Annotated in this window: 99 protein-coding genes and 1 rRNA gene (1 of these 100 running past the window's edge); 38 read left to right on the top strand and 62 right to left on the bottom strand. The window is 53.5% G+C overall.

Features of this window, described 5'->3' with window-relative positions:
- The 3 genes from uraA to OGY72_RS06920 form a co-directional block, all read right to left on the bottom strand.
- Window positions 1-1,084, bottom strand: the 5' portion of a protein-coding gene (uraA, locus tag OGY72_RS06930) for a uracil permease (protein ID WP_003835107.1). Its footprint begins 206 nt before the window's first position; only the first 1,084 of its 1,290 coding nucleotides appear in the window; its start codon is at window positions 1,082-1,084; its stop codon lies off the left edge, out of view.
- Between the two features lie 96 nt (window positions 1,085-1,180).
- Window positions 1,181-1,807, bottom strand: a complete 627-nt coding sequence (upp, locus tag OGY72_RS06925) for a uracil phosphoribosyltransferase (RefSeq protein WP_003835110.1) — start codon at window positions 1,805-1,807, stop codon at window positions 1,181-1,183.
- A gap of 183 nt (window positions 1,808-1,990) precedes the next feature.
- A complete protein-coding gene (locus tag OGY72_RS06920; protein ID WP_286547474.1) occupies window positions 1,991-3,421 on the bottom strand; it encodes a 6-phospho-beta-glucosidase in 1,431 nt (476 codons plus the stop codon).
- 295 nt (window positions 3,422-3,716) lie between these two features.
- On the opposite strand from OGY72_RS06920, the gene purM reads away from it, so the two are divergent.
- The 4 genes from purM (at window position 3,717) to ppx (ending at window position 9,219) form a co-directional block, all read left to right on the top strand.
- Window positions 3,717-4,754, top strand: coding sequence for a phosphoribosylformylglycinamidine cyclo-ligase (gene purM, locus OGY72_RS06915; protein ID WP_198579112.1), 1,038 nt, complete (start codon window positions 3,717-3,719; stop codon window positions 4,752-4,754).
- Window positions 4,751-5,392 carry a phosphoribosylglycinamide formyltransferase gene (gene purN, locus OGY72_RS06910; protein WP_003835118.1) on the top strand — a complete coding sequence of 214 codons (642 nt, stop codon included), beginning with the start codon at window positions 4,751-4,753 and terminating at the stop codon, window positions 5,390-5,392. Before purM ends, purN begins: the two co-directional genes overlap by 4 nt.
- A gap of 214 nt (window positions 5,393-5,606) precedes the next feature.
- A complete protein-coding gene (gene ppk1 / locus OGY72_RS06905; protein ID WP_032944192.1) occupies window positions 5,607-7,673 on the top strand; it encodes a polyphosphate kinase 1 in 2,067 nt (688 codons plus the stop codon).
- 4 nt (window positions 7,674-7,677) lie between these two features.
- Window positions 7,678-9,219: an exopolyphosphatase gene (gene ppx / locus OGY72_RS06900; protein ID WP_003835121.1), complete on the top strand. Its 1,542-nt coding sequence runs from the start codon at window positions 7,678-7,680 to the stop codon at window positions 9,217-9,219.
- Here ppx and OGY72_RS06895 read toward each other — a convergent pair.
- Entirely contained in the window at window positions 9,199-11,469 is a 2,271-nt protein-coding gene (locus tag OGY72_RS06895) for a bifunctional diguanylate cyclase/phosphodiesterase (protein ID WP_286547472.1), read from the bottom strand. The two genes, ppx and OGY72_RS06895, sit on opposite strands and share 21 nt — an antisense overlap.
- 350 nt (window positions 11,470-11,819) lie before the next feature.
- On the opposite strand from OGY72_RS06895, the gene OGY72_RS06890 reads away from it, so the two are divergent.
- Both OGY72_RS06890 and mscS read left to right on the top strand, forming a co-directional pair.
- Window positions 11,820-12,023 carry a YfgG family protein gene (locus OGY72_RS06890; protein ID WP_286547470.1) on the top strand — a complete coding sequence of 68 codons (204 nt, stop codon included), beginning with the start codon at window positions 11,820-11,822 and terminating at the stop codon, window positions 12,021-12,023.
- 367 nt (window positions 12,024-12,390) lie between these two features.
- A complete protein-coding gene (gene mscS, locus OGY72_RS06885; protein WP_198579110.1) occupies window positions 12,391-13,269 on the top strand; it encodes a small-conductance mechanosensitive channel MscS in 879 nt (292 codons plus the stop codon).
- Between the two features lie 134 nt (window positions 13,270-13,403).
- Here the strand turns inward: mscS and guaA are convergent, their stop codons facing one another.
- The gene (gene guaA / locus OGY72_RS06880; protein WP_048236381.1) at window positions 13,404-14,981 is read right to left on the bottom strand and encodes a glutamine-hydrolyzing GMP synthase; all 1,578 of its coding nucleotides are present in this window, start codon (window positions 14,979-14,981) and stop codon (window positions 13,404-13,406) included.
- Window positions 14,982-15,044: 63 nt separating this feature from the next.
- Window positions 15,045-16,511 (bottom strand): IMP dehydrogenase, encoded by a 1,467-nt coding sequence (guaB, locus tag OGY72_RS06875; protein WP_003037756.1) that lies wholly within the window; start codon window positions 16,509-16,511, stop codon window positions 15,045-15,047.
- A gap of 160 nt (window positions 16,512-16,671) precedes the next feature.
- On the opposite strand from guaB, the gene xseA reads away from it, so the two are divergent.
- Entirely contained in the window at window positions 16,672-18,045 is a 1,374-nt protein-coding gene (xseA, locus tag OGY72_RS06870; RefSeq protein ID WP_286547468.1) for an exodeoxyribonuclease VII large subunit, read from the top strand.
- Here xseA and OGY72_RS06865 read toward each other — a convergent pair.
- The 13 genes from OGY72_RS06865 to OGY72_RS06805 all read right to left on the bottom strand — a co-directional run bounded on the left by OGY72_RS06865 (window position 18,042) and on the right by OGY72_RS06805 (window position 37,768).
- Window positions 18,042-18,257 (bottom strand): zinc ribbon domain-containing protein, encoded by a 216-nt coding sequence (locus OGY72_RS06865; protein WP_003835160.1) that lies wholly within the window; start codon window positions 18,255-18,257, stop codon window positions 18,042-18,044. The genes xseA and OGY72_RS06865 overlap by 4 nt on opposite strands.
- A 52-nt stretch (window positions 18,258-18,309) precedes the next feature.
- Window positions 18,310-19,392: a Gfo/Idh/MocA family oxidoreductase gene (locus OGY72_RS06860; protein ID WP_286547505.1), complete on the bottom strand. Its 1,083-nt coding sequence runs from the start codon at window positions 19,390-19,392 to the stop codon at window positions 18,310-18,312.
- A gap of 63 nt (window positions 19,393-19,455) precedes the next feature.
- The gene (locus tag OGY72_RS06855; RefSeq protein WP_003835166.1) at window positions 19,456-20,997 is read right to left on the bottom strand and encodes a peptide MFS transporter; all 1,542 of its coding nucleotides are present in this window, start codon (window positions 20,995-20,997) and stop codon (window positions 19,456-19,458) included.
- Between the two features lie 300 nt (window positions 20,998-21,297).
- Window positions 21,298-22,770: a ribosome biogenesis GTPase Der gene (der, locus tag OGY72_RS06850; RefSeq protein ID WP_003835168.1), complete on the bottom strand. Its 1,473-nt coding sequence runs from the start codon at window positions 22,768-22,770 to the stop codon at window positions 21,298-21,300.
- Between the two features lie 117 nt (window positions 22,771-22,887).
- Window positions 22,888-24,066, bottom strand: a complete 1,179-nt coding sequence (gene bamB, locus OGY72_RS06845; RefSeq protein ID WP_008785453.1) for an outer membrane protein assembly factor BamB — start codon at window positions 24,064-24,066, stop codon at window positions 22,888-22,890.
- A gap of 10 nt (window positions 24,067-24,076) precedes the next feature.
- Window positions 24,077-24,697, bottom strand: a complete 621-nt coding sequence (locus tag OGY72_RS06840; RefSeq protein WP_003835172.1) for a YfgM family protein — start codon at window positions 24,695-24,697, stop codon at window positions 24,077-24,079.
- A 13-nt stretch (window positions 24,698-24,710) separates the two neighbouring features.
- Complete coding sequence (gene hisS / locus OGY72_RS06835; protein WP_003835173.1) at window positions 24,711-25,985, bottom strand: histidine--tRNA ligase; 1,275 nt, start codon at window positions 25,983-25,985, stop codon at window positions 24,711-24,713.
- Window positions 25,986-26,095: 110 nt separating this feature from the next.
- Window positions 26,096-27,214 (bottom strand): flavodoxin-dependent (E)-4-hydroxy-3-methylbut-2-enyl-diphosphate synthase, encoded by a 1,119-nt coding sequence (ispG, locus tag OGY72_RS06830; RefSeq protein ID WP_003037720.1) that lies wholly within the window; start codon window positions 27,212-27,214, stop codon window positions 26,096-26,098.
- 26 nt (window positions 27,215-27,240) lie between these two features.
- The gene (gene rodZ / locus OGY72_RS06825; RefSeq protein ID WP_032944208.1) at window positions 27,241-28,239 is read right to left on the bottom strand and encodes a cytoskeleton protein RodZ; all 999 of its coding nucleotides are present in this window, start codon (window positions 28,237-28,239) and stop codon (window positions 27,241-27,243) included.
- Between the two features lie 283 nt (window positions 28,240-28,522).
- Window positions 28,523-29,689, bottom strand: coding sequence for a dual-specificity RNA methyltransferase RlmN (gene rlmN, locus OGY72_RS06820; protein ID WP_003037713.1), 1,167 nt, complete (start codon window positions 29,687-29,689; stop codon window positions 28,523-28,525).
- Between the two features lie 251 nt (window positions 29,690-29,940).
- The gene (gene ndk / locus OGY72_RS06815) at window positions 29,941-30,372 is read right to left on the bottom strand and encodes a nucleoside-diphosphate kinase (RefSeq protein WP_003037710.1); all 432 of its coding nucleotides are present in this window, start codon (window positions 30,370-30,372) and stop codon (window positions 29,941-29,943) included.
- 148 nt (window positions 30,373-30,520) lie between these two features.
- Window positions 30,521-32,833 carry a peptidoglycan glycosyltransferase PbpC gene (pbpC, locus tag OGY72_RS06810; protein ID WP_286547466.1) on the bottom strand — a complete coding sequence of 771 codons (2,313 nt, stop codon included), beginning with the start codon at window positions 32,831-32,833 and terminating at the stop codon, window positions 30,521-30,523.
- Window positions 32,834-37,768 carry an alpha-2-macroglobulin family protein gene (locus OGY72_RS06805; protein ID WP_286547464.1) on the bottom strand — a complete coding sequence of 1,645 codons (4,935 nt, stop codon included), beginning with the start codon at window positions 37,766-37,768 and terminating at the stop codon, window positions 32,834-32,836.
- Between the two features lie 206 nt (window positions 37,769-37,974).
- Between OGY72_RS06805 and sseA the strand changes: the two genes are divergently transcribed.
- Window positions 37,975-38,820, top strand: a complete 846-nt coding sequence (gene sseA, locus OGY72_RS06800; protein WP_063941712.1) for a 3-mercaptopyruvate sulfurtransferase — start codon at window positions 37,975-37,977, stop codon at window positions 38,818-38,820.
- Between the two features lie 43 nt (window positions 38,821-38,863).
- On the opposite strand, the gene sseB is transcribed toward sseA, so the two are convergent.
- The 11 genes from sseB to trmJ all read right to left on the bottom strand — a co-directional run bounded on the left by sseB (window position 38,864) and on the right by trmJ (window position 47,640).
- Complete coding sequence (gene sseB / locus OGY72_RS06795) at window positions 38,864-39,640, bottom strand: enhanced serine sensitivity protein SseB (protein ID WP_016157136.1); 777 nt, start codon at window positions 39,638-39,640, stop codon at window positions 38,864-38,866.
- A 70-nt stretch (window positions 39,641-39,710) separates the two neighbouring features.
- Window positions 39,711-40,994, bottom strand: coding sequence for an aminopeptidase PepB (gene pepB / locus OGY72_RS06790; RefSeq protein WP_008785461.1), 1,284 nt, complete (start codon window positions 40,992-40,994; stop codon window positions 39,711-39,713).
- A gap of 61 nt (window positions 40,995-41,055) precedes the next feature.
- Window positions 41,056-41,256, bottom strand: coding sequence for a Fe-S cluster assembly protein IscX (gene iscX / locus OGY72_RS06785; protein ID WP_003037694.1), 201 nt, complete (start codon window positions 41,254-41,256; stop codon window positions 41,056-41,058).
- A gap of 11 nt (window positions 41,257-41,267) precedes the next feature.
- Window positions 41,268-41,603, bottom strand: coding sequence for an ISC system 2Fe-2S type ferredoxin (gene fdx / locus OGY72_RS06780; RefSeq protein ID WP_003037690.1), 336 nt, complete (start codon window positions 41,601-41,603; stop codon window positions 41,268-41,270).
- Window position 41,604: 1 nt separating this feature from the next.
- Entirely contained in the window at window positions 41,605-43,455 is a 1,851-nt protein-coding gene (hscA, locus tag OGY72_RS06775) for a Fe-S protein assembly chaperone HscA (protein WP_003838439.1), read from the bottom strand.
- Between the two features lie 15 nt (window positions 43,456-43,470).
- The gene (gene hscB, locus OGY72_RS06770; RefSeq protein ID WP_286547463.1) at window positions 43,471-43,986 is read right to left on the bottom strand and encodes a co-chaperone HscB; all 516 of its coding nucleotides are present in this window, start codon (window positions 43,984-43,986) and stop codon (window positions 43,471-43,473) included.
- A 108-nt stretch (window positions 43,987-44,094) separates the two neighbouring features.
- Window positions 44,095-44,418, bottom strand: a complete 324-nt coding sequence (gene iscA, locus OGY72_RS06765; protein WP_003835203.1) for an iron-sulfur cluster assembly protein IscA — start codon at window positions 44,416-44,418, stop codon at window positions 44,095-44,097.
- Between the two features lie 20 nt (window positions 44,419-44,438).
- The gene (iscU, locus tag OGY72_RS06760; protein WP_002913991.1) at window positions 44,439-44,825 is read right to left on the bottom strand and encodes a Fe-S cluster assembly scaffold IscU; all 387 of its coding nucleotides are present in this window, start codon (window positions 44,823-44,825) and stop codon (window positions 44,439-44,441) included.
- 25 nt (window positions 44,826-44,850) lie between these two features.
- The gene (gene iscS, locus OGY72_RS06755) at window positions 44,851-46,065 is read right to left on the bottom strand and encodes a cysteine desulfurase (protein WP_003835233.1); all 1,215 of its coding nucleotides are present in this window, start codon (window positions 46,063-46,065) and stop codon (window positions 44,851-44,853) included.
- A 112-nt stretch (window positions 46,066-46,177) separates the two neighbouring features.
- Window positions 46,178-46,669: a Fe-S cluster assembly transcriptional regulator IscR gene (gene iscR, locus OGY72_RS06750; protein ID WP_003037674.1), complete on the bottom strand. Its 492-nt coding sequence runs from the start codon at window positions 46,667-46,669 to the stop codon at window positions 46,178-46,180.
- Between the two features lie 239 nt (window positions 46,670-46,908).
- A complete protein-coding gene (gene trmJ, locus OGY72_RS06745; RefSeq protein WP_079939502.1) occupies window positions 46,909-47,640 on the bottom strand; it encodes a tRNA (cytosine(32)/uridine(32)-2'-O)-methyltransferase TrmJ in 732 nt (243 codons plus the stop codon).
- Window positions 47,641-47,758: 118 nt separating this feature from the next.
- On the opposite strand from trmJ, the gene suhB reads away from it, so the two are divergent.
- On the top strand, window positions 47,759-48,562 hold the full coding sequence (gene suhB, locus OGY72_RS06740; RefSeq protein ID WP_003835237.1) for an inositol-1-monophosphatase: 804 nt from the start codon (window positions 47,759-47,761) through the stop codon (window positions 48,560-48,562).
- A 106-nt stretch (window positions 48,563-48,668) separates the two neighbouring features.
- On the opposite strand, the gene OGY72_RS06735 is transcribed toward suhB, so the two are convergent.
- Window positions 48,669-49,649, bottom strand: coding sequence for a nickel/cobalt transporter (locus tag OGY72_RS06735; RefSeq protein WP_286547462.1), 981 nt, complete (start codon window positions 49,647-49,649; stop codon window positions 48,669-48,671).
- Window positions 49,640-50,278, bottom strand: a complete 639-nt coding sequence (locus OGY72_RS06730; protein ID WP_286547461.1) for a DUF1007 family protein — start codon at window positions 50,276-50,278, stop codon at window positions 49,640-49,642. Before OGY72_RS06730 ends, OGY72_RS06735 begins: the two co-directional genes overlap by 10 nt.
- Before the next feature lie 420 nt (window positions 50,279-50,698).
- Here OGY72_RS06730 and OGY72_RS06725 point away from each other — a divergent pair, with 420 nt between their 5' ends.
- From OGY72_RS06725 to csiE, 7 genes are all read left to right on the top strand, one after another.
- A complete protein-coding gene (locus OGY72_RS06725) occupies window positions 50,699-51,682 on the top strand; it encodes an autoinducer 2 ABC transporter substrate-binding protein (protein ID WP_003037665.1) in 984 nt (327 codons plus the stop codon).
- Window positions 51,683-51,785: 103 nt separating this feature from the next.
- Complete coding sequence (locus OGY72_RS06720) at window positions 51,786-53,294, top strand: sugar ABC transporter ATP-binding protein (RefSeq protein WP_047358245.1); 1,509 nt, start codon at window positions 51,786-51,788, stop codon at window positions 53,292-53,294.
- Window positions 53,287-54,276, top strand: coding sequence for an ABC transporter permease (locus OGY72_RS06715; protein WP_286547460.1), 990 nt, complete (start codon window positions 53,287-53,289; stop codon window positions 54,274-54,276). The genes OGY72_RS06720 and OGY72_RS06715 overlap by 8 nt, the downstream gene beginning before the upstream one ends.
- A gap of 1 nt (window position 54,277) precedes the next feature.
- Entirely contained in the window at window positions 54,278-55,231 is a 954-nt protein-coding gene (locus tag OGY72_RS06710) for an ABC transporter permease (protein WP_003037658.1), read from the top strand.
- A gap of 17 nt (window positions 55,232-55,248) precedes the next feature.
- Window positions 55,249-56,886 (top strand): FGGY-family carbohydrate kinase, encoded by a 1,638-nt coding sequence (locus OGY72_RS06705; protein WP_003835250.1) that lies wholly within the window; start codon window positions 55,249-55,251, stop codon window positions 56,884-56,886.
- Window positions 56,883-57,482, top strand: a complete 600-nt coding sequence (locus tag OGY72_RS06700) for a KpsF/GutQ family sugar-phosphate isomerase (RefSeq protein WP_286547459.1) — start codon at window positions 56,883-56,885, stop codon at window positions 57,480-57,482. The genes OGY72_RS06705 and OGY72_RS06700 overlap by 4 nt, the downstream gene beginning before the upstream one ends.
- Before the next feature lie 883 nt (window positions 57,483-58,365).
- Entirely contained in the window at window positions 58,366-59,643 is a 1,278-nt protein-coding gene (gene csiE, locus OGY72_RS06695; RefSeq protein ID WP_003835255.1) for a stationary phase inducible protein CsiE, read from the top strand.
- Here the strand turns inward: csiE and OGY72_RS06690 are convergent.
- Window positions 59,638-60,786 carry a 3-phenylpropionate MFS transporter gene (locus OGY72_RS06690; RefSeq protein WP_125112739.1) on the bottom strand — a complete coding sequence of 383 codons (1,149 nt, stop codon included), beginning with the start codon at window positions 60,784-60,786 and terminating at the stop codon, window positions 59,638-59,640. The genes csiE and OGY72_RS06690 overlap by 6 nt on opposite strands.
- A gap of 493 nt (window positions 60,787-61,279) precedes the next feature.
- Here OGY72_RS06690 and OGY72_RS06685 point away from each other — a divergent pair, with 493 nt between their 5' ends.
- The 4 genes from OGY72_RS06685 (at window position 61,280) to OGY72_RS06670 (ending at window position 66,245) form a co-directional block, all read left to right on the top strand.
- Window positions 61,280-61,858 (top strand): fimbrial protein, encoded by a 579-nt coding sequence (locus tag OGY72_RS06685; RefSeq protein WP_003835260.1) that lies wholly within the window; start codon window positions 61,280-61,282, stop codon window positions 61,856-61,858.
- An 83-nt stretch (window positions 61,859-61,941) separates the two neighbouring features.
- A complete protein-coding gene (locus OGY72_RS06680) occupies window positions 61,942-62,634 on the top strand; it encodes a fimbrial biogenesis chaperone (protein WP_003835261.1) in 693 nt (230 codons plus the stop codon).
- Between the two features lie 42 nt (window positions 62,635-62,676).
- Entirely contained in the window at window positions 62,677-65,172 is a 2,496-nt protein-coding gene (locus tag OGY72_RS06675; RefSeq protein WP_232794629.1) for a fimbria/pilus outer membrane usher protein, read from the top strand.
- On the top strand, window positions 65,163-66,245 hold the full coding sequence (locus OGY72_RS06670) for a fimbrial protein (protein ID WP_003835263.1): 1,083 nt from the start codon (window positions 65,163-65,165) through the stop codon (window positions 66,243-66,245). The genes OGY72_RS06675 and OGY72_RS06670 overlap by 10 nt, the downstream gene beginning before the upstream one ends.
- A 4-nt stretch (window positions 66,246-66,249) precedes the next feature.
- On the opposite strand, the gene hcaR is transcribed toward OGY72_RS06670, so the two are convergent.
- Window positions 66,250-67,131: a DNA-binding transcriptional regulator HcaR gene (hcaR, locus tag OGY72_RS06665; protein ID WP_003835264.1), complete on the bottom strand. Its 882-nt coding sequence runs from the start codon at window positions 67,129-67,131 to the stop codon at window positions 66,250-66,252.
- A gap of 135 nt (window positions 67,132-67,266) precedes the next feature.
- Here hcaR and hcaE point away from each other — a divergent pair, with 135 nt between their 5' ends.
- Genes hcaE through hcaD form a run of 5 tightly spaced genes read left to right on the top strand, consistent with a single transcriptional unit; the run spans window position 67,267 to window position 71,484 of the window.
- Window positions 67,267-68,628, top strand: a complete 1,362-nt coding sequence (gene hcaE, locus OGY72_RS06660) for a 3-phenylpropionate/cinnamic acid dioxygenase subunit alpha (RefSeq protein ID WP_063941929.1) — start codon at window positions 67,267-67,269, stop codon at window positions 68,626-68,628.
- Window positions 68,625-69,143 (top strand): 3-phenylpropionate/cinnamic acid dioxygenase subunit beta, encoded by a 519-nt coding sequence (hcaF, locus tag OGY72_RS06655; protein ID WP_032944241.1) that lies wholly within the window; start codon window positions 68,625-68,627, stop codon window positions 69,141-69,143. Before hcaE ends, hcaF begins: the two co-directional genes overlap by 4 nt.
- A complete protein-coding gene (gene hcaC / locus OGY72_RS06650; RefSeq protein WP_003835270.1) occupies window positions 69,143-69,463 on the top strand; it encodes a 3-phenylpropionate/cinnamic acid dioxygenase ferredoxin subunit in 321 nt (106 codons plus the stop codon). The genes hcaF and hcaC overlap by 1 nt, the downstream gene beginning before the upstream one ends.
- Window positions 69,460-70,272, top strand: coding sequence for a 3-phenylpropionate-dihydrodiol/cinnamic acid-dihydrodiol dehydrogenase (hcaB, locus tag OGY72_RS06645; protein WP_286547456.1), 813 nt, complete (start codon window positions 69,460-69,462; stop codon window positions 70,270-70,272). The genes hcaC and hcaB overlap by 4 nt, the downstream gene beginning before the upstream one ends.
- Before the next feature lie 9 nt (window positions 70,273-70,281).
- On the top strand, window positions 70,282-71,484 hold the full coding sequence (gene hcaD / locus OGY72_RS06640; RefSeq protein WP_164562532.1) for a phenylpropionate dioxygenase ferredoxin reductase subunit: 1,203 nt from the start codon (window positions 70,282-70,284) through the stop codon (window positions 71,482-71,484).
- A 92-nt stretch (window positions 71,485-71,576) separates the two neighbouring features.
- Here hcaD and glyA read toward each other — a convergent pair whose 3' ends face one another.
- The gene (gene glyA, locus OGY72_RS06635; RefSeq protein ID WP_003835277.1) at window positions 71,577-72,830 is read right to left on the bottom strand and encodes a serine hydroxymethyltransferase; all 1,254 of its coding nucleotides are present in this window, start codon (window positions 72,828-72,830) and stop codon (window positions 71,577-71,579) included.
- A gap of 325 nt (window positions 72,831-73,155) precedes the next feature.
- Here glyA and hmpA point away from each other — a divergent pair, with 325 nt between their 5' ends.
- On the top strand, window positions 73,156-74,346 hold the full coding sequence (hmpA, locus tag OGY72_RS06630; RefSeq protein WP_286547455.1) for an NO-inducible flavohemoprotein: 1,191 nt from the start codon (window positions 73,156-73,158) through the stop codon (window positions 74,344-74,346).
- Window positions 74,347-74,447: 101 nt separating this feature from the next.
- Here hmpA and glnB read toward each other — a convergent pair whose 3' ends face one another.
- The 5 genes from glnB to purL all read right to left on the bottom strand — a co-directional run bounded on the left by glnB (window position 74,448) and on the right by purL (window position 82,913).
- Window positions 74,448-74,786, bottom strand: coding sequence for a nitrogen regulatory protein P-II (glnB, locus tag OGY72_RS06625; protein ID WP_002914032.1), 339 nt, complete (start codon window positions 74,784-74,786; stop codon window positions 74,448-74,450).
- A 60-nt stretch (window positions 74,787-74,846) separates the two neighbouring features.
- Window positions 74,847-76,181 carry a two-component system response regulator GlrR gene (gene glrR / locus OGY72_RS06620; protein WP_304502732.1) on the bottom strand — a complete coding sequence of 445 codons (1,335 nt, stop codon included), beginning with the start codon at window positions 76,179-76,181 and terminating at the stop codon, window positions 74,847-74,849.
- Window positions 76,181-76,924 carry a two-component system QseEF-associated lipoprotein QseG gene (qseG, locus tag OGY72_RS06615; protein ID WP_003835304.1) on the bottom strand — a complete coding sequence of 248 codons (744 nt, stop codon included), beginning with the start codon at window positions 76,922-76,924 and terminating at the stop codon, window positions 76,181-76,183. The genes glrR and qseG overlap by 1 nt, the downstream gene beginning before the upstream one ends.
- 22 nt (window positions 76,925-76,946) lie before the next feature.
- Complete coding sequence (gene qseE / locus OGY72_RS06610) at window positions 76,947-78,377, bottom strand: two component system sensor histidine kinase QseE/GlrK (protein ID WP_126319769.1); 1,431 nt, start codon at window positions 78,375-78,377, stop codon at window positions 76,947-76,949.
- Window positions 78,378-79,025: 648 nt separating this feature from the next.
- Window positions 79,026-82,913, bottom strand: coding sequence for a phosphoribosylformylglycinamidine synthase (gene purL, locus OGY72_RS06605; RefSeq protein ID WP_126317553.1), 3,888 nt, complete (start codon window positions 82,911-82,913; stop codon window positions 79,026-79,028).
- A gap of 257 nt (window positions 82,914-83,170) precedes the next feature.
- Here purL and mltF point away from each other — a divergent pair, with 257 nt between their 5' ends.
- A complete protein-coding gene (gene mltF, locus OGY72_RS06600) occupies window positions 83,171-84,721 on the top strand; it encodes a membrane-bound lytic murein transglycosylase MltF (RefSeq protein ID WP_063941923.1) in 1,551 nt (516 codons plus the stop codon).
- 40 nt (window positions 84,722-84,761) lie between these two features.
- Here the strand turns inward: mltF and tadA are convergent, their stop codons facing one another.
- The 4 genes from tadA to murQ are packed head-to-tail and all read right to left on the bottom strand — an operon-like array spanning window position 84,762 to window position 88,233.
- A complete protein-coding gene (gene tadA, locus OGY72_RS06595; RefSeq protein ID WP_071845284.1) occupies window positions 84,762-85,298 on the bottom strand; it encodes a tRNA adenosine(34) deaminase TadA in 537 nt (178 codons plus the stop codon).
- A 28-nt stretch (window positions 85,299-85,326) separates the two neighbouring features.
- On the bottom strand, window positions 85,327-85,962 hold the full coding sequence (yfhb, locus tag OGY72_RS06590) for a phosphatidylglycerophosphatase C (protein ID WP_048234700.1): 636 nt from the start codon (window positions 85,960-85,962) through the stop codon (window positions 85,327-85,329).
- A gap of 3 nt (window positions 85,963-85,965) precedes the next feature.
- On the bottom strand, window positions 85,966-87,330 hold the full coding sequence (locus OGY72_RS06585; protein WP_008785492.1) for a PTS transporter subunit EIIC: 1,365 nt from the start codon (window positions 87,328-87,330) through the stop codon (window positions 85,966-85,968).
- Between the two features lie 9 nt (window positions 87,331-87,339).
- Window positions 87,340-88,233, bottom strand: coding sequence for an N-acetylmuramic acid 6-phosphate etherase (gene murQ, locus OGY72_RS06580; protein WP_003835317.1), 894 nt, complete (start codon window positions 88,231-88,233; stop codon window positions 87,340-87,342).
- A 117-nt stretch (window positions 88,234-88,350) separates the two neighbouring features.
- Between murQ and OGY72_RS06575 the strand changes: the two genes are divergently transcribed.
- Window positions 88,351-89,199, top strand: coding sequence for a MurR/RpiR family transcriptional regulator (locus OGY72_RS06575; RefSeq protein WP_003835318.1), 849 nt, complete (start codon window positions 88,351-88,353; stop codon window positions 89,197-89,199).
- A gap of 55 nt (window positions 89,200-89,254) precedes the next feature.
- The gene (locus OGY72_RS06570; protein WP_003037590.1) at window positions 89,255-89,515 is read left to right on the top strand and encodes a YfhL family 4Fe-4S dicluster ferredoxin; all 261 of its coding nucleotides are present in this window, start codon (window positions 89,255-89,257) and stop codon (window positions 89,513-89,515) included.
- A 106-nt stretch (window positions 89,516-89,621) separates the two neighbouring features.
- On the opposite strand, the gene acpS is transcribed toward OGY72_RS06570, so the two are convergent.
- From acpS to rseD, 12 genes are all read right to left on the bottom strand, one after another.
- Window positions 89,622-90,002 (bottom strand): holo-ACP synthase, encoded by a 381-nt coding sequence (gene acpS / locus OGY72_RS06565; RefSeq protein ID WP_003037588.1) that lies wholly within the window; start codon window positions 90,000-90,002, stop codon window positions 89,622-89,624.
- Window positions 90,002-90,733: a pyridoxine 5'-phosphate synthase gene (gene pdxJ / locus OGY72_RS06560; RefSeq protein WP_003835325.1), complete on the bottom strand. Its 732-nt coding sequence runs from the start codon at window positions 90,731-90,733 to the stop codon at window positions 90,002-90,004. Before pdxJ ends, acpS begins: the two co-directional genes overlap by 1 nt.
- A gap of 15 nt (window positions 90,734-90,748) precedes the next feature.
- Window positions 90,749-91,459, bottom strand: coding sequence for a DNA repair protein RecO (gene recO, locus OGY72_RS06555; protein WP_008785495.1), 711 nt, complete (start codon window positions 91,457-91,459; stop codon window positions 90,749-90,751).
- A 27-nt stretch (window positions 91,460-91,486) separates the two neighbouring features.
- A complete protein-coding gene (era, locus tag OGY72_RS06550) occupies window positions 91,487-92,392 on the bottom strand; it encodes a GTPase Era (RefSeq protein WP_003037581.1) in 906 nt (301 codons plus the stop codon).
- On the bottom strand, window positions 92,389-93,069 hold the full coding sequence (gene rnc / locus OGY72_RS06545) for a ribonuclease III (protein WP_003037579.1): 681 nt from the start codon (window positions 93,067-93,069) through the stop codon (window positions 92,389-92,391). Before rnc ends, era begins: the two co-directional genes overlap by 4 nt.
- Before the next feature lie 269 nt (window positions 93,070-93,338).
- Complete coding sequence (lepB, locus tag OGY72_RS06540; protein ID WP_003835329.1) at window positions 93,339-94,313, bottom strand: signal peptidase I; 975 nt, start codon at window positions 94,311-94,313, stop codon at window positions 93,339-93,341.
- A 15-nt stretch (window positions 94,314-94,328) separates the two neighbouring features.
- A complete protein-coding gene (lepA, locus tag OGY72_RS06535) occupies window positions 94,329-96,128 on the bottom strand; it encodes a translation elongation factor 4 (protein WP_003037577.1) in 1,800 nt (599 codons plus the stop codon).
- A 270-nt stretch (window positions 96,129-96,398) separates the two neighbouring features.
- The gene (gene rseC, locus OGY72_RS06530) at window positions 96,399-96,863 is read right to left on the bottom strand and encodes a SoxR-reducing system protein RseC (RefSeq protein WP_003037576.1); all 465 of its coding nucleotides are present in this window, start codon (window positions 96,861-96,863) and stop codon (window positions 96,399-96,401) included.
- Window positions 96,860-97,816, bottom strand: coding sequence for a sigma-E factor regulatory protein RseB (gene rseB / locus OGY72_RS06525; protein WP_003835334.1), 957 nt, complete (start codon window positions 97,814-97,816; stop codon window positions 96,860-96,862). Before rseB ends, rseC begins: the two co-directional genes overlap by 4 nt.
- On the bottom strand, window positions 97,816-98,466 hold the full coding sequence (rseA, locus tag OGY72_RS06520; protein WP_008785497.1) for an anti-sigma-E factor RseA: 651 nt from the start codon (window positions 98,464-98,466) through the stop codon (window positions 97,816-97,818). The genes rseB and rseA overlap by 1 nt, the downstream gene beginning before the upstream one ends.
- A 31-nt stretch (window positions 98,467-98,497) precedes the next feature.
- Entirely contained in the window at window positions 98,498-99,073 is a 576-nt protein-coding gene (gene rpoE, locus OGY72_RS06515) for an RNA polymerase sigma factor RpoE (RefSeq protein WP_003037573.1), read from the bottom strand.
- Window positions 99,070-99,234 (bottom strand): rpoE leader peptide RseD, encoded by a 165-nt coding sequence (gene rseD / locus OGY72_RS06510; protein ID WP_122973798.1) that lies wholly within the window; start codon window positions 99,232-99,234, stop codon window positions 99,070-99,072. Before rseD ends, rpoE begins: the two co-directional genes overlap by 4 nt.
- A gap of 263 nt (window positions 99,235-99,497) precedes the next feature.
- Between rseD and nadB the strand changes: the two genes are divergently transcribed.
- The gene (gene nadB, locus OGY72_RS06505; protein WP_063941920.1) at window positions 99,498-101,120 is read left to right on the top strand and encodes an L-aspartate oxidase; all 1,623 of its coding nucleotides are present in this window, start codon (window positions 99,498-99,500) and stop codon (window positions 101,118-101,120) included.
- On the opposite strand, the gene trmN is transcribed toward nadB, so the two are convergent.
- Window positions 101,105-101,842 (bottom strand): tRNA(1)(Val) (adenine(37)-N(6))-methyltransferase TrmN, encoded by a 738-nt coding sequence (trmN, locus tag OGY72_RS06500; protein ID WP_286547449.1) that lies wholly within the window; start codon window positions 101,840-101,842, stop codon window positions 101,105-101,107. The two genes, nadB and trmN, sit on opposite strands and share 16 nt — an antisense overlap.
- Window positions 101,843-101,972: 130 nt before the next feature.
- Between trmN and srmB the strand changes: the two genes are divergently transcribed.
- A complete protein-coding gene (srmB, locus tag OGY72_RS06495) occupies window positions 101,973-103,301 on the top strand; it encodes an ATP-dependent RNA helicase SrmB (protein WP_003835340.1) in 1,329 nt (442 codons plus the stop codon).
- Between the two features lie 17 nt (window positions 103,302-103,318).
- On the opposite strand, the gene OGY72_RS06490 is transcribed toward srmB, so the two are convergent.
- On the bottom strand, window positions 103,319-104,215 hold the full coding sequence (locus OGY72_RS06490) for a LysR family transcriptional regulator (protein ID WP_286547504.1): 897 nt from the start codon (window positions 104,213-104,215) through the stop codon (window positions 103,319-103,321).
- A gap of 101 nt (window positions 104,216-104,316) precedes the next feature.
- On the opposite strand from OGY72_RS06490, the gene eamB reads away from it, so the two are divergent.
- Window positions 104,317-104,904 (top strand): cysteine/O-acetylserine transporter, encoded by a 588-nt coding sequence (eamB, locus tag OGY72_RS06485; RefSeq protein ID WP_003835342.1) that lies wholly within the window; start codon window positions 104,317-104,319, stop codon window positions 104,902-104,904.
- A gap of 79 nt (window positions 104,905-104,983) precedes the next feature.
- On the opposite strand, the gene grcA is transcribed toward eamB, so the two are convergent.
- The gene (grcA, locus tag OGY72_RS06480) at window positions 104,984-105,367 is read right to left on the bottom strand and encodes an autonomous glycyl radical cofactor GrcA (RefSeq protein WP_003037563.1); all 384 of its coding nucleotides are present in this window, start codon (window positions 105,365-105,367) and stop codon (window positions 104,984-104,986) included.
- Window positions 105,368-105,684: 317 nt separating this feature from the next.
- On the opposite strand from grcA, the gene ung reads away from it, so the two are divergent.
- Entirely contained in the window at window positions 105,685-106,374 is a 690-nt protein-coding gene (ung, locus tag OGY72_RS06475; RefSeq protein WP_218667239.1) for a uracil-DNA glycosylase, read from the top strand.
- 33 nt (window positions 106,375-106,407) lie between these two features.
- Here ung and OGY72_RS06470 read toward each other — a convergent pair whose 3' ends face one another.
- Complete coding sequence (locus tag OGY72_RS06470) at window positions 106,408-107,487, bottom strand: tRNA/rRNA methyltransferase (RefSeq protein WP_003835345.1); 1,080 nt, start codon at window positions 107,485-107,487, stop codon at window positions 106,408-106,410.
- A gap of 207 nt (window positions 107,488-107,694) precedes the next feature.
- Here OGY72_RS06470 and trxC point away from each other — a divergent pair, with 207 nt between their 5' ends.
- The 5 genes from trxC to OGY72_RS06440 all read left to right on the top strand — a co-directional run bounded on the left by trxC (window position 107,695) and on the right by OGY72_RS06440 (window position 113,417).
- Window positions 107,695-108,114 (top strand): thioredoxin TrxC, encoded by a 420-nt coding sequence (gene trxC / locus OGY72_RS06465; protein WP_003835346.1) that lies wholly within the window; start codon window positions 107,695-107,697, stop codon window positions 108,112-108,114.
- Window positions 108,115-108,183: 69 nt separating this feature from the next.
- Entirely contained in the window at window positions 108,184-108,882 is a 699-nt protein-coding gene (tapT, locus tag OGY72_RS06460; protein WP_003835347.1) for a tRNA-uridine aminocarboxypropyltransferase, read from the top strand.
- Window positions 108,883-108,918: 36 nt separating this feature from the next.
- The gene (locus OGY72_RS06455) at window positions 108,919-111,579 is read left to right on the top strand and encodes a bifunctional acetate--CoA ligase family protein/GNAT family N-acetyltransferase (RefSeq protein ID WP_286547448.1); all 2,661 of its coding nucleotides are present in this window, start codon (window positions 108,919-108,921) and stop codon (window positions 111,577-111,579) included.
- A gap of 114 nt (window positions 111,580-111,693) precedes the next feature.
- Window positions 111,694-113,049, top strand: a complete 1,356-nt coding sequence (gene pssA / locus OGY72_RS06445; protein WP_286547503.1) for a CDP-diacylglycerol--serine O-phosphatidyltransferase — start codon at window positions 111,694-111,696, stop codon at window positions 113,047-113,049.
- Between the two features lie 32 nt (window positions 113,050-113,081).
- The gene (locus OGY72_RS06440) at window positions 113,082-113,417 is read left to right on the top strand and encodes a YfiM family lipoprotein (protein ID WP_208021691.1); all 336 of its coding nucleotides are present in this window, start codon (window positions 113,082-113,084) and stop codon (window positions 113,415-113,417) included.
- On the opposite strand, the gene OGY72_RS06435 is transcribed toward OGY72_RS06440, so the two are convergent.
- Window positions 113,414-114,712, bottom strand: a complete 1,299-nt coding sequence (locus tag OGY72_RS06435; protein WP_286547447.1) for an MFS transporter — start codon at window positions 114,710-114,712, stop codon at window positions 113,414-113,416. The two genes, OGY72_RS06440 and OGY72_RS06435, sit on opposite strands and share 4 nt — an antisense overlap.
- Window positions 114,713-115,270: 558 nt before the next feature.
- Window positions 115,271-115,343 (bottom strand): 5S ribosomal RNA (rrf, locus tag OGY72_RS24900); the annotation flags it as partial.

The following is a 115,343-nucleotide window of genomic DNA, read 5'->3' as shown; positions in this document are numbered from 1 at the left end:
TGTTATAGTCAACCTTCGACTCGATCAGTACGCGAATACCAGAAGCACCAATCACACCGTACAGCAGCAGCGATACGCCGCCCATAACCGGCAGTGGAATGATTTGGATCGCTGCAGCCAGTTTACCCACGCAGGAGAGCAGAATGGCGAAAATTGCCGCACCGCCGATAACCCAGGTACTGTAAACGCGGGTGATCGCCATTACGCCGATGTTTTCGCCGTACGTGGTGTTCGGCGTAGAGCCGAAGAAACCAGAGATTACCGTAGACAGACCGTTGGCAAACATAGAACGATGCAGGCCAGGATCGCGAATCAAATCTTTTTTCACGATATTTGCCGTTACCACCAGGTGCCCGACGTGTTCAGCGATGACCACCAGCGCTGCTGGCAGGATGGTCAGAATGGCAACCCATTCAAAACGCGGCGTGTAAAACGTCGGCAGCGCGAACCAGTGGGCCTGCGCAATCGGCGTAGTGTCCACAACGCCCATCACGAAGGAGAGCGCATAACCGGCCAGCACCCCGATCAGAATCGGGATAATCGCCATAAAACCGCGGAACAATACGGAACCAAAGACCGTTACCGCCAGCGTTACCATAGAAATGATGATGGTTTTTGAATCCGGTAATTGCCCCTCAGCAGGCAGTAACCCCGCCATACCCGCAGCAACGCCAGCCAGCTCCAGACCGATGACTGCAACGATTGCGCCCATCGCCGCAGGCGGGAACATGACATCCAGCCAGCCGGTTCCTGCCTTCTTAACAATGAAAGAAACCAGGCAGAACAGGACGCCACACATAATGAAACCGCCCAGCGCCACTTCATACCCTAACGGCAGCAGCAGCAGTACCGGGGAAATAAAGGCAAAGCTGGAACCCAGATATGCGGGAATTTTACCCTTACAAATAAAGAGATACAGCAACGTACCAATGCCGTTAAACAGCAGAACGGTAGCCGGGTTGATGTGGAACAGGACTGGCACCAGTACCGTTGCGCCAAACATGGCGAACAGGTGTTGCAAACTAAGCGGGATTGTCTGTAAAAGCGGCGGTCTTTCACTCACCCCGATAGCACGGCGCGTCATAGTGTTTTCCTCTGAGTGTTGTTTGTTATTAGCCATTGGGTTGTTTTATTCAAAAAAAAGCCGACTCTTAAAGTCGGCTTCTTTTCACTTATTCGTTTACTTAGTACCAAAAATCTTATCGCCGGCATCGCCGAGCCCCGGAATAATGTATCCGTGCTCGTTCAGTCCCTGATCGATGGAAGCGGTGTACAGCTCCACATCCGGGTGCGCTTTTTCCAGTGCCGCGATACCTTCCGGTGCCGCAACCAGGACCAGCACTTTAATGCTGGTGCAGCCTGCATTTTTCAGCAGATCGATAGTGGCGATAACAGAGCCGCCGGTTGCCAGCATTGGGTCAACGATCAGCGCCATACGCTCATCGATGTTAGAAACCAGCTTCTGGAAATACGGAACCGGCTCCAGCGTCTCTTCGTTACGGTACATACCAACAACGCTGATACGCGCGCTCGGAACGTTTTCCAGAACACCTTCCATCATGCCCAGGCCCGCACGCAGGATAGGCACAACGGTGATTTTTTTGCCTTTGATTTGGTCAACTTCAACTGGACCGTTCCAGCCTTCAATGGTCACCTTTTCGGTTTCCAGACCAGCGGTTGCTTCATAAGTCAGCAGGCTGCCAACTTCCGAGGCGAGTTCACGAAAGCGTTTAGTGCTGATGTCGTTTTCACGCATCAGTCCCAGCTTGTGTTTGACGAGTGGGTGTTTGACTTCCACGATCTTCATACTCTTCTCCTTTCCTCAGACGAATGGCAACCACAAAAAAAATCGCCGGATTATACCGCTTTTCCTCTCTGGCGCAACACTGCATACGCTTGATATGGATCAACCAAAGTCATTTGCGTCTGAATGATGAGTATAAAACAAGCCCCGCACTGATGGCGGGGCTTGCTGTCAATACCATGAATTTTAAAGATATTCAGCATTGGTCTGGATGACTTTTTGATACCACGAAAAAGATTTTTTAGGCGAGCGCGTTAATGTCCCGCTACCATCATTATTTTTATCGACATAGATAAACCCGTAGCGTTTTTTCATCTCTCCCGTCCCGGCCGAGACTAAATCAATGCAGCCCCACGGGGTATATCCCATCAGATCCACGCCATCTTCCACCACCGCCTTTTTCATCTCACGTATGTGGGCGGCAAGGTAGTCGATACGGTACTGGTCGTTAACTGTACCATCGTCCTCGCGCACATCAATGGCGCCAAATCCATTCTCCACAATAAATAGTGGCAGCTGATAATGATCCCAGAACCAGTTCAGTGAATAACGCAGGCCAACCGGATCAATCTGCCAGCCCCAGTCCGATTTCTGCACGTACGGGTTGGAAACCAGGCTTTTCGACTCGTCGTAATCCAGCTGTGGGTTGTCCGCCGTTGCCTGGGTTGCGAAAGACATATAATAGCTAAAGCCGATGTAATCAACGCAGCCCTCGGTCAGCGCCTGACGGTCTTCCTCGGTGATATCCAGTTCAAAGCCACGACGGGCAAAGTAGTTGAGAAGATGCTGCGGGTATTTGCCGCGCACATGGACGTCAGTAAACCAGTAACGCCGGTGCATGGCATTCATCGCCATCATCATATCGTCTGGCGCGCAGGTCAGCGGATAGATAGGACACATGGCAATCATGCACCCTATCTGTAATTCCGGGTTAATCTCACGCGCGACCTTTACCGCCAGCGCGCTTGCCACCAGCTCATAGTGCGCCGCCTGGTACATGACCGGCTCGCGGTCTTCGCCGGGCTGGTATTTCAGACCTGAGTTAGTAAAGGGCGCGAAATCTTCGTGATAATTTGCCTGGTTGTTAATCTCATTAAACGTCATCCAGTACTTCACTTTGTGCTGGTAACGAGTGAATACCATCCTGGCAAAACGGACAAAGAAATCGATAAGCTTGCGGTTGCGCCAGCCGCCGTACTCCATCACCAGATGGTAAGGCATCTCAAAATGCGACAGCGTAATCACCGGCTCAATGCCATATTTCAGGCATTCGTCAAACAGGTCATCATAGAACTGTAGGCCAGCCTCATTGGGTTGTTCTTCATCGCCTAAGGGGAAAATACGTGTCCAGGCAATAGAGGTGCGAAAGCATTTAAACCCCATTTCGGCAAACAGCTTTATGTCGTCTTTATAGCGATGATAAAAATCGATGGCCTCGTGGTTAGGGTAATTTTTACCGGCAATCACACCGTCGGTAATTTCACGCGCCACACCATGCGCTCCCGCGGTCATGACATCAGCAACGCTGACGCCTTTTCCGCCCTCCTGCCAGCCACCTTCCAGTTGATGAGCCGCGACAGCACCACCCCACATGAATTCTGCTTTAAATCCTGACATACCCTTCCCCTATCGTGATGACTCTGCGCAAAACGCTGTTGATGAGGTCCGCAACAGAAAACAGAAACCGGTTTCAGTAAGATACTGTGCATTCGGCTAACAGGATTCAAGCACAAGACTGTACCCGGTTTCATTTTCGTGGCGCAGCTCAAACAAATAGATAAATGATTGTAAAATGCTGAAAAAACCAGCAGATAAAACTTGATGCAGAGCAGGCTCGCAAACGTTTGCTTTCCCTGTTAGAATTGCGCCGAATTTAACTTTTACTGCAAGTAAACATGTGGGGAAGCAGGCAGTGACCGATAAAACCTCTCTTAGCTACAAAGATGCCGGTGTTGATATTGATGCAGGTAATGCTCTGGTTGATCGAATCAAAGGCGTAGTAAAGAAAACGCGTCGTCCGGAAGTTATGGGTGGTCTGGGTGGCTTCGGTGCGCTGTGCGCATTGCCGCAAAAATATCGTGAACCGGTACTGGTTTCCGGCACTGATGGCGTTGGTACAAAACTGCGTCTGGCGATGGATCTGAAACGCCACGACACTATCGGCATTGACCTCGTCGCAATGTGCGTCAACGACCTCGTGGTTCAGGGCGCTGAGCCGCTGTTCTTCCTCGACTACTATGCGACCGGCAAACTGGATGTGGACACCGCAGCCAGCGTCATTAACGGGATTGCCGAAGGCTGCCTGCAGTCTGGCTGTGCGCTGGTCGGTGGGGAAACAGCTGAAATGCCGGGGATGTACCACGGCGAAGATTACGACGTGGCAGGTTTCTGCGTTGGCGTCGTCGAAAAATCAGAGATTATCGACGGTTCAAAAGTGGCTGACGGTGACGTACTGGTTGCGCTCGGCTCCAGCGGCCCGCACTCCAACGGTTACTCTCTGGTGCGTAAAATTGTAGAAGTCAGCGGTTGTGACCCAGAAACCACCGAGCTTGAAGGCAAGCCGCTGGCCGATCACTTACTGGCCCCTACCCGCATTTACGTGAAATCCATTCTGGAACTGATCGAGAAGGTTGATGTGCACGCCATTGCCCACCTGACCGGCGGCGGCTTCTGGGAAAATATTCCACGCGTTCTGCCAGACAATACGCAGGCCGTGATCGACGAGTCTTCATGGCAGTGGCCAGCCGTCTTCAACTGGCTGCAAACGGCGGGTAATGTCAGCCAGCATGAGATGTATCGCACCTTTAACTGCGGCGTAGGTATGGTTATCGCCCTGCCAGCTCCGGAAGTGGACAAAGCCCTTGCTTTGCTCAATGAGAAAGGTGAAAACGCATGGAAAATCGGTATCATCAAAGCTTCTGATTCCGAACAGCGTGTGGTCATTGAATGAAAAACATTGTGGTGCTCATTTCCGGCAACGGAAGCAATTTGCAGGCGATAATCGACGCCTGCGAACAGAAAAAAATCAATGGCACCATACGTGCAGTATTCAGTAACAAGGCCGATGCGTTCGGCCTTGAACGCGCACGCGAAGCGAATATTCCGGCGCACTCGCTGGAAGCCGCCCAGTTTGCCAGTCGCGAAGCATTCGACCGCCAACTGATTCAAGAGATTGACGCCTATGCACCCGATGTCGTGGTGCTGGCCGGTTATATGCGCATCCTCAGCCCGGCGTTTGTCGCTCACTATGCTGAACGATTGCTGAATATCCACCCGTCTTTATTGCCGAAATATCCCGGCCTGCACACGCACCGTCAGGTTCTGGAAAACGGCGATGAAGAACATGGCACCTCCGTCCACTTCGTCACCGATGAACTGGACGGCGGACCGGTTATTCTCCAGGCCAAGGTTCCGGTATTTGAAGGCGACAGCGAAGATGATGTCACGGCACGAGTCCAGGCTCAGGAGCATACCATTTACCCACTGGTGGTAAGCTGGTTTACCGATGGTCGCCTGAAGATGCGTGATAACGCTGCATGGCTGGACGGCGTTCGTCTGCCGCCACAAGGCTACGCCGCCGACGAATAATAAAATTCAACCTGTAAGCCGGATCTCACCATCCGGTCTACAGGCATAACTACCTTTTCCGGTTAATACTACCGGTATTCATCTACGCTCCCCCTTTCTCTTTGCTATCAGACGGTTTATTGTCATATTTTTCTGGCACAGTTGGACATCTGAGAGCAATGCTCGCCATAATAAATCGGTAGTGTCCCGTGAATGAAACGGAGTAAAAGTGGTAATGGGTCAGGAAAAGCTATACATCGAGAAAGAACTCAGCTGGTTAGCGTTCAACGAACGTGTACTCCAGGAAGCTGCTGATAAGTCAAACCCGTTGATCGAACGGATGCGTTTCTTAGGCATCTATTCCAATAATCTCGACGAGTTTTATAAGGTTCGTTTTGCCGAACTGAAGCGCCGAATCATTATTAGCGAAGAACAGGGTTCAAACTCTCACTCCCGCCATTTGTTAGGCAAAATCCAGGCCCGCGTATTAAAAGCCGATCAGGAATTTGACGGCCTGTACAACGAGTTGCTGTTGGAAATGGCGCGCAATCAGATTTTCTTAATCAACGAACGCCAGTTGTCGGTCAATCAGCAAAGCTGGTTGCGTCATTACTTCAAGCAATATCTTCGCCAGCACATCACGCCGATCCTGATTAACCGCGAGACGGATTTAGTCCAGTTTTTGAAAGATGACTACACCTATCTGGCGGTAGAAATTATCCGTGGTGATACGATCCGCTACGCGCTGCTGGAAATCCCTTCCGACAAGGTTCCCCGTTTTGTGAATCTGCCGCCGGAAACCCCGCGCCGTCGCAAACCGATGATCCTGCTGGACAACATCTTACGTTACTGCCTTGACGACATTTTCAAAGGGTTCTTTGACTACGACGCACTGAACGCCTATTCGATGAAAATGACCCGTGACGCCGAATACGATTTGGTGCATGAGATGGAATCGAGCCTGATGGAGCTGATGTCATCCAGCCTGAAACAGCGTCTGACCGCAGAACCTGTACGTTTTGTCTATCAGCGAGACATGCCCAATGCGCTGGTCGAAGTACTGCGTGAAAAACTGACAATTTCTCGCTATGACTCGATTGTTCCCGGCGGGCGTTATCATAACTTCAAAGACTTTATTAACTTCCCTAACGTTGGCAAAGCTAACCTGGTGAACAAACCGCTGCCGCGTCTGCGCCATATCTGGTTCGACAATGAGAAGTTTCGTAACGGCTTTGACGCCGTTCGTGAACGCGACGTGCTGCTGTATTACCCCTATCACACCTTTGAGCACGTTCTTGAACTGCTGCGCCAGGCCTCTTTCGACCCGAGCGTGCTGGCTATAAAGATCAACATCTACCGTGTGGCAAAAGATTCACGCATTATTGATTCAATGATCCATGCCGCGCACAACGGTAAGAAAGTTACCGTGGTGGTGGAATTGCAGGCCCGCTTCGATGAAGAAGCCAACATCCATTGGGCCAAGCGTCTAACCGAAGCAGGCGTTCACGTCATCTTCTCCGCGCCAGGCCTGAAAATTCACGCCAAACTGTTCCTTATCTCGCGTAAAGAAGGTGATGAAGTCGTGCGCTATGCGCATATCGGGACGGGGAACTTCAACGAAAAAACGGCACGCCTGTATACCGACTACTCATTGCTGACCGCAGATTCGCGCATTACCAACGAAGTGCGTCGGGTGTTTAACTTCATCGAGAATCCGTATCGCCCGGTGACGTTCGATTATCTGCTGGTTTCCCCGCAGAACTCACGCCGTCTGCTGTACGCAATGATCGACAAAGAAATCGCCAACGCGCAGCAAGGACTGCCTTCCGGCATTACGCTAAAACTGAATAACCTGGTCGATAAAGGTCTGGTTGACCGCCTCTATGCGGCCTCAAGTTCAGGCGTGCCGGTCAATTTGTTGATTCGCGGAATGTGCTCGCTCATCCCGAATCTGGAAGGTATCAGCGACAATATTCGCGTTATCAGCATCGTTGATCGCTATCTTGAACATGACCGGGTCTATATCTTCGAGAACGGGGGTGACAAGCAGGTGTATCTCTCCTCCGCTGACTGGATGACAAGAAACATCGACTATCGTATCGAAGTTGCCACACCGCTTCTTGACCCGCGCCTTAAGCAACGCGTGCTGGATATTATCGATATCCTGTTCAGCGACACGGTGAAAGCCCGCTTTATTGATAAAGAACTGAGTAATCGCTACGTACCGCGCGGAAACCGCCGTAAGGTTCAGTCACAATTGGCGATTTACGATTACATCAAATCACTCGAGCAACCTGACTAAAGATATGCCAATACACGACAAGACTCCACGACCGCAGGAATTTGCTGCGGTCGACCTTGGTTCAAACAGTTTCCATATGGTCATTGCCCGTGTGGTCGATGGCGCAATGCAAATTATTGGGCGACTGAAACAACGCGTACATCTGGCGGATGGCCTCGGCGAAGATAACAAGCTGAGCGAAGAGGCCATGGAGCGCGGGCTAAGCTGTTTATCACTGTTCGCCGAACGTTTGCAGGGGTTTCCTCCATCAAGCGTATGTATCGTGGGAACCCATACTTTGCGTCAGGCACTGAATGCGACTGATTTTCTCAAGCGAGCGGAAAAAGTCATCCCCTACCCAATTGAGATTATTTCCGGCAACGAAGAAGCCCGATTGATCTTTATGGGCGTTGAACATACGCAGCCGGAAAAAGGTCGCAAGCTGGTTATCGATATCGGCGGCGGCTCAACCGAATTAGTGATCGGCGAGGATTTCGAGCCTAAACTGGTCGAAAGCCGCCGCATGGGCTGCGTCAGTTTTGCTCAGATGTATTTCCCAGGCGGTGTAATTAACCGTGAAAATTTCCAGCGTGCCCGCATGGCGGCTGCGCAAAAGCTCGAAACCTTAACCTGGCAGTTTCGCATTCAGGGCTGGAACGTTGCGCTGGGCGCATCGGGCACCATTAAAGCAGCCCATGAAGTGCTGCTGGAGATGGGTGAAAAAGACGGTTTTATCACCCCCGAACGTCTGGACAAGCTGACATCTGAAGTGCTGAAGCACGCGTCATTTGATGCGCTCAGCTTGCCGGGGTTGTCAGAAGAAAGAAAAGCAGTGTTTGTACCCGGACTCGCGATTCTGTGCGGCGTTTTTGACGCGTTAGCTATTCGCGAACTTCGCCTTTCTGATGGTGCGTTACGTGAAGGCGTGCTGTACGAGATGGAAGGCCGTTTTCGCCACCAGGACGTTCGTAGCCGTACCGCCAGCAGCCTGGCAAACCAGTACAACATTGACAGCGAACAGGCCCGGCGCGTACTGGAAACGACGATGCAAATGTACGACCAGTGGCATACGCAGCAGCCAAAGCTGGCCAATCCCCAACTGGAAGCGTTACTGCGTTGGGCAGCAATGCTGCATGAGGTTGGGCTGAACATCAACCACAGCGGTCTGCATCGCCACTCTGCGTATATCTTACAAAACAGCGATCTACCTGGTTTCAATCAGGAACAACAGCTGATGATGGCAACATTAGTTCGTTATCATCGCAAAGCGATTAAGCTCGACGACTTGCCCCGCTTTACGCTGTTTAAGAAGAAACAGTTTCTGCCGTTAATTCAGCTGCTGCGCCTAGGCGTGCTATTGAATAATCAGCGTCAGGCGACCACCACGCCGCCGACTTTGACCCTGATAACCGACGACAGCCACTGGACCTTACGCTTCCCGCATGACTGGTTTAGCCAAAATGCGCTGGTGCTGCTCGATCTGGAGAAAGAGCAGCAATACTGGGAAGCCGTAACAGGCTGGCGACTCAAAATTGAAGAAGAGAGCTCACCCGATATCGCCGCATAAGATCTCAGCAGGTGTCAGTTCATCTGGCACCTGTTTTTCCAAGGTTTCGTTCAACGGCAGTGGCTCACCAATCAGATACCCCTGCATGTAATCAATCCCCAGCGAAATCACCGCACTGCGTATTTCCTCGCTTTCGACGTACTCCGCAACCACCAGCATTCTTTTCATCCGCGCCAGATGGCAAATAGAGGCCACGATTTGGTAGTCGAGGCTGTTCGAAACAATATTGCGAATAAAGCTACCGTCAATTTTCAGGATATCGGCATTCACATTTTTCAGCCGCGCATAGCTGGCATATCCAGTACCAAAATCATCAATCGCAATCTGACAGCCCAGTGATTGCAGTTGCAGCAACGTTGCCTGTGCCTGTTCCGCATTGGTCAAGGCATTGCTTTCCGTCACTTCAAAGATAAGTTGCCATGCTTCAACCTTGTACTTATTCAGTAACTGATTGATGTCATTAGGAAGTCGCGCGCGACATACTGAGGTGGGTGATAAGTTGATAGCAAACCGGTGGGCGGGCATTTTTTCCCGATTCTGCGCCATAAATTTCAGCGTATTTTCAATCACCCACAGATCGATACGGGAGGACAAACCAAACTCATGGGCTACCGGCAAGAAGCTATCAGGGGCGATAGTTTCACCGTCATCCCCCTCAAGCCGCAGCAGGATTTCGTGATAAACGTCGCCACGTACGCCAAAAATCGGCTGCGCCTTCAGGAAAAAGCGATTGTTCTCCAGCGCCTGCTGAATACGGTTCATCATCGCAACTTTATCTTTCAGGTCACGTTGCAGGTGCATCACACCACGCCGCTGCAAATTCTCTGGTGAATTGGTTGCCAGCGATAATTCGGCAATGGTACTTAACTCTCCCAGCAACAAATAGATATGGTTAACAGGAGAACGGACATAGCAAAAGCTGATCCCAACCTGCGGTTGCAAAGGCATACCGTCCCAGACAAAACGAAACTGCTTGATATGCCTGTCCAGTGCTTCAATGCGTTCCTGGTGTTGCTCAGTGTTAAAACGCAGGATTAAATCATTACCCGATAATTGATAGACATGCTCATCCTGTTCAAGCAGCGGCGTTATCCACTGAGCCAGTTTTTGCTTGTACTGGATACGCAGCATAATGCCGTAATTTTTTACCAGCAGTTCCATGCCCGGGACACCCAAAAAGCAAAGCACTGACCATGGCGAGTTTTTCAAATCCCGGTTCAAAGCGCGCAAATTCGGAATATGCACCATAGGGTCAAAGAAGGCCAGGCGATGGTTGCGCCGGGTAACAAACCGTTGACGTGTTGCCAGTACGGCAATGAAATTCACAATGAAAGAAAAAACCAGATAACTTGATGAGGTAATGGCAAGCTGCGTATCGTAACCCGAATACCATGGCATATAGCGCTGATAATAATGAATTGCGGTAATAAGTACGACCGCCCATATCAACGAAATAAATTTATACCCGTAACGCATTGCCCCCCACAGCATGACAGGCAGTAACAGTGACAATGTATAATTCGTGCTGAATATTGAGCTTTGTTCATTGAGCGGCATACACAACATTGCCATTAGCACAGTCAATATAATCAACCAGACCGCAAACTCTGTTTTAGTCACTTTGGTATCAAACTGCTGCTTTAACTGAGAAAAATAGCCTCTCAGATGCAAGGGGTTGCGAATTGTTCGAATGATGAAATAACACAGCGGCACACCTACAAGATTCCCTGCGAGTATGGACTGATAGTTGATCAATGTGCCTGTATTGAAGGGCATAACGCCCACCATGCCAGATTTGCTTTCATAAACACCCACAAATGCGGCAAACTGAAAGAGTATCAGAAACAGCGTAGCCGGGCAGAAGACCTGCCAGAACATACGCTGAAACAGCAGGTGAGAGTCGCCGTGGGAAACATTGTTTCGTCGGGGAGCAAATACTTTATATCCTCCCCAGCTAAGCACGATCGTAACTATAAAGTGCGAAATTATTGAAAGTGTTTCAAATAACCCGACCTGCGGATATTTGTACCAGATAATGGAAATGATAATTCCTGGCAATGCCGCCCAGCCAAAAAAAAGCATCAGGCTAATCATCAGCGCTAAAGGCAGATAGAAAAGAATTACGGTCCCCGTACTAATATGGGCGTAGGTAGTAGCAGTGCTCAATACAGGCAACAACAAAGAAGGTAAGATGAGAGGTAATGCCCACCATCTGTCTCTAATACCAATATAATTTTTATTGAGTTTCATAGATGCTCAGTAGAATCCCGCACATCCTGTAGTGGGTATTCAGACAGGCATCCCACCTGACCTTAAAACGATAGAATAAAATACATCACAATGATTCATCGATTTTAGTTGTCAACAAAGTGTGATGTTTGATACATATCAAAAAAAATAGCCCTCATTCATCAATTATTACTCTTTTCATTATTTTTTATCGTTAATACATTATTCATGCAAATAATAATATTAATTTCCATAACATAAGAAGATAAAACAACTGAAGCAATTTTACATAAGGAAGAATTGACCATTCCCTCCCAATGTGCCTTAATGTGAGTATCGCCCTCAGTTGGGTACACTACAAGGAACCTTTTGTGAGCCAGGTTACCAGCCTACGCAAACGACACCGATTTAACAGTCGCATGATCCGGATCGTACTGCTTATCAGCTTTCTCTTCTTCTTCGGACGCTTCGTCTACTCCGCCATTGGTGCGTGGCATCACCACCAGGACAAAAAAGAATCTCAGCAGACTACTCAGCCGCAACAGACATCTCCTGCACAAACCGACGTACATTGATCGCTCGCGCCTGTGATATCCCCAGCATTAAGATTCCTTACCGGATGGCTAATCGCCTGGCATTTAACCATCCGGTAAGGGATTTGAGTGATGAAACTTAACACACGTCCCCTACCACTCTCGCTGAATTATCGGATAATCGGCCGTATTTTTCGCACAAATACACAATCTTTTCATCCCACTTCACCGCACCATTCGCGCTGATTTTTTTACGTTCCGGTTTAACGAACATAAAAAAGACAAACAGTGCTCAAATAAATGCTAATTAATATCATCAGCAAATATCACTGACGAAAATATTTATATTTCGCATGAAATTAAATAGTTATTTGAATTGTTATCATTTTAAATGAAATAGGGTAATACCATGAGTGGTTTTTTATTATTCCCGAAAATAAGAAGCGGTCTTGAGTGGATCTCCGGGCACAGCGATGCAGTCATTCAATTCGGCTGGAATATCGTTGCCGCCGTGATCTTATTGTTTGTCGGTAAATTTATCGCTCGCCTGCTCTCTCGTGGGCTGGAAAAGTTACTGCTTAAACGTAAAGTCGACAGAACCATCATTCAGTTCTTCACCGCGCTGGTACGTTACATCACCCTCGCTTTTTTCGTCGTCGCTGCGTTGGGCCGCATCGGTATTGAAACATCCTCCATTATTGCCGTCATCGGTGCCGCCGGACTCGCTATTGGCCTCGCGCTACAAGGCTCGCTTTCCAACTTTGCCGCTGGTGTATTACTGGTTTCTCTGCGGCCCTTTCGCGCCGGGGAAGTGGTACAGATTGGTGCAGTCACCGGAACAGTGGAAAAGGTGCACATTTTCTCCACTACCCTGCTCACCGCCGACAGCAAAGAAGTTGTGATTCCAAATGGTAAGATCATCGCTGACAACATCATTAACTATTCCCGTCACCCTTTTCGCCGTATCGATCTGGTAATTGGTGTAGGCTACCAGAGCCGAATAGCAGACGTTAAGCGCGTGATTAACCATATCATCGAGCAGGACAGTCGCATCGATAAGCAACGTGGAGTAACCGTTCGTCTGGGCGAACTGGGCGCTTCAGCGTTGAATTTTTACGTGCGCGTATGGGTGCCCAACATCGAGTACTGGAACACCTATTACGATCTGCTGGAAAACATTAAAGAGGCGCTGGACGCCAACCATATTGACCTGCCCTATCCACAGATGGATGTGCGTATTCAGAATGTCGCACCTCAGCATCAGCCTCAACTGCAACTGGTCGATTAGCGTACTATCCGACAGAACATACGCCAGAAGTATTTACTGAAGTATTTGCTGAAATGCGTGCAATAAAAAAACCCTCTGTAAACAGAGGGTTTTTTACATATTACCGGTTCAAAAACCGCTAACGGAAAGGGATATTATTCCCACTCAATGGTAGCCGGCGGCTTACCGCTGATGTCATATACGACACGGGAAATACCGTTCACTTCGTTGATAATGCGGTTGGATACGCGGCCTAAGAAGTCATACGGCAGGTGTGCCCAGTGCGCGGTCATAAAGTCGATGGTTTCAACCGCACGCAGGGAAACAACCCAGTCGTACTTGCGGCCATCGCCCATCACGCCAACGGAACGTACCGGCAGGAACACGGTAAATGCCTGGCTTACCTTGTTGTACAGGTCAGCTTTGTGCAGTTCTTCAATGAAGATAGCATCCGCACGACGCAGCAGGTCGCAGTACTCTTTCTTCACCTCGCCAAGCACACGTACGCCCAGACCCGGTCCCGGGAACGGGTGACGGTACAGCATATCGTACGGCAGGCCCAGCTCCAGACCAATCTTACGCACTTCGTCTTTGAACAGCTCACGCAGCGGCTCAACCAGCCCCATCTTCATCTCTTTCGGCAAACCGCCCACGTTGTGGTGAGATTTGATAACGTGCGCTTTACCCGTGGCAGATGCCGCGGATTCGATCACGTCCGGGTAGATGGTGCCCTGCGCCAGCCACTTAACGTCTTCCAGCTTCAGCGCTTCTTCATCGAATACTTCCACGAATACGCGGCCGATGATTTTACGTTTAGCTTCTGGATCGCTCTCGCCTTTCAGCGCGTCCAGGAAACGTTTTTCGCCTTCCACGTGAACGATGTTCAGGCCGAAGTGGTCGCCGAACATATCCATCACCTGCTGAGCTTCGTTGAGACGCAGCAGACCGTTGTCAACGAACACGCAGGTCAGGTTTTTGCCAATAGCACGGTGCAGCAGCATCGCGGTCACGGAGGAGTCAACGCCGCCGGACAGGCCGAGGATAACTTTATCATTGCCAACCTGCTCACGAATGCGGGCAACGGCGTCATCGATAATTTTTGCCGGCGTCCACAGCGCTTCACACTGGCAGATGTCGCGCACAAAACGCTCCAGCATGCGCATACCCTGACGGGTGTGGGTAACTTCCGGGTGGAACTGCACGCCGTAGAAGCGTTTTTCTTCGTGCGCCATGATAGCGAACGGGCAGCTGTCGGTGCTGGCAACGGTCACGAAACCTTCCGGAATGGCGGTCACTTTGTCGCCGTGGCTCATCCACACGTCCAGCAACGGTTTGCCGTCTGCGGTCAGGGAGTCTTCAATACCGCGGACAAGCGCGCTGTCGGTCTGAACTTCAACCTGCGCATAGCCGAATTCACGTTCGTTAGAACCTTCAACATGACCACCGAGCTGCATTGCCATGGTCTGCATGCCGTAGCACACGCCGAACACCGGCACGCCCGCATTGAAAACGTATTCCGGCGCACGCGGGCTGTTTTCTTCGGTGGTACTTTCCGGACCACCAGAAAGAATGATACCGCTTGGGTTGAATTCGCGAATTTGTGCTTCCGTAACATCCCATGCCCACAGTTCACAGTAGACGCCCAGTTCACGTACGCGACGTGCAACCAGTTGAGTGTACTGCGAGCCGAAATCGAGGATGAGAATGCGATGTTTATGAATATTGTCTGTCATTGACGCTAATTCCGAGGCAAGTGAAACAAATTCGCCCGGCATATAGCCGGGCGCGGAAACTTATCAGGAGCCCATGCGGTAGTTAGGGGACTCTTTGGTGATGGTCACATCGTGAACGTGACTTTCCTGAATACCCGCACCGCTGATGCGTACAAACTCTGCTTTCGTTCGCAGCGCGTCGATAGTACCACAGCCGGTCAGACCCATACAGGAGCGCAGGCCGCCCATCTGCTGGTGAATGATCTCTTTCAGGCGACCTTTATAGGCAACGCGACCTTCGATACCTTCCGGGACCAGTTTGTCAGCGGCGTTATCGCTCTGGAAGTAACGGTCAGAAGATCCTTTGGACATCGCGCCCAGAGAACCCATACCGCGGTAAGATTTGTAAGAACGGCCCTGGTACAGTTCGATTTCGCCCGGGGATTCTTCAGTACCCGCCAGCATGGAGCCAACCATCACTGCGGCAGCACCAGCAGCAATCGCTTTAGCGATGTCGCCGGAGAAACGAATACCGCCGTCGGCGATAACCGGAATACCGGTGCCTTCCAGCGCTTCAACGGCATCAGAAACGGCAGTGATCTGCGGAACACCGACGCCGGTCACGATACGGGTGGTACAGATGGAGCCAGGGCCGATACCCACTTTAACAGCGCTGCAGCCGGCTTCAGCCAGTGCGCGAGCACCTGCGCCCGTAGCAACGTTACCGCCGATGATCTGCAGGTCAGGATATTTAGCGCGAGTTTCACGGATACGCTGCAGAACGCCTTCAGAGTGGCCGTGAGAGGAGTCAATCAGCAGAACGTCTACGCCAGCAGCAACCAGCGCGTCTACACGCTCTTCGTTACCTGCGCCAGCACCTACCGCTGCACCAACGCGCAGACGACCATGCTCGTCTTTACAGGCGTTAGGTTTACGTTCTGCTTTCTGGAAATCTTTTACGGTGATCATGCCGAGCAGGTGGAAGCTGTCATCAACAACCAGCGCTTTCTCAACGCGTTTTTCGTGCATTTTGGCAAAAACGACATCGCGCGCTTCGCCTTCACGAACGGTCACCAGACGCTCTTTTGGCGTCATATATACGCTAACCGGCTGGTTCAGGTCAGTCACAAAACGCACGTCACGGCCGGTGATGATGCCGACCAGTTCGTTATCTTCAGTCACTACCGGGTAGCCAGCAAAGCCGTTACGCTCGGTCAGTTCTTTCACTTCGCGCAGAGTAGTGGTTGGCAGTACGGTCTGAGGGTCAGTTACCACGCCAGATTCGTGTTTCTTCACGCGGCGAACTTCTTCAGCCTGGCGCTCGATGGACATGTTTTTGTGGATAAAACCGATGCCGCCTTCCTGGGCCAGGGCAATTGCCAGGCGCGCTTCCGTCACGGTGTCCATTGCTGCGGAGAGCATAGGAATGTTCAGGCGAATGGTTTTCGTCAACTGGGTGCTGAGGTCAGCAGTATTCGGCAGAACGGTAGAATGAGCGGGAACGAGGAGGACGTCGTCAAACGTCAGGGCTTCTTTTGCGATACGTAGCATGGGCAATATCTCACCTGGGAGGTTATTAAATATTGCCGCGGCATTATACAGAGCGTAACCGATTGCATCCACACTTTTTTGCAAAAAAACCTTGCGCTCCTCTGTGAGCATGTTACTTTCGACTGAATAACTTGCTGATTTAGAATTTGATCCCGCTCACATGTTATCCTCTCAGACCACCTCAATTTTTACCGTAAGCCGCCTAAATCAGACGGTTCGTTTGCTGCTTGAGCAGGAAATGGGACAAGTTTGGATCAGCGGTGAAATCTCGAATTTCACTCAGCCGTCCTCCGGTCACTGGTATTTCACGCTCAAAGATGACATCGCCCAGGTACGCTGCGCGATGTTTCGCAACAGCAATCGACGGGTAACGTTCCGCCCACAGCACGGTCAGCAGGTCCTGGTACGCGCCAACATTACGTTGTACGAACCGCGTGGCGACTACCAGATAATTGTTGAGAGCATGCAGCCAGCTGGTGAAGGCTTGTTGCAGCAAAAATATGAGCAACTCAAAGCCAAACTGCAGGCTGAGGGGCTATTCGATCAGCAGTTCAAAAAATCACTACCCTCTCCGGCTCACTGCGTTGGGGTCATTACCTCGAAAACCGGGGCTGCGCTGCACGACATTCTCCACGTGCTGAAGCGTCGTGACCCATCCCTGCCCGTTATTATCTACCCGACCGCTGTCCAGGGCGACGATGCGCCAGGACAGATCGTTCGCGCCATTGAGCTGGCGAACGCGCGGAGCGAGTGCGATGTGCTTATCGTTGGGCGCGGCGGCGGTTCTCTGGAAGATTTGTGGAGTTTTAACGACGAACGCGTAGCGCGGGCAATCTTTGCCAGCCGCATTCCGGTAGTAAGCGCCGTCGGCCACGAAACAGATGTCACGATTGCCGATTTTATTGCAGATTTACGGGCGCCTACGCCATCAGCTGCGGCGGAAATTGTCAGCCGCAATCAACTGGAACTGCTGCGTCAAATTCAGCATGGCCAGCAGCGTCTGGAGATGGCGATGGACTACTACATCGCCAACCGTACTCGTCGCTTTACCCAGCTTCATCACCGTTTGCAACAGCAACATCCGCAACTGCGTCTGGCCCGTCAGCAGACCGTGCTGGAGCGGCTACGTCAGCGGATGAATTTCGCTCTTGAGAATAAAATTAAGCAGGCCAATCAGCGCCAACAGCGCGTAAATCAACGCCTGAGCCAGCAAAACCCACAGTCGCGCATTTATCGGGCGCAAACCCGTATTCAGCAACTGGAGTACCGTCTGGCAGAGAATATCCGCGCGCGTTTAAGCGCACAGCGAGAACGCTTCGGTAATGTGGTGACGCATCTTGAAGCGGTGAGTCCTCTCTCGACGCTCGCTCGTGGTTATAGCGTCACTACCGCGACGGACGGCAAAGTGCTGAAGCAGACCAAACAGGTAAAAACCGGTGATGTGCTCACTACCCGCCTGTCAGACGGTTGGGTAGAGAGCGAAGTGAAAGGCGTAACGGCGGCAAAGAAAACGCGGAAGAAAAAGTCAGATTAAACCGGCACAAATTCCACACGTTTCTTCGAAATCAGACCATGGCCATTCTGACAGAAGTAATCCACCGCTCCGCAGGCTTTTAACACCTGGAGCGGCTGATGGCACTCCGGACAGCGCGCTTCTAACGGAATATCTTTTTTACAGTTTTCACAGTGTGCCACACCGTTTTGTGGTTCCAGTTCTGCGTGACAATCCGGGCAGGTCATCGACATGGTGACTCCTTTAAATGGCGTTCAATTCTGCGCTAATTTTACCATGATACGCTTAGTGTGAACCACGCAACTGTTGCTGTAGGATCAGTAATCGTTCGACCTCCTCCAGCCTGCACTGCGTCGTGCGACTCACCTCCTGCGGGCTGCGCTCAAACAGACTTTGCGCCCCCAGAATATGTTCCGCCAGACAATGGGCATAAATCGTACCTGGCAGACACCAGCGTTGCACAACATCACCGTCAATCAATTCGAGCACATCGTCGGCACCCCGTCGGTCGTAGCTGATGATACGCCCATCACGCAGATAAAGGCGCAGACCTTTTTGTCCGCCAGTGGGCCCCGCGTATTTATTCAGCCAGATATCCAGCGGTACACCGCTAATCAGCCCTTGCAGATGCGCCTCTCCTTCAGGCGTGGTCAGGTCACCCTGGATGATGTTATGTCCAAGACGGTCTTTAGCGCTCTTCACCTGCAGGGTCATGCTGTCATTACCACCCAGGTAACGCACCGTTTCACGCAGCATGGCCAGTACGTGTGCGCCAATGTCCAGAATCACACCGTCCGGGTGGCGAAGCTCACGCGTATCTGGCTCACCAGTGGCAAAGTTGAGCGCGATCGGCTCTCCTGTAGCGTTAAATCCGCTCGGCTCCTGCAAAAAACCGTCGATTTTAACAACGTCTGAAAAGTGAGAGACAAGTGCCTGTTGTGGGTTATCGCCCTGCCACTGCGTACCGAGTTTTCCCAATGCCAGCTCCATTGCGCCATTGCGCGCCATCCAGTGGTCGAGCGCCAGCACACGGTCGGCAGCGTCGGGTTGCTCCAGCAGCGTTTTCAGTTTTTCAATTTGGGAAAGCGTGGCAACAATCGGTTTTTCAACCACGATTCGTGCGATGGGAGCGGCCAGCGCCTGTTCAAGCACATCGAGATGATGCAGGGATGCGGTGGTGATAAACAGGGTATCAAGCGGTGTTGCAAGAAGTTCAGCGAGCGATGCACAGCGTGTCACACCAGCGGGCTGTTTTGCGGGTTGCACGTCAAATCCCACACAGCACAGGGAATCACCGTAAAGTTTACGCAATGCGGGCAAGTATGCCGTTTCAACGACTGCGCCAAGCCCAACAAACCCTAACAGCATGTTCTCACCTCGTAAATGAATTGGCCGGGACATCACGTCTGCCCCGGCACAATCGAGGTGTTATCAGGCGCTAGTAGCCGGTTTAGTTTGCGTATTCTCCAGCATGCGACGGATCGGCACAATGAGGACGATCAGTACCGCGGCGCAGATAAGCAATGCAATCGAGCAGCGAGCGAAGAGATCCGGCAGCATATCCAGTTGGTCGGCCTTCACATGACCACCAATCAGACCTGCGGCCAGGTTACCCAGCGCGCTGGCGCAGAACCACAGGCCCATCATCTGCCCGCGCATTCTTTCCGGGGCCAGCAGCGTCATGGTCGCCAGACCGATCGGGCTCAGGCACAGCTCACCAAGTGTCAGCATCAGGATACTACCCACCAGCCAGAATGGGGAAACACCTGCACCACCGTTACTGAGAACGTTTTGCGCTGCCAGCATCATCAGACCAAAGCCTGCAGCGGCACAGAGAATACCGATAACGAACTTGGTGATGCTGCTCGGACGAATGTTCATGCTCGCCAGTTTCGGCCACGCCCAGCTGAATACTGGTGCCAGCAGAATGATAAACAGCGCGTTTATCGACTGGAACCAGACCGCCGGGATTTCAAAATCGCCGATCATACGGTTAGTGTAGTCGTTAGCGAACAGGTTGAACGAGGTTGGCTTCTGCTCAAACGCAGACCAGAAGAACGCGGCGGAAACCAGCAGGATAAAGCAGACCAGCAGTCTGGCGCGCTCTTTGCGATTCAGACCAGCAAAGACAAACAGGTAGATAAAATAGAGCGCGACAGAGGCGGCAATCACATACACCAGCATACTGGCAACCGCGACCGGATTTATCACAATCACGCCCTGCGCAATCAGCGTAACGATAACGGCTACGCCGACGGCCAGCGCCAGCAGCCACGCGCCCACACCGTTACGTTTCACTACCGGGCTGTTCCAGGTTGAGTCCAGACCCACTTCGCTGTCATAACGTTTCATCGATGGAACGGCAAACACGCGGAAGATGATCAACGCCACCAGCATCCCGATACCACCGATGCCAAAGCCCCAGTGCCAACCGTGGGATTTAATCAGCCAGCCGGAGATCAGCGGCGCGATAAACGACCCCATATTGATGCCCATATAGAACAGCGAGAAACCGCCGTCGCGACGCGCATCGCCTTTTTTATACAGCGTGCCAACCATCACTGAGATACAGGTCTTAAACAGACCGGAACCGAGCACGATAAACATCAGGCCGATAAAGAACAGGTTGTTCCCCATAATGGCCGAGAGCGCGATCGACAAGTGACCGAGCGCAATCAAAATGGAACCGTACCACACCGCTTTCTGTTGGCCGAGCCAGTTATCCGCCAGCCAGCCACCAGGCAGCGCGGCGAGATACATCGTACCGGCAAAGATACCCACAATCGCCGAGGCATTTTCACGCGCCAGCCCCATGCCGCCGTCATAAACGGTAGCAGCCATAAACAGGATCAGTAACGGGCGAATGCCGTAAAACGAAAAACGCTCCCACATCTCTGTGAAGAATAGCGAGCCGAGCGGATAAGGATGACCGAAGAAAGTTCGGCTTTCTTTTTGATTAACAGAGGATTGCATAATTCTCCCGAAAGTTATGTCGTCGTGCGTGTAAACACCGAGATGTACGCCAGCCAGTTACGTATCTGACCGATTTTTTACATGCGGCGAAAAGTTATTTAACCATTTGATAACCTAAGGCTAGTTTTGTCTAGTACCAGCCCCCGGACTTTAAGATGAAAACTCGACAAATGTCTACTTTCTTAGATTTAAACTTGGCAAAAAACGAATAGTGATTGACATCGCACGGGCTGAGGTTGGCGTTGGAATAACGAAAAAAAACCCGCGACAAGCGCGGGTTTTCATCTGCATCAGCAACGATTACTTGCTTTTTTTGATGTGCTTAATCAAGCGCTTACGCTTACGCATCTGAGTCGGAGTCAGCGTATTGCGTTTGTTTGCAAACGGGTTTTCCCCTTCTTTGAACTGAATACGGATCGGCGTCCCCATTACGTCCAGAGATTTGCGGAAATAGTTCATCAGATAGCGCTTGTAAGAATCCGGCAGGTCTTTGACCTGGTTGCCGTGAATCACCACGATTGGCGGGTTATAACCACCAGCATGGGCATATTTCAGCTTCACGCGACGACCACGCACCAGCGGCGGCTGATGATCTTCTACTGCCATGGTCATGATGCGCGTCAGCATCGCGGTGCTCACGCGACGGGTGGAGCTGTCATACGCTTCGCGAACCGATTCAAACAGATTACCCACACCGCTGCCGTGCAGCGCAGAGATAAAGTGTACGCGCGCAAAATCAATAAAGCCCAGACGGAAGTCCAGCGTCTCTTTGACCTGCTCTTTTACTTCCTGCGTCAGGCCATCCCACTTGTTCACAACGATAACAAGTGAGCGCCCACTATTGAGGATAAAGCCCAGCAGCGACAGGTCCTGATCGGAAATCCCTTCGCGCGCGTCAATCACCAGCATCACCACGTTGGCATCTTCAATCGCCTGCAACGTTTTGATCACTGAGAATTTTTCTACCGCTTCGGTAATTTTGCCGCGCTTACGCACGCCCGCGGTATCGATGAGCACATATTCGCGCTCATCGCGCTGCATCGGAATATAAATACTGTCACGCGTGGTTCCCGGCATGTCGTAAACCACTACGCGGTCTTCGCCGAGAATACGGTTAGTAAGTGTGGACTTACCTACGTTAGGACGGCCGACAATTGCCAGTTTAATCGGCAAATCCTGCGGGTTGAAATCGTCTTCTGGCTCTTCTTCACCGTTTTCTTTGGCTTCCAGCTGCGCCCAGTATTCTGCGTCTTCATCCACTTCTTCCTGAGGAGCGACGTCATCCATCCACGGCAGCAGAACATGCTCCAGCAGGCTGAGAACGCCACGACCATGGGATGCCGCGATCGGATAAATTTCACCCAGACCCAGAGAGTAGAAATCAACAACCGCCTGGTCAGGATCGAGTCCGTCAGTTTTGTTGGCGACCAGGAACGTCGGTTTCTGGCGCGAGCGCAGATGTTTCGCAATAGCTTCATCCGCTGGCATCAGGCCAGCACGCGCGTCCACCATGAACAGCACAACGTCTGCTTCTTCGATAGCCAGCAGCGACTGTTCCGCCATACGGGTTTCCACACCGTCTTCGGTGCCATCAATACCGCCGGTATCAATACAGATAAACTCGCGGCCTTCAATTTCCGCACGACCGTACTTACGGTCACGAGTCAGACCCGGGAAATCCGCAACCAGCGCATCTCGGGTGCGAGTTAGACGGTTAAATAACGTGGATTTGCCAACGTTAGGGCGCCCGACAAGCGCGACCACAGGTACCATGTTTAAAGCCTCATTTAAAAAATCATCAGACAACGGGCACATTTTTGCGCCGTTGTTAAAAACAGTAAAACGGCCCCTGCACCAGGAGCCGTTTTTCAAAGCGAGCGGCCGGGACGATTAACGCGTAATGGAGTACAGCGTACCGTCTTTCGCCTGGATCAGCAGTTTACCATCAGCAGAGACCGGCTCGGTCAGGAAACCTGAGCTGTCGACTTTCTGCTGGGCAACAAAACGACCATCGTCAACGTTAATCCAGTGCAGGTAGCCTTCGCTATCACCGACGACCAGATTGCCATTATACAATACCGGGGACGTCAGCAGACGGTGCAGCAGATCGCTTTGCGTCCACAGCGTCACACCGCCGTCGGTGGTCAGCGCCAGTACGCGGTCGTTCTGATCAACCAGATAGATACGGTTACCGTCGACGATGAAATCATTCACCGAGCCCAGTTCGCGTTTCCACATAATCTGACCGCTGCGCAAATCCAGCGCCGTCAGGTTACCATTATAAGCCAGCGCGTAAACAACGCCATTGACGATAACCGGCGTGGTATCAACGTCGCTCAGACGATCGATTTCCGTTGGGCCTGTCGCCTGAGAGATACGCTGCTGCCAAATCATCTGGCCTTGCTGCATCAGCACGGCGCTCACGCGACCGTTATCACCGCCGACAATAGCTGCGCCAAAGGCAGTTGCCGGAGCGGATTCACCACGCAGAGACAGGGAAGGCATGTCGAGGTTAACGGTCCATTTGATGGCGCCATCAGCTTCGTTTAATGCCTGCAACTGGCCGTTGCTGGTGTGGATCAGTACTACGCCATCGCTCACAACAGGACGAGACAGCGCTTCACCGGCGACTTTCGTCTGCCATGCGGTGGTACCGTCGCTGGTATTCAACGCATAAACCTGTGCTTTTTCGCTGCCAATGTAAACATGTCCGCCAGACACGGTTACACCGCCAGAAAGCTGTGCAGATGCACGGGAGAACCAGCCGTCTTTCTCACCCAGATTCACAGACCAGACTTCTTTACCGTCGCCTGCGTTCAATGCTTTCACTACACCAGCGCGATCGGCTGCATAGACAACGTTATCCGCCAGCGCAGGGTGAAGATTGGAATAGAAATCACCAATACCGTTACCTACGGAGGTGCTCCATTCCGTAGACGGAGTAAACTGGTTTTCAACCACCGGTAATGGGGACATCTTAACGACATCTTCTTCGCCACTAAACAGTGAACAGCCGCTCAATAGGGTAACGGAAAGCAGCCCTGGCAGAAGTAATTTACGCAATTGCATCGGGTCCCTCTCAGATGGACAAATTATTGATTTTCATCTGCATCATTTCGCTCAGAGCAGGAGAGGCATCGCTTTTCACACCCGCTTCCCATGCGCTACGCGCACCTTGTTTGTCGCCTTTGCTCAGCAACGCTTCACCGCGCAGATCGGCAACAATGGCCGTCCACCCTTCACCTTTAATAGTGTCGAGCGTTTTCAGCGCGGTATCAGCCTGTTTAAGCTGAACCTGAACACGAGCCAGACGCAGGTTAATCACCGCTTTGAGATTTTCATCGCTGGTTGCAGCCAAGCCCTGTTGCAGCTGACTTGCAGCTTTCTCAAGTTCATTTTGGTCAACAAACTGCTGCGCAAGTTCCAGTGAAGCCAGCGCGCCGTAGGTATTTTTATTCTCTGCAGCAAATTTCTCAGCGGCAGGAATGCTGTCCGGTTTACCCGCGCTAACCGCAGTCACCGTATTTTGATACGCCAGAGAAGCAGAGCGTGCGGACTCCGTCTGATGGCTGGTCCAGTAACGCCAACCAACCAGCGCGCCAACCCCTAAAATGATCCCAACAGCCAGCGCCTTGCCGTTTTCAGCAAAGAAGCGTTTTACCGCATCAACCTGGTCGTGTTCGTTCTCGTATATTTCCACGCTGTCCTTCTCCTTAGCCCAGTAAAGTGCGCAAATGCGCGGCAACGCTATCCTGCGCTACTGCCGTTTGCTCACCAGAGCGCAAATCCTTCACTACAACAGTACCGTCAGCCACTTCGGACTCGCCCAGTACCAGTGCAACGCGGGCGCCCCACTTATCGGCACGGGCAAACTGTTTCTTAAAGTTGCCGCCACCGTGGTTTGTCATCAGTTTCACACCAGGAACTTCATCGCGCAGACGTTCTGCAAGCGTCATTGCCGCCGATTGCGTGTCCGCCCCTGAAGCAACCAGGTATATATCGACAACAGGATCTGCGTTAAATTCCGGATTAACTGCCTGAACTAACAAAACAAGTCGTTCCAGACCCATAGCAAAGCCCACGGCAGGCGTTGCACGACCGCCAAGTTGCTCTACCAGACCGTCGTAACGACCACCGGCACACACGGTGCCCTGAGAGCCCAGGCTGCTGGTGACCCACTCAAATACGGTGCGGTTGTAGTAATCAAGACCACGAACCAGACGCTGATTGACGGTGTAGGCAATGCCTGCGGATTCCAGCAGTTTGCACAAGCCCGCGAAGTGCTCGCGAGAGTCGTCATCAAGATAGTCGCCCAGTGCAGGCGCGTCGTTGAGCAGCGCCTGTACTTCCGGGTTTTTGGAGTCGAGAACGCGCAGCGGATTGGTGTACATACGACGCTTGCAGTCTTCGTCCAGTTTCTCTTTGTGCAGTTCCAGGTAGGCGACCAGCGCATCACGGTAGTTAGCGCGGGCTTCAAGCGAACCGATTGAGTTCAGCTCAAGGCTAACATGCTGAGAAATACCCAGCGCGCGCCACCAGCGAGCGGTCAGCATAATCAGCTCCGCATCAATGTCCGGGCCTTGCAGGCCAAATACTTCGACACCCAGCTGATGGAATTGACGATAGCGTCCTTTCTGCGGACGTTCGTGGCGGAACATCGGCCCGATATACCACAGACGCTGTTCCTGATTGTACAGGAGACCATGTTCGATGCCGGCGCGTACGCAGCCCGCAGTCCCTTCAGGACGCAACGTCAGGCTGTCGCCATTACGGTCCTCAAAGGTATACATCTCTTTTTCAACCACGTCGGTAACTTCACCGATCGCGCGTTTGAATAACGGGGTCTGCTCTACAATCGGCAAGCGGATTTCACTGTAACCGTAGCTACCGAGCACGTTTTTGAGAGTGCCTTCAATGCGCTGCCAGATGGCGGTTTCGCCAGGCAGATAATCGTTCATGCCGCGAATGGCTTGAATGTTTTTTGCCACGTTTATTCTCTTTATGAATATAAAAATGAACCCTCAGCGCTAACCCGAACAATGCGGGCGCCATGCGGGTTCAATCATACACGGGAAGCACGCCGCTTCCCATCACGTTGTTATTTTTCAAGCTGCTGCACGTCGATACGACGCGCTTCGTCCAGAATACTCGCTTTAGCGCGGATGCGGGCTTCAAGCTGCGTAATCATGTCGTCGTTATCGAGTCTGTCCTTACGCACGCCGTCTTCATACAGGCCGCTTTTCTTGTTACCGCCCGTCACGCCCAGCGTAGAAACCAGCGCTTCACCAGGACCGTTTACCACGCAGCCGATGATCGAAACGTCCATTGGCGTAATGATATCTTCCAGGCGTTGCTCCAGCGCGTTAACCGTACCAATAACGTCAAACTCCTGACGCGAACAGGTTGGGCAAGCGATGAAGTTGATCCCGCGCGCGCGAATGCGCAGCGATTTCAGGATATCGAAACCCACTTTGATCTCTTCCACCGGATCGGCTGCCAGAGAAACACGCAGCGTATCGCCGATCCCTTCAGATAACAGCAGGCCAAGGCCGATCGCGGACTTCACCGAACCACTACGCAGGCCACCGGCTTCGGTGATCCCCAGATGCAGCGGTTGATCGATCTGTTTCGCCAGCAGGCGATAGGATTCTACGGCGAGGAAAACGTCAGACGCTTTAACACTGACTTTGAATTGATCGAAGTTCAGACGATCGAGGTGATCCACGTGGCGCATAGCGGATTCCAGCAGCGCCTGCGGCGTCGGTTCACCGTATTTTTCCTGCAGATCTTTTTCCAGCGATCCGGCGTTGACGCCGATACGGATAGGAATATTTTTATCACGAGCGCAATCCACCACCATGCGAATACGCTCTTCACTGCCGATATTACCTGGGTTAATACGCAAGCAATCAACACCGTATTCCGCTACCTTCAGCGCGATACGATAGTCGAAGTGAATATCGGCAACCAGCGGGACGTTAACCTGCTGTTTGATAAGCTTGAACGCTTCTGCGGCATCCATTGTCGGTACAGAGACACGAACAATGTCTGCGCCTACGCGTTCCAGCGCTTTAATCTGATTAACCGTCGCTTCCACATCCGTGGTACGCGTATTGGTCATAGACTGTACGGCGATGGGCGCACCATCGCCGATCGGCACGTTCCCAACGTAAATGCGTGTCGATTTTCTACGTTGAATTGGAGCCTGGTTATGCATTAAAAAATCTCCCGCATTGCCGTCTGTTACTGAGCCGGTGATTGTTCGGCATTAACGGTCAGACGCGCAACCTGGTTAGTTCTGATAAAACGACTCAGATCGACAGGTTTACCCTGGAACTGAATCTGCACTGCCGCCGGGGCGCCAATTTTCAGTTTGTACGGCGCTTGACCGGTCAGGTTTAGATTGCCGTCTTTACGCTGCATCCCGCTGAACAGTTTTTTACCGGTCGCATCGGTTACTTCCAGCCAGCAATCGGCGGTAAAGTTCATCACCAGCGCGTTAGGATCGGCTGCAGGTGTAGTCACACCTGCCTGATCGGTCGGCAGAGGAGCCGCTGTAGCTGGCGCTGTTGGCGCTGCGGTTGCGGTATCGACGTTAGCCTGAGATGGGGCAACAACGGCGTTCTGTTGCGCATCAGCGGCGGGTGCCGGGGTCGCAGCAACGTCTGGCGTTGGCGCTGCGTCCGCCACCGCACCATCGTCAGGAGCCGGAGGGGTATCCTGCCCTGCTGCTGCGCTGGTATCTAACGGTACGTTCTGCGCACCCTCTTTACCGGCATTCAGCTCAGCAGAGGATTGATCGGCCATGGTGGTGATCTCTTCCTGCTGCGCTTTATGGTTCTGCCACCACCAGGCGCCTGTCAGTCCGACAACGACAAACAGCACCAGCCAGGTAAAGGTCATTAACCAGCCGTCACGTTTCTTACGACGCTTACCGAGCGAAAAGCTCTGCATCGGTGCGACCTTAGCTGGTCGAATCGGAGCCTGTTTTTCCAGCCCTGGCAACAGTTCTTCTTCAGGAATATGCACCAGACGCGCATAAGAACGGATATACCCGCGCAGGAATGTTGAAGCAAGATCGGCTGGCGCCTTATCTTCTTCAATATCGCGTACCGTGGAGACCTTCAGGCAAAGTCGCTCCGCGACTGCCTGCTGGCTGAATCCGAGTTGTTCACGGGCATTGCGCAGACGAACGCCGGTGGATAGTGTTTCATTTTTGTCGTGCGTGGCTTCAGTATTCATTCGCTACAGCTGCGTAAATTTGGGTTCTGATGCCGGCGAGCCACAATGCTCACCCACACCGCGAAACATCTGGTCAGTTAACCTTCGTCAGACAGTATAAAACGGTCAGACTATCAATGACAAAACGGCGTAAACCTGAGGGCTAAACACTTGTTACGCCGTTACATACTGCCTTAAAGTCGACAAAAACGCACCGTTATTATTGACCTGACGACGACAACAAAAAACCTCATATGGCTTACGTTGCACTACGGTACAGGAATTATACCGTAGTGCGCCAACATCAAACGGTCTTAATGTCGATAGCGTCGCCCTGCATACGCTTACGCAGAGTACGCTTGGTACGGTCGATAACGTCGCCCGCCAGCTGACCGCAGGCTGCATCGATGTCATCACCACGTGTTTTACGCACGATGGTAGTGAAACCATAGCTCATCAACACTTTGGAGAAACGATCGATACGGCTGTTAGAACTACGGCCATACGGCGCGCCCGGGAACGGGTTCCACGGGATCAGGTTGATCTTACACGGCGTATCTTTCAGCAGTTCTGCCAGCTGATGCGCGTGTTCAGTGCCATCATTGATGTGATCTAACATCACATACTCAATGGTTACACGACCCTGGTTAGCGTTGGACTTCTCCAGATAACGACGAACCGCACCAAGGAATGTTTCGATATTGTACTTTTTGTTGATAGGTACAATTTCGTCACGAATTTCATCGTTCGGCGCATGCAGAGAAATCGCCAGCGCGACGTCAATCATATCACCCAGCTTATCCAGCGCAGGGACAACGCCTGAGGTGGAGAGCGTGACGCGACGCTTGGACAGCCCAAAACCGAAGTCATCGAGCATGATTTCCATCGCCGGAACCACGTTGGTCAGGTTGAGCAACGGCTCGCCCATCCCCATCATCACCACGTTGGTAATAGGACGCACGCCCGTAGCCTTCACCGCACCAACGATCTTCGCCGCGCGCCAGACCTGACCAATGATCTCCGATACCCGTAGGTTACGGTTAAAGCCCTGTTGCGCCGTAGAGCAGAATTTACACTCTAATGCGCACCCGACCTGTGAAGAAACACACAGGGTCGCACGATCGTCTTCCGGGATATACACCGTTTCAACGCGCTGATCGCCAACCGCGATAGCCCATTTGATCGTACCGTCAGAAGAACGCTGCTCTTCCACCACTTCCGGGGCGCGAATTTCAGCCACTTCTTTCAGCTTGTTACGCAGCACCTTGTTGATGTCAGTCATGTCATCAAAGTTGTCGCTGCAATAGTGGTACATCCACTTCATGACCTGATCGGCACGAAACGGTTTTTCGCCCATCTCTTTGAAGAATTCGCGCATTTGCTGACGGTTCAGATCCAGCAGGTTAATTTTTCCATTTTTATTTGGAACCGCAGGAATGACGACTTCAGAGGTGTTAACTAATTCAGACATAATTTTTTCCGGCCTCGTTGTTACACGTTGTGGCCCGTGGAGGGTTAAAAAGAAACGCCCCGGCAAGCGATCTGCTCTTCCGGGGCGTTGCATTGTACAAAGTCTGGCGCAGGGATGCCACGTTTGCACGAAGCATTAGCGAAAATAATATGTAAAGGAAGATCGTAGGCCTGATAAGACGCATCAGCGTCGCCACCAGGCAAAGCAGAGCCGGATGCGCAAACGCTTATCCGGCCTACAGGACGAGCTTATTAGCGCGTACGCGGGCAAACCTCGCCTTCACCAAAGAAATAGGCGATTTCGCGCGCCGCTGACTCAACGGAGTCGGAACCGTGAGTACCGTTCTCGGTGAAGCTGTCAGCATAGTCTGCACGCAGAGTACCAGCCAGCGCATTCGCCGGGTTGGTTGCGCCCAGCAGATCGCGATGACGCTGTACGGCATTTTCGCTTTCCAGAACAGAAACAACGATCGGACCGGAGGTCATAAATTCAACCAGACCGTCAAAGAACGGTTTGCCATCGTGCTCAGCATAGAAGCCACGTGCCTGCTCAACGGTCAGGTGCAGCATTTTAGTGCCGACAATTTTGAACCCTGCTGCTTCAAAGCGCGCAAAGATGCTCCCAATAACGTTTTTTGCCACCGCGTTTGGTTTGATGATGGAAAAAGTACGTTCAATAGCCATGATAACCTCTGTAATGTGTTCTGTTGTTGTCTATATAGATGTACGACCTGGCGCGGATTATAAAGAGCATCCCGGCAATTGACTATTGATGAAGGTAACATTTCTTTAAAATAAGATGAATTTTAGCAACAAACAGTCACCAACTGATCTACTGCATCGAAAATCTCACCGCCGCTACCTGACCAGCGTCATCCATCACCAGCAGTTGATAATCCCCTTTAGTCGCCAGCCGTAGCGTAAGACGACGTCCACGTTCTTCCAGCCTTTCACCGTTAAGAAACCACCAGCGTTCACCACTCCCACCACTGGTTTGCACCGGCAATGAGGCTTGAGCAGAACCGGGTAAACGCTTCACAATCGCGCCATCACGAATACCTGTCAACTGCAACGGCTGTGAAGCGTCTTGTCCCAGCGGCGGACACGTGGCAGAAACTGGCGGTAATCTCGCCCCACGGCGTTCTGATTCCGGTAGCCATGGCTCCAGCGGCAACGGCCAGACGATTAACGTTTGCTCGTGCGCCTGCGGGCAATCCGCCGCCACACGTTTGCCTTCATCATCCAGCCAGACAGGAAAACGAATGCCATTAACGCCTTCCTGCACGGGCAATAATAACGTTGGCGGCTGACTGCCATCCAGTAACCAGGTTGCCAGACGGCGACGGCAGTTGCTGTCTCCAGGGGCAAGGGATTGCCCGCCCGGCCAGCACACCACACCGCGACTCACGGATTCAGGGCGTGGATCTTCCGGCTGATTTGTCCCGCGAGAGAGCAAAAGATTGTTGACCTGAGTGAGCAGCGGCACGGCGCTGGCAAATCCAAACTGGCCCACCACCGGCGTTCCGTCTGGTCTGCCAGTCCAGATACCGATCACATAACGGGCGTTAACGCCAATCGCCCAGGCATCGCGATAGCCATAGCTGGTGCCCGTTTTCCACGCCAGCGGAACCACTCTGCTCAGTGCGTTATCCGGCAGCGGTTGGGCTTCGTCGGCCATAATACGGCGAATAATCCACGCCGCGCCCGCCGACATCAACGGGCGTTCAAGCAGTGGGTCACCCGGCTGCAGACGCAGTTTTCCCGCTTTTCCCTGGCGGGCAAAGGCGCTGTACGCTGCGGCCATATCTTCCAGCCTTGCCCCCGCGCCACCTAAAATCAGCGACAGATTTGGCGCAGCCCCTGCGGGCAGATACAGCGGTAAGCCGACGTTACGTAACGATGCGGCAAAGCGCTTCGGACCATAGGCTTCGAGCACCTGCACGGCGGGTAAATTCAACGACCTTACCAGCGCTTCGCTCATGCTCACCGGGCCATGAAAACCGCTGTCAAAATTCCCCGGCCGATAGTCCCCGGTACGCCGCGGCACATCCTGCAACAACGAAGCGGGATGAATGAGTCCGTCATCCAGCGCCAGACCGTAAACAAACGGCTTCAGCACCGAGCCTGGCGAACGGATCGCATTCACCATATCCACATGACCAAAGCGGGAGTCGTCATTCATATCTACCGACCCCACCCAACCACGCACGCTCATATCGGTGTGATCGACCACAATCATTGCCAGCGAACTGCGTGCAGGTAAGCGCCCCTTCCAGTTCTGCGCCAGCTCTTCGAGTTGGCGCTGCAACCCGGCATCAAGGGTAGTCACGATTTTATCGCTCCGGCTTTTTCCCAGCATCATGCGCGAGAATAACGGCGCTAACTGCGGCATTTGCCGGGGCGCCAGCCAGACTGGCTCTTCACGCGACTCCTGTACCTGTCTGGCAGGCCAAATGCCCTGGGTCGCCATACGCTCGAGCACTTTATTACGCGCTGCTTGGGCACGGTCCGGCCAGCGATCCGGACGCAGGCGACTCGGTGCCTGTGGCAAAACAGCCAGCAGCGCGGCATCGGAGTAACTTAATTGCGCGGGTGATTTACCAAGATAAGCCCAGCTTGCCGCCCCCACGCCCTGCAGCGTGCCGCCAAACGGCGCACGGTTGAGATACAGTGTCAGGATGTCGCGTTTGGAGAGATGCCATTCCAGCTGCAATGCGCGCCAGAGCTGGCGGAACTTGCCGCCGAAGGTTCGCGGATGGGGATCGAGTAATCGTGCGACCTGCATGGTGAGCGTACTGCCGCCCGAAACCACGCGCCCAGAGGAGAGGTCCTGCCATGCCGCACGCAGTACTGAAAACGGATTGACGCCGGGATGCTTCCAGAACCAGCGGTCTTCATAGTTGATTAACGCTTCAAGGTAGCGGGGCGACACCTCATCAATTGTTACCGGATACCGCCAGATACCATCCGCATCGGCAAAGCGCCAGAGTGGCGTACCATCATGGGCCACCACGACCCGCGCAGGATCGACTTCGTGCAGCGGCAGCGGCCAGATTTTATCTGCCGCCCAAACCGCAGCCACTATCAATAGTGCAACGGCTGCCAGCCAGAGCCAGCAGCCGCGTTTACCCAACCCGCGCCTCATTTACGGTCTGACAATCAAAAGTCCCTCTGTCGCACCGGTCGCGCGCCACTGCGGAACATACATTGATTCCACCTGCGGGACGGGAACCTGGTAGGTCCCCGGCGTCACCGCTCGCGCCAGATACACCAGCGTAACCGGTTGTCCTTCATTGACCGCCACCGCAGCGACAAAGCGATCGTCACGGAACTCAACGTGCTGGATATCTGCCTGCTGCATCTGATTAAGCAGATTCGCCACTTCGCTGCCGCTATCCTGCAGGCTGGCGCTGCCGTTGGCCAGATTCTGGTTTTCCAGTTCCAGTCCTGCTGGCAGTAAATCGACCACCAGCGCATCCGGCACGTTCTGGCTGGCTTTCACTTCCAGCCAGACCAGCACCAGTTCGCCGCTGCGCAGCGAATCCAGCGATTTGCTGTTTCCGTCGAGCCCCAGGATTTGACGCTCAATCTGCAGAACGTTGCTGGCAGGCGTCGGTGAGGTTTGCGGATAACCGCTCACATCCAGACGTAGCCACAGCGGTAGATTACCGGTATTGGTGACGCTCAGCGTAGACAGCGCATCGGCATCCAGATTACGCGTCTGTGATTTCTCCCCGGCTAACGGTTGCTCCGAGAGTGACGTTTGCGCCTGCCATGTGCCAGGCAAATCCTGTAGCGTACGCGCAGCAAGGAATAGCGCATTATTTTCCTGAGTCGAGAGCCACCGCTGTCCAAAGGCCTGTTCTGACAACGTGTTCAGCAGCGTATTCTGCACGTCAGGTTTGAGCTTATTCTCTTCGAGCAAGGCCAGCATTAAGGCGTTATCCCGTAACGCACTGCCGTAATCCGCCATCCACTGTTGCGTATCGCGGCGCGGCGTATTCAGCGCTAGCGTCAACGCCTGTTCACTGCGGTTAGCATCGCCCATATTTTTCAGCGCGATTCCCAGTTGTAACAGCGGTAAACCAGAGGCCGCTTGCGCACGACGCTCCCAGATCTCACGCAATGCGCCGAGCGGGGCTTTTTGCTGACGCGCCAGAACCAACGCGGCGTATGCTTGTACGGCAAACCGGCTTGCTGAAGAGTCGTCGGTATAGCGAATCGACAACATTCCTGGATCCTGCAAATAGCGCAGCAGCCGCTCGTTGCCACGGTTAATGACTTCCACCGGGACGCTGTAGCCCTGTTCATTTGCCCGAACGAGGAAATCCATGACATACGCGGTCAGCCAGTACTCTTCCGACCCGTTTTTATCCCACAGCGCGAAACCGCCGTTATCACGCTGCATCTGCACTAAACGAGAAATCCCAATATCGACTGCCGCACGGCGTTTTTCATCGCTGTCGCCCACAATACCTAACGCCTTCAATTGCGCAGCATTGGTGTATAAGGATGGGAACAACCCGCTCGCCGTTTGCTCCAGGCAACCGTAAGGGTAAGCCTTCAGTTCGCGGATATAACGCGCCAGATTTAGCGGCGGCTTACCGCTGAACAGCAGTTGTCCCTGCATCGTTGCAGGGGAGGAATTGGTCAGTTCTTCGCCCGGAAGCTGCCAGGTTGCGCCCGGCTGAAGTGCGACACCGTTATTAACGGTTTGCGCCGGGAACGCCGGACGCACGCCAATCTTCCACTGTTTATGCTGAACTGGCAGCGTTTCACCCGGTAAAGTCAGACCGCTAATTTCTGCCTGAATTTCGCCATCGCCAAACCCCTCCCGCGCACGCACCGGAATAAACAACGTAGTCCGTACGCCTGGTGCCAGATTTACCGGAGCAGGATCTTGCCCCATCAGCTCCAGTAAGCCATTGGACGCGAGCTTAATATTCAGCGTTTGCGGTTTGTCAGTCAGGTTAGTCACGTCCAGCGTCAGGCGCGAGGTATCGCCTCCCGCCAGAAAACGCGGCATATTCAGTTCAGCAATTACCGGCGCGGCAACAATCACCTTGCTTTCACTGCTGCCAAAGTCATCCGCCGTCCAGGCCTGTGCCATTACCCGTAGCTCGCCGTTGAAATCACCAATCGGTAGCGTCACCGTACCTTCGCCCTGCTCGTTGAGCGTGACCGGCAGCGCCTGTTGCGCCACGATATTGACGTGATTAACCGGTGGCTTACCGCCGCGTTTTAATTCATCGCCATCTCCACCAAAGCGCAGCGCCGCCAGCCGCCCTTGCCCTTCGATCACCTGGCCGTAAATATCATAAATATCCGCGCCATAGCGTTTTTGCCCGAAAAACGCCTGCCACGGATCTGGCGTGGCGTAATCGGTAATGTTCAACACTCCGCTATCAACGGCAGAGACCAGCACGTTAACCTGTTTTGGTACGTCGCCATTTTTGACGCTGGCTTTAATCTTGACGGTCAACGGCTGGTTTGGCCGTATTTTCGCCGGGTTTTCCAGCGCCAGCGCCAGACGACGGTTTTCATCACCTAACGGCAAATGCAGTAAACCGACCGCCCGTTTTGGCGTGGCCGAACGGGACTTGTCGCCAGGACGAACCACCAGCGCACTGAGATACAAATCGTGGCGATTCCAGGTTTTATCGATTGGGATGGAGATATCGAGACCATCCGCCGGTACGTCTATTTCTTGCCACCACAGCGGGCCTTCGCTGGATTCCACCATCGCATAACCTTTGCCAGCAGCGGGAGCGGCAACGTGCAGCTTCATGGTATCGCCAGGACGATAGCTGGGTTTGTCCAGTTTCAGAGTCACGCGATCGGGACGCACAGCCCCACTGCCGTCGCTGTTATCCTGCCAGCTATAACCGGCCCAGAAGCGTACACTGCTCACCGCATCATTCGGGGCTTTCACTTCCAGACGATAAGCGCCCCACTCAACCGGGAAGCTGACTTTACCGGTTTCATCGGCCTTAAGGTCCAGAGTCTGCTCACCTTCAACCAGATCCTTTTGATCGAACTGTGATTGCCAGCCCTCGCCTTCAGACCAGTTCCAGTAATAATCTCGCCGCTCGCGGATCAAACGCACCTGCAAACCGGATACCGCTTTTTTCTCGCCTTGCGCATTGGCATAAACAATGTCGAAAGCGGCGTTGCTGTTTTCATCAACGATAGGCTGATTCACTGTGGTATCGGTGCGGTAGTCATAAACGGCTTTCGCCGCAAACTGCGGACGAATACCCGGCAGCGTGTCCGCAGGCCAGATGGCTTGTTCAGCCCGACGCGTCACCGGGCGGCCACCAGATTCCAGCAGGCTGGCTTGCAGGATCACCTGTAACGGAGAATGCGTCTCCTGCCATTGGCTGTTGGTGGTCACTTCGCCGCGACCGTGTTCATCCAGCGTAAGCTGAACTTCATCGAGGCTGCGGGACAGGTTTTCTTCGGCAATATTACCAAATTGGAACCCCGGCAATGCCTGCACCGCTTCGCGCAGCGGGCGCAGGAAAAGCTGTCCTTGCAGAGCATTGCCATTAGCGGGCGCGCCGTACAGGTAGTAGCCCACTACCGAGAACTTCACTTCATCAGCCGGAGCTACCGGAATCTTATTAGCGGAGAGATTGAGTGCCATCCGCTCAGGCATAAAATCTTCGACGTGGAAATCCCACATCCGCGACTGGTTGTCACCCGTATTAGCACGAATATGCCACATACCCGTTGGCGCGTTGGTGTCCAGCGGCCAGCTAAAGCGGTACAGACCGTTCTCCGGCTGACTAACCACCGAGCGTAACACTTGTCCGTCAGGCTTCACGACCTCCAGCTTCACCGGCTGGTCGGGCAACGTTTTGCCGTCGCTGTCACGCAGTAATCCGTTGAGGATCACCGTTTCGCCAGGACGATAGAGGTCACGGGGACCAAACATAAAGAACTGTTTGCTGTATCCCGGTGCACCGGCAATATCAAATTCAGCCAGATCCAACGCCGGGAGTTTCAAATCCAGCAGCGTGGTTTGCCCGTCTTTGCGGGCCAGCAATAAAGCCGCGTCTTTATCAGTCTCCAGTTTGACATGACCCTGCGCGTCGCTGGTAGCCTGCGCCAGCGTCTGTCCTTTTTCGTTGAGTAACGTGACCTCAATACCCTGCTGCGCAGCGCCATTTTCCAGACTCTGCGTAAAGACATCCAGTTGATTGTGGTAACGGTGAGCAGACACACCAATATCGCTGAGTGTGAACAGCGTAGCGGCATTACTGTAGTTGTATTGTCCAGCCTGATTCATCACCGCGATGTAAACACCTGCTTGCTGCAACGGTTTGATATCGCTCAGCGGCAGCAGCAGCTTCTCACGGGTGTTACGCGCAGGATTGAGGTCAAAGCGTCCGGTATACACCAGTTCCGCCATTTTCAGCAGATTGTCAGATTCCCAGTTCGTCAATGAATTGCGGTATTCCCACTGGCTGACAAATGCGCCGAGCGATTCAGGCTTCACGCGAAAGAAGTTCACATCCACGCTGTTAACGTTGAGGGCCATTACCGGCAGGCCTTCAATTACTTTTCCCGGCAGCAGCGAGCCGCGACTGGCAAATCCTACGCTTGGCTGGACGTCGCGAGTGGTAATGTTTTTTTCATAATCAATAGCGAACGTCACTTTATTCAGCGCCAGCAAATCACGCTCAATGGTCACCACCAGTTCCCGGTTAGGTTCCAGATGGCGTAAGCGCAGCTCTTTCAGATTTGGCGCCAGCTCCCAGGCACCATCCACTTTGCCGCTTTTTTTATCAACAACGTGCACGACGCGGGAAAAATCTTGTTCTGGATCGAGGGGAATGGAGAAGGTCAAAACGAGCGTTGCCGCACCGTCGAGCTGGACCTCTGAGGCATCCAGCAGCGTCAGCGACTTGCCCTGGCTTTGATGCACCAGCTTTTGTAATTGAGCTTTATCTTTTGCTGGCGCAGTCTGTGGCGCAGGTGCATCAGGTTTCGCAGCCGTCGGTGATTTTTCGTTATTATTATCGCACCCGACCAGTGCCAGCATCAGCATGCAGGCCGCTACGCGTAAATGTTTCATTTTTCATCCCTGGCCGTAGTGGCCCGTTAGCTACGTAGAACAACTATTATGCGTCAGATTTCCGGCTGTGGAAGTCAGTAACTGAACAACGTTGTCTTAATTTAAGTGATTAATGTGGATTCACCTGACAAATCAGCCTGTTTTACTTGTCGCTTTACGGTAAACATCCGACAATTTGCCAAAACCTGGTAAAAATGGAGATGCCTATGACCACCGCCTTCTTTGTCGCTGCCGACTGGCTTGCCGAACACATTGACGACCCGGAAATACAAATTCTTGATGCCCGGATGGCACCTCCAGGACAGGAAGATCGCGATGTTGGCGAGGAGTATCGTGAGGGCCATATTCCTGGCGCAGTATTTTTTGATATTGAAGCGCTTTCCGATCATACCTCACCGCTACCGCATATGATGCCACGCCCCGAAGCCTTTGCCGTTGCGATGCGCGAGCTGGGCGTTGATCAGGATAAGCATCTGGTTATCTACGATGACGGTAATCTGTTTTCCGCGCCACGCGCATGGTGGATGCTGCGGACATTTGGCGTCGAAAATGTCTCCATTCTGGCAGGAGGTCTGGCAGGCTGGAAGCGCGATGAGCTAATGCTCAAGGAAGGCGATGAGGATTTACCTGAAGGTGAATTTAACGTGGCCTTTACGCCTGACGCAGTTGTGCGCGTTACCGATGTACTGCTGGCCAGTCATGAAAAAACGGCGCAGATCGTCGATGCCCGTCCGGCTGCGCGTTTTAATGGCGAAGTTGACGAGCCGCGTCCTGGTCTGAAACGTGGTCATGTGCCGGGTGCGCTTAACGTACCGTGGACAGAACTGGTTCGTGACGGCGAACTGAAAACCACCGATGAGCTGGATGCTATTTTCTTCAGCCACGGCGTGAGCTTTGACCGCCCTATTATCGCCAGCTGCGGCTCCGGCGTAACGGCTGCCGTCGTGGTGCTGGCACTTGCCACGCTGGGCGTTTCTGACGTCGCATTGTATGACGGCGCATGGAGCGAATGGGGAGCACGCAACGATTTACCGGTAGAACCGCAATTATAAAGCTGGAAAAGCCGGATAGCGCTTCGCTTATCCGGCCTACAATTTAGATAATCCGGTTCTGTTTAAAGTCGCGCAGGAAACCGCCCCAGCGGCGTTCGTAGAACGGTGCGATATGCTCAGTGATAAAGTGGCTCACGCCCTTCTCACCCTTCTTCACCTGGCAGATATCAATAGGTTCATCGCCCGGCAGCGTATCGGTCGCGACGCTGCCAGCAGCGTGGATGATCTCTTCAATATCCCCTTCTGCTTCAATACCAATCAGCAGATTCGGCTGGGCTTCCGCGCTTTCTTTGATTGAGCAGAGAAACGCGCGTTTTACCGGCTTAATGGTTTTAAACAGCGTAGTCAGCGAGTCAATCATTTGCGCCGGAGGTTCAGCGACTTCAGAGAGGATCAGCGATTCACCACCTTCCAGTACTTCCTGGGTGCTGAGCGGATTCCCCTCTTCCCCCATCAGCAGGCTGATTTCACGCGGCATAAACTCTTTACCGGTCGGCAGTTTCGCGTTGAGAAACAGCGTTTCGCCGAGCGTCATTTCAAACAACGTACGCACCGGCATAACGACAAATGCTTGCTCATCTTCCACCGCCTGCTGCAGGGCTTCCAGAGAGGTGAAGAACGGGATCACGGTCGTGCCGTCTTCTTTTTCCCAGTGCTGCAGGTCGAGAGCGCTGTCTTCAACCACCGCCTCGCCTTCTGCGGCAGTACCCGGTACCCAGACTGTGGATTCCAGTAAAGTACGGAAAAATGCCGGACGATGCGCAGGCTCTGTTGCCGCTTGCTCCAGCAACGTTTCTAATTCGTTTTTTGTTTCGGACATAAGTATCACAAATTGGATGAATACATGTAGGCCGGATAAGCGTAGCGCCATCCGGCAATACAGTAATAAATTATGCGGTCAGCAGATTCGCAATCGTGCGCACACCCAGACCGGTTGCGCCCGCAGACCACTGTTCAACCGGCGCTTTGCGATAGGTTGCGGAGCAGTCGATGTGCAGCCAGCCCTGCTGGTAGTTTTCCACGAAATGGGACAGGAAGCCCGCCGCGGTGCTTGCACCAGCCGGGTAAGCCGCGCTGCCGGTGTTATTCAGTTCGGCAAAGTTAGACGGCAACTGACTACGATGGAACTCTGCCAGCGGCAGACGCCAGAACGGTTCGTTTTCTTGCGCCGCACTTGCCAGCAGGCGAGCAGCCAGCTGATCATCAAAGCTAAACAGCGCGTGGTAATCATTGCCCAGCGCGGTTTTCGCCGCGCCGGTCAGCGTGGCAGCATCAATAATCAGCTCCGGTTTCTGCGCGCTGGCATCGATCAGGCCATCGGCCAGCACCAGACGTCCTTCGGCATCGGTATTCATCACTTCAACTTTTTTACCGTTGCGATAGTGAATGATATCGCCGAGCTTAAAGGCGTTGCCGCTAATCAGGTTATCCGCGCAACACAGATACAGCTTCACGCGCTTGTTCAGACCACGGGTGATGGCAAATGCCAACGCGCCGGTGACCGTTGCCGCACCGCCCATGTCGGACTTCATTGAGTCCATAAATGCGCTTTGCTTGATGCTGTAACCACCGGAATCAAAAGTAATTCCCTTACCAACCAGGCAGGCATAAACCGGGGCTTCTTTGTCGCCTGTTGGGTTGTAGTCCAGCGCCAGCAGCACCGGCGGACGTTCAGAGCCGCGACCCACGGTATGCAGACCCATGTAGTTCTGCTCGCGCAGATCTTCACCTTTGGTGATGCGGTATGAGACGTTATCGCACGCGACGGAGCACAGCAGATCAACAGCGCGCTGCGCCAGCTGTTCAGGGCCCAGCTCTTCTGCCGGGGCGTTAATGGTATCGCGCACCCAGTCAATAATCTTCAGACGGCTATCCAGCTCTTTGCGCTGCGCTTCGTCCAGAGCGGCCCACTCAACTTTGCGGGTGCCTTTTGGTCCCTTGTAGCCCTGCCAGAACGCCCAGCTACGTTCGGTATCCCAGCCTTCACCATCCAGTTGAACGTGTTTAATACCCAGGCCGTCGATTTTACGCGCGGCACGCTGGATAAGGCCGAGGTCATCTTTTCCGTTCAGGTGCAGGGTAATGCCGTCATTATTAATGCTGTATGTCGCCTTTTCACCCCAGCGGGCATCGGCGGGTTGCGTGGAAAGCGTAATTTTCATGGCTTCTGTCATTTTATTTATCCTTATTTTCGCGCATACAGGAAAACGGGCCACCCGTGGGCAGCCCGTTGACTTATTCGGCTTCGTCCAGCCAGACCAGCAAAATGGCCTCAAGGATTTTTTCGTTCGATGCCTGAGGATCATCATCGAACTCTTCCAGGTCACAGATCCACTGGTGCAGATCGGTGAAACGAACGGTCTTGGGATCGAGATCGGGGAAAGCGTCATACAGCGCCTCGCCGATTTCGCGGCTATCGGTCCACTTCAGTCCCATACTACCCTCTGTTAATGCTCACGCGCATGATTGATTGTGTAACGTGGGATTTCGACCACTAAATCGTCCTCGGTTACCCGCGCCTGACAGCTTAAACGGCTCTCCGGCTCCAGTCCCCAGGCTTTATCCAGCATGTCGTCTTCTTCTTCTGTGCTTTCCGGCAAAGAATCAAAACCTTCACGCACGATGCAGTGGCAGGTAGTGCAGGCACAGGATTTTTCACAGGCGTGTTCAATCTCGATCCCGTTACGCAGGGCAACGTCGAGAATGGTTTCGCCGGTCTCAGCTTCCAGAACTGCGCCATCGGGACAGAGATCCTGATGAGGCAAAATAACAATCTTTGGCATATTAAACCTCGTCCACGGAATGGCCTTTCAGCGCGCTACGGACGGATTTGTCCATGCGGCGAGCGGCGAATTCCTGGGTTTGTTTGTCTACGTTTTTAATGGCTTGTTCTATCGCGTCAACATCGTCACCCTGTGCAACCTCGCTCAAGTGCGCGGCGGCGGTGTCGATAGCCTGACGTTCTGCGGCGCTTAACAGCGCGGCATCAGCGTTCAGCGCACCGGATAAACTTTCCAGTACGCGTGCCGCTTCGACTTTCTGTTCTGCCAGCATACGGGCTTTTACGTCCTGCTCGGCAAAACTCATCGAATCCTGAATCATGGAGGCGATTTCACTGTCGGTCAGACCGTAGGACGGTTTAACCTGGATTGAGGACTCAACGCCGGTGGATTTCTCCATGGCGGTGACGCTCAGCAGCCCATCGGCATCCACCTGGAAGGTCACGCGGATATGCGCGCCGCCTGCTGGCAATGCCGGGATGCCGCGCAGCGCAAAACGCGCCAGAGAACGGCAGTCCTGCACCAGTTCACGCTCGCCTTGCATCACGTGAATGGACATCGCGGTCTGGCCATCTTTAAAGGTGGTAAAGTCCTGCGCGCGCGCCACTGGGATAGTGGTGTTACGCGGGATCACTTTCTCCACCAGACCGCCCATGGTTTCCAGTCCCAGGGACAGCGGGATAACGTCCAGCAGCAGCATTTCGCTGTCCGGCTTATTCCCGACCAGAATATCCGCCTGAATTGCCGCACCGATAGCGACCACTTTGTCCGGGTCAATAGAGGTCAGCGGCGTGCGGCCAAAAAATTCACCGACGCGTTCACGTACCAGAGGCACGCGCGTTGAACCGCCAACCATCACAACTTCCAGCACATCTTGCGGCTCCACGCCCGCATCTTTCAGCGCGCGACGGCAGGCCAGCAGCGTACGCTTGACCAGTGCGGAAATGAGTTCATTAAAGGTTTCACGGGTGATTTCACCCTGCCATCCAGCCACGTTAACCGTTACAGAATCAGCGTCGCTAAGTGCGATTTTCGCTGCAATCGCGGCATCCAGCAGTTCACGCTGTACGCGGTTATCGCTGCGATCGGCCACGCCCGCCTGCTCGCGAATGTAATCGGCCAGCAGATGGTCAAAATCATCGCCGCCGAGCGCGGAATCACCGCCGGTCGCCAGCACTTCAAACACGCCACGGCTCAGGCGCAGAATAGAAATATCAAACGTACCGCCGCCAAGATCGTAGACTGCGATCACGCCTTCCTGACCGGAGTCCAGACCATACGCGATCGCCGCTGCGGTCGGTTCGTTCAGCAGACGCAATACGTGCAGGCCCGCCAGACGCGCGGCGTCTTTGGTCCCCTGACGCTGTGCATCGTCAAAGTAAGCCGGAACGGTGATTACCACGCCGTCCAGTTCGCCGGACAGCGATTCGGTAGCCCGCGCGGCCAGCGCTTTCAGAATATCAGCGGAGACGCGCACCGGATTAAGCAAACCGGCAGCGGTTTCAATCATCGGTAGACCGTTTTCGCTCGCCTGGAACGTATATGGCAGATGCGGGTAACGCGCCTGGATATCCGCCAGAGAGCGGCCCATCATGCGTTTTACCGAGCTGACGGTGTTTGCCGTATCCAACGCTGCATTGGCGCGGGCATCGTAACCGACAGAGTAGCCCTGCTGCTGATAGTGAACCACTGACGGCAACAGGTGGCGACCTTCATGGTCTGCCAGCGTTTCGGCCTGGCCGCTGCGTACGGTCGCAACCAGGGAGTTGGTAGTGCCTAAATCGATACCTACCGCCAGACGACGCTGGTGCGGCGCGGCGCTCAGACCAGGCTCACTAATTTGTAATAAGGCCATTTTCGCTTCCGGAAATTAAAAATCGAGCAGTTTTTCTTCGAGTTGTTCTGCACTGCTTCGCAGTTTATCGAGAAAACGCAGCTTACGCACGGTATCTGCCGCTGCGTCCCACGTCTCGCTATCCAGCTGTTCCACCATCAGTTGATGGCGAACGTTATACATTTCGCTGACGCGTTTCATAAACGCATCTAAACGTTGACTGTCTTTTGCCTGTTCAATCTCGTCCAGCTCTTCACGCAGCTCAAGTTGCTCCATCAGGAACGCGGTATCGCGCACCGTGTGCTGCTCGCTGCGGATATCAAAACCGCGTAAAGACAATAAGTATTCGGCGCGCATCAAAGGATGACGCAGCGTTTGCCAGGCCTGGTTGATAGTGGCGGACTGCGAAACCGCAGCAAGTTGTTCCGCCTGGGAACCGCTGGCGAATTTATCAGGATGATACTGACGTTGTAGATCCTGAAAACGTAGGCTCAGCGCCTGAGTATCGAGCTGATAACGGGCCGGTAAGCCAAAGAGGGTGAAGTAGTCCATAACATTCTCAGGGCATCGATTCTCTGTTGTTCGATGAGGCAAAACCAGAGAGTCAGGTAAAACAAACCCCACGCGCAGGCGACCACGGTGGGGTTATCAGTAAGCGCGTTACACGTGGAAGCTTTCGCCGCATCCACATTCGTCTTTCACGTTCGGGTTAGTGAACTTAAACCCTTCGTTCAGACCTTCTTTGACGAAGTCTAACTGCGTACCGTCGAGGAATTGCAGGCTCTTACCGTCGATCACGACTTTTACGCCTTTGTCTTCAAACACGGTATCTTCAGCCGCCGGCTCGTCAACAAATTCCAGTACATAGGCCATACCTGAGCAGCCGGAGGTTCTCACGCCCAGACGCAGACCAAACCCTTTACCGCGGTTTGCCAGGAAGGTATTTACACGCGCTGCTGCACTGTCGCTTAAGGTAATCGACATAATAAAACCTCAACTCTTAATTATTTTGCTTCACGTTTGCTTTTGTAATCCGCAATCGCGGCTTTAATCGCGTCTTCAGCCAGAATAGAGCAGTGAATTTTCACCGGTGGCAGTTCAAGCTCGTCGGCGATATCGGTGTTTTTAATCGCCTGTGCTTCGTCCAGAGATTTCCCTTTTACCCATTCGGTAACCAGAGAGCTGGAAGCAATAGCGGAACCGCAGCCGTAAGTCTTGAAACGCGCGTCTTCAATGATACCCTCATTGTTGACTTTGATCTGCAACTTCATCACGTCGCCACAGGCCGGTGCACCCACCATGCCGCTGCCCACGTTCTCGTCGCTGTTGTCAAAAGAGCCCACGTTACGTGGATTCTCGTAATGATCGATTACTTTTTCGCTGTAAGCCATGCTGAATTCTCCTTATCGGTACCGATTAGTGATGTGACCATTCAATGCTGTTCAGATCCACGCCCTGTTTGAACATTTCCCACAGCGGAGAAAGGTCGCGCAGGCGGCCGATGGAGTTGCGAACCAGATTGATGGCATAGTCAATCTCTTCTTCGGTAGTGAAACGACCTAAAGAGAAACGAATTGAGCTGTGTGCCAGCTCGTCGGTCATCCCCAGCGCGCGCAGCACGTAGGATGGCTCCAGGCTTGCAGAAGTACATGCAGAACCGGAGGATACCGCCAGGTCTTTCAGCGCCATAATCAGCGACTCGCCTTCAACAAAGTTGAAGCTGACGTTGAGAATGTTTGGTGCGCCCTGCTCGAGGTCACCGTTGAGGTACACCTCTTCCATATCTTTCACGCCATTCCACAGACGGTTACGCAGACTGCGCAGGCGCGCCATCTCTGTTTCCATCTCTTCTTTAGCGATACGGTAAGCTTCACCCATACCGACGATCTGGTGCACAGGCAGCGTACCGGAACGCATACCGCGCTCGTGACCGCCGCCGTGCATCTGCGCTTCAATACGAATACGCGGTTTACGACGAACGTACAGCGCGCCGATACCTTTCGGACCATAGATTTTGTGGCCGGAGAAGGACATCAGGTCAACTTTCAGTTGGCTCAGATCGATAGGCAGTTTGCCCACGCTCTGGGTCGCATCAACGTGATAGATGATGCCGCGAGCACGGCACATTTCGCCGATAGTCGCGATATCCTGCACCACGCCGATTTCGTTGTTCACATGCATGATGGACACGAGGATGGTGTCGTCACGCATTGCCGCTTCAAGTTCTTTCAGGTCGATAATGCCGTTACGCTGCGGGGCGAGGTAGGTAACTTCGAACCCTTCGCGCTCCAGCTGACGACAGGTATCCAGCACGGCTTTGTGTTCGGTTTTGCTGGTGATGATGTGCTTGCCTTTTTTCTGATAAAAGTTGGCTGCACCTTTAATCGCCAGGTTATCGGATTCAGTCGCACCGGAAGTAAATACGATTTCACGCGGGTCAGCGCCCACGAGGTCGGCAATCTGGTTACGGGCGATATCTACCGCCTCTTCAGCCTGCCAGCCAAAACGGTGTGAACGAGACGCTGGGTTACCAAAGTTTCCGTCCAGGGTCAGACACTGCATCATTTTCTCGGCAACACGCGGGTCCACCGGCGTGGTTGCGGAGTAATCGAGATAGATCGGTAATTTCATTGCTCTATAAACTCCGTACATCGCTTCAATGCAAGGAATCAGGCAACCGGCTGGATGTACGACCGAGTTAACGGGGTGTGTAGCACCCCGGCCTGATTCTAAAATACTTTTATTATGCGCGTAACTTAACGTCGATCGCGTCTTGAGCACGATTAGTGCGTGGAGCGTCATGGGTATGCTGGCGACCAGACACATCCAGGACTTCCTGATTATTTACCAGTTCGCCCAACGTAATGTTGTTGAGGAAACCGGTCAGACGATCGCTCAGATCGCGCCACAGCGCGTGGGTCAGGCATTTATCGCCGCCCTGACAACCGCCTTTGCCCTGGCAACGGGTCGCATCTACAGACTCGTCAACAGCGCTAATCACTTCACCTACTGCGATGCTGCCGGCATCTTTACCCAGCAGATACCCGCCGCCTGGTCCACGTACGCTGGAAACCAGACCGTTTTTACGCAAACGGGAAAACAGCTGCTCCAGATATGACAGGGAAATTCCCTGACGTTCAGAAATATCAGCCAACGGTACCGGGCCCGTTTCGGAGTTGAGCGCAACGTCCAACATTGCGGTCACGGCATAACGCCCTTTTGATGTCAGTCTCATGTCTTACTTAGCCTCAAACTCGCCCCTGCCCGGGGTTTTTTATTGTAAAATGGGGGTATTGCATAGCAGGGGCAAGTCTGACATTCCCGACTAAATCAGTCAACTATTTACTTGACTAATTTAGTCAGGCATTTAACCTTCAGTGCCATTTTCGCTTGCCGGATGCGCTTCGCTTATCCGGCCTACGAATCGTGCGGCCTGTAGACCGGATAAGCGAAGCGCATCCGGCATTAGTACAGTTACTTGCTTTTATTCTGCTGCTCGATTGAAGCTAAAATCCCGCGCAGGATGTTCAACTCCTGGCTTTCTGGACGCGCACGGGTAAACAAACGGCGCAGCTTATTCATCACCTGTCCCGGGTGCCCTTCACGGATAAACCCGGTCGACAGCAGCGTTTGCTCCAGATGACCGTAAAAACGCTCTAAATCATCGACCAGCGGATACTCAGCTTCTTCGTATTCTGCTGCCTTGTCGCTTTCCTGCGTTGCCAGCCAGGCCATGCGCACTTCATAAGAGATGACCTGCACTGCCATCGCCAGGTTGAGCGAACTGTATTCCGGGTTCGCGGCAATGGCGACGTGATAATGGCACTTCTGCAGCTCTTCGTTGGTCAGACCAACACGTTCACGACCAAAGACCAGCGCCACCGGCGAGTTCGTCGCTTCAGAGACACTTTTTAAACCGCATTCACGCGGATCCAGCATCGGCCACGGCAGCGTGCGGGAGCGCGCGCTGGTGCCTACCACCAGGCTACAGCCCGCCAGCGCTTCATCGAGCGTATCGACGATCTGCGCGCTGCCGATCACATCACTGGCACCCGCTGCCAGGGCGATGGCCTGGGAGTCCGGTTTAACCAGTGGATTTACCAGCCACAGATTGGTTAAACCCATGGTTTTCATTGCGCGGGCTACAGAGCCCATGTTGCCAGTGTGAGAGGTTTCCACCAGCACGATTCGAATATTTTGCAGCATTGTATTTCTTCGGCTAAAGATTATTCGGGCATATTATCATAAAACGAAGACATATTCCGAACTCGCTGCTATACTCTGCGCCGTTTTCCCGTTCTTTAACATCCAGTGAGAGAGACCGATGCATCCGATGCTGACCATCGCCGTGCGCGCAGCGCGCAAGGCGGGTAATGTAATTGCCAAACACTACGAAACCCCAGACTCTGTAGAAACCAGCCAGAAAGGCAGCAATGATTTCGTGACTAACGTCGATAAAGCCGCCGAAGCGATTATTATCGAAACGATTCGCAAATCTTACCCACAGCACACCATCATCACCGAAGAAAGCGGTGAACATGTTGGTGAAGATTTGGATGTTCAATGGGTTATCGATCCACTGGATGGCACCACCAACTTCGTAAAACGTCTGCCGCACTTCGCGGTATCCATCGCAGTACGCATCAAAGGCCGTACTGAAGTCGCCGTTGTTTACGATCCAATGCGTAACGAACTGTTCACCGCAACCCGTGGCCAGGGCGCACAGCTGAACGGCTACCGTCTGCGTGGCAGCACCGCCCGCGATCTGGATGGCACCATCATCGCCACCGGTTTCCCGTTCAAAGCCAAACAGCACGCCGCTTCTTACATGAAAATTCTTGGCAACATGTTTACCGAATGCGCGGACTTCCGCCGCACCGGTTCTGCTGCGCTGGATCTGGCTTACGTTGCCGCTGCGCGCGTTGACGGGTATTTCGAAATTGGCCTGCGCCCGTGGGATTTCGCCGCAGGTGAGCTGATTGCCCGTGAAGCTGGCGCACTGGTTTGCGACTTTACCGGCGGTCATAACTACATGGCGACCGGCAACATCGTTGCAGGTAACCCACGCGTAGTGAAAGCCATGCTGGCGAACATGCGTGACGAACTGAGCGACGCGCTGAAGCGTTAATCTGCTGTGGTGCCGGATGGCGGCTAGCGCCTTATCCGGCCTACCAGGGAAGTTCCCCGTAGGCCTGATAAGCGAAGCGCCATCAGGCATTCATCCTACAACAGTGCTAAAACGGTCTTATCCCTCGCCCTACCGGCACCGCACTCATCCACATCACTACCGCAGCAGCGATCAGCACCGCACCACCGGCTAACGCCAGCGTCGTCCAGCCAATCTGTCGCCACAATACCGGCGCTTTATGCCCGCTAAGTTTCACCGCCAGCGAGCGGAAACTGTGTACCAGCAGAGCCAGTGACGTAATCGTCAAAGATGTTCCTGCCGCCATCGCCAGCGCCGACGCCATACCCCAGCTAAAAACGCCAATCACTTTGCTGAACAGTAAGACCATGATTGCCCCCGAGCACGGGCGCATCCCCATAGACAGCACGATCATCAACCGGGCACGCCAGTCATCACCATTTTGCAGCTGTTCAGGATCGGGCAAATGCTGATGCCCGCAGCCGCAACCCTCGTGATGCACATGATGCGGCGTGAAGGCAGTGAATTTTGGACGGCGCAGCAGCTGGCGCAATTTCTTCAGCGCACGGACGCACAATAAAACACCCAACACGCCAACCAGAGCATAACTCCCTTTCTCCAGCCAGAAACTACTCATATGTAGCTGTCGTGCAGGCAACTGCAAGACTGTGAGTACTACAACCACCAGCCCGATAGCGACCAGCCCCTGTAATAAAGATGAGGCTAGCGTCAGGCCAATACTCGACTTCAGCTTCGAGGGGTGCGTTGCCAGCCAGGTGGTAATGACGACTTTTCCATGTCCCGGCCCCAGCGCATGCAGAACGCCGTAGAGAAAACTAAACAGCAGCAGCGATCCCCCGGCCTGGGCCGGCCTGGCAGCAACCGCTTTCAGCAACCCGCTCATCTGTTGGTTAACGTCGCGCTGCCAGACGACACTTTTCATCATCACCTGCGGCCAGGCCTGCCATAGCCACAGTATGCCGCCTGCCGCCAACAGCAAAAAGACAGCCAGCGGCCATAGCGTCAGCCAGCGACGTCTGGCTGCACGTTGTTGATAAACTACTGACATTGCAGCGTTACCGTCTGTGCAAACTGTTTACCCAACTCCATATCCTCCGGCGGTGCGTCTTCTTTATCCAGCGACTGCGCAAAGCTCAGCGTTTGTTCATTGGGCGTCGGCGTATGTACTGAAATCCGGCATTTCTGGCTTATGGCCTGCCCCAGCCTGGCGTCGCTGTCTTTGTCATAGCTCATATCAACGTAGTAGGTCGGGTCGAAGGTTGAAATGGTATATTTTTGACCACTCAGCGGCTGAGCTTCGGCCAGCGGCAAAACGAACGTCAGCACTGCCTGGTGTTCCTCCCGCGCCATGCCATATTCCGTCGGCCTGTTTTTAAACTTTACCTTTTGCCCGTCGTGCCACACTTCGGTGAAATAGTGCTGCCCGAGAACGTTGGCCATCACTTCCGCCGCCAGTTTTTTCCAGATCTCATCACCCGGTTTGGCATTTCCCGCATCGTAAAGCAGATCCGCCGAGGTAATTTCATCCATCGTCCAGCGCATTTTCAGCGCGACGAACTGGTCATTCTCGCTCACTATCTCAGTTTTCAGATGGATAAAGCTGTGGGGATGCGCGCCTGCGCCAAAGGACAGGACAGCGAGAAACAACGTGATAATGATACGTTTAACGCCTTGCATGAGCTCTCCACGGAAAAAATCGACACCGCCACAAGTAAAGATGCCGGGTTTGGCGAAAGTGTGCTGAGGATACCATTGAACGAAAAAATAATGAGCACCCTTTTCCGGTATCGATTCAGTTCTCAATTTCGATAATTTCTTCTTCGGGAAATTCCCCCCAAACACCTTTTAGGCGTCAAAACTTAAGTCAAATGATAACAAAATGTTAATTAATAGTTTCATTTTAATATTTAATTAACACTTAATTTGAAAACCTGAATGTAAAACTATGCAAATTTAACTAATTATTAACCATTTTATTTCTATAAATTCACAATAATGGGCGCATATCACATTTACCAAACTTATGATTCATTCCCTCTTCCATTCATTGTTAACTTCACGCCGTGACATGTCCTGCCCCCTACGAAAGGTACAACTATGAAATTCAAACTCGCATTACTCAGTGCAACCCTGGTTTCTGCATGCATGTTGTCCGGCACGTCCTTTGCGGCGGAAAAATATGAAATTGCTGTGGTTGCCAAAGTCACCGGGATCCCATGGTTTAACCGGATGGAAACCGGCGTAAATGAAGCAGCAAAAAAACTGGATGTGAATGCTTACCAGACCGGGCCTTCAACGCCGGACCCGGCGCAGCAGGTGAAAGTGATTGAGGATCTGATCGCCAAAAACGTTAATGCGATCATCGTGGTGCCGAATGATGCCAAGGTCCTTGAGCCGGTACTGAAAAAAGCGCGCGATAAAGGCATCGTGGTGCTGACGCACGAATCCCCGGATGAGCAAATTGGCCAGTGGGATATCGAAACCATCGACAGTGAAAAATACGCCCAGGCCAACGTCGATGAGTTAGCGAAAAATATGGGCGGCAAAGGCGGGTATGCCATCTATGTTGGTTCGCTGACGGTCCCACTGCATAACGCGTGGGCGGATTATGCAATTAAGTACCAGAAAGAAAAATATCCGGAAATGTTCGAAGTCACTTCACGTCTGCCGGTCGCGGAAAGCATCGATAAATCCTACGCCACAACGCTGGATCTGATGAAAACCTACCCGCAGATGAAGGGCATTATCGGCTTCGGTTCACTGGGTCCAATCGGTGCGGGTCAGGCTGTGCAGAAAAAACGCGCCAAAGACAAGATCGCCGTTGTCGGAATCGCCATGCCAGCGCAGGCAGCACCTTACCTGATGCGCGGTGATATCAAAAAAGCGCTGCTGTGGGATCCAAAAGACGCGGGCTACGCGCTGGTCACCGTTGCCGATCAGCTGTTGCAGGGCAAAGAAGTGAACGCCGATCTGAGTATCGATGGTTTAGGGAAAGCCGATATCGACACGGAGAAGAAAGTGATCCGCTTTAACAAGATCCTCGAAGTCACCAAAGACAACGCACAATCACTTGGTTTCTAAGGCTTTAGCCAACACCAGGGAACCTTAACGCCGACCGTCTGGTCGGCGCTATCAACCAAACTAACACTCAGCGTCCCCCCGGACGCGCGCAGGGGTATTGTCCATGGCAGACACCACCGCATTTATCACTCTTGAGAATATCAGCAAACAATTCCCGGGCGTGCTGGCGCTGGATAACGTGAATCTGACGCTGAGAAAAGGCGAAGTTCACTGTCTGGCGGGTCAAAACGGCTGTGGTAAAAGTACCATTATTAAAGTGATCTCCGGGGTTTATCACCCGGAAAAAGGCGCGCAAATTTTACTCGACGGAAAACTGTTCCATCACCTGACGCCGCAGCTCTCTTCCCATTATGGCATTCAGGTTATTTATCAGGACCTGTCGTTGTTCCCCAATTTTAGCGTCGCAGAAAATATCGCGGTCAACCGCTATCTGCCTGGTGGCGATATCTGGGTGCGTCGTGGCGCCATGAAACAGCAGGCGCTGGCAGCCATGAAACGTATCGGGGTGAATATCGATCCCGATAAAAAAGTTGAAAAACTCTCAATTGCTGATCGACAGCTGGTCGCCATTTGCCGGGCGATAGCCGCCGACGCGCGTCTGGTGATTATGGACGAGCCCACCGCCTCGCTAACCCGCCAGGAGGTTAATGGCCTGCTGCGGGTAGTTAATGAACTGAAAGCGGCCGGAATTTGCGTCGTGTTTGTCAGCCATCGTCTGGATGAGGTGATGGAAGTGGCGGATCGCATCAGCGTAATGCGCGACGGCAAACTGGTGGGTACATACCCTGCCAGCGAACTCGACAGCCACGAGCTGGCCTTCCTGATGACCGGACAACGCTTCCACTACAGCCCGTTGCCGGAAAGGCCCGCGATTGAGCAAGAGCCGCTGCTTGAGCTGCGCAATCTGAGCCGCAGAGGCAAATACCAAAACATTAATCTGTCGCTGCACGGCGGCGAGATCGTCTCCATTGTTGGTCTGCTGGGTGCCGGGCGCACTGAGCTTTGTCTGAGCCTGTTTGGTATGACGCACCCGGAAAGCGGCGAGATTCGCATTAACGGTCAGCCGGTTACTCTGCGCAATAACCATGACGCCATCAAACACGGGATCGGCTATGTCTCAGAAGATCGCCTGACGCAGGGGCTGATCATGGAGCAGTCGATCTACGACAACACCATCGTCACGGTGTTTGATCAACTGCACACCGGTAGCGGTCTGCTCGATCATCGTAAAGCGCAAAAGCTGGTCGCCGATTTAATCCGCGAACTGAATATCAAAGTGTCCGATCCGCACCTGCCGGTCAAAACCCTTTCCGGCGGTAATGCCCAGCGTATCGCCATTGCCAAATGGGTGGCGACCAATCCCCGCATCCTGATCCTCGACTCGCCTACCGTCGGCGTGGATATCGCCAACAAAGAGGGTATTTACCAGATAGCCCGCGACTTGGCGGAACAGGGTATGGCGGTGCTGATGATTTGCGATGAAATCCCGGAAGCGTATTACAACAGCCACCGTGTGCTGGTAATGCGTCGCGGCAAGCTGGTGGCGGAATTTAATCCTCATCAATGCCGTGAAGAGGAGATTGCTGAAGTGGTCGAGGTAATCAATGAATAAGATGCATCTCTCCCGTTTAATCGGGCAACATGAGTTCTGGCTGGGCCTGCTGGTTGTAGCCCTTGCCGTTGGGCTGAGCATCAGCACCGACGGGTTCCTGTCTTTAGGGAACCTGACGGATGTGGCCACCAGCTACGCGATTCTCGGCATCCTGGCCTGTGGGCTGTTTGTGGTGCTGATTTCCGGCGGGATCGACATCTCATTTCCGGCGATGACCGCGATAGCCCAGTATGCAATGGCCAGTTGGGTTATCGGTCACGGCGGCAACTTCGCGCTGGCGTTAATCATCGCCATTGCGGTGGGCCTGCTGCTTGGGCTGATCAACGGTTTTCTGGTCTATTGGCTACGCGTTCCGGCAATCATCATTACCATCGCGACGCTGAACGTCTACTACGGCCTGCTGGTTTACGCCACCAAAGGCACCTGGCTGTATGGCTTCCCGGACTGGTTTATGAACGGCATTAACTGGTTCTCGTTCACCGCGGCGGATGGCTACGACTACGGTTTGACCCTGCCCCTGCTGTGCCTGGCGGCGGTGATCATCTTTACCGCCGTGCTGATGAACTATACCCGTCTTGGCCGTCAGGTTTACGCCATGGGCGGCAACCGCGACGCGGCCTCGCGCCTTGGGCTGAATCTGCTGAAGCTGCATTTTTACGTCTATGGCTACATGGGCATTCTGGCAGGCGTTGCCGCCGTGGTTCAGGCACAAATCACCCAGTCAGTTGCGCCCAATTCGCTGCTCGGCTTTGAGCTGACGGTGCTGGCAGCAGTAGTACTCGGCGGAACCAGCATGAGCGGCGGGCGCGGTACGTTGACCGGAACCCTGCTCGGCGTGGTTCTGCTGGCCTTCTTACAAAATGGCCTGACGCTGCTCAGTGTCTCCTCTTACTGGCACACCGTGTTCAGCGGCGCCATTATCCTGGTCAGCATTAGCGCCACGGCCTGGAACGAAAAACGCAAACTGGCAAGGGAGCTTTGAGATGAAAACAATCGCCAGATTTTTACCCGGTGATGCCATCATTCGTCTGCAATGCGTGATTATTGTGGTCGTCGCCCTGGTCTTCTCGGCCCTGCTCGGCAGCCGTTTCTTTAGCGTCGCTAACTTCCAGTCGATTGGCTCACAGCTACCAATCCTCGGCATGCTGGCCCTCGGGATGGGCATGACCATGCTGACCGGCGGTATTAACCTGTCGATTATTGCCGGGGCGAACGCCTGCTCGCTGGTGATGGCGGCGATTATCGTCACCCATCCGGATAACCCGCTGTTTCTGGTGCTGGCACTGCTGGCTGGCGCTGCCGTGGCGGTGGCTATCGGCACGCTCAACGGTGCGCTGATTGCCTGGGTCGGGGTCTCGCCTATTCTCGCCACGCTCGGCACGATGACGCTTATCTCCGGGCTGAATATTCTGCTTTCCAACGGGACGGTGATTTCCGGTTTCCCGACCGCCATTCAATATCTCGGCAACGCCACGATTGCCGGTATTCCGGTGGCGCTACTGCTCTTTTTCCTGGTAGCAATCCTGCTGTGGGTACTGCTGGAACACACCACGCTTGGGCGCAGCCTGTATCTCGTTGGTTCCAATGAACAGGCTACCCGCTACAGCGGCGTGAATACCGTACGGGTACAAATTTCGGTGTACGTGATTTCTGCCCTGCTCGGCTGGGTCGCCGCCATTTTGATGATGGCGAAATTCAACTCAGCTAAAGCCGGATACGGTGAATCCTACCTGCTGGTCACCATCCTTGCCTCCGTCCTCGGCGGTATCAACCCGGATGGCGGCTTCGGGCGCATTATCGGCCTGGTGCTGGCACTGATTGTGCTGCAAATGCTGGAAAGCGGCCTTAACTTGCTGGGGGTCAGCAGCTATCTGACGATGGCGCTGTGGGGCGCGGTGCTGATCCTCTTTATCGCATTACAGAATCGTAAAGCCTGATTTCAGGAGAAAAAATTATGGCAAGTTACTTTATTGGTGTGGATGTCGGAACCGGAAGCGCCCGTGCTGGCGTGTTTGATCTCAACGGCAGAATGGTCGGTCAGGCCAGTCGGGCCATCGAGATTTACCGCCCGCAGGCCGATTTTGTTGAGCAGTCTTCCGATAACATCTGGCAGGCGGTGTGTAACGCGGTTCGCGATGCGATTAACCAGTCGGATATCAACCCTATCCAGGTGAAAGGTCTCGGCTTTGACGCGACCTGTTCACTGGTGGTGCTGGACAAAGAAGGTAAACCGCTGACCATCAGCCCGTCCGGGCGCAGCGAACAGAACATCATTGTATGGATGGATCACCGCGCCATTACTCAGGCCGAGCGTATCAACGCCCTGCATCATCGGGTGCTGGACTACGTTGGCGGCATTATCTCCCCGGAAATGCAGACGCCAAAACTGCTGTGGCTGAAGCAGCATATGCCCAATACATGGGCTAATGCGGGCTACTATTTTGACCTGCCCGATTTCCTGACCTGGCGCGCAACGGGCGATGACACGCGCTCATTGTGTTCGACGGTGTGTAAATGGACCTATATGGGCCATGAAGACAAATGGGATGCCAGCTATTTCCGCCAGATTGGGCTGGAAGATTTGCTGGAGCATGATGCTGCCAAAATTGGTCGCTATGTGAAAACCATGGGCGAACCGCTCGGTCACGGGCTGTCTGCGCGCGCCGCCAGCGAAATGGGGCTGATTCCGGGGACAGCTGTCAGCGTCTCGATCATCGATGCCCACGCCGGTACCCTCGGCACGCTCGGGGCAAGCGGTGTTTCCGGCGAGGTGGCGGATTTTGACCGTCGTATCGCGCTGATTGGCGGCACCTCTACCGGACACATGGCAATTTCCAAAGAGCCACGTTTTATCGGCGGCGTCTGGGGTCCTTACTACTCAGCCGTACTGCCAGAATACTGGCTTAACGAAGGTGGGCAGTCGGCAACCGGGGCGTTAATCGACCACGTTATTCAGTCGCATCCTTGCTACGAAACCCTGCTGGCGCAGGCTAAATCTCAGGGGCAAACCATTTACGAAGTGCTGAATGCGCTGTTGCGTAAAATGGCCGGTGAGCCGGAAGATATCGCGTTTTTAACCCGCGACATGCACATCCTGCCCTATTTCCACGGCAACCGCTCGCCGCGCGCTAACCCAACGCTCACGGGCGCAATCACCGGACTGAAGCTGTCACGTACGCCGGAAGATATGGCGCTACAGTACCTTGCGACCATCCAGGCCATTGCGCTGGGAACCCGCCATATCATTGAAACGATGAATCAAAGCGGCTACACCATCGATACGATAATGGCCAGCGGCGGCGGGACGAAAAACCCGATCTTCGTTCAGGAACATGCCAACGCCACCGGCTGCGCCATGCTGCTGCCTGAAGAGAGCGAGGCCATGCTGCTGGGTGGCGCCATGATGGGAACTATCGCCGCGGGCGTATTCGAAACCTTCCCGGAAGCGATGTCGGCGATGAGTCGGATTGGTAAAACGGTTACCCCGCAAACAAATCGCATTAAGCAGTACTACGATCGCAAATATCGGGTATTCCACGAGATGTATCAGGATCATATGAAATATCGCCAGTTGATGCAGGAGGAAGCATGAGTAACTCCTGGTCTCAGGCTACCGGCGTATTTCAGCTCTATAGCGATGCCCTGGCGGGTCTGGGGCAGCATCTGACTGAACCGCTCTGGCAGTCGCTAATGGCCGAGCTGCGCGGTTGCCGGGGCAAAATCGTTGTCACTGGCGTCGGTACCTCCGGCATTGCGGCGCGTAAAGTGGCGCATATGCTTGCGTGCGTGGAACGCCCGGCAATTTACCTCAACGCGACGGATGCGGCGCATGGCGATCTCGGTTTTTTACGCGCCGACGACCTGGTCATTATGCTGTCGCGCGGGGGTAATTCGGACGAACTCACCCGGCTACTGCCCGGGCTGGCTGCGAGGAATGTGCCAATCCTGAGCGTGACTGAAAACGCCGATTCAGCCATTGCTAAAGCGTCGAGATTGGTGATTTCCACCGGAGTCCAGCGTGAGGCCGACCCGCTGAACATGTTAGCCACCACCTCTATTTTACTGGTGCTGGCTATCTTTGACGCCGCCTGCGCCTGCCTGATGAGCGAAAGCGGTTACTCAAAGGAGACGCTGTTGTCTGTGCATCCAGGTGGTGATGTGGGATTAACGCTGAGCCGTGGTAAGTAACGCCAGACAGCTGTTTCGGAGGTAATGAATCTGTTGCCTCCGGTATATTGCTACGTTCACCTTATGTTTTTCACTTCTCTGAAACGATACTGCCTGTGAACGTGTTAAGGGTACTATCGCCGTACCCTTAACAATCCCGGCTCCCCGCGGGAAAATTGTTGCTGCGCAATACCCTCCGCTTATTCCTTCAGGCTACCGGGCCGGGCGCGAGGTAGCGTCCATGCAAAGCGCGCCCTGAGCCAGCATCCATGCTGGCTCTCCCGGCCTTACGGAAACACGTCGGCAATTTTCAGCCGGACCAGCCCACACCTGACCATCTGCGTTTTTTGTTTAAACAGCAAAACAGATTTAACTGGAAGTCAGAGCGTTGAAGCGATGACCCCGGTCCGGCTGAAAATCGATGAGACGTTGACGGCTGACCGGGGCTGCCCGCAGGGATGCGGGCAGAGGGGATGGCCTGCAGGGACGCAAGCTCGGCCCCGACCCGACAGGCAGACGGCATAAGACGAATGAATCGCATCGCGACGATTTTCCCGCCGGGAGCCTGGGTTGCAAGGGAGGCGGCGGTGAGCCTCCCTTGCACGTTCACGGGTATCTGCGCTTCAGAGAAATGACACCGTTCAGGTGAACGGAACCCCATAGCGGAATAAAATATTCTCCATCATGTTTAACATGACATGCAGTACATCTCTGGCATATCTAACCAAAAGATAAAACAGTGAAAAAGTGGATTAACGCGCTGCGTTCCACTACCGCTATCTGTTCCGCACGTTAAAAATTCTGTGACGCTCTCCAGCATTCCTGGCGGAAAGCATTCCATTCTCCAAATCTATGAGCAAACCTTAGCTATTCTTATCAAACATACTCACGGGAGATCCTACAGATGATGTCAACGCTTGCCCCACCATCTGTACTTTCCGCTCCCCAGCGCCGTTGCCAGGTGCTGCTGACGCTTTTCCTGCCGGGGCAAATCGCGACTACACAAACCTTCAGCAGCCTCAACGGCGTCGATGATGCCACGGTTCAGGAAGATATTATTGGCGCAGGACTCGAAATCCAGCGCTATCACCGGCTCGCGATAGCCACCGCGCAGAATGGTGGCTATACGATCGAAGGAACCCCGCTAAATCAACGTCTGTGTCTGTTGCAGTGGCTGCGCCGTGGCCTGCGGATTTGCCCTGCCTTTATCGCTCAGCAGTTTACCCCGGCGTTAAAAGCGGAACTTAAACAAAGGGGGATCGCACGTACGCTGTATGACGACACCAATCTGCATGCGCTCATTAATCTGTGTTCCCGGCGCTTGCAGAAACCGTTTGAGTGTCGTGACATCCAGTTCCTGCGTCTGTATTTACAGTATTGCCTGCTACAGCACCACGCGGGGATCACCCCGGAGTTTAACCCACTCCAGCAACGCTGGGCGCAATCCTGCGCGGAATATCCGCTCGCAGAGGAAATTGGCCGTCACTGGCAGCGCCACGTCATGCAGAGTGCACCACTGGGCGAATCGCTGTTTATGGCGTTGCTGTTCTCAATGCTTCGTATCCCCGACCCGATTCGCGATAATCACCATCAGGATCGCCGCCTGCGTCTTGCTATTGCGCGGCTGGTGCTACGTTTTCGCGAGTATGGCAATGTGCGCTTCAGCGATGAGCAAGGGCTGAATGACCAGTTGTATATCCACCTGGCTCAGGCACTGAACCGCAGCGTGTTTGCCATCGGCATTGATAACACGCTGCCGGAGGAGTTCAGTCGCCTTTATCCCCGGCTGGTTCGTACTACCCGCGAGGCGATTCACGGCTTCGAGGCCGAATACGATGTGCAATTTTCCGAAGAAGAGATCGGGCTGGTGGCCGTTATTTTCGGCGCCTGGCTGATGCAGGAGAAGGATTTACACGAAAAGCAGATAATCCTGCTGACCGGTAGTAATGAACAACTTGAAGTGCATATAGAGCAACAGCTACGCGAACTGACGCTGCTGCCGCTCAACGTAAAACATATGCCGATGCAGGACTTTCAAAAAGAGGGTGCTCCGCGCGGTGTAACGCTGATTATTACGCCGTACACCACGCCACTACCGCTATTTTCACCCCCGTTGATTCATGCGGATCTGGCGCTTACGCCGCATCAGCAGCAGCAGATCCGCAAAATTCTCGAATCATAACGTTGCAGGCTGCGCGACCACCTTCGGGCGCAGAACGATTGCCGGGAGCGCCACCAGCGCCATCACCCAGAACACGCCGCTGCCCAGATTCTGGTACAGATAGCCCGCGAATACGGTCATGATGGCGATACTGCCGCCCATCGCTATCGCGGAATACACCGCCTGCAAACGAATAACTTCGCTCCCCTGGCGTGCCGCGATATAACGCATTGCCGCCAGGTGGCAGACGGTAAAGGTTCCGCAATGGAGGATTTGCACCACGATCAGCCACGGCAGCTCGGTGCTCCAGCCCATCAATCCCCAACGCGCCACCCCGCAAACGGCGGAAAGCAGCAGCAGATCGCGGGCGCTAAAGCGACGGAACAGCTTGTGACTAAGCGCGAAAATAATCACCTCCGCCACCACACCTAGTGACCATAAATAGCCCACCGCCGAAGCGGAATATCCAGCAGACTGCCAATAGATGGCGCTGAAACCATAATACGCAGCATGCGCCCCCTGTAGCAGACTCACGCAAGCAAGAAAACGCCAGCTCTGGGTTATCAGCGCGCGCCAGGCGGGCCATCCCGCACTCTCCTGCTGACGGTTTTCACCCGCTGGCTGCACGCTCGGGCGAATCATCATGCCCAGCAGCATCGAGGCGACGCCAAGCGATAGCAGGACCAGGATCACCCGATAGTCAAACAGGCTCACCAGTTTGCCGGTTAACGCGGAGCCGATCACAAAAGCCACGGATCCCCATAGTCGCACCCGACCGTAATCCATGGTGATTTGTTTCTGCCAGGTGTTGGCCAGCGCGTCGGTCAGCGGTACCAGCGGTGAGAAAAACAGGTTAAAGCCGATCATCACCACCATCAGCCACGCCACGTTGGTTCCCGCCCAGAAGGCCAGCGCAAACACCAGCGTCAACAGAGCCAGAATACGTAACGCTGAGATCAGCCGGGAGGGATCGCTCACACGCGGCGCAATCAGCAAACTACCGAGAAAACGGGCAATCAGCCCCGCGCCCAGCAGTAAACCGATGGTTTCCGGCGTCAGCCCTAACCCTTCGAGCCAGACGCTCCAGAAAGGCAGAAAGATACCGTAGCTAAAGAAATAGGTGAAATAACCGAGCGCCAGCCAGCGCGTGGAATGCAAAGCCATGGGTCCTCCTGTTTTGGAAGCCCTAGTCTAATGACTCAAACCACATTCTGAAGAGTACTACCGTTCACATTTACGAAATAATTGTGACAAACATCACCTTTAACCAACACGATTGGTCATCCGCATCCGCAATCGTTTACATCTGTATGATTTTACAGCAGAGAACATGCTGGGATGAATAAACAGTAATGCAAGGAATTGAATGGATTTTGCGAAAAATACTCAGATGAATAACAAAAGCCTTAATATCATCACAAGTATATCACTTAACAGCCAATATTCGTGATTACAATATTTTGACTCCCCACCAATTTAAAATTATTTAAATGTAATAGCAGTTAGCTCGTTCATTTTTAATAAATATAATCTGAAAATCTCGCTTATTAATATGACTGCCAGCGCATATCGAATACCATTGCCCAGCAATTAATTTTGATCTTTGTCTTTTCATTAATTTAATTGCTAACAGGTTTATCAAATAAGAGGGACTTTAATGAACAAAATTGCAAAATCTATAGCGGTTAGCTTGCTGGCGCTTTCTGCGGGAAGCGCATGGGCGACGGACGGTAAAATTGAATTTACGGGTGAAATTCTAACCAGCACCTGTGAATTCGCCGATGGTGACGTCATCAACGTGGAACTGGGTCATTACGCCGCCGCGCAGTTTAAAACTGTCGGTGATACCAGCCCGGCGATTCCGGTTAATATTCCGTTGGAAAACTGCCCAGCCACCCCGTGGGAGCACGTTGATGGCACAACGGACAACTCGTTCCAACTGTGGCTGGAAACGCGCGCTGGCGGCACCGTAGCCGATCACGACGATCTGGTCGCCGTTAGCAGCATGGATACCGCCGCAACCGGCGTGGGCATCCGTATCGCAAGAGCCAGCGACAACGCAACGATGGTGCTGAATAAGCTGCCCGCGGCTGATTCAAAAATCAGCTTTGCCCCGGAAGCCGATGGCACCACTATCGTAGGGCTACAAGCCTATTACGTCTCCACTGTAGATTCTAAAGAGATCTCCCCAGGCGAAGCCAACGCCAGCGTTGACGTCACCATCGACTACCGCTAATCCCGTATACCGTCTCTTTCCATCCCTTCTTCCCGCTGAGATGGAAAGAGACGTTTTTTGACATCAGGTTAAGGATTACAGCGATGAAAAAAAACACCGCGCTCGCTTTGGCATTGGTGCTGGGCAGTTGGGTCAGCCAAAGCCTCGCTGGCGGTATTGTGCTACAGAGAACCCGTGTCATCTACGATGCCGGGAAAAAAGAGGCCGCACTGCCGGTGGCTAACCGCAGTGAAGGTCTGCCTTATTTATTGCAGTCGTGGGTCGACAATGCACAGGGAACCGCACGAGGCCCCTTTATTATTACGCCGCCGCTTTTTCGCCTCGATGCTGATAACGATTCATCATTACGAATTATAAAATCATCTGAAAACATTGCTAACGATAAAGAATCGTTGTTCTTTATTAATGTGCGCGCTATTCCTGCCAAAAACCAAACCACCGATGCGAATAATAATACGCTAACGCTGGTATTTAAAACACGAATAAAACTATTTTATCGCCCGACAAATTTAGTCGGCAAGCCTTACGACGCTTATAAATCTCTTGAATATAAATATAGCAATAATGAGTTAGATATATATAACCCATCGGCTTATCACGTCGTATTCGCCGGTCTTGCGCTAGGGAAAACCGATCTCACGAATAAAATCGATTACATCGCTCCCGGCGAGCATAAACGGCTGGCTGTCCCCGCCGCCGCAGGGAAAACGGTGCAGTGGGCCGCGATCAACGACTATGGCGGTACCACCAAAACAGAAACCCAGACGCTGCAATAAGCCGCGCCTCACGATGATAGCTCTCAGGGAATGACAAGCGATATGACGCAAAGAACGCCGAATTTATCAACCGTGAAGCCACTTGCCTTCTGGTTGCACTGCGCAATCGCCAGCGGATGCCTGGCCTCCGGCCATGCCTGGGCCGGTGACTTCTACTTTGACCCAACCCTTCTGGAAACGGAGAAAAGCGGCCAACAGGCGGTGGATCTGGCGGTATTTTCGCAGAATAACGCCCAGCTTCCCGGCGAATATATTGTTGATATTTATATTAACAACAAGAAAACCGGCCAGCGTAAGCTGCCGTTCGTTGCAGGTAAAGAACACCAGTTGATTCCTCAGTTCACCCTCGGGCAATTGCGTGAACTGGGCTTTAAAATCGACAACTATCCACAGTTGGCGGAGCAGGACAACGCCACGACGGTTGCCGACCTGACGCAGGCGATTCCCGGCAGCATCTCACAGTTTGATATCAACCACAGCCGACTGAATCTCAGCGTGCCGCAGATTGCCCTTTACCGTGACGCCCGCGGCTATGTAGATCCTGCTCGTTGGGACGACGGGATGCCGGTTTTGTTCACCAACTACAACTTTAGCGGTTCGCAAAACCAGTACGACAACGACAGCGATCGGCGCCAGTATCTGAATATGCAAAATGGCGCCAACATCGGCCCCTGGCGACTACGCAATTACTCGACCTGGGCGCACAGCGATAATGACACGCGTTGGGATAGCATTAATAGCTGGCTACAACGGGATATCAAAAGCCTGAAATCGCAGCTGGTGATAGGCGAGAGCGCCACCGAAGGCACGGTGTTCTCCAGCTATCAGTTTACCGGCGTGCGGCTGTACTCTGATGAAACCATGCTACCCAACAGCCAGCGCGGTTTTGCGCCGACCATTCGCGGCATCGCCAACTCCAGCGCTATCGTTACGGTACGGCAAAACGGCTACATCCTGTATCAAAGCAACGTTCCGGCGGGGGCTTTTGAAATCAACGATCTCTACCCTTCGGCGTTCAGCGGCGACTTAGACGTCACTATCGAAGAAGCCGACGGCAGCATACGTCATTTCGTCCAGCCGTTCTCCGCGCTGCCGCAGATGCAAAGACCGGGTTATCTAAAATACAGCGTCACCGCGGGGCGCTTTCGCGCTGCCAGCTCGCAGGATAGCCACGAGCCGGAGTTCCTTGAAAGCACCGCCAGCTATGGTCTGAACAACGCGTTCACGCTTTACGGCGGCCTGAACGCCTCGCAGGACTACCGAGCGCTGGCGCTGGGCCTCGGCTCTACGCTTGGCGTTCTGGGAGCAGTATCGATGGACGTCAGCCGCGCGGACACTCAGCTTGATAACGATGAAAGCTATCATGGCTACAGCTGGCGCACCCAGTACATCAAAGACCTACCGGAAAGCGGCACCAGCGTGTCGCTAAGCTACTACCGCTACACCAGCAGCGGTTATTTCAACTTCTCCGACGCCAACCAGAAGGGTATCAACGGCGGCGATCACCTGCGCAATGAAGCTCAGTTCACTGTCAGCCAGACGTTGTTTTCTGGTATCAGTTTCTACGCCTCTGGCTCGCAGCAGGAGTACTGGGATCGCGAGCAGCAGGATAAAAACCTGTCCATTGGCCTGAACGGCAATCTGTGGGGCGTGAGCTATAACCTCAGCGGCCAGTTTACCGACTCACATGACAGCGACAACGACCGTACGCTGTCGCTCAGCCTGAGCGTGCCGTTGGATCGCTGGCTGTCGCATGCGCAGGCAACCTGGCGCACCACTGACCAGCGCGATCGCGCTACTCAGCACGAAGTGGGCATCAATGGCTCGCTGCTGGAAGACCGTCGGCTGACTTATAACCTGAAACAACGGCAAAGCGAAGGCGGCGATCCGGGCAGCAGCAGTCTGTACGGCAGCTACCGTTCTGCCTACGGCACCGTGAATGCCGGTTACGACTACAGCAGCGATAACCGCCAACTGAGCTACGGTCTCTCTGGTGGTATTGTCGCCCATCGTCACGGCGTGACCCTGTCGCAGTCGCTGGGCAATGCCTTTGCGCTGATTGACGCCAACGGCGCGGCAGGGATCCGGGTGAAAAATTACCCCGGCATCGCCACCGACTATTTTGGCTATGCCGTGATCCCCTATCTGACCGCGTATCAGGAAAACGCCATCTCTCTCGATACCACAATGATGCCGGATAACGTCGACGTCACCGAAACGGTGCGCACCGTAGTGCCTAATCGCGGTGCCGCCGTAACGGCACACTTTATTGCCCGGACCGGCTACCGCGTACTGCTGAAACTCACCGATGCGCGCGGAAAAGCACTGCCCTTCGGCGCCATCGCCAGCAGTCAGACGCAGCAGAGCATCGTCGATGAAGGTGGCGTGCTGTATATCACTGGTGTAAACAGCCAGCCGCAGATCTGGTCCGTGCGCTGGGGTAATCAGCCAGATCAACAGTGCCAGTTTACCTTCAGCCTGCCGGAAGATTCTGCTCGCAACACCGCAATACAAAATGGGAACGCGCTATGTCAATAAAGAGTCTGTGGATGAAAAATGGGATTACCGCCGTGCTACTGGCGCTACCTATCACCCCGGTCTACGCGGTGAACGGGGCCTGCTCCGCGACGGGAAGCTTTAACGTCAATATAGCCAGCGACTGGACGCAAGCACAGAACGTCGCGGGAACCTCGCTGGAACTGCCAACGCCGCTCTCAGGCAATGCTTATCAAATCGATTGCAGCTGTAGCGCGGGTAGCAAAGTGGCGTTGTACTATACGGTCACCAGCGCGCTATCTAAAAACGGTAAACTCAGCGGCTTTTACCAGTTGAATGATAATCTGGATATTAAAACTGAAGTTGATGACATTCCTGGGAAGACGGCGGTCACGCCGCTGAACACTAAACCTATCCAGGAAAGTGGCTCTTACAGCCCCAGCAGCAGCAAAGGTAGCGTGTGCACGGCTGACCCAGCGGAGATCCGCGCCGCGCCGGTAACCATTGGCGCGAGCACCCGTTTTACGCTGTACGTCACCAAACCCTTCCTGGGGGAACTGGTAATTCCAGACACCCTGGTCGCCTCAGTACAGGCCGGATGGACCAGTTCGTCCACCCCACCATCGGTGAGCAGCATGGAAGATATCGCCGAACTGCGCATCCAGGGGAGCATCACCGTGCCCCAGGATTGTAAAATCAACCAGGGCGACGTGATTCAGGTCGATCTCGGTTTTATCAACGCCAACCGTTTCACCACCAAGGACCAGATGCCGGACGGCTATACACCGGTCAATTTTGACATTCACTATGACTGCGGTGATACCTCAACCATCAAAAATAGCATGGAAATGAGGATTGATGCTGATGATGTGATTGAGCAGTACACGTTAGTCGCCCGCCGCCAGGAAGCCAATAACGTCCCGGACATCGGTGTGAGAATGGCCCGTATCGACGGGACCCATGTCAATGTCCCGTTCACAAATGGATTGATCAATATCGATCCTTCCGGCAAGGGAGTAATCAACCTGGAAGCCTGGCCGATTAATATGCTCGGCGGCACGCCCGCGCCGGGGAAATTTAGCGGTACCGCAACCATCACCGTTCTCGTGAAATAATGGCTCACAACATCGGCTGGCGCTGAGCCAGTTCGATAAAATGCTGCAGGGCGGGCTTTAGCTCGCCTTTTTTCCACGCCATCAACAGCGCAATGGTCGGGACATCGCCAACAATAGGACGGAAAACCACCTGTCCGGTATTAAAATTATTCATATAACCGGGTATCAAAGTCACCCCCAGCCCCATGCCGACCAGGTTCATGGTCACCAGAATGTTGGTTGCCACCTGCACAATGTTGGGCTGGCTTTTTTGTCGCTGAAACCAGTTTTTGACAATCATCGCTAACGCGCCGGAGTAGGCCGGATCGGTACTGACAAAATTCACGCCGTGTAGTTGTTCTGCGGAGATTGCTTGCTCATTCGCTAACGGATGATTCACCGGTAAAACCACTACTAACGGCTCATGAATCAGCTCCAGATAATCGAGATCCGGGCTGTACACCGGGTGGCGCATTAAGCCCACATCCAGCTCTCCACTCAGGATCTTCTCTTCCTGTTCAGTGGTGATCAGACTCACCAGCTCAATGTGCGTATCAGGCTGTTTTAAACGAAACAAAGGCAGCACCTTCGGCAGCAGATTTACCTCTGCGGAAGGGACAAAACCGATGGCGAAATGATTATCTTCCTGCACCGTTTTACGGGCACGAACTTTGGCGTTTTCCGCCTGTTCGAGGATCGCCAGCGCATCTTGTAAAAAGCACTCTCCCGCCGCCGTCAGCGCAACTTTTCGTTTATCCCGCACCAACAATGGAACGCCCACGCACGTTTCCAGATCGCGGATCTGGCTGCTTAACGACGGCTGAGAGGTATGCAGCTTTTCTGCCGCTCGGGTGAAATTCAGCGCCTGCGCCACCGCTACGAAATAGCGTAAGTGCCTCAGTTCCATGCCCTTCTCCTTGTTATCGAAAAAATGTCTCAACTGGTAGAAATTTACTATTTCACAGATTGATAACTAAACAGCAACATCCTTAGGGTACAAAAAAAGAAGGTCAATACATCTTAGCTTTCAGGATTAAAAAATATGACCACACCCTCAAATTTAGACATCTACCAACTGATCGATACGCAAAACGGTCGCGTAACCCCACGAATTTATACCGACCCTGAAATTTACCAACTGGAGCTGGAACGCATCTTCGGACGCTGCTGGTTATTTCTCGCCCACGAAAGCCAAATCCCCAAACCCGGTGATTTTTTTAACACCTACATGGGCGAGGATGCAGTTGTGGTGGTTCGCCAGAAAGACGGCAGCATCAAAGCGTTTCTCAACCAGTGTCGCCACCGCGCAATGCGCGTCAGCTACGCCGACTGCGGTAATACCCGCGCCTTCACCTGCCCGTATCACGGCTGGTCGTACGGCATTAACGGCGAGCTGATCGACGTCCCGCTGGAACCGCGCGCCTACCCGCAAGGGCTGTGCAAATCGCACTGGGGGCTGAACGAAGTTCCTGGCGTAGAGAGCTACAAGGGACTGATTTTCGGCAACTGGGATACCTCCGCGCCTGCGCTGCGCGATTATCTCGGCGACATCGCCTGGTATCTCGACGGTGTGCTGGATCGTCGTGAAGGCGGCACCGAAATCGTCGGTGGCGTACAAAAGTGGACCATCGATTGTAACTGGAAATTCCCCGCCGAACAGTTTGCCAGCGACCAGTATCACGCGCTGTTCAGCCATGCCTCGGCCGTGCAGGTGCTGGGGGCAAAAGACGACGGCAGCGATAAACGCCTGGGAGACGGACAAACCGCCCGCCCGGTGTGGGAAACCGCCAAAGACGCACTACAGTTCGGTCAGGATGGGCACGGTAGCGGATTTTTCTTTACCGAAAATCCTGATGCCAATGTCTGGGTCGACGGCGAAGTCTCCAGCTACTACCGTGACACCTACGCGGAAGCCGAGCAGCGTCTGGGTAAAGTTCGCGCCCTGCGTCTGGCCGGTCACAACAACATTTTCCCAACGCTTTCCTGGCTCAACGGTACTGCCACCTTAAGGGTCTGGCATCCGCGCGGGCCGGATCAAGTTGAAGTGTGGGCATTCTGTATTACCGATAAAGCCGCCTCTGATGAAGTGAAAGCCGCGTTTGAAAACAGCGCAACGCGGGCTTTTGGCCCCGCCGGATTCCTGGAGCAGGACGACTCGGAAAACTGGTGTGAAATACAAAAACTGTTGAAGGGTCATCGCGCACGCAACACCAGGTTGTGTCTGGAAATGGGGCTTGGCCAGGAGAAACGTCGTGAAGACGGCATTCCGGGGATCACCAACTACATCTTTTCGGAAACCGCCGCGCGCGGCATGTATCAGCGCTGGGCCGATTTGCTCAGCAGCGAAAGCTGGCAGGAAGTGCAGGAGAAAACCGCAGCTTACCAGCAGGAGGTGATGAAATGAGCACCTTAGTTTCTCAGGAACTACACCACCGCATTACACAGTTTCTCTACCATGAAGCCAGCCTGCTGGATGACTGGAAGTTTCGTGACTGGCTGGCACAACTGGATGAAGACATTCGCTACACCATGCGTACGACGGTCAATGCCCAGACGCGCGATCGTCGCAAAGGCGTGCAGCCGCCGACCACCTGGATTTTCAACGACAACAAAGACCAGCTCGAACGTCGTATCGCGCGGCTGGAAACCGGCATGGCCTGGGCGGAAGAGCCACCGTCGCGTACCCGGCACCTGATCAGCAACTGCCAGGTCAGTGAAACTGGAGTTCCCGACGTCTTTGCCGTGCGCCTTAATTATCTGCTGTATCGCGCGCAAAAAGAGCGCGATGAAACCTTTTACGTCGGCATGCGCATAGACAAAGTGCGCCGTTTGCCGGGCGATGAGTGGCGCTTACTGGAGCGTGAGATCGTGCTGGATCAAGCGGTGATCACCTCCCATAACCTGAGTGTACTGTTCTGATGAGTCGTGTTTATGCCTGCCCCGTAGGGGATTTGCCGGAGGGTGAAGCGCTCCGGCTTGATACTTCGCCCGTCATCGCGCTGTTCAACGTTGGCGGCGAGTTCTATGCCATTAACGATCGCTGTAGCCACGGTAACGCCTCGATGTCGGAAGGCTATCTGGAAGACGACGCTACGGTGGAATGCCCGCTGCATGCCGCCAGTTTTTGCCTGAGAACCGGCAAGGCGTTGTGTCTACCCGCCACCGATCCGCTAACCACCTACGCAGTATATGTGGACGGTAGCGATGTGTTTGTTGATATTCCAGAGGACGCAAGATGAGCGATTTACGCGATAACGTGGTCTTTATCACCGGCGGCGGCTCCGGTCTTGGCCTGGCGCTGGTCGAGCGTTTCATCGAGGAAGGTGCGCGGGTCGCCACGCTGGAGCTGTCGCCAGCTAAAGTTGCCAGCCTGCGTCAGCGCTTTGGCGAACATGTGCTGGCAGTCGAAGGCAACGTCACCTGCTACGCCGACTATCAGCGCGCGGTAGATCAAATCCTGACGCATTACGGTACGCTGGACTGTTTTATCGGAAATGCGGGGATATGGGATCACAACGCCTCGTTGGTCAATACGCCTGCGGATGCGCTGGAGAGCGGCTTTCATGAGCTGTTTAACGTCAACGTGCTGGGCTATCTGCTGGGCGCAAAAGCCTGTGCCCCTGCACTTATCGCCAGCGAAGGCAGCATCATCTTTACCCTGTCCAATGCGTCGTGGTATCCCGGCGGCGGCGGCCCGCTGTATACCGCCAGCAAACATGCGGCTACCGGGCTGATTCGCCAGCTGGCATACGAGCTGGCACCAAAGGTTCGTGTTAACGGTGTCGGTCCATGCGGTATGGCGACAGATCTACGCGGCCCGCAGGCGCTGGGACAAAACGATACATCGATTATGCAGTCGCTGACGCCGGAAAAAATCGCCGCTATTTTGCCACTACAGTTTTTCCCGGAGCCGGCGGATTTTACCGGCCCGTATGTGATGCTGGCGTCAAGGCGTAACAACCGCACATTGAGCGGCGTGATGATCAATGCCGACGCCGGTCTGGGTATTCGCGGTATTCGTCACGTCGCCGCCGGACTGGATCTCTGAGGAGGCGTTATGAACCCAAAAACTATCGCTATCGTCGGCGGCGGTCAGTCGGCAGCTATGGCTGCCGCTGCACTGCGCCAACAAGGATTTGACGGCGAATTACACCTGTTTTCCGATGAGCAACATCTGCCCTACGAACGCCCACCGCTCTCCAAAGCGATGCTACTGGACGATAATCCGCAACTTCAGCCGATACTCCCCGCTGACTGGTGGCGGGAACACAACGTACAGCTGCATCTGGGGGTTACTGTGCGGACGCTCGGCCGCCAAACGCATCAGTTGGTGCTGGCTAATGGGCAGAGTTATCCATGGGATCGGCTACTGATTGCGACGGGCGCTGCGGCACGCCCCCTTCCGCAACTGGATAAGCTGGGCGATCGTTGCTTCACCCTGCGCCACGCGGGCGATGCCGAGCGCCTGCGCGACAATTTATTGCCGGGCAAGTCGATTGTCATTGTCGGTGCGGGCACCATTGGTCTGGAACTGGCGGCCAGCGCGACTCAACGTGGCTGTCAGGTGACGGTGGTGGAGCTGGCGCCAACGGTCATGGGCCGCAACGCGCCTGCTCCGGTGCGCGACTATCTGCTAGCCCGCCACCAACTTGCGGGCGTGCGAGTACTGCTTAACAGCACTATTGAGCATGTCGAAGCAGGAGAGTGTCTCTCGCTCACGCTACAAAACGGCGAAACTCTCACCGCTGATGCGGTGATCTATGGCATCGGTATCGTGGCGAACGATATGCTGGCCCGCGAAGCGGGGCTGGAGACGGCGAACGGCATTATCGTTGATACCGCCTGCACCACCTCCGATCCCGCGATTTTCGCCGCCGGTGACGTAGCGATAACGCGCCAGGCTGACGGTTCGTTAGTACGCGTCGAAAGCTGGGAAAACGCCAATTTTCAGGCACAGGTTGCCGCCGCCGCGATGCTCAATCAACCGCAGCCAGCAGCAACGCCGGGCTGGTTCTGGACCGATCAATATCGCGATAATTTGCAGTTTATTGGCGAAATGCAGGGAGACAGCTGGCTCATACGCGGCAATTCAGATGCGCAGAGAGCAATATGGTTTAACCTACAGGATGACGTGATTGTCGGCGCAGTAACGTTGAATCAGGGCCGAGAAATACGTTTATTGAGAAAATGGATTCAGGCAAAGAAAAAGCCGCCAGTGGCGGCTTTAATCGATGAAACAATCTTGCTTAAGTCAATATAACTGCCGGATGGCACTTCGTTTATCTGGCCTACATGTGAGTTACCTGTAGGCCGGATAAGATGTTTACACCACCATCTGGCAATCCGTATTACTTACGCGTAAACCGGGAAACGTGCACAGATATCGAGCACTTTACCTTTGACGCGCTCGATAACAGCTTCGTCATTGATGTTGTCCAGAACGTCACACATCCAGCCAGCCAGCTCTTTCACTTCAGCTTCTTTAAAGCCACGGCGAGTCACAGCCGGAGAACCGATACGGATACCGGAAGTCACAAACGGGCTCTTCGGATCGTTCGGTACGCTGTTTTTGTTAACGGTGATGTTAGCACGGCCCAGCGCGGCGTCAGCTTCTTTACCGGTCAGGTTTTTATCAACCAGATCCAGCAGGAACAGGTGGTTTTCAGTACCGCCAGAAACCACTTTGTAGCCACGGTTCAGGAACACTTCCACCATCGCTTTGGCGTTTTTGGCAACCTGCTGTTGGTAAACCTTGAACTCAGGCTCCATCGCTTCTTTCAGCGCCACAGCTTTCGCCGCGATCACGTGCATCAGCGGGCCGCCCTGCGCGCTTGGGAACACAGCGGAGTTCAGTTTTTTGTACAGCTCTTCGTCACCGCCTTTCGCCAGGATCAGGCCACCGCGCGGACCCGCCAGGGTTTTGTGGGTAGTGGTGGTCACAACGTGTGCGTGTGGAACCGGGTTCGGATAAACGCCCGCGGCAATCAGACCCGCAACGTGCGCCATATCGACGAACAGGTATGCACCGATGCTGTCGGCGATTTCGCGCATTTTTGCCCAGTCAACAACGCCGGAGTAAGCAGAGAAGCCACCGATGATCATCTTCGGTTTGTGCTCTTTGGCCTGCTTCGCCATGTCTTCGTAGTCAATTTTGCCGGACTCATCAATACCGTAAGGGATGATGTTGTACAGTTTGCCGGAGAAGTTAACCGGGGAGCCGTGAGTCAGGTGGCCGCCTTGTGCCAGGTTCATACCCAGAACGGTATCGCCCGGTTGCAGCAGAGCGGTGTAAACAGCGAAGTTAGCCTGAGAACCAGAGTGCGGCTGTACGTTGGCGTAGTCAGCGCCAAACAGCTCTTTTGCACGATCGATAGCCAGTTGCTCAACGATATCAACGTACTCGCAACCGCCGTAGTAGCGCTTGCCCGGATAACCTTCAGCGTATTTGTTGGTCAGCTGAGAACCCTGCGCCTGCATAACACGCGGGCTGGTGTAGTTTTCGGAGGCGATCAGTTCGATGTGCTCTTCCTGACGTACTTTTTCCTGCTCCATAGCCTGCCACAGTTCGGCATCATAATCGGCAATGTTCATTTCACGCTTTAACATCCGCATCTCCTGACTCAGCTAACAATAGAATTTCGGCCTAAAAAGGCAGTCCCTAGGACTTCGGCCAACAGTATAACCGAATCATTCTTCGATAACAGGTCTTGACAAAGGATTTTACGCAAACGATTACCTTCGCGGTACGCAAGGCTTTGGAGAACAAAGGTCTGCTGAATTTCAACGGATTTCTTTTCAGGTTTGTGATGCAGATTTTTCACGATGTAACCTTTACAACGCAAAGTTACAAAGAACCATTTACAATGCAGGGGTATTTTTTATAAGATGTATTTGACATACATCATTAAAGTCTCAGATAAAGGAAGACCGTATGCTTGACGCACAAACCATCGCTACAGTGAAAGCCACCATTCCCCTGCTGGTTGAAACAGGCCCGAAGCTGACCGCCCATTTCTACGACCGCATGTTTACGCATAACCCAGAGCTGAAAGAAATCTTCAACATGAGTAATCAGCGTAATGGCGATCAGCGTGAAGCGCTGTTTAATGCTATTGCCGCGTATGCCAGCAATATCGAAAATCTGGCGGCACTGTTGCCGGCTGTTGAGAAAATCGCACAGAAGCATACCAGCTTCCAGATTAAACCCGAGCAGTACAACATCGTGGGTGGCCATTTACTGGCAACGCTGGACGAAATGTTCAGCCCAGGCCAGGAAGTTCTGGATGCGTGGGGCAAAGCATACGGCGTGCTGGCGAACGTTTTCATCAACCGTGAAGCGCAAATCTACAGCGAAAATGCCAATAAAAATGGCGGCTGGGAAGGTACCCGTCTTTTCCGCATCGTGGCAAAAACCCCACGCAGTGCACTTATCACCAGCTTTGAATTTGAACCTGTCGATGGTGGCGCAGTGGCTGAATATCATCCGGGGCAATACCTGGGCGTCTGGTTAAAGCCGGAAGGTTTCCCGCATCAGGAAATTCGTCAGTACTCACTGACCCGTAAACCCGATGGCAAAGGCTACCGTATTGCGGTTAAGCGTGAAGACGGTGGTCAGGTTTCAACCTGGCTGCACAACCATGCGAATGTTGGCGACGTTGTTCACCTGGCCGCACCTGCGGGCGATTTCTTTATGGACGTCGCGACCGACACCCCGGTATCTCTGATCTCCGCGGGCGTGGGACAAACCCCAATGTTGGCGATGCTGGATACGCTGGCAAAAGCGAAGCATACGGCGCAGGTTAACTGGTTCCACGCGGCAGAAAATGGTGACGTGCATGCCTTCGCTGATGAAGTCAATGAACTCGGCAAAACGCTGCCACGCTTTAGCGCACACACCTGGTATCGTGAGCCAACCGAAGTCGATCGCGCGAAAGGTGCGTTTGATAGCGTAGGTCTGATGGATTTGAACAAACTGGAAAGCGCAATTAGCGATCCGGCGATGCAGTTTTATCTGTGCGGTCCGGTTGGTTTCATGCAGTTCGCCGCGAAGCAGCTGGTCGGTCTGGGCGTGAAAAACGAGAACATTCATTACGAATGCTTCGGTCCGCACAAAGTCTTGTAATGTGTTACGCGAGTAGGCCGGATAAGGCGTTTACGCCGCCATCCGGCAATCACTCTACCTGATGCGCTACGTTTATCAGGCCTACAAATTAACGGCGCGGCTTAGATTGCCGCGTCGTCTTCTTCACCGGTACGAATACGAATAACGCGTGCCACGTCGAAGACAAAAATCTTACCGTCGCCGATCTTGCCGGTCTGGGCAGTACGAATAATGGTGTCGACGCAGGTATCGACGATGTCGTCGGTAACCACAATTTCAATTTTTACCTTCGGCAGAAAATCCACCATATATTCCGCGCCACGGTACAGCTCGGTATGGCCTTTCTGACGGCCAAAGCCTTTCACTTCTGTCACAGTCATACCGGTAATGCCGACTTCTGCCAGCGCTTCGCGGACATCGTCCAGCTTGAAGGGTTTAATAATCGCATCAATCTTTTTCATGCTATTCCTTGAAAAGGTCGCCTGTCTTTTGATCAAATAAAGCTAACATAATCCGCAGATTTATTCTTTGAAATCGTTTGCATCCAGCTCGTGCCGAGAAAGCAATTTATAGAATTCGGTGCGGTTGCGCCCCGCCATTCTTGCCGCATGGGTCACATTGCCCTTGGTGATTTGCAGCAGCTTACGCAGATAGTTGAGCTCAAACTGGTTACGCGCCTCAACAAAGGTCGGCAGCGCGGTGTTTTCCCCTTCCAGCGCCTGCTCCACCAGCGCGTCGCTGATCACCGGCGAAGAGGTCAACGCCACGCACTGCTCAATCACGTTGACCAGCTGACGCACGTTGCCCGGCCAGCTGGCGGTCATTAACCGCTTCATGGCATCGGTTGAAAAGGCGCGTACGAACGGTTTGTGCCGTTCAGCAGACTGGCGCAGCAGATGGTTCGCCAGCAGCGGAATATCTTCCGTACGCTCGGCCAGCGCAGGGATCTTCAGGCTCACCACGTTGAGGCGATAGTACAAATCCTCACGAAATTCACCCCGAGCCATCGCTTTGGGTAAATCGCGGTGGGTCGCAGAAACGATCCGCACATCAATGTCGATATCGCGGTTACTGCCCAACGGTCTGACTTTTCGTTCCTGCAATACGCGCAGCAGTTTCACCTGTAACGGCGCAGGCATATCGCCAATCTCATCGAGAAACAGCGTGCCGCCTTCCGCGGCCTGAAACAGCCCTTCACGATTGCTCACCGCACCGGTAAAAGCCCCCCGTGCATGACCAAACAGTTCTGATTCCAGCAGTTGTTCCGGCAACGCACCGCAGTTAATGGCAATGAAAGGTTTTTGGCTGCGTGGGCTGGCGTTGTGAATAGCCTGAGCGAAAACTTCTTTCCCGGTTCCGCTTTGGCCGTTAATCAAGACGCTAACGTCCGATTGCGCCACCATCCGCGCCTGTTCCAGCAGGCGTAGCATCAGCGGGCTGCGGGTAACGATAGATTCGCGCCAGCTGTCATCGGTGGCGGGCGCAGACTGTTCCAGCGCCCCGTCAATCGCGTGATATAACGCGTCCTTGTCGACTGGTTTAGTGAGGAAACTGAACACCCCTTGCTGGGTCGCCGCAACAGCGTCCGGGATGGAGCCGTGAGCGGTCAGGATAATCACCGGCATCCCAGGCTGTACTTTCTGGATTTCAGTAAACAGCTGCATGCCGTCCATTTCATCCATGCGCAGATCGCTAATAACCAGATCCACTTTTTCACGGTTCAGCACCCGTAACCCTTCCTGCCCACTTTCCGCGGTCACGACGCTGTAGCCTTCGCTGGTCAGTCGCATTCCAAGTAATTTCAACAGTCCCGGATCGTCATCCACCAGCAGCAGATGCGCGGGCTTACGGCTTATCATGGCGTAACCTCATCGGCAGACGGCGCTGCGCCTTCTTCGTTATCAGGCGTAGTGAGTTTATCGTTCCCGTGCAGCGCATCAGGATTGTAGTTACCGCCAGGTTTGCGCGTGGAAAGCTGGCGCTCAATATCGGTCAGATTCTCCAGCTTGCGGGTCGTGAGATCGAGCTGGGACTGCAAATGCTGCTGCTGTTGGCGCAGCGTATCGAGATCGCTGTCGGACGCCTGCTGGAGTTTACTGTAGCGCATACGCTCTTCGGCAAGCTGCAACTGCAACGTTTGGCTGCTGCGCCAGACCTGATACAGCGGGCGTACCTGCGGCGGAATTTGCGGGCTTAACGCATCGAGGCGCGTAACAGCCTCCCGCCTTTCAGGCGGCGTAATGTTGGCATTATCGAGCAGGATCCCACGCCTGAAAGCGCCCTGCCAGGTATCTGTCATCAGGGTGCTGGCTTCACTACGCGCCTGCACCGGCATCAGGCGATTGGCACAATCCATCGCCCTCAGCCAGTACAACGGATTGGTTTCTGTGGACTGGCCAGACAGCGACCAGATATCCGTACAGTCGGTTGCAAGGTAGTCTGCCAGTTGATTAGGCGGAATTTTCTCCTGCGAAGGATCGCCGATAATATGATTCACCGCGTTCGGGACACAACCAACCAGCGCCAGGCACGGCAGGCTTGCGAGGATGACGCGACGAAGAAAATGTCGTTTAAGCATTCGGACAACAACGTATGGCATACTCACCAGACTTAGGTTTATTTTAGTGATTTTTCGCAGCAGCTAGCGGCAGTTCTATGCGAAAACAAACGTTTTGCGCATGGTCATCAACCAGATACAGCTTGCCCCGCATACGGCGGATGCAATCTCTGGCAATGCTTAGCCCCAACCCGCTTCCTTTTACCGCCCCTTTTCGCTGATGACTCCCCTGGAAAAAAGGCTCGAAGATCATGGTCTGTTCTGCTTCTGGAATCGGTGTGCCGGTATTCATTACATCGATGTATACCGTTGAGCCATGCAAACTGCTGCGGATCCAAATGTTACCGGATTCAGCACCATAGTGCACCGCATTGGAATAAAGATTGTCCAGCACGCTCATCAACAGCATCGGTTCTGCCAGGCAGGTGTTCACCGCAAGCGCAACATCAGTATGTATCATTTTGGCGCGAGCGGGCAGGCTATGCGCAGAAACAACGCTTTCCACCAGCGGCGTGATTTCCACACTTTCAAGTTCCACCTCGTCATCAGCCAGCTTGCGGTTGTAATCAAGGAGTTGTTCAATCAGCTTTTGCAGGTTGCGGCTGCTGTCATCCAGAATACCGACCACCTCTTTTTGCTCCGCTGTTAACGGGCCAACCACCTGATCGGCCAACAATTCGGTACCTTCGCGCATGCTCGCCAGCGGTGTTTTCAGCTCATGGGAAAGATGGCGTAAAAACTGATGCCGTTGCGACTCAAGCCAGGAGAGGCGTTCGCTTAACCAGATGATACGCTGCCCCACGGATCTCAATTCCCGTGGCCCGGTAAATAATACGCTATCCCCCAGCGAGCGCCCTTCTCCCAGACAGTTGATCATCCGTTCAATGCCCTTCACCGGACCGATAATCATGCGGGTAAACAGCAAGACCATCGCCAGGCTGACGAGAAACAGCACCAGTGCCTGCCAGCCAAAAAACTGCCCACGTTCGGCTATTTCCTGCTGTAACTGCTGCCCACGAGAAAAGACCACGGTACGCGTCGCTTGCACCATCTCGGTATTGGCATTGGCGAATGCTTCCAGTCGTGCAGCCGACACACTGTCAGGACCACTGTTTTTACACTGCAACTGCGCGAGATCGTTAAGATCCTGACGCAACGCCTGGTAGAGCTTGGTATCCGGCAACACCCCCGCATGCGCATCCAGCATGTCGCTGTAGCGTTTACGCTGGCTTTGGTAGACCCTGGCCAATGTTGGGTCATCAAGCACGCAGTATTGCCGATAGCTGCGCTCCATCTCCAGCGCGACGTTGGTCATCGCCTCGCTGCGTCTGGCATCAATCAGCGTGGTGCGGTTGGTCAGCGCAGCCTGCGCGCTCAGGGCATTCAGACTTTGCCATGCCTGCCAGGCCAGAACTAACAACGGCAGCAGGATAAGCAAGAAGGCCAACGTCACCAATTGACGTAAAGATCGGGGAAAAACTGACCAGCGCTTCAAGGCGTTACTCTCAATGGACAGGAATAGATTGATGCTAACTGAGGGGAACGCCAGATACAACAAAGCCGGGATTAACCCGGCTTTGTTATGGAATAAGGCGGTGCCTAACTCGACGTTTCGCCCGGAGGTTGATATGAGCAATGCTAATATCAGATGTTGGACGGCAGGCACCTTGTTGTGCGTCATTCGAAGTTTATGTAGCACGTCCCGAAGGGGCTGACATAAGAAGGTGAATGAGCCACTGGTTAATATTATGCAGCATCTGTGCCAATATTCAAAACACTTTATTAACACAATGATAAGTATGAAAAATATTATTATTTTCACAAATAACAATTCTGGCTGTTTTTTGTTCTCTCTGTCGCCAACCAGCGACACTTGCAGCACTTAAAAACAAATCACTATTAAATCAAATAATTAAACGTCTCTTTTTGACGACACCGCAACCCTATCCATGTCGGCATTTCCCGACACTTTACTTTTAGGTGCAAGCGCTGAGTTTATTGCCGGATGGCGGCGTGAACGCCTTATCCGGCCTACAACCGCATTTTCCCTGTAGGCCTGATAAGCGTAGCGTCATCAGGCGGGTTCCATCCGGCAGACAAAAAAAGCCCCTCGTGAAGAGGGGCTTGATGACTATTGCGCGAATTAACCGAGCTGTTTACGCGCGTTGCGGAAAATACGCATCCACGGGCTATCCTCGCCCCAGTTTTCCGGGTGCCAGGAGTTGCTCACGGTACGGAACACACGTTCCGGGTGCGGCATCATAATGGTGACGCGACCATTTTCAGTGGTCACTGCAGTAATACCGTTCGGCGAACCGTTCGGGTTAGCCGGATAGGTCTCGGTCACCTTACCGAAGTTATCAACATAGCGCAGCGCCACCAGACCTTTGCTCTCAAGCTGAGCCAGATGCGCACCGTCACGCACTTCGACACGACCTTCACCGTGAGAAACGGCAATCGGCATCATCGACCCCACCATATCGGCAAGCAGCAAAGACGGGCTTTGCGTCACTTCGACCAAGCTGAAGCGGGCTTCAAAGCGGTCAGAGTGGTTACGCACAAAGCGCGGCCACAGGTCACTTCCCGGGATCAGCTCACGCAGGTTAGACATCATCTGACAACCGTTACACACGCCGAGAGCCAGCGTTTGCGGGCGATGGAAGAAGGTTTCGAACTCATCACGGACGCGGTTGTTGAACAGAATCGACTTCGCCCAACCTTCCCCAGCGCCAAGCACATCGCCGTAAGAGAAACCGCCGCAGGCCACCAGCGCCTGGAAATTACCCAGGCCGATACGTCCGCCCAGCAGGTCGCTCATGTGCACATCGATGGCGTCGAAACCCGCACGGTGGAAGGCGGCTGCCATCTCAACGTGGGAGTTCACACCCTGCTCACGCAGTACGGCCACTTTGGGACGCGCACCGGTGGCGATGTACGGAGCGGCAACATCTTCGTTGATATCAAACGACAGTTTAACGTTGAGACCAGGGTCCGCATCGTTAGTTTTAGCGTCGTGTTCCTGATCGGCACATTCCGGGTTGTCACGCAGACGCTGCATCTGCCAGGTGGTTTCCGCCCACCACATACGCAGGGTAGTACGGCTTTCGCTAAACACCGGCTGGTCGTTAGCGGTCAGGTTGAAGCGGTCGCCTTCAACGGCTTTACCGAGGAAGTGTACGCAGTCTGCCAGGCCGTGGGCAGCCAGAATCGCTTCCACCGCCTCACGTTCAGCAGCACGAACCTGAATCACCGCACCCAGTTCTTCGCTAAACAGCGCCGCCAGACGATCTTCACCCAGAGAGTGGATATCAGCGTCAATACCGCAGTGACCGGCGAAGGCCATTTCCGCCAGCGTAACCAGCAGACCGCCGTCAGAACGGTCATGATAGGCCAGCAGCTTACGCGCAGCGACCAGCGCCTGAATCGCATCGTAGAAGCCTTTCAGTTGCTCAACGTTACGCACGTCGGCAGGCTTATCACCCAGTTGACGGTAAACCTGCGCCAGCGACGTTGCGCCCAGCGCATTGTGACCAAGACCGAGGTCAATCAGCAGCAGGGCGTTGTCTTCAGTAGAGAGCTGCGGGGTAATGGTGTGGCGCACATCTTCCACGCGGGCAAAGGCGGTGATCACCAGCGACAGTGGCGAGGTCATTTCACGCTGCTCGTTACCTTCCTGCCAGCGGGTTTTCATCGACATAGAGTCTTTGCCCACTGGAATGGTCAGGCCGAGCGCCGGGCATAGCTCTTCCCCGACGGCTTTTACTGCTTCGTACAGGCCAGCATCTTCACCAGGGTGACCCGCAGCCGCCATCCAGTTTGCCGACAGCTTAATACGTTTGATGTCGCCAATCTGCGTTGCCGCAATGTTGGTCAGCGCTTCACCGACAGCCAGACGCGCAGAGGCAGAGAAGTCCAGTAGCGCAACCGGCGCGCGCTCGCCGATAGACATCGCTTCGCCGTAGTAGCTATCGAGGCTTGCGGTAGTGACCGCGCAGTTGGCGACCGGGATCTGCCATGGACCAACCATCTGGTCACGCGCAACCATGCCGGTAACGGTACGGTCACCGATGGTCACGAGGAACGTTTTCTCCGCGACAGTCGGCAGATGCAGCACGCGGTTAACCGCATCTGCAATCGAGATTTCGTCACGATTCAGGGCATCGCCTTTGGCTTTCAGCGTCTGCACATCGCGGGTCATTTTCGGTGTTTTACCCAGCAGCACATCGAGCGGCATGTCGATCGGCTGGTTGTCGAAGTGGCTGTCGCTCAAGGTCAGATGCTGTTCTTCGGTAGCTTCACCAATCACCGCATACGGCGCGCGCTCGCGCTTACACAGTTCGTCAAACAGCGGCAATTGATCGGCAGCAACCGCCAGCACGTAGCGTTCCTGGGATTCGTTACACCAGATTTCCAGCGGACTCATACCCGGCTCGTCGCTGAGGATATCGCGCAGCTGGAACTTACCGCCGCGACCGCCATCGCTTACCAGCTCCGGCATAGCGTTAGACAGTCCACCCGCACCAACGTCATGGATAAACAGAATCGGGTTCGCATCACCCATCTGCCAGCAACGGTCGATAACTTCCTGGCAACGACGTTCCATTTCCGGGTTGTCACGCTGTACGGAAGCGAAATCAAGATCGGCATCAGACTGGCCGGAAGCCATAGAGGAGGCTGCCCCACCGCCAAGACCGATGTTCATCGCCGGGCCGCCGAGGACGATAAGCTTAGCGCCAACGACGATCTCGCCCTTCTGTACGTGATCGGCACGGATGTTACCGATCCCGCCTGCCAGCATGATCGGTTTATGGTAACCGCGCAGCTCTTCGCCGTTGTGGCTGTTGACCTTTTCTTCATAGGTACGGAAGTATCCGGTCAGCGCCGGACGACCAAATTCGTTGTTAAACGCCGCGCCGCCCAGCGGGCCTTCGGTCATGATATCAAGCGCGGTAACAATACGGTCCGGCTTACCGAAGTCTTCTTCCCACGGCTGTTCAAAGCCAGGAATACGCAGGTTGGAAACGGAGAAACCCACCAGCCCGGCTTTCGGTTTTGCACCGCGACCGGTTGCGCCTTCATCGCGGATTTCGCCGCCGGAGCCGGTTGCCGCACCCGGCCACGGAGAGATGGCCGTCGGGTGGTTGTGAGTTTCAACCTTCATCAGGATGTGGGCTGGTTCCTGATGGAAATCGTAGCGGCCGGTTTTGTGGTCGGCAAAATAGCGGCCCACTTCAGAGCCTTCCATTACCGCAGCGTTGTCTTTATAGGCAGACAGCACGTGGTCCGGCGTGGTTTCGAAGGTATTCTTGATCATCTTGAACAGCGACTTCGGCTGCTGTTTACCATCGATAACCCAGTCGGCGTTAAAAATCTTGTGGCGGCAGTGCTCAGAGTTGGCCTGCGCAAACATGTATAGTTCAATATCGTTCGGGTTACGTCCCAGTTTGGTGAACGCATCCTGCAGATAGTCAATTTCGTCTTCCGCCAGCGCCAGACCCAGACGCAGGTTAGCGTCGATCAGCGCCTGACGCCCCTCACCCAGTAGATCAACGCTGGAGACCGGCGCCGGTTGGTGATGGGCAAACAGTTTTTCGGCATCGTTCAGCGCAGAGAAAACCGTTTCCATCATGCGGTCGTGCAGTTCGTCGGCCACCATCTGCCATTGCTCAGCTGTCAGCGTAGAGGCTTCTACATACCAGGCAATGCCACGTTCCAGGCGGCTAATCTGGTGCAGACCGCAGTTGTGGGCAATATCAGTCGCTTTAGAAGACCACGGGGAGATGGTGCCAGGGCGAGGCGTAACCAGCAGCAGTTTGCCTTCCGGGGCGTGGCTTTGCAGAGCAGGACCATATTTCAGCAGGCGTGCAAGCTGCGCGTGCTCATCTTCATTTAACGGTGCATTCAGATCGGCAAAATGGACGTACTCGGCGTAAATGTTGTGGACCTGGAGGTTGGCAGCCTGAAAACGTGCCAGCAGTTTGTTAATACGGAATGCAGACAGTGCAGGTGAACCACGCAGAATTTCCATCATAAGTCTCTCGTCTTCTAAGCTTTCGGTGTGCCCAAGTGGGGGAAACGGGCGTCATTATAAAGAATCTACCGCGCCGACGAAACCGTTTGCGTCGAAATAAAATCGCGACCGTCACTTATCATCAAATGCGGTCAGATTTCTGAATAAGTTGCCAACTGACGCAAGTTTAAGCAAAATGCCGTTCATTAATGACGACTTCACTTCTTAATCAACACCACAGCAGACAGAGACAACGTACGGTTCAGAGAATTAACTAATTGAAAAAATTAAAGATTAATTATCTGTTCATCGGCATATTGACGCTGTTGTTGGCAGCGGCCCTTTGGCCATCTATCCCCTGGTTCGGTAAAGCCGAAAATCGTATCGCCGCCATTCAGTCGCGGGGAGAGCTGCGCGTCAGTACCATTGATTCGCCATTAACTTACGCGACCCTCAACGGCAAAAAATTCGGTCTGGATTATGAACTGGCCCAGGAATTTGCCGACTACTTAGGCGTGAAGTTAAAAGTTACCGTACGCCAGAACATCAGCCAGCTTTTTGACGACCTGGATAACGGCAATGCCGACCTGTTAGCCGCAGGCCTGGTCTATAACAGCGAGCGGGTTAAAAATTACCAGCCCGGCCCGACCTATTATTCGGTTTCACAACAGCTGGTGTACCGGGTTGGGCAATACCGTCCGCGCACGCTTGCCACGGTGAACGAAAACCAGCTGACTATCGCCCCGGGGCACGTGGTAGTTAACGACCTCCAGCAGCTAAAAGAGAAAAAATTTCCCGATCTGAGCTGGAAAGTCGATGACAAAAAGGGCACCACCGAACTGCTTGATGATGTAATCGCCGGAAAGCTGGATTACACCATAGCCGATTCTGTCGCCATCAGCTTATATCAACGCGTTCATCCTGAGCTGGCCGTAGCGCTCGACGTCTCTGACGAACAACCGGTGACCTGGTTTAGTCGGCTGGACGATGACAACACGCTATCTGCCGCCCTACTGGATTTCTTCAACACCATGAATGAAGACGGTTCTCTGGCACGGCTGGAAGAGAAATATCTCGGGCATGGCGATGATTTTGACTATGTCGATACCCGCTCCTTTTTGCGCGCCGTAGACAGCGTGTTGCCGGACCTCAAGCCGCTGTTTGAGAAATATGCGCAAGAGATAGACTGGCGACTGCTGGCCGCTATCTCATATCAGGAGTCACACTGGGATGCGCAGGCCACCTCTCCAACCGGCGTACGCGGGCTGATGATGCTGACCAAAAATACCGCTCAGAGTCTTGGGCTGACCGACCGTACCGATGCCGAACAAAGCATCAGCGGCGGCGCGCGATATTTGCAGGACATGATGAGCAAAGTACCGGATACCGTCCCCGAAGGAGAACGCATCTGGTTTGCGCTTGCAGCCTACAATATGGGTTATGCGCACATGCTGGACGCACGGGCGCTGACGGTGAAAACCAAAGGCAACCCGAACAGTTGGTCCGACGTAAAACAGCGACTACCGCTGCTTAGCCAAAAGCCGTATTACAATAAGTTGACCTATGGTTATGCGCGTGGCCACGAAGCCTACGCCTATGTGGAAAACATCCGTAAATACCAGATTAGCCTGGTGGGATATCTGCAAGAGAAAGAAAAACAGGCGCTAGAAACGCAGCAACTGGCGCAGGATTACCCGGCGGTGACGCCCGCAGAGCTAATAGGTAAAGATGAATTCCCGCTTTCGGCGTTTCTGTCTCAGACGTCGTCAAACTACCTGTCGCACTCGCCTTCCCTGCTGTTTTCACCGCAGAAAAAAGAGGGAAAGTAGTCCTGGTAGCCTGATAAGCGCAGCACCATCAGGCTGAGAGTTACTGATTAGCGGATTTTTTCAGGGCCTTAATTTCCTGCCGGCGCATGCGGAAGAAATCACTGAGCAGCGTGGCGCATTCATCCCGCAGTACCCCTTCGGTCACTTCAACCCGATGATTCATTCCAGGGTGATGCAGCACATCCATTAATGACCCGGCAGCCCCGGTTTTCGCATCGCGCGCGCCAAAAACGACCCGACCGATACGGCTGTGCACCATCGCGCCAGCGCACATCACGCACGGTTCCAGAGTGACGTACAGCGTGGCATCTAACAGGCGGTAGTTTTGCAGCACCAGGCCGCCCTGACGCAGCGCCATAATCTCAGCATGAGCAGTCGGATCATGATGACCTATCGGGCGGTTCCAGCCTTCGCCAATCACTCGGTTGTTATGTACCAATACCGCACCCACCGGGACTTCACGCTCATCCCAGGCGCGCTTAGCCAGCGTTAAAGCATGACGCATCCAGTATTCGTGGCTAAATTCAACATCTGACAAAGGGGTAACTCCAGTAATCAAAGCGGGCGCATTATACACGTCATACTTCAAATTGCATGTGCGTTGGCTATTCGAGTTGCTGAAGCTCTCCGCGCGGCGTGACGCGCCAGCGATGCTGGCAAAAAGAGAGCAGCGGATTGTCCTGATTACTGTCACTATAGCCACTGTAAAGCTGTAGCGGCGCGCCAATGTGGCGTTCCAGTTGTGTCACTTTCTCATGGCCCAGACAGCGCAGAGTCAGTACCCAGCCGCCGTATCCCCGCGCCATTTTGCTGGCAATCAGATTGACTCGCGGTAGCCATGGAGTATCAAAGTAAACCTGCTCGACCAGTGACTGTGGAGAGCCGGTAATAAGCCAGATATCAGCGTCAGAGCTTAACAGGTAGGTTGTCAGCCGCTGCTGCACGAGCGGAAACGCCGTCACGTTACTGCGAAACCAGCGCACAAAGTCGGCCTGATGCGCTTTCAGACGCGCCTCGCTGCGGCCAAAAGTGCATCCCCATAACAGCAGGCTCATTGGCCAGCGGGCGGCACGTCCTTTTATCAGCAACGCCAGCGCAATCACCGGTAACAGAGGCAGCACAAGCAACGCGTTCAGCGGCTGGCGACGCAGCAGATAACGAATAAAACTACCGAACATATCCTGCTGGTGTAACGTGCCATCCAAATCAAAAAAGACAACGCGGCGCTGGTGATTGGTCAAACCTTATTCCTCTGGATCAGTGAATCCCAATAGCCAGGTAAACAAGAACCCGGCGATAACTGCTACCAGATAGCCTAACAGATAGAACATCACTTTTCCGGCAACAATCGTCAGTGCCAGCGGTAATCCGGAGATGCCAAAGGTGATGACCGTCGCCACCTTCCAGTAGCTAATCAGCGCCCCACCTACCGCGCCGCCAAGACAGGCACCGATAAACGGCTTGCCCAACGGCAGCGTTACGCCAAAAATCAGCGGCTCGCCAATCCCCAGCAGTCCGACCGGTAGCGCCCCTTTGATCACTTTCTTTAGTCGCGCATTGCGGGTTTTCATCAAAACCGCAATCGCAGCACCTATTTGCCCAACGCCCGCCATCGCCAGGATCGGAAAGAGCGCGTTATAACCGTGCGCCTGGACCAGTTCAACATGGATGGGCACCAATCCCTGATGAAGCCCGGTAAGTACCAACGGCAGGAAGGTTCCCGCCAGCACGGCACCGACCAGAAAACCGCCGCGATCGATAGCCCAGGATGCGCCGTGAGCGATAGATTCAGAAATCCATCCGCCAAGCGGTTGCAGCGCCACAATCGCGATTACGCCGGTAATGATGGTGGTCAGCAGCGGGTTAAGGATAAGCTCCAGTGATTCTGGCAACAGCGTGCGGAATTTACGTTCGATCCAGCACATCAGCGCAACCACCAGCAATACCGCGATCACCCCACCGCGCCCCGGCTGCAACGCTTCGCCAAACAGGGTAATTTGCGCCAGCTGAGGGCTGGAGAGGATCCCCGCCATCACCCCGCCCATTGCCAGGGAGCCACCGAAAACTTTGGCGGTATTCACCCCGACCAGAATATTCATAATGGCAAATACGGCGCTGCCAAATATGCCCATCAACCCCAGCATATTTGGATAGTGGGTCGCAAAATCCCCCACGATATCCGGGCGCTTAAGGATGTTAATAATGCCGGTAATCAAACCGGAGGCGATAAACGCCGGAATAAGAGGGATAAAGACGTTCGCCAGCTTACGCAGCGCATCGCTCATCGGCGCTTTGTACTTCGCTTTGGCCTCTGACTTGGTGCGCTCAATATCATTGGCACCTGCTCGCTCGCCGCCATCGGCAATCAGGGAACGCATGGCATCCACCACTTTGGCTGCTTTACCGGGACCGACAATAATCTGGTGCTGTGCGCCCTGCTTCACGTAGCCGCTAACGCCGGGCAGTTGCCTGAGGCGGGGAATATCGATCTGCCCGTCATCCTGAACTTCCACCCTGACACGGGTCATACAGTTTTCCAGACGCAGAATATTGTTCTCTCCGCCAACGCCCAGCAGGATGTCGCTGGCCAGCAACGCCGTCTTATCCATATACACCTCTTAGTGTTCTAACGCCGCGCGTAAAAAACCCTGGTGAGCGGCAAGTTTTTCGCGGGCGGCAGCAGCATCCAGGCCGGTGAGCGCCATTAAAATAGCCGGCTTAACATCATAATCCGTCTGCTTCAGCAGCGTTTCAGCTTGAGCACGCGCAATGCCGGTGGCTTCAACCACCATACGGCACGCCCGATCGACCAGTTTGACGTTGGTTGCCTGCATATCCACCATCAGGTTCTGGTACACCTTGCCAAATTTCACCATCGCGCCGGTGGAGATCATATTGAGCACCAGCTTTTGCGCGGTGCCGGATTTCAGTCGTGTTGACCCGGTCAGCGCCTCTGGCCCCACCACCGGAGAAATGGCAATGTCCGCTTCATGCGCGATAGGGGAATCCGGATTGCATGAAATAGCCGCCGTCGTACAGCCCACCGAACGCGCATATTTCAACCCACCAATGACATACGGCGTACGACCAGAAGCAGCCAGCCCCACCACCAGATCCTGTGCGGTAAGATTGAGCGTACGCAGATCGTCTTCACCTAGCTGCGGGTTATCTTCTGCGCCTTCTACGGCCTTAAGCAGCGCGCCCGGTCCCCCGGCAATCAGCCCAACCACCAGACCGTGCGGAACGCCGAAGGTTGGCGGGCATTCAGACGCGTCCAGCACCCCAAGACGCCCACTGGTACCTGCTCCCATGTAAATAATGCGTCCACCGGCTTTTAGCGCGTCAGCTGCCGCATCAACCGCGCGCGCAACTTCAGGAAGAGTTGCTTTTACTGCTTCAGCTACCAGCGTATCCTGTTGATTAAAACGATGAACCAACTCCAGAGTGGAGAGCGCATCCAGATCCATGGTCTGAGGATTGCGGGTTTCTGAAACTAACGCACCGAGATTCATTTTTTGTTCCTTAGGAATTTTTAATTCATAATAATCTGTCATAATGGAATATTATATTCACTAAGGCGAGTGATATTTTGTTTTGTAATCGCCATCACATTTTCGCCAGGAGAAAGCATGAACTGTTTAATTCGCATTCGTCAGCGTTATCCGGATCTCGCGCAAAGCGATAAAAAGCTTGCGGATTATCTTCTTGCTCAACCGGATGCTGCGCGTCATCTCAGTTCACAACAGCTGGCCTTTGAAGCGGGCGTCAGCCAGTCCAGCGTGGTGAAATTCGCGCAAAAGATGGGCTTTAAAGGATTCCCGGCACTCAAACTGGCGATTAGCGAAGCATTGGCCAGCAATCCCAATCCCCATTCCATTCCGGTACATAATCAGATTCGCGGTGACGACCCGATGCGAATGGTAGGCGAGAAACTGATTAAAGAGAACGTGGCGGCGATGCATGCGACGCTGGACGTCAACAGCGAAGAGAAACTGATGGAGAGCGTCACGATGCTGCGTTCAGCCCGCCGCATTATTGTGACCGGGATTGGTGCATCGGGTCTGGTAGCGCAGAATTTTGCCTGGAAACTGCTGAAGATTGGTTTTAACGCGGTGGTGGAACGCGATATGCACGCCCTGCTGGCGACGGTGCAGGCGCTTTCGCCTAACGATCTACTGCTGGCCATTTCGTATACCGGAGAGCGTCGAGAGCTCAACCTGGCTGCGGATGAAACGTTGCGCACCGGCGCGAAAATCCTCGCCATCACCGGATTCACACCGAACGCCCTGCAGCAACGGGCAAGTCATTGTCTGTACACCATTGCCGAGGAGCAGGCCACGCGCAGCGCAGCGATTTCCTCCACCCATGCGCAAATGATGCTCACTGATTTACTGTTTATGGCGCTGGTGCAGCAGGATCTGGAGCATGCCCCGGAACGTATTCGCCACAGTGAGGCCCTGGTAAAAAAACTGGTCTGAGCAAAGAATGCGCGTATAATGCCCGCCCGATTTGTGATGTTTTGAGAGTTTCCTGATGGCCCTGTTAATCACTAAAAAGTGTATCAATTGCGATATGTGCGAGCCCGAATGCCCGAATGAGGCGATTTCGATGGGTGATAGCATTTACGAGATTAACAGCGACAAGTGTACGGAATGCGTAGGCCATTACGACACGCCAACCTGCCAGAAGGTGTGCCCGATCCCCAATACTATTTTGAAAGATCCGGCGCATGTCGAAACAGAAGAGCAGCTGTGGGATAAGTTTGTGCTGATGCACCACGCCGATAAACTTTAGCCGCGTCGCCATCTGGCGATGAAGCTCCTACCCTGCCCCTGCAACAAACGCATAACCCGTAGGCCGGATAAGACGCTACGCGTCGCCATCCGGCAACGTCCTGAATCTAACTTTCGATAATCACCGTGGCGCAGGCGTAGTGACGTTCATCGGCCAGCGTCACATGCATGTGCGCAACGCCGAGTTTTTCCGCCAGTTTTAACGCCTCTCCCCATAATCGCAGACGCGGCTTACCGAGTTCGTCGTTAAAGACTTCAAACTGATTAAACGCCAGCCCATTGCGAATACCCGTGCCAAAGGCTTTTGCTGCCGCCTCTTTGACTGCAAAACGCTTCGCCAGAAAACGCACCGGCTGCTGATGCGTTTCCCAGATTGCCCATTCGTTGTCGCTGAGCACACGTCTTGCCAGGCGGTCGCCGGAACGGGAGATCACCGCTTCGATGCGGGCAATCTCCACGATATCCGTACCTAATCCCAGAATCGCCATTAGCCACGCGCTTCCAGCATCAGGCGCTTCATTTCGACTACGGCCTCTTTCAGGCCGCTCATCACCGCACGTCCGATAATGGCATGGCCAATATTCAGCTCGTGCATTTCCGGGATCCGCGCGATAGCTTTAACGTTGTGATACGTCAGACCGTGACCCGCATTCACCTTCAGGCCAAGGCTTGCAGCAAAAGTCGCCGCTTTGGCGATACGCGCCAGTTCGCTGGCCTGTTCTGCGTCGGTTTTCGCATCGGCGTAACAGCCGGTGTGAATTTCAATAAACGGTGCGCCAACTTCCGCAGCGGCCTTAATCTGCTCTTCATCGGCATCGATAAACAGCGAAACCAGAATGCCTGCGTCCGCCAGACGTTTGCAGGCATCGCGCATCTTGTCACGCTGTCCGGCGACGTCCAGCCCACCTTCAGTGGTAACTTCCTGACGTTTTTCCGGCACCAGGCAGCAAAAATGCGGCTTAGTCTCAACGGCAATCGACAGCATCTCTTCGGTGACGGCCATTTCCAGATTCATGCGCGTATCCAGCGTCTGGCGCAAAATACGTACGTCACGGTCGGTGATATGGCGACGGTCTTCACGCAGGTGTACGGTAATACCGTCCGCGCCCGCCTGTTCAACGATAAACGCTGCCTGAACCGGGTCCGGATATGCGGTACCGCGTGCATTACGTAAAGTGGCAATGTGGTCAATGTTGACGCCTAACAGTAATTCGGCCATGACAATCCTCGTTTTTTATTTTCGCTTCGGCATAAACTGCCGGAATAATTCGCGGCTCTTTAAGGGCTTACCACCAAGATACGGCTTTAACGCCATGCGGGTAAAGCGTTTCGCGGCGCGAAGCGTATCAGCATCCGGAAATTCCCGCGATTCGAGTGCTTTCAGATGGCGTCCGGTAAAGGTGGCGTTATCAATCACTACGCTGGCGATAAACCCTTTTTCTTCCCGGTAGCGATAGGTCATGGTGTCGTCTACCGGCTCGCCGCTGCCTGCACAGTGGGTAAAATCGACGCCATACCCCAGATGACCAAGTAAGGCCAGCTCAAAGCGACGCAACGCAGGTTCTGGCGAACCCGTGGCGCCAGCCAGCGCCTGAATACAGTTCAGGTAATCGAAAAAGAGTGCAGAAAAGCGGGTTTCGTATTCGAGTACGCGCGAGATAAGCTCGTTAATATACAAGCCGCTGTACAGCGTGATTCCGCTAAGGGGGAGTGCCAGAGAAACGGCTTCGGCGCTGCGCAAGGTTTTGACCTCGCCACGTCCACCAAAGCGAAGCAACAACGGGGTAAAAGGCTGGAGTGCGCCTTTAAGATTGGAGCGTTTGGAACGTGCGCCTTTAGCCACCAGGCGCACGCGACCCGACTCTTCCGTGAAGACATCCAGCACGAGACTGGTTTCGCTCCAGGGGCGACTATGCAGGACAAAAGCGCGTTGCCATCCTTCCATATACTCGCCGTGTTTCAGAAGATGTGTTTAGACGTCGTCGCCGTAACCGAGGCTACGCAGCGCGCGTTCGTCATCGGCCCAGCCGGATTTCACTTTCACCCACAGTTCGAGGTGAACGGGCGCTTCGAACATCTCCTGCATGTCTTTACGCGCTTCGATGCCGATGGTTTTAATCTTGGCCCCTTTGTTGCCAATAACCATCTTCTTCTGCCCTTCACGTTCGACGAGGATCAGGCCGTTAATGTCGTAGCCGCCGCGTTCGTTAGAGATAAAACGCTCAATCTCCACGGTAACGGAGTACGGCAGTTCAGCCCCCAGAAAACGCATCAGCTTTTCACGGATGATTTCAGAGGCCATAAAGCGCTGAGAACGGTCGGTGATGTAATCTTCCGGGAAGTGATGAATAGCTTCCGGCAAATGCTTACGCACGATGCCCGCAACGGTATCGACATTCAAGCCGGTTTCGGCAGAAATCGGCACGATATCAAGGAAGTTCATCTGGCTTGCCAGGAACTGCAGGTGCGGCAGCAGATCGGCTTTTTCCTGAACGTTGTCGACTTTGTTGACGGCCAGAATAACCGGGGCTTTGCCATCACGCAGCTTGTTGAGCACCATTTCGTCGTCCGGCGTCCAGCGGGTGCCTTCGACAACGAAAATAACCAGTTCAACATCACCGATCGAGCTGCTCGCCGCTTTGTTCATCAGGCGGTTAATAGCCCGTTTTTCTTCCATATGCAGACCCGGGGTATCAACATAAATCGCCTGATACGCGCCTTCGGTATGGATGCCAACAATACGGTGACGTGTTGTCTGAGCCTTACGTGAGGTAATAGAAATCTTCTGCCCAAGCAGATTATTCAACAGGGTGGATTTGCCGACGTTCGGGCGACCGACGATAGCAATAAATCCGCAGTAGGTTTTCTCTTCGCTCATTCCAGCTCCAGTTTTTTCAACGCCTGTTCGGCGGCAGCCTGCTCAGCCTTACGACGGCTCGAACCTGTGCCAACCACCGGTTCACTCAGGCCGCTGACCTGGCAGTGGATAGTAAATTCTTGATCGTGCGCTTCACCACGGACCTGCACCACCAAATAAGACGGCAGAGGCAGGTGGCGACCCTGCAAATATTCCTGCAGGCGCGTTTTCGGATCTTTTTGTTTGTCGCCTGGGCTAATTTCATCCAGACGAGTTTGATACCAGTTCAGGATCAATTGCTCAACGGTTTGAATATCGCTGTCGAGGAAGACGCCGCCGATCAAAGCTTCAACGGTATCCGCCAGGATTGATTCACGACGGAAGCCGCCGCTTTTCAGCTCACCAGGCCCCAAACGTAAACATTCACCGAGGTCAAACTCACGGGCTAATTCTGCCAGCGTATTGCCGCGAACCAGCGTCGCGCGCATGCGGCTCATATCACCTTCATCCACACGCGGGAAACGGTGATACAGCGCATTAGCGATAACAAAGCTCAAAATAGAGTCGCCTAAAAATTCTAAACGCTCGTTATGTTTGCTGCTGGCGCTCCGGTGAGTTAATGCCTGCTGCAACAGCTCCTGATGATTAAAAGTGTAGCCCAGCTTCCGTTGAAGCCGATTAATTACGATGGGGTTCATGCGATACCAATAAATGAATGCGTCAACAATTCAGCACACGAAACAGACCTGATATACGCACTTCGCTGAGCCATCCGGCTTCGCCTGCATGCTTTTATATACAAACCAACGCTGTTTCGTGTGCCGTGGCAACCTGTCGGTGCCAACCTAAAACTTCGGGGGAATATTCTATACACAACGACAAGGGATGTCGTTAGTCTGCGGGAATTTATCCGAGAAATAATTCACGCTGCCGCCGTAATGACGACAACGTGAACAATTATCGGTGATTAGTGAATGCCACCAATACGGCTTAAACGCACACCGGTCGGCCATTCACCTTCTTGCTTATCGAAACTCATCCAGATAGCGGTCGCTTTACCAACCAGATTCGCTTCCGGTACAAATCCCCAGTAACGGCTGTCCGCGCTGTTATCACGGTTATCACCCATCATGAAGTAGTGTCCCGGCGGAACGATCCAGGTTGCCAACGGCTGACCAGGTTGACGGTAATACATCCCCACCTGATCCTGCGCAATCGGCACGGTCAGAATGCGGTGCGTAACCTCACCCAGCGTTTCTTTACGCTCAGAAAGGCGAATACCGTTCTCTTTCGTTTCGTTCAGCGGAACTTCAAAGAAGCCGCTGGTCGCTTCACCGCCGTTACGACGAGCAAAGGTCTGTACAAAATCACTTGGCTGAACATCAGAGTACGTTACCGGCAACGCGTTTTCACACGCCTGACCGGAACGGCATCCTGGCTGAATAGTCACCTCTTTCGCCACTGGATCGTACGTTACTTTGTCTCCCGGTAAACCGACAGCACGTTTAATGTAGTCCAGACGCGGGTCTTCCGGGTATTTAAACACCACGATATCACCGCGTTTCGGATGACCGGTTTCGATCAACGTTTTCTGGTAAATCGGATCTTTAATCCCGTAGGCGAATTTCTCCACCAGGATAAAGTCACCGATAAGCAGCGTCGGCATCATCGAACCTGACGGGATCTGGAATGGTTCATAGATAAATGAACGCACCACCAGCACAATCGCCAGTACAGGGAAAACGGACGCCCCGGTTTCCAGCCAGCCTGGCTTAGGTGCCACTTTTTTCAGCGTAGCTTTATCCAGTGAATCACCTGCAGCAGCTTGCGCTGCTGCCTGACGCTCCCGGCGCTTTGGCGCGAAGATGAATTTATCTACGCACCATAAAATGCCCGTCACCAGTGTGGCAATCACCAGAATCAGGGCAAACATGTTCGCCATGCCAACTCCTTAAGATTATTTGCTGTCTTTACCGACATGCAGAATGGCGAGGAACGCTTCCTGCGGCAGTTCGACGTTACCGATCTGCTTCATGCGCTTTTTACCCTCTTTCTGTTTTTGCAGCAGCTTTTTCTTACGGCTGATATCGCCACCGTAGCATTTCGCCAGAACGTTTTTACGCAGCTGCTTAACCGTTGAACGCGCGATGATGTGCGTACCAATGGCCGCCTGGATCGCGATATCAAACTGCTGGCGAGGGATCAGATCTTTCATCTTCTCAACCAGTTCACGGCCACGGCTCTGGGAGTTGTCACGGTGGGTAATCAGCGCCAGTGCATCGACACGTTCGTTGTTGATAAGGACATCAACACGCACCATGTCAGACGCCTGGAAGCGTTTGAAGTTATAGTCCAGCGACGCGTAGCCGCGAGAGGTCGACTTCAGACGGTCAAAGAAATCGAGTACGACTTCCGCCATCGGAATCTCATACGTCAGCGCCACCTGGTTACCGTGGTAAACCATATTAGTCTGGACGCCACGCTTCTCGATACACAGGGTGATGACATTGCCAAGGTAAGCCTGCGGCAGCAGCATGTGACACTCAGCGATCGGCTCACGCAGTTCGTAGATGTTGTTCAGCGGCGGCAGCTTGGACGGGCTATCGACGTAGATAGTCTCTTTCGCCGTGGTTTCAACTTCGTAGACTACGGTCGGTGCGGTGGTGATCAGATCCAGATCGTATTCACGCTCCAGACGTTCCTGAATGATCTCCATGTGCAGCAGACCAAGGAAGCCACAACGGAAGCCGAAGCCTAGCGCGGTAGAGCTTTCCGGCTCGTAGAACAGGGAGGCGTCGTTCAGGCTCAGCTTGCCAAGCGCGTCACGGAAGTTTTCATAGTCGTCAGAGCTCACCGGGAACAGACCGGCGTAAACCTGCGGCTTCACTTTTTTAAAGCCTGGCAGCGGTTTGTCTGCCGGGTTACGCGCCTGCGTCAGGGTATCACCAACCGGTGCGCCGAGGATGTCTTTAATCGCACAAACCAACCAACCTACCTCGCCGCATTTCAGCTCGGTACGGTCAACTTGTTTTGGCGTGAAGATACCCAGACGGTCGGCGTTATAGACCTGACCGGTGCTCATCACTTTAATTTTGTCGCCTTTACGCATGGTGCCGTTTTTAATACGCACCAGTGACACCACGCCAAGGTAGTTATCGAACCAGGAGTCGATAATCAGCGCCTGTAAGGGGCCTTCCGGATCGCCTTCCGGCGGCGGAATGTCGCGTACCAGACGTTCAAGAACGTCAGTGACGCCAACGCCGGTTTTCGCCGAGCAGCGAACGGCATCCGTCGCATCAATACCGACGATATCTTCGATCTCTTCCGCTACGCGTTCAGGATCGGCGGCTGGCAGGTCAATTTTGTTCAGTACCGGTACTACTTCCAGATCCATTTCCATGGCGGTATAGCAGTTAGCCAGGGTCTGCGCTTCAACGCCCTGTCCGGCATCAACCACCAGCAATGCGCCTTCACAGGCAGCAAGCGAGCGGGAAACTTCATACGAGAAGTCAACGTGGCCCGGGGTGTCGATAAAGTTAAGCTGATAGGTTTCACCATCAGATGCTTTGAAATCGAGCGTCACGCTCTGCGCTTTGATAGTAATACCGCGCTCACGCTCAAGATCCATCGAGTCGAGAACCTGCGCTTCCATTTCACGGTCAGACAGGCCACCGCAGATCTGGATAATACGGTCAGACAGCGTCGATTTACCGTGGTCGATGTGAGCTATGATTGAAAAGTTACGTATGTTCTTCATATAGTGTAATTATTGTGCCTTACGCCCGCCGGAGCAGGCTCTGAGAAGTCGCTGATCTGAGCTTAACGTCTGTTTAAGTGAAACGCCGCATTCTACACTACAACGCTGAGGCGAGGAAACGTTCATAGAGCAAGGATAGCGGGAACTGGAAACAACCTTGCAAAGTCGGTGAAACTTTTGCCGGATGGCGTCATAAACGCCTTATCCGGCCTACGCTTGCATCTGAGCACGCAGTAGACCTGATAAGCGCAACGCCATCAGGCAAAGATATCACTGCTGGGTTTCGACGCGAATAAGATCGGGTGGGAGAGCAACGTTCAGAATGACCGGCTGCCAGGCTTCGCGTTCAGCAAGCTTACGAGAGTATCCACGAGCAATCAGGAATCCGCCCACGCCCCCCAGCACTGCGCCGCTTAATGCGGCAAGATCGGAACCAAACAGCACCTGGAACAGCGCAGCGAAAAGAAACAGTCCTGCCAACGGAGACATGTAGACCAGCATCGCCGATCCCAGCAGGCTACCTTCGGCAATGCCCAGTTCAACTTTTTGACCAGGGGTCAAGGGTTCGTCGCAGGGCACCACGATGGTGTGTGTGGTCTGTGGCCCCAGTTTGTTCAGCACGCGGCTCCCGCATCCGGCCCGGGAAGCACAGCTGCTACATGATGCTTTAACATCGCAGCTGACCGTCGCCAGACCATTTTGCCAGGAGACGACCGTCGCCCACTCTTTAATCATTGTGCTGCCCTGAACTTGATATTGTCCGCGATACGCTTCGCCGTTTGCGGTGGAAGCTCGCCCACAATCGTAATCTCCGCGTTATCACGCACGCTGGTGCTGACCGTTCTGCGGCCAGTACGCAGCAGTTGATCGGCACTGTTCTGCGTCGCACGGTTTACGTTCACGGAGAAACTAAACAGGCCATCAGAATAAAGGCGTGATTCAATCGGCATGTTATCCATCGTCGGCAGCGGACGTCGACTGCTTGAGACCTCACTGAAACCTTGTGGCAACCACGACGGACTCCAGTTGAAGTTGGTTTTCTCGCCCGCAGGAACCGACAGCAACGGTGGTAAATTCGCTTTTGCTAGTGTCTGCATGCTGTCGCTAACACCGTTATTCACGGTAAAGGAGATCACACGGAACTGTTCCAGCGTTTCGCCATCACGATCGAGGAGATCGACACGCATCGGCAGTTTGGTCTCCGTGTCCATCCAAACGATATAGCTGTAACGGGTGCCGTCACGCGCCACAACGCGGATCACTTCACAGAGGCGATCGGCAATACGGGTGCGGCCTACTGAGATAAAATCATAGTAGGGAGCAAGGCGTTTGAAATCGGTGTAAATCAGGGATGGCAGAGAGTCAACGATATAATCGCCATTCAGCGTAAACGGTTCGAGGCCAGGCTCAAAATAGCTAATTTCGTTGCCGCGTTGCACCACTTCCCGGCGTGGTCCATCCATTTGTAACAGTTGCGCGAGTGGACGGTTATCCTGGCGGGCATGACGATAACGTAGGGATTCAACACCCTGCTTATTGATGCTGACAAATGACAGCTCATAGGTTAGCGACTGGCTGGCCAGATTCATCTGCTGCAACAACGCCCCGGACGCAGGATTGGCCGAGGCGTTTACAGAGAAGAACAGGCTACCAGCCACAAGTGACATGGCAAACCAAAGTTGCTTCATTACTGCGATTGCGTTCCTAAAGTTTGAATTCCTGGCACCTGAACAGCGGCTTGCTGTGTTTGCGCCTGCTCAAACTGAAGCTGTTCAGAGTGCAGTCGACGTTGCAATTCGTAATCCTGCAACATGGCATTAATACGACGACGCTGCTCCTGTACCTGCTGTTGTTGACCGCCGCTGGCCGTCGCGTCAGAAGGTACACCCAAGCTAACCGGACTGGCTTTACCCATCATCGGTAATGTATTAAACACCGGCGTTTCGGGCTGCTGGGACGTTTCAGATTGCCCATTATAGTGCTGGACGCCAACGATAACTGCAAGTGATACGCACGCGGCCACACCCATTTGGGTAAGCTGCGCGGCCCACGGACGCATTTTCTTCCAGAATGGCATTTTCTGCCACTGGTGCGGTGCTGGCTGGGCCTCAGGAATCAATGGCGCCGTCTGACGTACTGGCTCATCCTGGATGGCGGCCATTACGCGGGCGGAAATATCGAAATGGAGAACGTCGGCGGTATCACCTCGCATGGAATCGCGAATCAGGTGATAACTCTCCCAGGTTTTTTGCATTTCCGGGTCGTGAGTTAGCTCTTTGAGTAACTCAGTATCCAGCGTTTCGCCATCCATTAAAGCGGAAAGTTTCTCTTTCTGCATGCCTAATACCTTTTCCAGTATCCCGCTATCGTCAACGCCTGATAAGCGGTTGAACTTTATTATCAATAGCTTCCCTCGCTCGGAAGATACGTGAACGCACCGTACCTACCGGACAATCCATGATAGCGGCTATCTCTTCATAGCTCAGGCCATCCAGCTCCCGCAAGGTTATTGCCATGCGTAAATCTTCCGGGAGGGACTCAATAGTTCGGAAAACTATCTGTCTCAGTTCTTCTGACAACATTAAGTTCTCAGGGTTCGAAATTTCTTTCAGTGCTCCGCCACTTTCGTAATTTTCTGCTTCAATCGCATCAATATCACTGGAAGGTGGACGACGCCCCTGAGCGACCAGGTAATTCTTCGCTGTATTGACTGCAATACGATACAGCCAGGTATAAAAAGCACTATCTCCCCGGAACGAATCCAGCGCACGATAGGCTTTGATAAATGCTTCTTGTACTACATCGGGTACATCACCCGACGGTACATAGCGAGAAACCAGACTCGCCACCTTATGCTGATAGCGCACTACCAGTAGGTTAAAGGCTTTCTGATCTCCCTTCTGGACCCGTTCTACCAGGACCTGGTCCGTTAACTGCTCGCTCATCCGAGGTAAAGTCTCCCCAAACCAAATTTCCACGCGCTTTCGAAACGCCACTCCATCAGCTTCACTATGAGCAAGCAAATGCTTAGAGTGCTCAAGTTTCGTAAAGTTCCGTTACGCATTGTTTTTTGTTTGTCATGTTGTAGACAGGTCTTATCTCTCATTATAAGTCTACATAACCCGATCAACGCACTATCTGTACAGAAATGCCCATTTCACCGCTTGCAGAGTAACCCAACGGGCACTTTATTTCATCACATAATCTGATGCTAACGGCCTGCTTCACAAAATATTTTTGCCTATTTCGTCCTCGTCATGCTTTTCTTTCATGTTTAGTCATTGCAACACATTTAAAAATAAAACGTGCAGTATCGCGCAATGTGGTGCTATGGTGACCAAACACTGTTTAGTAAATTAAACAAAAATCATGAATACGACTCCTGAATTATCCTGTGACGTGCTGATCATTGGCAGCGGGGCTGCCGGACTCTCACTGGCGCTGCGCCTGGCTGAAAAACATCAGGTTATTGTCCTGAGCAAAGGGCCAGTCAGCGAAGGCTCGACATTTTATGCCCAGGGGGGTATTGCCGCGGTTTTCGATGAAACCGACAGTATCGACTCCCACGTTGAAGATACGCTGATTGCCGGGGCCGGGCTGTGCGATCGCCATGCGGTTGAATTTGTCGCCAGCAATGCCCGCACCTGCGTTCAATGGCTTATCGATCAGGGCGTCTTATTCGATACACAGGTTCAGCCTAACGGCGAAGAGAGCTATCACCTGACCCGTGAAGGCGGTCACAGCCATCGACGCATCCTGCACGCGGCGGATGCTACCGGCAAAGAAGTCGAAACCACCCTCGTCAGCCAGGCACAAAATCACCCCAATATCCGGGTTCTTGAGCGTAGCAACGCCGTCGACCTGATTGTCTCCGATAAAATCGGTCTGCCGGGAACGCGTCGGGTTGTCGGCGCATGGATCTGGAATCGTAATAAAGAAGCCGTCGAAACCTGCCATGCGAAGTCGGTAGTGTTGGCCACCGGCGGCGCATCAAAGGTGTATCAATACACTACCAATCCGGATATTTCCTCGGGTGACGGGATTGCAATGGCCTGGCGCGCAGGATGCCGCGTCGCCAACCTGGAGTTTAACCAGTTTCACCCGACTGCGCTGTATCATCCGCAGGCACGCAATTTTCTGCTGACCGAAGCGCTGCGCGGCGAAGGCGCGCACCTGAAGCGCCCGGACGGTTCACGCTTTATGCCCGATTTTGACGAACGTGGCGAACTGGCTCCCCGCGATATTGTCGCCCGCGCCATTGATCATGAAATGAAGCGCCTTGGTGCAGATTGCATGTTCCTCGATATCAGCCATAAGCCGGAAGAATTTGTTCGTCAGCATTTCCCGATGATTTATGAAAAGTTGCTGGGACTGGGCATTGATTTAACCAAAGAGCCGGTTCCCATCGTGCCTGCCGCGCACTATACCTGCGGCGGTGTGATGGTGGATGACTTTGGCCGTACCGATGTCGACGGGCTGTATGCGATCGGCGAAGTGAGTTACACCGGCCTGCATGGCGCCAACCGGATGGCATCGAACTCATTGCTGGAGTGTCTGGTTTATGGCTGGTCCGCAGCTGAAGATATCGACAGGCGCATGCCTTATGCTCGCGGCGTTAGCACGCTCCCGGGCTGGGATGAAAGCCGGGTAGAAAATCCGGATGAGTTGGTTGTTATCCAGCATAACTGGCATGAGCTGCGGCTGTTTATGTGGGATTACGTCGGTATTGTGCGTACGACCAAGCGCCTGGAGCGCGCTCTGCGCCGTATCACCATGCTGCAACAGGAAATCGACGAGTATTACGCCCATTTCCGCGTGTCGAACAATTTGCTGGAACTGCGTAACCTGGTGCAAGTTGCGGAGCTGATTGTCCGCTGCGCAATGATGCGCAAAGAGAGTCGGGGCCTGCACTACACGCTGGATTACCCAGAACAGCTTCCTGAGTCGGGCCCGTCTATTCTCTCGCCGCTAAGTCATCACATAAACAGGTAAAACGCCTGGGTCAGCGCCGTATAACCTTCAGAGTAACGTTGGTCTGGCCCACGAATCACCAGCCTGTCGCTAAAGCACTCCCCGGCCTGCGGGGAGAATGCCAGCAACACCCGATGCGGTAGCCGGGCTTCCGTTTCTGCTACATCCGTACGTAATCGCAGATGCCAGCCCATACTTAATGCCTGCTGGGTAAACGCGTTCCCAATCTGTTCCGGCAGCACTACACAAAAAAATCCTTCTTCCGTAATGCTGTCCGCCGCCAGCGTAAGCAACGCCTGATGATCGAGCGAGGTGGTATAACGCGCTTGCTCACGCTGCGGTGTAGCGCATTCCACGCCCTGTTCATAATAGGGAGGATTGCTGATTATCAAATCAAAACGCACGGTCTGACGCGGTACCCACTGTTGCGCATCTTCTATATGAACACTCACGCGATGCATCCACGGAGATTGCGCGATGTTCTCCTGCGCCTGCTGCGCGGCGTCGACATCAAGCTCCACGGCGTCAATGATGACGTTTTCATCAGTGCGCTGGGCCAGCATCAGCGCCAACAGGCCGCTCCCGGTACCAATATCCAGGATCCTTTTTACGCCCGCAACGGGGGCCCAGGCTCCCAATAAAATGCCGTCTGTTCCGACTTTCATTGCACAGCGATCGTGTGCCACAAAAAACTGCTTAAAAGTAAATCCATTACGTCTCAGTACGGATGTAGACTGGGGCATGAAGAACAACCTTCCTGGAAAAAAAACGATAACATAGGATAAAAACAATACCTGAGAAGGTATATCCATACAAACAGATGAAGATTGCAGCCGTAACGTCTATAATCAGCGCCCCACTCAGAGGTAGAACATGACTGTAACGACTTTTTCCGAACTTGAACTCGATGAAAGCCTTCTGGATGCCCTCCAGGAAAAAGGTTTCACTCGCCCGACCGCCATTCAGGCTGCCGCCATTCCGCCTGCGCTCGATGGCCGTGATGTACTCGGTTCTGCGCCGACAGGCACCGGTAAAACGGCGGCATATTTGCTGCCAGCGTTGCAGCACCTGCTCGACTTCCCGCGCAAGAAATCTGGTCCGCCGCGCATTTTAATCCTGACACCAACGCGCGAACTGGCGATGCAGGTTGCCGAACACGCTCGTGAGCTGGCGAAGAATACGCATCTGGATATCGCTACGATTACCGGCGGCGTGGCTTACATGAACCACATGGAAGTCTTTAGCGAAAACCAGGACATCGTGGTCGCCACCACGGGTCGTCTGCTGCAATACATTAAAGAAGAAAACTTCGACTGCCATGCGGTTGAAACGCTAATTCTCGATGAAGCAGACCGTATGCTGGACATGGGCTTTGCCCAGGACATCGAGCATATCGCCGGTGAAACACGCTGGCGTAAGCAAACCATGCTGTTTTCCGCCACGCTGGAAGGCGATGCGATTAAGGATTTTGCCGAGCGTCTGTTGGAAGACCCGGTCGAAGTCTCAGCGGATCCGTCCACCCGTGAACGCAAGAAGATCCATCAGTTTTACTACCGTGCCGATGACATCGAGCACAAAACTGCCATGCTGATCCACCTGTTAAAACAGCCAGAGGCGACCCGCTCAATTGTTTTCGTACGCAAACGCGAGCGTGTGCACGAACTGGCAGGCTGGCTGCGCCAGGCTGGCATTAATAACTGCTATCTCGAAGGCGAGATGGTGCAGAACAAACGTAACGAAGCGATCAAACGCCTGACCGATGGCCGCGTGAACGTGCTGGTAGCAACCGACGTCGCCGCTCGCGGGATCGATATTCCGGACGTCAGCCACGTGTTTAACTTCGACATGCCGCGCAGTGGCGATGCCTATCTGCACCGTATTGGCCGTACCGGTCGTGCTGGCCGTAAAGGCACTGCGATCTCTTTGGTTGAAGCGCACGACCACCTGCTGCTCGGCAAAGCGAGCCGCTATATTGACGAACCGCTGAAAGCTCGTGTCATTGACGAACTGCGTCCAACCACGCGCGCGCCAAGTGAGAAATCTAACGGTAAGCCATCCAAGAAAGTGCTGGCGAAGCGCGCTGAGAAAAAGGCGAAAGAAAAAGAGAAGCCGCGGGTGAAAAAACGCCACCGCGATGCCAAAAATATCGGCAAACGTCGTAAGCCGAGCGGAGCTGCTACCCAGCAGTCCGACAAAGAGTAAACCGAATGCCGGGCCATTTAGCCCGGCATTTTTTCACGTGATGCAAAACTCTCTTCAATACACTCAAGAAACACCCGCATCGCCGGGCTAACGACTTTTCCGGCATGATAACCACACAATGCCGTAATTAACTCAGGTTGTTCACTGAACGGTAATTCAATCAACTCCCCTGAACGTAACTCCTTCTCGACGGCAAAATGCGGCAAAAAGCTGATCCCAAGATTTGCCGATACGCACTGCTTAATGCTTTCAATGCTCCATAACTCAATGGTATTTTCCAGCGTAATCTGTCGTTTACGCAGTAGCCCCTCGAAGCGTTGTCTGAAAATACATTGCGGCTCATTAATGATAAAACTGCAGGGAATGTGCTGGTTATGCTGAGTAAAATCAACGTGCTGAAGCAGTGGCGAAGCAACTAATGCCAGTGACTGATCGCCAAGCGGTATCAACTCCAGGGCATCGTCATTACCCACCCGATAAAACACCCCCAGATCAACATCATCACTGAGCAACGCATTGCGAATGACATAACAATTGAGCGACTGTAAAGACAACCGCACATGAGGCGCACGTTGTTTAAATCGCTGTAAAACCTGCGGCATTTTATACGCCAGCAGCGTTTCGCCTGTTGCGACACGTAGATCGCCGCTCGGCTGCGCATCCTGATGTGCCGACTGTCGAATCGATGCCATCACGCGCGTCAGGTCATGGATATGCGGCATCAGCCGTTTTCCCTCACTGGTGAGACACATCCGGCGACCAATTTTTTCAAACAACTGCACCGAAAGCTCTTGCTCAAGCTGTTGAATATGAAAGGTAACCGTTGATTGCGTACAGCACAGTTTTTGTGATGCCCGCAGAAATGAGCCCTCTTCCACCACCGTTTTTAGCGTAATAAACCGACGTAAATCCATCCGCACCAACCCATCGAAAATATCGAATTCAGAATGCAAAAACATTCATTTTTTTAATGTTTTGCCTCGGGTACTGTCTATCAAAACAGAGGAGATAACAAGTGACCCCCATGCTTTTAAGTGCATTCTGGACCTATACATTGATTACCGCGCTAACCCCCGGACCAAACAACATCCTTGCGCTCAGTGCCGCGACGTCACACGGTTTTCGTCAGAGTACACACGTACTGGCCGGAATGAGTCTGGGCTTTTTAATCGTCATGATGATGTGCGCCGGGATTTCATTTTCACTGGCGGTCATGGATCCAGCCATCATCCACTGGCTTAGTTGGGCTGGGGCCGCTTATATCCTGTGGCTGGCGCTGAAGATCGCTACCAGCCCGACCTCGAACGATAGATTGCAGTCAGAGCCGATTAGCTTCTGGGCAAGTTTTGGCTTGCAGTTTGTTAACGTGAAAATCATTTTGTACGGCATTACCGCGTTATCCACGTTTGTATTACCGTACACTCAGGACGCCCACTGGCTGATTGGGGTGAGTATTCTGTTAGCGCTGATAGGCACCTTCGGGAATGCCTGCTGGGCGCTGGCGGGCCATCTTTTTCAGCGCGTTTTTCGCCGTTACGGTCGACAGTTGAATATCATTCTGGCGCTGTTGTTGGTGTATTGCGCGGTGAGGATCTTTTACTAACAGATGCAAAAAAGCGGAAGACGCACTGGCATCTTCCGCTTTTTGATTCTCTGCTAAACGGGGTTATTCCCCGTGAGCCTTACAGGCTCTCAGTAAAGGTACGAGCAATAACGTCGCGCTGCTGTTCTGGGGTCAGAGAGTTGAAACGCACTGCATAACCAGAAACACGGATGGTCAGCTGCGGATATTTTTCCGGATGCTTAACTGCATCTTCCAGCGTTTCGCGACGCAGAACGTTCACGTTCAGGTGCTGACCACCTTCCACGCGGACTTCCGGCTGTACGTCTACCGGTACTTCACGGTATTCGATTTCGCCCAGTTTGCTGACTGCAACGACTTCATCAGCATTGAAACCTGCTTTCGCAACGATGCAGCGTGCTTCGCCTTTTTCGCTGTCCAGCAGCCAGAAAGAGTTCAGCAGGTCGTCGTTTGCAGCTTTAGTAATCTGGATACCTGTAATCATTTGATGCCTCCCCGGCAAAATTATTTGATCTCGGTTGGCCGTCATCCGGCCAATTGGTAAAACCATTGTTGCTTGAGTGTATATATACCCCTCACACACCCTTGAATCTTTGATTTAAATCAATAAAAACCACACATGAAAAGTGGTGATAGGTGGATTTTATTGTTTTACATCAACTTACGCCATATGCGCAGCTAAACTTTTTACATAAATTTTCAACTATCTTTAAGGAGTAGACCATTGAGAAACGTACAGAATTTTGCGACGCCGAAAGAAGCAGTTAAGCTAGGGGGATTGAAAATTCGCAGGAGAGCGAGATGGCCACCGAATTAACCTGGCACGATGTGCTGGCTGAAGAGAAACAGCAGCCTTATTTTGTTAACACACTGCATACTGTTGCCGGCGAGCGTCAGTCAGGAATGACAATTTATCCGCCGCAAAAAGATGTGTTTAACGCTTTTCGCTTTACCGAGCTTGGTGACGTGAAAGTTGTCATCCTGGGTCAGGATCCTTACCACGGTCCAGGCCAGGCACACGGTCTCGCGTTCTCTGTCCGCCCCGGCATTGCCACTCCACCCTCATTGCTGAACATGTACAAAGAGCTGGAGGCAACGATTCCAGGCTTCACGCGCCCAACACACGGATATCTGGAAAGCTGGGCACGTCAGGGGGTACTGTTACTCAACACCGTACTCACCGTCCGCGCCGGTCAGGCACATTCTCACGCCAGCCTTGGGTGGGAAACATTTACCGATAAAGTCATCAGTCTGATTAACCAACATCGGGAAGGCGTGGTTTTCCTGCTCTGGGGTTCTCACGCCCAGAAGAAAGGCGCGATTATTGATACGCAGCGTCACCATGTGTTGAAAGCGCCCCACCCATCACCGCTCTCTGCGCATCGCGGTTTCTTTGGCTGCAATCACTTTGTACTGGCGAATGAATGGCTGGAACAACGAGGTGAAAAGCCAATTGACTGGATGCCGATATTACCCGCAGAAAGCGAGTAAAAAAATGCCAGCGATTCGCTGGCATTTTTATTATCAGGCTTTGTTCTGACGCCACCACTCCGCGAGCAGCACGCCTGTTGCCACAGAAACGTTGAGCGTTTCTACCTTGCCAGTGCCGTCAATCGCTATGCACAAATCGTCGGCTGAGCATGCTGCTTCTGGCAGAGCTTCACGCTCACGCCCTAATACCAGCACCATTTTTTCCGGCAGGGTGGTAGTAAACAGCGGTTTGCCTTTCCCGCTTGAGGTCATCACAACCGTGTAACCCGCCTGGCGGAAGTCGTCCAGCACATCAACAATGCTGTCGCCGGTAATCGGCTGAACGTGCTCAGCTCCGCCTTCAGCTGTACGGATGGCCGCACCTGATTCCAGCAGCGCCGCATCCTGAACCACTACGCCTTTCACACCGAAGTGCGCGCAGCTACGCATCATGCCGCCCAGGTTATGGGGGTTAGCGATATCTTCCAGTGCCAGCACGCAATCCTGCGCCCCTGCCTGACCAACCCATTGCTTAACGGTAGTACCGTTACGTTTTTTGATCAGGAAACAGACGCCGCCATGGTGTTCGGTGCCAGAGGCTTTCGCCAGCTCGGCTTCGTCAACCACGTGATAGGCTTTGCGGTTTGCCGCCATCCAGCGTAATGCTTCTTTAAAGCGCGGGGTTACGCTCTGAACAAACCAGGCGCGAACGATGGCGTCCGGGCGACTCTGGAACAGAGCCTGGCAGGCATTCTCACCGTAAACGCGGGTTTCTTCCGCGCGCTGACGGCGTAATACTTCAGGATCGATAAAGCTCTTACCGCTAATACCGCCGTGATCGGCTTTATCCGCTGCGTCATCATTCGGTGCGCGGGACACGGTACGCCACGGTGAATCTTCACGTCTGCGGTCACGTTCTACATCGCGGTCACGACCACGTTCACGACCGCGTTCGCTGTTCGGACCCTTTCGGTCATCACGGGCAGGGCGACGACCGCCTTCGGCTCGGGAAGTACCGGGGCGACCACCGCCTTTGCCAGTACGTGGATTTTGGGTGCGTTTATCCGAGTCATCGTCACTGCGGACGTACATCACTTTGACCTTGCCGTTTTTGTTCTTCAGTTCGTCGCTCATGTTTTTCTCCACCTGCTCTGCGCGAAGCGCGCAGATTACCCGATGTGCACGTCGTTAGCCATTATTTCATTTAAAAGCTAAGGACTATTGTACTCATTGAATAAAACGCATTGTTGTTTAGAACAGACTCCCCGATAATATGTAACATAATAGAAACATACTGGCGTTCCTGCCGTGAAGTCCACTCCACTCATCCAGAGGTTAGTTATGAATACCGTTTGTACCAGCTGCCAGGCTATCAACCGCATCCCTGACAATCGTGTCCAGGAAGCGGCTAAATGCGGACGCTGTGGTCACGACCTGTTTGATGGGGAGGTGATCAATGCGACCGGTGAGACACTGGATAAACTGTTAAAAGACGATCTCCCGGTGGTCGTTGACTTTTGGGCCCCCTGGTGTGGTCCATGTCGTAACTTCGCCCCGATTTTTGAAGATGTCGCGGAAGAGCGTAGCGGTAAAGTGCGTTTTGTTAAAGTGAATACGGAAGCCGAGCGAGAACTCAGCGCCCGTTTCGGTATCCGCAGCATTCCGACCATTATGATTTTCAAAAAAGGGGAAATCGTCGACATGCTTAACGGCGCTGTACCAAAAGCCCCGTTTGATAGCTGGCTTAACGAATCATTATAATCTCTACGGGGCGCATCTTGTGCCCCGTTTTCACCTCTGCGACAATAGCGTTTTTCAACGTGTTTACCCATGACCGATAACGCTGTTCTTCAGTTACGCGCTGAGCGCCTCGCGCGCGCCACGCGTCCTTTCCTTGCCCGAGGTAATCGCGTTCGCCGATGTCAGCGCTGCCTGCTGCCGCAGAAACTCTGCTTGTGCGCAACGCTGGCACCCTCTGAGGCAAAAAGTCGCTTTTGTCTGGTGATGTTTGATACCGAGCCGATGAAGCCCAGCAACACGGGGCGTTTGATTGCTGATATTCTGCCCGATACCACGGCTTTTCAGTGGTCACGCACCGAGCCGCCGCAGGCGCTGCTGGAACTGGTGAAAAATCCGGATTACCAGCCGATGGTTGTATTCCCGGCCTCCTATGCGGGTGAAGAGCGTGAAGTGATTTTCACGCCACCAGCCGGTAAGCCCCCATTGTTTATCATGCTCGACGGCACCTGGCCTGAGGCGCGTAAAATGTTCCGCAAAAGCCCGTACCTCGATAACCTGCCGGTGATCTCCGTTGATTTATCACGCCTTTCTGCTTACCACCTGCGTGGCGTTCACGCTGAAGGGCAATATTGCACTGCCGAAGTGGCCATCGCCTTGTTGGATCTGGCGGGAGATACGCAAGCCGCTGAAGGGTTAAGCGATCATTTCACTCGCTTTAAAACCCGCTACCTGGCAGGAAAAACTCAACATCAGGGAAGCGTCACAGCAGATTCATCAGAAAACGTTTAAAATCATTCGGTCACTGGTGTCATTAAGGAAGCCGATATGAGTCAGCGTGGCCTGGAAGCACTACTGCGACCGAAATCCATTGCGGTGATTGGGGCGTCAATGAAGCCTAATCGCGCGGGTTACCTGATGATGCGTAACCTGCTTGCCGGCGGTTTCAATGGACCTGTTTTACCGGTGACGCCCGCATGGAAAGCGGTGTTGGGCGTACTGGCGTGGCCCAATATCAACAGCCTGCCTTTTAGCCCGGATCTCGCCGTGTTGTGCACCAATGCCAGCCGTAACCTGGCGTTACTCGAAGCGCTTGGCGAGAAAGGCTGTAAAACCTGCATTATTCTCTCAGCTCCCGCGGCGCAGCACGCAGAGCTACTGGCCTGCGCATCACGCTACAACATACGTTTGCTGGGCCCCAACAGCCTGGGACTTCTCGCGCCCTGGCAAGGACTTAACGCCAGCTTTTCCCCCGTTCCGATTAAGCGCGGCAAGCTGGCTTTTATCTCTCAATCCGCCGCCGTATCCAACACCATTCTCGACTGGGCACAGCAGAGAGAAATGGGCTTTTCTTACTTTATCGCGCTGGGTGATAGCCTGGATATCGACGTTGATGAGCTGCTGGATTACCTGGCGCGCGACAGCAAAACCAGCGCGATATTGCTGTATCTCGAGCATTTAAGTGATGCCCGACGCTTTGTTTCCGCCGCCCGCAGCGCCTCGCGCAATAAACCTATTCTGGTGATTAAGAGCGGTCGTAGTCCAGCGGCGCAGCGTTTACTGCATACCAGCGCCGGGATGGACCCCGCGTGGGACGCCGCTATTCAGCGCGCCGGTTTACTACGCGTACAAGACACCCACGAGCTATTCTCGGCGGTCGAAACCCTGAGCCACATGCGCCCGCTGCGTGGCGACAGGCTGATGATCATCAGCAATGGGGCCGCGCCTGCCGCACTGGCATTAGATGAACTGTGGTCAAAAAATGGCAAGTTGGCGACGTTGAGTGAAGACACCTGCCAGAAATTACGCGATGCCTTGCCTGAACATATTGATATCGCCAACCCGCTGGATCTGCGTGATGACGCCAGCAGCGAACACTACGTTAAGACGCTGGATATTTTGCTTGCCAGCCAGGATTTCGACGCGTTGATGGTGATTCATTCCCCCAGCGCAGCCGCTCCCGGAACCGAAAGCGCACAGGCATTGATTGAAGCGGTAAAGCATCACCCCCGAGGAAAATTCGTCTCGTTACTGACCAACTGGTGCGGAGAGTTTTCCTCTCAGGAAGCCCGCAGACTGTTTAGTGAAGCCGGACTGCCCACCTACCGCACGCCGGAAGGTACCATCACCGCATTTATGCATATGGTGGAGTATCGGCGAAACCAGAAGCAGCTACGAGAAACGCCTGCGCTGCCTGACAGCCTGACCTCCAACACCGCCGAAGCGCATAATCTGTTACAGCGGGCGATTGCTGAAGGAGCCACATCGCTTGATACCCACGAAGTGCAGCCGATTTTACAGGCTTATGGCTTACACACGCTGCCAACGTGGATCGCCAGCGACAGCGCGGAAGCGGTACACATCGCGGAGCAAATCGGCTACCCGGTGGCGCTCAAGCTGCGTTCTCCTGATATCCCGCATAAGTCGGAAGTTCAAGGGGTAATGCTCTACCTGCGTACAGCAACAGAAGTGCAGCAGGCTGCCAATGCAATTTTCGATCGGGTAAAAATGGCCTGGCCGCAGGCACGCATTCACGGTTTATTAGTACAAAGTATGGCGAATCGCGCTGGTGCTCAGGAACTTCGCGTCGTCGTTGAACACGACCCGGTATTTGGCCCGTTGATTATGCTGGGTGAAGGTGGTGTTGAGTGGCGACCGGAAGATCAAGCCGTGGTGGCATTGCCGCCATTGAACATGAATCTGGCGCGTTATCTGGTGATCCAGGGGATCAAAAATAAAAAGATCCGCGCGCGCAGTGCACTGCGCCCATTGGATATCGCCGGGTTGAGCCAGCTTCTGGTGCAGGTCTCCAACCTGATCGTCGACTGTCCGGAAATTCAGCGTCTGGATATTCATCCGCTGCTGGCCTCGGCCGGAGAATTTACCGCGCTGGACGTTACGCTGGATATTGCCCCTTTCACGGGCGATAACGAAAGCAGACTGGCTGTACGTCCCTACCCCCATCAGCTTGAAGAGTGGGTGGAGTTGAAGAACGGCGAGCGCTGTCTGTTCCGCCCCATTTTGCCGGAGGATGAACCTCATCTTCAGCAGTTCATTTCTCAGGTGACAAAAGAAGATCTTTATTATCGCTATTTCAGTGAGATCAACGAATTTACCCACGAAGATTTAGCCAATATGACGCAGATCGACTACGATCGGGAAATGGCCTTTGTTGCGGTGCGTTGTAAAGATAATCACGAAGAGATCCTCGGCGTAACGCGGGCAATCTCGGATCCTGATAACGTAGACGCTGAGTTTGCCGTACTGGTTCGTTCCGATCTCAAAGGGCTTGGACTGGGTCGCCGATTGATGGAAAAATTAATTGCCTATACTCGAGATCACGGACTTATACGTTTGAATGGTATTACGATGCCGAACAATCGTGGGATGGTCGCCCTGGCCCGAAAGCTCGGGTTTGTTGTTGACGTCCAGCTCGAAGAGGGAATTGTTGGGCTAACGCTTAATCTGGCCCAATGTGAGGAATCGTGAGTAAGGTACTGGAAATGTTGACCACATTAATGGGTACTGGTGGTATCATTGCCCGCTTATGTCGTCTGCATAGCACAGAGGACCCTTCAATGAACAGAGAAGAAATGCACTGTGATGTTGTCAAAATTTAAGCGTAATAAACATCAACAACACCTTGCCCAACTACCCAAGATTTCTCAGTCAGTTGATGATGTAGATTTCTTTTATGCTCCCGCTAATTTCAGGGAGACTCTGCTGGAAAAAATAGCCAGCGCGACGCGACGGATCTGCATTATTGCGCTGTACCTGGAACAGGATGACGGTGGTAAAGGCATACTTGACGCTCTCTATGCGGCAAAACGGCAGCGTCCTGAACTGGATGTCCGGGTGCTTGTCGACTGGCACCGAGCCCAGCGCGGTCGTATTGGGGCTGCGGCATCCAATACCAATGCTGACTGGTATTGCCGAATGGCGCAAGAAAACCCTGGTATCGATATTCCTGTCTATGGCGTTCCGATTAACACCCGTGAAGCGCTTGGCGTCCTGCATTTCAAAGGCTTTATCATTGATGACAGCGTCCTGTACAGCGGGGCCAGTCTGAACGATGTTTACCTGCATCAGCATGATAAATATCGCTATGACCGTTATCAGTTGATTCGCAACGCGCAAATGGCCGATATCATGTTCGATTGGGTGACGCAAAACCTGATGAACGGTCGCGGCGTTAACCGTCTTGATGATATCAACCGCCCTAAAAGCCCAGAAATTAAAAACGACATCCGCCTGTACCGTCAGGAACTGCGCGATGCGTCATTCCATTTTCAGGGTGATGCTGATAACGAACAGCTTTCGGTTACGCCTCTGGTGGGTCTTGGGAAATCCAGTCTGTTAAATAAGACCATTTTCCATCTTATGCCCTGCGCGGAGCACAAGCTTACAATCTGTACCCCTTATTTCAACCTTCCCGCCATACTGGTGCGCAATATCATTCAACTGCTGCGTGAAGGGAAAAAGGTTGAAATCATTGTCGGTGATAAAACCGCCAACGACTTTTTCATCCCGGAAGATGAGCCATTCAAGATCATCGGTGCGCTGCCTTATCTGTATGAAATAAATCTGCGCCGTTTCCTGAGCAGATTGCAGTATTACGTGAATACCGACCAGTTGATCGTGCGCTTATGGAAAGATGATGACAATACCTATCATCTGAAAGGTATGTGGGTTGATGATAAATGGATGCTGCTCACCGGCAACAACCTTAACCCTCGCGCCTGGCGTCTGGATCTGGAAAACGCCATCCTTATCCACGATCCTAAGCAAGAGCTCACCCCTCAGCGCGATAAAGAGCTGGAGCTTATCCGTACGCATACTACCGTCGTTAAGCACTATCGCGACCTGCAAAGCATTGCTGACTATCCAGTCAAAGTGCGTAAACTCATCCGTCGACTGCGCCGTATTCGTATCGACAGATTAATTAGCCGTATTCTGTAATCAAGACCCCGTCCAGTGACGGGGTTTTTCATATGGAGGCAACGGTGCGCCTGTTCATTCTTATCAGTATCCTTGCCATTTCGGGCTGCAGCCATATGGCTAACGACCAGTGGAGCGGGCAAGACAAAGCTCAACACTTCATCGCCTCCGCCATGCTTGCCGCAGCCGGCAATGAATATGCCCAACATCAGGGCAACAGCCGCGATCGCAGTGCGGCTATCGGCCTGATGTTCTCAGTCAGCCTGGGTGCGTCAAAAGAGCTATGGGACAGCCGTCCCGCTGGGAGCGGCTGGAGCTGGAAGGACTTCGCCTGGGATGTTGCAGGCGCATCTACCGGCTATGCGGTCTGGCAACTGGCACATTACTAGAGGCGCAGACCTTTCCCCTTCCCATGCAGCATTAGCGATACTAAAAACGCAACGACTGCCAGCGCTGTGACGTACCAGAAGAATGTCGTCTCCATACCGACAGACTTCAGGGACAACGCGACATATTCGGCTGAACCGCCAAACAACGCATTGGCCACCGCATAAGATAATCCAACCCCCAGAGCGCGCACCTGCGCCGGGAACATTTCGGCCTTCAGAATACCGCTAATTGACGTATAGAAACTGACGATTAACAGAGCACACATCACCAGAGCAAACGCCATATACGGGGATGTTACGCTTTGCAATGCTGTCAGAATGGGAACAGTGAAAATCGCGGCCAACGCGCCAAAACACAGCATTGAAGTACGTCGGCCAATTTTATCAGACAAGGCGCCGAACAGCGGTTGTACCAGCATGAACACACACAGTGCCGCCGTCATAATCCCGCTGGCTACGTTGGCATGCATACCGGCTGTGTTAACCAGGTACTTCTGCATATAGGTTGTGAACGTGTAAAAACACAACGAACCCGCGGCGGTAAAACCAAGCACCATGACAAAAGCTTTGCGATTACGCCACAGACCTTTCATAGAGCCCGCTTCTTTCAGCGCACGAACGTCCTGTTTCGAGGTTTCATCCAGTTGGCGACGCAGCCATAGCGCAACAATAGCCAGCACGGCGCCCAACGCAAATGGAATACGCCAACCCCATTCTCTGAGCGCTGAGTCTTCTAACGTGTGCTGTAATATGACCACAACCAGCAATGCCAGTAACTGTCCGCCGATTAACGTTACGTACTGGAATGAAGCATAAAAACCTTTCTTACCTTCAACGGCGACTTCACTCATATAGGTCGCGCTGGTTCCGTATTCACCACCGACAGATAACCCCTGGAATAGCCTGGCCAGCAGTAATAGCGCAGGCGCCCAGGTACCGATAGTTTCATATCCCGGTAGACAAGCGATCACCAACGATCCCATGCACATCATGCAAACGGACAGCAACATGGACTTTTTACGCCCGTGCTTATCTGCGATACGGCCAAACAGCCAGCCTCCAATTGGTCGCATCAAGAAGCCAGCGGCAAAAACGCCGGCGGTTTGTAAGAGTTGTGTGGTGGTATTTCCTGATGGAAAAAAGATATGAGCAAAATAAAGAGAGCAGAATGAATAGATATAGAAATCAAACCATTCGACCAGATTTCCTGATGATGCTCCGACAATCGCCCATATACGACGACGGGTATCGCCGTCTGACAGCGCCCCGTTCTCAGTTACACTACTATCAGCCATTAGAATTGTACCCCTGCCAACGATCGCGTGAATTTATCAATGATGGTTGTGTGTTTTTTAGTGAATAGAATGTTATGCAATTGTTATATATTATTGTGCGGTAAAGATCACGATTTTAATTAGCAAAGAAAGGATTCAGATATGTTCGAGGGAGAGATCCGTGTAGTAGATCGAGACAGTGTGCTTTTGTTGGTCGATTAAGGCTGTTACGTCGAATCCGGCAATGTACCGCCGCGTTGCCTGATGCGCTACGCTTATCAGGCCTACAAAATACGTTCAGCCCAGCCCCTGCAGGCCGGATAAGGCGGCACGCCGCATCCGGCGGTTTTCATCCCGCACTGACGCAAAAAAGCCCATCCGGCAGGATGGGCTTCTTCACTTTAATTGATGCCTGGCAGTTTATGGCGGGCGTCCTGCCCGCCACCCTCCGGGCCGTTGCTGCGCAACGTTCAAATCCGCTCCCGGCGGATTTGTCCTCCTCAGGAGAGCGCTCACCGACAGACAACAGATAAAACAAAAGGCCCAGTCTTTCGACTGAGCCTTTCGCTTTTATTTGATGCCTGGCAGTTCCCTACTCTCGCATGGGGAGACCCCACACTACCATCGGCGCTACGGCGTTTCACTTCTGAGT

This window comes from Citrobacter sp. Cpo221 (assembly GCF_030332345.1).
Lineage (GTDB): Bacteria > Pseudomonadota > Gammaproteobacteria > Enterobacterales > Enterobacteriaceae > Citrobacter > Citrobacter portucalensis.
The sequence above is the reverse complement of the archived record's forward strand: the minus strand, read 5'-3'. Positions and strand labels throughout refer to the sequence as shown.

Coding starts and splice junctions, on each gene's coding strand:
- OGY72_RS06920 (WP_286547474.1), bottom strand. CDS start 3,421: ATGTCAGGATTTAAAGCAGAATTCATGTGGGGTGGTGCTGTCGCGGCT.
- ung (WP_218667239.1), top strand. CDS start 105,685: ATGGCCACCGAATTAACCTGGCACGATGTGCTGGCTGAAGAGAAACAG.
- OGY72_RS06860 (WP_286547505.1), bottom strand. CDS start 19,392: ATGCTGTTAGGGTTTGTTGGGCTTGGCGCAGTCGTTGAAACGGCATAC.
- hcaF (WP_032944241.1), top strand. CDS start 68,625: ATGAGCACCTTAGTTTCTCAGGAACTACACCACCGCATTACACAGTTT.
- OGY72_RS06575 (WP_003835318.1), top strand. CDS start 88,351: ATGAACTGTTTAATTCGCATTCGTCAGCGTTATCCGGATCTCGCGCAA.
- fdx (WP_003037690.1), bottom strand. CDS start 41,603: ATGCCAAAGATTGTTATTTTGCCTCATCAGGATCTCTGTCCCGATGGC.
- pbpC (WP_286547466.1), bottom strand. CDS start 32,833: ATGAGGCGCGGGTTGGGTAAACGCGGCTGCTGGCTCTGGCTGGCAGCC.
- OGY72_RS06735 (WP_286547462.1), bottom strand. CDS start 49,649: ATGTCAGTAGTTTATCAACAACGTGCAGCCAGACGTCGCTGGCTGACG.
- rlmN (WP_003037713.1), bottom strand. CDS start 29,689: ATGTCTGAATTAGTTAACACCTCTGAAGTCGTCATTCCTGCGGTTCCA.
- murQ (WP_003835317.1), bottom strand. CDS start 88,233: ATGAATCTCGGTGCGTTAGTTTCAGAAACCCGCAATCCTCAGACCATG.
- pssA (WP_286547503.1), top strand. CDS start 111,694: ATGTTGTCAAAATTTAAGCGTAATAAACATCAACAACACCTTGCCCAA.
- upp (WP_003835110.1), bottom strand. CDS start 1,807: ATGAAGATCGTGGAAGTCAAACACCCACTCGTCAAACACAAGCTGGGA.
- mscS (WP_198579110.1), top strand. CDS start 12,391: ATGAGTGGTTTTTTATTATTCCCGAAAATAAGAAGCGGTCTTGAGTGG.
- iscA (WP_003835203.1), bottom strand. CDS start 44,418: ATGTCGATTACCTTAAGCGACAGTGCAGCAGCGCGTGTAAATACCTTC.
- hcaC (WP_003835270.1), top strand. CDS start 69,143: ATGAGTCGTGTTTATGCCTGCCCCGTAGGGGATTTGCCGGAGGGTGAA.
- OGY72_RS06725 (WP_003037665.1), top strand. CDS start 50,699: ATGAAATTCAAACTCGCATTACTCAGTGCAACCCTGGTTTCTGCATGC.
- pepB (WP_008785461.1), bottom strand. CDS start 40,994: ATGACAGAAGCCATGAAAATTACGCTTTCCACGCAACCCGCCGATGCC.
- purN (WP_003835118.1), top strand. CDS start 4,751: ATGAAAAACATTGTGGTGCTCATTTCCGGCAACGGAAGCAATTTGCAG.
- hmpA (WP_286547455.1), top strand. CDS start 73,156: ATGCTTGACGCACAAACCATCGCTACAGTGAAAGCCACCATTCCCCTG.
- OGY72_RS06710 (WP_003037658.1), top strand. CDS start 54,278: ATGAAAACAATCGCCAGATTTTTACCCGGTGATGCCATCATTCGTCTG.
- OGY72_RS06585 (WP_008785492.1), bottom strand. CDS start 87,330: ATGGATAAGACGGCGTTGCTGGCCAGCGACATCCTGCTGGGCGTTGGC.
- bamB (WP_008785453.1), bottom strand. CDS start 24,066: ATGCAATTGCGTAAATTACTTCTGCCAGGGCTGCTTTCCGTTACCCTA.
- csiE (WP_003835255.1), top strand. CDS start 58,366: ATGATGTCAACGCTTGCCCCACCATCTGTACTTTCCGCTCCCCAGCGC.
- ndk (WP_003037710.1), bottom strand. CDS start 30,372: ATGGCTATTGAACGTACTTTTTCCATCATCAAACCAAACGCGGTGGCA.
- rseB (WP_003835334.1), bottom strand. CDS start 97,816: ATGAAGCAACTTTGGTTTGCCATGTCACTTGTGGCTGGTAGCCTGTTC.
- OGY72_RS06705 (WP_003835250.1), top strand. CDS start 55,249: ATGGCAAGTTACTTTATTGGTGTGGATGTCGGAACCGGAAGCGCCCGT.
- suhB (WP_003835237.1), top strand. CDS start 47,759: ATGCATCCGATGCTGACCATCGCCGTGCGCGCAGCGCGCAAGGCGGGT.
- rnc (WP_003037579.1), bottom strand. CDS start 93,069: ATGAACCCCATCGTAATTAATCGGCTTCAACGGAAGCTGGGCTACACT.
- hscB (WP_286547463.1), bottom strand. CDS start 43,986: ATGGACTACTTCACCCTCTTTGGCTTACCGGCCCGTTATCAGCTCGAT.
- OGY72_RS06455 (WP_286547448.1), top strand. CDS start 108,919: ATGAGTCAGCGTGGCCTGGAAGCACTACTGCGACCGAAATCCATTGCG.
- der (WP_003835168.1), bottom strand. CDS start 22,770: ATGGTACCTGTGGTCGCGCTTGTCGGGCGCCCTAACGTTGGCAAATCC.
- OGY72_RS06675 (WP_232794629.1), top strand. CDS start 62,677: ATGACGCAAAGAACGCCGAATTTATCAACCGTGAAGCCACTTGCCTTC.
- lepB (WP_003835329.1), bottom strand. CDS start 94,313: ATGGCGAACATGTTTGCCCTGATTCTGGTGATTGCCACACTGGTGACG.
- ispG (WP_003037720.1), bottom strand. CDS start 27,214: ATGCATAACCAGGCTCCAATTCAACGTAGAAAATCGACACGCATTTAC.
- trmN (WP_286547449.1), bottom strand. CDS start 101,842: ATGCCCCAGTCTACATCCGTACTGAGACGTAATGGATTTACTTTTAAG.
- hcaD (WP_164562532.1), top strand. CDS start 70,282: ATGAACCCAAAAACTATCGCTATCGTCGGCGGCGGTCAGTCGGCAGCT.
- OGY72_RS06720 (WP_047358245.1), top strand. CDS start 51,786: ATGGCAGACACCACCGCATTTATCACTCTTGAGAATATCAGCAAACAA.
- OGY72_RS06805 (WP_286547464.1), bottom strand. CDS start 37,768: ATGAAACATTTACGCGTAGCGGCCTGCATGCTGATGCTGGCACTGGTC.
- pdxJ (WP_003835325.1), bottom strand. CDS start 90,733: ATGGCCGAATTACTGTTAGGCGTCAACATTGACCACATTGCCACTTTA.
- trxC (WP_003835346.1), top strand. CDS start 107,695: ATGAATACCGTTTGTACCAGCTGCCAGGCTATCAACCGCATCCCTGAC.
- OGY72_RS06865 (WP_003835160.1), bottom strand. CDS start 18,257: ATGTCGATGACCTGCCCGGATTGTCACGCAGAACTGGAACCACAAAAC.
- srmB (WP_003835340.1), top strand. CDS start 101,973: ATGACTGTAACGACTTTTTCCGAACTTGAACTCGATGAAAGCCTTCTG.
- ppx (WP_003835121.1), top strand. CDS start 7,678: ATGCCAATACACGACAAGACTCCACGACCGCAGGAATTTGCTGCGGTC.
- OGY72_RS06685 (WP_003835260.1), top strand. CDS start 61,280: ATGAACAAAATTGCAAAATCTATAGCGGTTAGCTTGCTGGCGCTTTCT.
- guaB (WP_003037756.1), bottom strand. CDS start 16,511: ATGCTACGTATCGCAAAAGAAGCCCTGACGTTTGACGACGTCCTCCTC.
- iscX (WP_003037694.1), bottom strand. CDS start 41,256: ATGGGACTGAAGTGGACCGATAGCCGCGAAATCGGCGAGGCGCTGTAT.
- OGY72_RS06440 (WP_208021691.1), top strand. CDS start 113,082: ATGGAGGCAACGGTGCGCCTGTTCATTCTTATCAGTATCCTTGCCATT.
- xseA (WP_286547468.1), top strand. CDS start 16,672: ATGTTATCCTCTCAGACCACCTCAATTTTTACCGTAAGCCGCCTAAAT.
- rseD (WP_122973798.1), bottom strand. CDS start 99,234: ATGAGAGATAAGACCTGTCTACAACATGACAAACAAAAAACAATGCGT.
- sseB (WP_016157136.1), bottom strand. CDS start 39,640: ATGTCCGAAACAAAAAACGAATTAGAAACGTTGCTGGAGCAAGCGGCA.
- hscA (WP_003838439.1), bottom strand. CDS start 43,455: ATGGCCTTATTACAAATTAGTGAGCCTGGTCTGAGCGCCGCGCCGCAC.
- rpoE (WP_003037573.1), bottom strand. CDS start 99,073: ATGAGCGAGCAGTTAACGGACCAGGTCCTGGTAGAACGGGTCCAGAAG.
- OGY72_RS06470 (WP_003835345.1), bottom strand. CDS start 107,487: ATGAGCGACGAACTGAAGAACAAAAACGGCAAGGTCAAAGTGATGTAC.
- OGY72_RS06730 (WP_286547461.1), bottom strand. CDS start 50,278: ATGCAAGGCGTTAAACGTATCATTATCACGTTGTTTCTCGCTGTCCTG.
- iscR (WP_003037674.1), bottom strand. CDS start 46,669: ATGAGACTGACATCAAAAGGGCGTTATGCCGTGACCGCAATGTTGGAC.
- nadB (WP_063941920.1), top strand. CDS start 99,498: ATGAATACGACTCCTGAATTATCCTGTGACGTGCTGATCATTGGCAGC.
- iscS (WP_003835233.1), bottom strand. CDS start 46,065: ATGAAATTACCGATCTATCTCGATTACTCCGCAACCACGCCGGTGGAC.
- hcaB (WP_286547456.1), top strand. CDS start 69,460: ATGAGCGATTTACGCGATAACGTGGTCTTTATCACCGGCGGCGGCTCC.
- OGY72_RS06855 (WP_003835166.1), bottom strand. CDS start 20,997: ATGCAATCCTCTGTTAATCAAAAAGAAAGCCGAACTTTCTTCGGTCAT.
- sseA (WP_063941712.1), top strand. CDS start 37,975: ATGACCACCGCCTTCTTTGTCGCTGCCGACTGGCTTGCCGAACACATT.
- OGY72_RS06490 (WP_286547504.1), bottom strand. CDS start 104,215: ATGGATTTACGTCGGTTTATTACGCTAAAAACGGTGGTGGAAGAGGGC.
- trmJ (WP_079939502.1), bottom strand. CDS start 47,640: ATGCTGCAAAATATTCGAATCGTGCTGGTGGAAACCTCTCACACTGGC.
- rseA (WP_008785497.1), bottom strand. CDS start 98,466: ATGCAGAAAGAGAAACTTTCCGCTTTAATGGATGGCGAAACGCTGGAT.
- rodZ (WP_032944208.1), bottom strand. CDS start 28,239: ATGAATACTGAAGCCACGCACGACAAAAATGAAACACTATCCACCGGC.
- OGY72_RS06570 (WP_003037590.1), top strand. CDS start 89,255: ATGGCCCTGTTAATCACTAAAAAGTGTATCAATTGCGATATGTGCGAG.
- rseC (WP_003037576.1), bottom strand. CDS start 96,863: ATGATTAAAGAGTGGGCGACGGTCGTCTCCTGGCAAAATGGTCTGGCG.
- OGY72_RS06690 (WP_125112739.1), bottom strand. CDS start 60,786: ATGGCTTTGCATTCCACGCGCTGGCTGGCGCTCGGTTATTTCACCTAT.
- qseG (WP_003835304.1), bottom strand. CDS start 76,924: ATGCCATACGTTGTTGTCCGAATGCTTAAACGACATTTTCTTCGTCGC.
- iscU (WP_002913991.1), bottom strand. CDS start 44,825: ATGGCTTACAGCGAAAAAGTAATCGATCATTACGAGAATCCACGTAAC.
- hcaR (WP_003835264.1), bottom strand. CDS start 67,131: ATGGAACTGAGGCACTTACGCTATTTCGTAGCGGTGGCGCAGGCGCTG.
- glyA (WP_003835277.1), bottom strand. CDS start 72,830: ATGTTAAAGCGTGAAATGAACATTGCCGATTATGATGCCGAACTGTGG.
- OGY72_RS06895 (WP_286547472.1), bottom strand. CDS start 11,469: ATGAAACTCAATAAAAATTATATTGGTATTAGAGACAGATGGTGGGCA.
- glnB (WP_002914032.1), bottom strand. CDS start 74,786: ATGAAAAAGATTGATGCGATTATTAAACCCTTCAAGCTGGACGATGTC.
- tapT (WP_003835347.1), top strand. CDS start 108,184: ATGACCGATAACGCTGTTCTTCAGTTACGCGCTGAGCGCCTCGCGCGC.
- hcaE (WP_063941929.1), top strand. CDS start 67,267: ATGACCACACCCTCAAATTTAGACATCTACCAACTGATCGATACGCAA.
- OGY72_RS06670 (WP_003835263.1), top strand. CDS start 65,163: ATGTCAATAAAGAGTCTGTGGATGAAAAATGGGATTACCGCCGTGCTA.
- purL (WP_126317553.1), bottom strand. CDS start 82,913: ATGATGGAAATTCTGCGTGGTTCACCTGCACTGTCTGCATTCCGTATT.
- OGY72_RS06700 (WP_286547459.1), top strand. CDS start 56,883: ATGAGTAACTCCTGGTCTCAGGCTACCGGCGTATTTCAGCTCTATAGC.
- ppk1 (WP_032944192.1), top strand. CDS start 5,607: ATGGGTCAGGAAAAGCTATACATCGAGAAAGAACTCAGCTGGTTAGCG.
- lepA (WP_003037577.1), bottom strand. CDS start 96,128: ATGAAGAACATACGTAACTTTTCAATCATAGCTCACATCGACCACGGT.
- recO (WP_008785495.1), bottom strand. CDS start 91,459: ATGGAAGGATGGCAACGCGCTTTTGTCCTGCATAGTCGCCCCTGGAGC.
- OGY72_RS06715 (WP_286547460.1), top strand. CDS start 53,287: ATGAATAAGATGCATCTCTCCCGTTTAATCGGGCAACATGAGTTCTGG.
- OGY72_RS06680 (WP_003835261.1), top strand. CDS start 61,942: ATGAAAAAAAACACCGCGCTCGCTTTGGCATTGGTGCTGGGCAGTTGG.
- OGY72_RS06435 (WP_286547447.1), bottom strand. CDS start 114,712: ATGGCTGATAGTAGTGTAACTGAGAACGGGGCGCTGTCAGACGGCGAT.
- grcA (WP_003037563.1), bottom strand. CDS start 105,367: ATGATTACAGGTATCCAGATTACTAAAGCTGCAAACGACGACCTGCTG.
- era (WP_003037581.1), bottom strand. CDS start 92,392: ATGAGCGAAGAGAAAACCTACTGCGGATTTATTGCTATCGTCGGTCGC.
- guaA (WP_048236381.1), bottom strand. CDS start 14,981: ATGACAGACAATATTCATAAACATCGCATTCTCATCCTCGATTTCGGC.
- acpS (WP_003037588.1), bottom strand. CDS start 90,002: ATGGCGATTCTGGGATTAGGTACGGATATCGTGGAGATTGCCCGCATC.